Here is a 110,048-nt window from a genome sequence, read left to right as displayed (position 1 = left end):
AGCGCGCCCAATTTCGAGCAATTCATCCATCAGGTGTGGGGCAGTGGCATCGCCCGCCATTTCGCCATTCCCTACAACAAGAAATTGTGGACCGTGCCCCTGGCCGAGATGGAAACGTCGTGGCTGGGCGGGCGGGTGCCCTTGCCGAACCTGGAAGAAATCATCGAGGGCGCGCTGGAACCGGTGGCCAGGCCGATGGGCCCGAATGCGCGCTTCGGCTATCCCTTGCGTGGCGGTTTCCAGGCCTTGATGTCGGGCTTCCTGCCGCACCTGCAAGGCAAGCTGGAACTCAATGCCGATGTGGTGCAGGTCTTGCCGCGCCAGCATGTGGTCGTGCTGGGCGACGGCCGCCGCTTCCGTTACCAGCACTTGCTCAGCACCATGCCCTTGCCGCAACTGGTGCGCCTGATTGGCGAGCAGGCGCCGCCGCAGGTACAGGCGGCGGCGCGCGCCTTGCGGCATATTTCCGTACGCTGCGTCAACTTGGGCGTGGCACGCGAAAACATCAGCGAGAAACACTGGATTTACTATCCGGAAGAGACGATATTCCACCGTATCTTCCTGCAAGGGAATGCCAGCCCCCACTGCAATGCGCCGGGCGGTTTCGGCCTCACGTGCGAGATCAGTTATTCGCCCTGGAAACCGTTGCCGCTCGATGGACAGGCCCTGATCGACCGCTGCGTGGCCGATTGCATCGCGGTGGGCTTGTTGCGCGACGATGACCGGCTGCTGGCCGCCAACCAGGTGGACATGCCGTACGCCTATGTGGTGTACGACCACGCGCGGGCCGCCAACGTGGCGCTGGTGAAAGCATGGCTGTCCACGCAGGACATCGTGCTGGCCGGACGCTACAGTGAGTGGGAATACTACAATTCCGACCACGCCTTCCTGGCCGGGAAAAAAGCGGCGGAACTGATCACAGGGCTGGCGGCAAGCCAGCGCAAGATAGGCATGGTGGAGTAGGCGCTTGCGCCGGGAGCACGGGAACGGCGCTCCCGGCGCGAGGTAGACACGATGAGCACGACGGACATGAGGGAGACGATGAAGAGGAGGGACTAGCAGTAGGCACAACAGTCACCAAGGGCGACCGACAAGAGGCAAGAGGCAAGAGGCAAGAGGCAAGAGGCAAGAGGCAAGAGGCAAGAGGCAAGGCAGATGGAATCCTGCCTTGCCTCTTGTTTGTTGCCCGGGCATTGGCGGCGCGGCAGACCACTGGCGTTCAGTACCCCGAACGCCAGTGGTCAGGCGTAATCAGTGCATGCCGCGCTGATCCCTGTGCTGATCCCCGGTATCGCTAATAGCGCTGCAGCAAGCCGTTGACCACCTTGACCCTATCGCCGATCTGGTAGCCGGGCTGGGAGTTTTGCATGATGGCCCGCGTGCTGCCGTCGTCCAGGCGCAGAGTGACCCGGTATTGCATGTTGCCCGAGGTGGTGCCCGCCGTGCCGGAACTGCCCGATTGCATGTCGCTGCTGCCCTGATCCATGCCGCGCGGCACCGGCTCGATCGATTGCACCGTGGCGGAGGCGATGCTCACACCCGATTGGCTGCCGTCCATGTTCATGGCGTTGTTGGCCGTGGAGGTGCGCGCGTCGGCGCTGCCGGTGCCTGCGGTGCCGCTGCTGCCCGTGCCGGTGTCGCTCATGGTGCTGCTGGTGCCGGTGCCGGCCGACGTGCTGCCAGCACTGCCCGTCCCGGCCGTATTGCTGTAGCTTTCACCGCTGCGGCCATTCGTGCTGCTCATGCTGGTGCGGTTCGGATCCGAACTGCAGGCGGCCAACGTACACAGCAGGCCGGCCAGCGCCATGGTTTTTTTTACTCTCATCTTGTTCTCCTCTTGGTCTGACAAAGTGTTAACCCGGTTTCCAGGGTGTGGCGGAGGTCAGCGTCAATGGCGCATGCCAGGCATGGCCGCAACTGCTGCTAGTAAGAGAGCAGGGCGGGAAAGATGTTCAGTACTTGTTATTTCACATTGAGGTACATCAAGCGCTTCAATTGTCGAGCTTGGTATAAAAGACATTCTTGCGCAGGGCGGGCACGGCGTTCGCCCATTGCCTTGTTCCCCGTTGCTTATTTCAGGAGAATAAATGTCTGCCGATTTCCATAGCGTCAAGCTGATCAATGAGTTGGTGATTGCCGTGTACGGCGCCCCGGGCGCAGCGAACGGTGCGCGCGCCCGCTATGCGCTGACCCAGGCCCTGCATGCCTTGACGAGGCTGTCACGGTCGGAACAGTTGATGGAGATGCAGCGCGATGCGGCGCGTGCGGCGGGAGCAGCCAGCCGGCGCGAGATGCGCACGGTGCTGCGCCGCATCGCCGGCAGGGCGGCAGCGGGCCAGGGCCAGTTGCCGCTGGCGCTCGGTGCCGGCGATGACACCGCGCTGTGATCAGCCCTGCTGTTTCTTCAGCGCGGCGGCGGCCATGCCGGGCCAGCAAAAGTAGAGCGGCAGCACCACGGCCACGGCGGCCGTGATATCGACCACCCAGTCGCTGACGGCGCCACGGCGGTAAGGCAGGAAACTCTGGATGAATTCGTCCAGCGCGCCCATGGCCGCCACCATCAGCACCGACAGCAGCGCCCGGCGCGCCATGCCGCCTGCCGTGCCGCTGAACAGGATCAGTGCCAGCACGCCATAGCCGACGGAATGCAGCACGCCGCCCGACGCATATTGGCCCACGTCCGCGCGCACGCCGGGGATGTCGCCGATCAGGATCACCAGGGCATACAGCAGCAGCGCGGTGCGGTAGCGCAGGCTTTCATAGCGGTCGGAAAAACAGAGTTCGGGCAAGGGTGCGGGCATGATGCGTCAGGACGGTTGGAAAGGCAGTCACAATATCATGTGCGTGGCGGGCCACCGTGTTTTTGCGCAAGAGCTTGCCGTACGGGCAAAAAAAGGCCCGCGGGGGCGCGGGCCAAAAACCCAAATGAAATGGGTCAAGAGTTGAGAGTTGCTCGGTACTCACCATGTCGCGCGCCTTGCCGGCGCCCGCCATGGTCATGAAAGGGGAGTGGTGTGCCATCGCGGCACACCTGTCTGTAGTCAGGCATATCGGTTGCCTGTACAGCAGATGAAGCAAGTATAGGGGGCGAAAATGACGGCCTGATGACACGCCGCAACATTTTTTTTGCGGCAGGCAGAATAATCGGGAAGATTGTGCGTCATGGCATGAATGGCCATGTTTCAGCATTGAGGGCAAAAAAAAGCCCGCTGGTGAAAGCGGGCTTAAAACTATTTTCTTGGAGGAGAATAGTGGAGACAGGTGCATTATGCTGCGTCGCACGATATGTGTCTAATGGTCTTTTCAGATAACCATTATCGTTTTTTGATATAACTGCCTCGTCTTGCCCTCATTCCTTCACGGCCACCGTGTAGTTGAGCGCCATGCGCCCGCCATCGACATAGATGGTCTGGCCCGTCATGTAGGTGGCGTCGTCGCTGGCCAGGAAGGCTGCGATGCCCGCCACTTCCTCCGGCTCGCCGCAGCGGCCCAGCGGCGTGCGCGACAATATCGTGTGGCGCGCCTCCGGGCTAGACAGCACCGCCTGCTTGGCCAGTTCCGTCAGGATGGTGCCCGGTCCGATGCCGTTCACGCGCACGCCGTGCGGCGCCAGGTTCAGGGCCATGACCTTCGTCAGCTGGTTGATGGCGCCCTTCGATACCACGTACGGCACCTGGTTCGGGATCGCCAGTTCCGCATTCACGCTGGACATATTGATGATGCAGCCACTGTTGCGCTTGACCATCTCGCGCGCCACGGCCTGGCCGCACAGGAACATCGATTTCAGGTTGATGCGCATGACCCGGTCGAAATCGTCTTCGCACACGTCGAGGAAATCGGCCGCGTGCGTGACGCCCGCATTGTTGACGAGGATATCGATGTGGCCGAACTGGGCCAAGGTTTCCTTCAGCATGGCATCGACGTCCGCCTTCTGGCTGACGTCGGCGCAAAAGAAGCGCGCCTGCTGTCCGAGGGCGGTGGCCGCCTGCGCGCCTTCTTCCTTGATGTCGACCAGCATCACTTGCGCCCCTTCGGCGATCAGGCGGGTGGCGCAAGCCAGGCCGATGCCTTGCGTGGCGCCCGTGACGATGGCGGTTTTATTGATCAGTTTCATGTGTGCTCCTCGGCGGGTAATAGAGAGCGCTGCCCAGGCCACAGGCTTGCGCGGCAATGGGCAGATTTTAATCCCTGGGCAGGAATCAGAGGAGAATGGGTTCGTTCGGCAACTGGTTGCCGCGCGTACCGTCAGCGGGGAAGTGGCTTTGCAGCAAAGTATTCAACTGCTGCAAGGCATCGAGCGTGCTGTCGTGGTAATTGCCATCCTTGAAACCCTTGGTCATCGTGCGGCATACGGCTTGCCACTGTTCCGGCGTGACGCGGCGGCCCACGTTGCGGTCGGCCACGATATCGACCTGGTGCTCGGCCAGGTTGATGTAGATCAGCACGCCAACGTTGTCTTCCGTATCCCACACGCCATACTGGGCGAACAGTTCGCGCGCCCGCTCGCGGTTGCTCACGCCCTGGTAGGCCATGCCTGGCGTCAGGGCCGCTTCGACGATCAGGCGCACTTCCGCCCGGTGCATCGTTTCACCGTCGGCGATGGCCGTCTCGATGGCTTTCAGGGTGCGTTCCGGAAACGCCTGGCGCGCCGTCGCGGGCGTGCCCCGCAAATGTTTCAAGGCGCGTCCGCAGCGCTGTCCGAATGTCAGTTGTTTCGTCATTACCAATCTCCCGAGGCGCCGCCGCCGTCAAATCCGCCGCCGCCGCCACCGAAACCACCGCCGCCACCGCCAAAACCACCTCCGCCGCCGAAGCCGCCACCGCCGCCCCGGTTGTTCAGCGCCTGGCTGAGGATGCTGCCCAGCACGACGCCGGTGGCGCCGCTGGACCAGTTGCTGCCGCGCTGCAGGCGGTTAGGCCCGCCGCGCGAACGGAACAGGGTCAGCACGACGAGAAAGCCGAAGAACAGCAGCGGCAGCCAGAAGGTCATGCCGCCCGCGTCCACCGTGGCCGGCGCTTTCTGCTGGGCCGGGGCGGGGAATTGCTCCTGGTTCAGCAGGGTGGCAATCGACCCCACGCCGGCGACCAGGCCGCCGTAATAATCATTCTGCTTGAAATGGGGGGCGATCACGTCCTGCAGGATGCGTTTCGATTGCGCATCCGTCAGCACGCCCTGCACGCCGCGGCCCGCCTCGATGCGCAGGCGGCGCAGCGACGACGGGTTGTCCTTCGCCACCATCAGCAGCACGCCGTCATCGACGCCCTTGCGGCCCAGCTTCCAGGCATCCGTCACGCGGATGCTGTATTGCTCGATGGCTTCCGGTTCCGTGCTCTTGACCAGCAGCACGGCGATCTGGCTGCCCGTCTTGGCTTCGTAATCGGCCAGCACGCCTTCCAGCGCCGCTTTCTGCTTGGCGTCGAGCATGCCGGCGTTGTCCGTCACGCGCGCCGCCAGCGGCGGCACGGGCACAAGACCCTGCGCGCTGGCGGACAGGCTGGTGCACAGCAGCAGCGCCGTCGCCAGCGCCGCCAGATAAGACCAGGCTTTCATCTTATTTGCCAAAGTTGACGGTCGGCGCGGTCGAGATGGCTTTTTCGTTTTCCACCGTGAACGATGGCTTGACCTTGTAGCCGAAGACCATGGCCGTCAGGTTGTTCGGGAAGCTGCGCGCATGCACGTTGTAATCCTGCACGGCGGTGATGTAACGCTGGCGCGCCACGGTGATGCGGTTTTCCGTGCCTTCCAGCTGCGACTGCAAATCGCGGAAGCTCGTATCGGCCTTCAGGTCAGGGTATTTCTCGGACACCACCATCAGGCGCGACAGGGCCGACGACAACTGGCCTTGTACTTGCTGGAATTTCTCGAACGCGGCCGGATCGTTCAGCACTTCGGGCGTGATCTGGAAGCTGGTGGCGGCGGCGCGCGCCTTGGTCACCGCTTCCAGGGTTTCGCGTTCGTGCGTGGCATAGCCCTTGACAGTGTTGACCAGGTTGGGAATCAGGTCGGCGCGGCGCTGGTACTGGTTGACCACTTCGCCCCAGGCGGCCTTGGTGGCTTCGTCCTTGCTCTGGAAGTCGTTGTAGCCGCAGCCCGTCAGGATGCCGGCCAGGACGGTGACGCTCAGGGCCAGGCGCAGCCATTTTATGAATTGATTGGTGATTTGCATGATGGGTTCCGTGCAGAGTAAAGGAGGTGAGGCAAATATACCTGAAACAGCCCGCAATGTCGGTTTAATAAGCGCCGGACGCGGCCCCTGGCTGCCTTCACGGGTCCATGCCGCGTTACAATACGGGGTTTGCAACTGAATATAGAGAAGGTGTGCCGTGAATTTCATCGATAAATTATCCGCCGCGTGGACGGCCAATAATTCCCTGCTGTGCGTAGGCCTGGACCCGGACCTGGCGAAACTGCCGGCCGACCTGCGCGACTTGCCTGATGGAATCACCACCTTTTGCACGCGCATCATCGACGCCACGGCCGACCTGGCCTGCGCCTTCAAGCCGCAGATCGCGTATTTTGCCGCGCTGGGCGCGGAAAAGCAGCTGGAAGACATCTGCCGCTACGTGCGCGAGAACTACCCGCACATCCCGCTGATCCTCGACGCGAAACGGGGCGACATCGGCGCGACAGCCACGCAATACGCGCGCGAAGCGTTCGAGCGCTACGGCGCCGACGCCGTCACCGTGAATCCCTACATGGGCGAAGATTCGCTAGACCCCTACCTGGCGTGGAAAGACCGCGGCGTGATCATCCTGTGCCGCACTTCGAACCCGGGCGGCTCGGACCTGCAATTCCTCAATACGGATGGCGAACCGCTGTACCAGCGCGTGGCGCGCCTGGTGGCCGACAAATGGAACAAGAACGGCCAGTGCGCGCTCGTCGTTGGCGCCACCTTCCCTGAAGAACTGGCGCAAGTGCGCGCCATCGTCGGCGACATGCCGCTGCTGGTGCCCGGCATCGGCGCCCAGGGCGGCGACATCGCCGCCACCGTCGGCGCGGGCCAGACGGCGAACGGCATGGGCATGATGATCAGCTCGTCGCGCGCCATCATCTACGCCACGCCGCAAGCGGGCGAAGATTTTGCCGACGCGGCCCGCCGCGTGGCCATTGAAACGCGCGATGCGATCAATCAACATCGTTCGGTTTAAGCACCATCCATCAAAAATGTAGGTCGGGTTAGGCCAGCGGCCGTAACCCGACAACATCGGTAACGTCAACAATGTTGTCGGATTACGCGGGCCTTCTGCCCGCTAATCCGACCTACCCGGCTCGCGCCCTCTTTCAGTCGCGCATGGGCGCCACCATCTCCGCGTAGTCGTACAGCTCGCCTAAAATCTCTTCTCCCCGCTCATCCACCGATTCCGACAGCACGTCGATTTCCGTAAACAGCATTTCGATCGTGCGGGCGCCGCCGTCGCCGTCGAACAGGCGGGCGGCGCGGTGCTGTTCCCAGCGCAGGCTTTCCGCTTCGCTCAGCGTTTGCGGGAAATTGCGGGCGCGGTAGCGGAACAGCAATTCCTGCAGGCGTTCGTCGGCAAACGAGGGGCGGGCCGTGGCCAGCTTGGCCGGCGTTTCGCGGCGCAAGGATTCGAGCAGGCGGCGGTCGTCGTTGCTGACGAAACCGTTATACAGATCCTCATCCACGTCCAGCGCCACGTTCGCGCCAGGGCGCTCGAACACTTCGGCCCAGATGGCATCCATGTTCGGCGCCGTCGCGGCCAGTTGCGCGTTGACCTTCGCCGCGTCCACGTCGATGCCCCATTGCGCGGCCATGGCCGGCGACAAGGTTTTCAGGTTGCCGACCAGCATGGGCGACTTGTTCAGATGCACGCTTTTCACTGGCAGGCGCGTCATGCCTTCGGGCATGGCTTCCTTGCGCGTGAACAGCCGCGTGCGGATGGTGTCGGCGTCCAGTTCGAACAGTTCACGCGGGTCGTAGGCGCAATCCCAGACGAGGATCTCGTTCTTGTTGCTCGGGTGCGTGGCCAGCGGCCAGACGACGCCCACGCAGCCCCGTTCGGCGGGGAACATGCCCGACACGTGCAGGAAAGGCTGGCGCTCGCCGGCGGCCAGGTGCATGCCCATTTCGCTGGCGACCCGGTCCTTCTTGTGCAGCGCCAGGCAGAATTCGAACAGTTTCGGCTGTTTCTGCTTGATCAGGCGCGCCAGGGCGATGGTGGCGCGCACGTCCGACAACGCATCGTGCGCCGCTTCGTGGGCCAGGCCGTTGGCCTTGCTCAAGTGTTCCAGCTTGAAACTGGTCTGGCCATCGTCGCGCTTCGGCCATTGAATGCCTTCCGGGCGCAGCGCATGCGTCATGCGCACGACGTCGAGGATGTCCCAGCGGCCGCAATGGTTCTTCCATTCGCGCGCATACGGATCGATCAGGTTGCGCCAGAACAGGAAACGCGTGACTTCATCGTCGAAACGGATGGTGTTGTAGCCCACGCCGATGGTGCCCGGCTCCGAAAAGGCCGCTTCGATGGTAGCGGCGAACTGGTGTTCGGGCACGCCCAGCTGCAGACACTGCTGCGGCGTGATGCCCGTGATCAGGCACGATTGCGGGTCTGGCAGGAAATCATTGGCTGGCTGGCAATACAGCATGATCGGCTCGCCGATCTCGTTGAGTTCGGCATCCGTGCGGATGGCGGCAAACTGGGCCGGGCGGTCGCGGCGCGGCTGGGCGCCAAAGGTTTCGTAGTCGTGCCAAAGAAAGGTCTGGTTAGTCATTGATGGTCATTACTTGGTTGCTTGATTGGTTATCCGGGCCGTAAACGCGCCGCTGCTACAGTTTTCTGAAAACCTGCCGATACTACACGAGAGGATGGTCATCATCGCGTTTCCCGCATGGTGGCATACATTGCCCGTTCAAGGAGGTCTATCGTGTCAATTCCCATCGCCGCAGGCGGCAATTCCAACCCTTCCGTGACTTCCGTCAGTACGGGCGTTGCCGGCAAGGACGAGAAAGTCCAGCAAAAGGACGGCATCAACGCTGAAATGAGCGTCAACGACCGCACGAAGCTGCAATTGAACGCCTCCATCATGCAGGCGTCGCTGAACGTGTCGATCGGTTCCGAGAACGAGCCGCTGGCGCTGCTGTACAAGACGGCCATCACCAACATCAATGAAGCGCTGAAGGGCCAGTACGGCGACGATGCGATCCAGAACGCGGCGTCGCAGGATAATAGCGCCGAAGCGACGGCGAGCCGCATTGTATCGCTGTCGACCGGGTTTTTTGACGCCTTCAAGAAACAGAATCCCGACCTGGATGACGATGCGGCTCTGACAAAATTCATGGATACCATCAGCGGCGGCATGGAAAAAGGCTTCAAGGAAGCGCGCGATATCCTGGAAGGCTTGAAAGTGCTGGGTGGTGATATCGCCGGCAATATCGACAAGACGTATGAACTGGTGCAGAAGGGCTATGCGGATTTCATCGCCGCGCACAGCAGCAAGAAGGATGACGCTGCCAAGCCGGATGCGACCAAGCCGGCCGACAGCAAGGCTGCCTGAGCTATAGCATGACCCGGTTGCGTCCGCCTGCCTTCGCGCGGTAGAGCGCCGCGTCGGCCGTCGCGATCAGCGCATGGTCATCCTGTTCGGCCGCCAGGCTGGACACGCCGAACGAGCCCGTGATGTGCGGCAGCGCGCTGCGCATGTCGGCGAAGATGACGGCTTGCTGCATGCGTTCGCACAAGCGTTCGGCGACCCGCAGGGCCACGTGTTCGTTGGTATCGGGCAAGATCACCATCATTTCCTCGCCACCGTAGCGCACGGCGAAATCCGTGGGCCGCAGGGCCGCGCCCAGCACTTGCGCGGCGATGCGCAGCGCCTGGTCGCCCGCCTGGTGGCCGTGCGTGTCGTTGAAGCGCTTGAAATGGTCGAGGTCTATCATCACCAGCGACAGCGGCGAGCCGCTGGCGTGGGCCGTGACGATCATGTTCGGCAGTAAATCCGTCAGCCAGGCGCGGTTGTACAGGCCCGTCAGGCTGTCGACCATCGACAGCTGGCGGTAAAACTCGCCCAGTTTCTGCCGGCGGCGCAGCAAGGCGTTGGCGGCGCGGATGCGGAAGGACAGCAGGCGCAGCAGGTTGCGCGCCAGGCCGTTCGATTGCTCGATCAATTCCCAGACGACGGCCGCGTCGATCACCAGCAAGTCGGTTTCTTCCAGGGCGGAAATGGCGGCCAGGTTGCTCGCTTCATCGAGCACCGATTGTTCGCCCACGCTTTCGCCGGGCAAGACCTTGCTGACGGTGCCGTCATCCATGCCCGTATGGATGTCGGCGGCCACGGCCAGCGAACCGCGCAGGACGATGTATAGGCAAGTACCCTGTGTGTCGGCAATGGCTTCGCCCGCTTCGAGGCGCATGACGGGGCAGGGCGCCAGCATGGCGGCCGTCTGGCTATCCGCCCCATCGCGAAATAGCTGTAAATCGCCGATGTTGCAGCCTGAAGCGCCGAAGTTGCCGATCTGTTCCACAATCACACTTTCAAAAAGCCGGCGCGCGCGAGCAGAGGGCCGGTAGCTTCATGATAGCGTAAAGCGGCCTTGGCTGTAACGACAAAGGCTTGCTTGATGTCACTTACTGTGAGAAATACGACAATTATTTCATTGCGGTGTTAATACGCCGGAATGCTTGCAGTTTTATTATTGAAGTTGCCGCGCGTAAAAGGCGGGCCAGATGTGCAAAGGCAGCCTTGAACGGCTGCCTCAGTCTCTGGAAATCCTGCAGGTGGGGAGTTACTCGGCGGTTTCTTCCGCTTCGGCCGTATCGATCACGGCATTCTTGCCGGTGGCGTGGCGCTTGCTGTCTTGCAGGCGGCCCAGGGCGCTATCGATGGCGCGTTTCAGTTTGTCGGTGGCGCCGGCAACGGATTGATGCACGGTGGCGTTCTGTTCGGTCACGGCGATCGGTTGGTAGCCAGCAACGCGTGCTTCCATGACGCAGCGAATATCGTCGGCGCCGCCTTTCGGGCCATTCGTGTCGCTGATGTGGACTTCGATGCGGGTCAGGTTGTCGCGGAAGCGGTTCAGCGCGCTTTCAAGTACGGATTGCACATGTTCGTTCAGTCCAGCGGTGTTGGCGATGGTGCTGTCGGTATGAATATTGATTTGCATATGCTTACTCCTGTCAATTCAAAAAAAACCCATCTCAGGCGTGCTGCGGCCTGGTTGCTGCCCCATGCACATGACCTCTGTGCATGGAACTTATCTTACTCCTCTTTCCAGTATTTCAAGAGGGTGCGCACGATTAAGATGAGCTTAACCCTTCAGCCAGGTCAAGTTTCCACTACGAAATTATTTCAACCATTGATCAGACCGGCGGCGATATTGATCGACAGCCCCAGCACGACCAGGTTGAAGAAAAAGCTCAGCACGGATTGCCCCAGCACGATCTGGCGCATCATGCGCGTCTGCACGGAAACGTCCGACGTCTGCACGGCCACGGCGATGGTGAAGGCGAAATACAGAAAATCCCAGTAATCGGGGTTTTGCTCGTCGTCGGGAAATTTCAACGGGCGCAGTGCGGGATCGGCCTGGTAATACAGGTGGGCGTAGTGGAAGCAGAACAGGGTGCCGACGAGGAACCAGGAGCCGACCAGGGTGAGGATCGTCAAGCCGTAGTGCAGTGCGCGCTCGTCCGGCGCCAGGTCTTTCATCGAAGACAGCTGCGAGACGATGGCCACCAGGCTCATCACGGAAGCGACGGACAGGGCCGACAAGACTGTTGCCGCCCGCTCGTCCTGGCGCGCCGCCATCATTTTCACGCGGTGGTGGTTGGCGCGCATCATCATCCAGGCCATCGTCGCCAAGTAGAACCAGACGGCCACGTTCCACGCCGTCAGCAACCGCGTCATCTGTTGCCACGATGCGGGCAGCAGCAGACCGGCCGCCACGCCAATGACCGTGGCCAGGCTCAGGTGGGGGCGGCTGCGGATGAAGCTGCGGAACGGAAGCGTGATTTTCATGGTGCCAGGATGCATCAGTTGGGATAGCGCATCTTAGCGCTTAAGTTGCCGCCGTGGTGGCCGTCCTGGCGGCCGCTTCCTTCTCGTGGTGGGGGAAGCGGTCCATGCGCGACAGCACGGGGAACAGCACGGCCCAGATGCCCGTCACGGCCAGGGTGGCGGCACCGCCGAAGAGCACGGCGCGCACGAGGCCGAACCAGCCGGCTGTGAGGCCCGACTCGAATTCGCCCAGCTCGTTCGAGGCGCCGATGAAGACGGCGTTCACGGCGCTGACCCGGCCGCGGATTTCGTCGGGCGTCTCGAACTGCACCAGCAGGTGGCGGATGTAGACGCTGACCATGTCGCCGGCACCCATCAGGAACAGCGCCGCCAGCGCCAGCGGGAAATAGCTGGTGCTGCCCAGCACCAGCGTGCCCAGGCCGAAGACGGCCACGCCGCCGAACATCCACGCGCCCACGCGGCGCGTGATGGGAAAGATGGCCAGCGCGATCGAGCACAGGGCCGCGCCTGCACCGGGCGCCGTGCGCAGCAGGCCCAGGCCGCTGGGGCCGATATGCAGCACGTCGTGCGCGAGCGCCGGCAGCAGGGCCGTGGCGCCGCCGAACAGCACGGCAAACAGGTCGAGTGAAATGGCGCCTAGCACGATGGGTTTCGACCAGACGAAGCGCAAGCCTTCGAGCAGGGTATGCCAGCTGACGGGTTCGCGTTTGACCACCTGCGGCGCGGGCGTGGTGGCGCGCATCAGCAGGACGGACACGACCAGCAGCGCGGACGAGATCAAATACACGACCTTGGGGCCGAAGTAATACAGCAAGCCGCCCAGGGTAGGCCCCAGGATGATGGCCACGTGCGAGCTCGACGAGCTGAGCGCGACGGCGCGGCTGAAGTGTTGCGTGGGTACCATGTTCACCAGCACGGCTTGCGTAGCCGGCATCATGAAGGCGCGCGCGCTGCCGAACAGCACCAGCACGGCAAACACGGGCCAGACGATGGAAAGTCCGCTCAGGGTGAACGCCAGCAGGGCCAGCGCGCAAGCGAGCTGCGCCGCCAGGCACCAGGCGATGATGTTGCGGCGGTTGTAGCGGTCGGCCACGTGGCCGGCCGGCAAAATCAAGACGAGGAAGGGGGCGAACTGCGCCAGGCCGATCAAGCCCAGGTCGAACAGGCTGCCCGTGATCTGGTACACCTGCCAGCCGATGGCCACGCTTTGCATCTGCACGGCCACCGTGCCTAGCACGCGGGCGGAAAGATAAAAGGCGAAGTTGCGGTGACGCAGGATGCTGAAGCCGTTGCCGGCAGAGGCGAGAGACATGAAATTTCCAGGAAGCAGCGGGATAGAGCGGTGGTGGCAGCGGGCGCCGCACCAGCCGCGCCCCGCTGTCTGGACGGTGACGCTTACTTGGCCAGGTCGGCTTCCGTGGTGAAGGCGTCCGCGTAGAACTCGTCGGCTGGCAACTGGCACAGTTGCACGAAATCGCGGTTGGCCGACTCGACGACGATCGGCGCGCCGCAGGCATACACTTGATACGCGGACATGTCGGGCAAATCGGCGATAACGGCCTGGTGCACGAAGCCCGTGCGGCCTTCCCACGCGTCTTCCGGCAGGGCGTCCGACACGACGGGCACATAGGTGAACTGCGGCAAGTCGGCGGCCCACTGGCGGCACAGCGCGTCCATGTACAGGTCGTGCGGACGGCGCCCGCCCCAGTACAGGGTGATCGGACGCGGGGATTGCTCGTTGATCATGTGCTCGACGATGGCTTTCAGCGGGGCAAAGCCCGTGCCCGAGGCCAGCAGCACGACGGGCTTGTCGGAATCTTCGCGCAGGAAGAAGGTGCCCATCGGGCCTTCGAAGCGCAGGATATCGCGCTCTTTCATGGTGCCAAATACCTGGTCCGTGAACAGGCCGCCTGGCATATGGCGGATGTGCAAGCTCACGGGGCCGCCTTCGACGGGCGCGCTGGCCATACTGTAGCTGCGGCGCTTGTTGTCGCGCAGCATGATTTCGATATACTGTCCGGCGCGGTAGTTGAGGCGCTCGCTGGCTGGCAACTGCAGGGTCAGCACGACGACGTCGGGCGCGACTTTTTCGATGGTGGTCACGCGCGACGGCATTTTCTTGATCGGGTAATCGCTGCTGCCCGCCACTTCGCGCGCCTGCACCACGAGGTCGCCCTGGGGCACGGCGCAGCACAGCAGCGAGTAGCCGGCTGCCGCTTCATCTTCCGTCAGGGAGCGGGGCTGATATGGCTTATGCTGTACATTGCCGGACACGATCTTGCCCTTGCAGGAGCTGCAGGCGCCACTCTTGCAGCTGTATGGCAGGCCGACGCCGGCGCGTATCGCCGCCGACAGGACGGTTTCGTCCGCTTCACAGCTGAATTGGTGGCCGCTGGGCTGAACAGTAATTTGAAAAGTCATACAATCCTTGAGATGAAAAATATGTTAATGCACTCTTTGCGCAAGCCGTCAGGCTTGCCGCGCCTGCTGATCCTGGGCTGCGGCGACGTCGGCATGCGCTTGCTGCCCCTGCTGCGCGCGCGCTTTCGCGTCTTTGCCGTCACCAGCCAGCCGGCGCGCTGCGCGCAGTTGCGGGAAGCCGGCGCCGTGCCCATCGTGGCTAACCTCGACGACCGGGCCAGCCTGAAACGGCTGGCGGGACTGGCGACGATGATCGTGCACCTGGCGCCGCCCCTGTCGTCGGGCTTGCTGGACCGGCGCACGCGCAATCTGGCCGCCATTTTACCCGAGCATGCACGCATGGTGTATGTGAGCACCAGCGGCGTGTATGGCGATTGCGCTGGCGCCTGGGTCGATGAAACGCGCACGACGGCGCCGGCGAATGCGCGCGCGAAGCGGCGCGTGGACGCCGAACAGGTATTGCGCGGCTGGGGCGCGCGACGCGGCGCCAAGGTGGCCATCCTGCGCGTGCCCGGCATCTATGCGGACGACCGCTTGCCTTTGAAACGCTTGCGCGAAGGCACGCCGGCCCTGGCCGCGGATGACGATGTGTACACCAACCATATCCATGCCGACGACCTGGCGCGCATCATCGAACGGGCCTTGTGGCGCGGCAAGCCGGGACGTGTGTATCACGCCAGCGATGACAGCGAACTCAAAATGGCCGAGTATTTCGATGCCGTGGCCGACACGTTCGGCCTGCCGCGCCCGCCGCGCCTGCCTCGTGCCGAGCTGCGGCAAGTGGTCACGCCGATGCTGCTGTCGTTCATGTCCGAATCGCGCCGATTGCACAATACGCGCATCAAGCGCGAGCTGGGCGTGCGCCTGCGCTACGCGCGCGTGGCCGATGCCTTGCGGGCGCTGTCCGCCGATGGCGCCGGCATCGGGTAAAATGGCCGGTTATCTGCGCACTTTGCTGGGCCGGCGCGCAGCGCGCCGTTCCCGCGCTGCGCCACTCACTTAAGGAATACAGCATGAGCACCCTCACTTACGAAGAATACCTGGACGAGGTCACCACCGTCCTGACGGAACTGTACGACCTCGACGACGAAGCCGCCATCAAGCTGGTCGTGGCGGCGCAGGACGCCGAATTTTTCGTCCCGCACGATGCGCATGAAGAAATGCGTACCGTCGAGCAAGCCAAGAAAGATGCGGTCACCCTGTTCGAGCGCAAGCAGAACCGCCAGCAAACGCAGGAAAAACAGCAACAGCGCGTGCGCCAGCAAAAGAAATAAGACGGAAGCAGGCCGTGGGGCAGTACGGGTTCCGGCGCAACACCGGGGTCGTGCCATTTGATGCACCGCAAACGCGTCATGGCGCGCTGGCGATATGGTGAGCAATGTCGTCACGCGTCTGGGCTCTTGTGACGGGCTCTGCATCTACAACCAGCGTGACGTTGTTTTCCGTCAGCAGGAGCGAGTCATGCGAGCAACGAGTCACCCCAGCAAGGAGCAAGTGCGCGCCTATATGCGGCGGCGCGAACATGCGCTGCAGCCACCACCACCGCCCGATGAAATTCGCCGGCAACTGGCCTGGTGCCGCGCGGACGATTCCCCATGCACTTGCCCACTTGCCACCCCGGCCGGCGTGGCCGTGCAAGGCTGGCATTTATCTACGGAAATGGCCCGCCTGGGCACCCTCATGGCCATAGCCTGGCTCATGCATAGCGGTGTTGCTCATCGTAAAAATTGATGACGTGCAGCAAATTTTTCCGATTTGAGTTATCCTCTAGCACATTCCAAGTGCGTCAATTCTCTTCAATTATCACAATTTTGCTCTAAGTTACGCAAAAATCAACAATAGCGTGTATTATATTGTTTGTGGCGTAAAAGCCGCATAAGTGATGGCGCTTTTTAGTGTGTTTACCCTGAATTAGTGCGGAAGAGACATTCTGTCTTTTATTGCCCTAATACAACAAGTACGGATTTTTGATCATGTCTCTCAAACAAATTACCTCTTTGCCTACCTACAACCCGAATCGCGTCCTCGATGCGATCATCGACAAGCTGCAACTGAAAAACGATGCCGCCTTGTCGCGAGCTCTGGAAGTGGCGCCACCTGTTATCAGCAAGATTCGTCACAACACCTTGCCGATCGGCGCCACGATCCTCATCCGTATGCATGAAATCAGCGATTTCAGCATTCGTGAACTGCGCGAGTTGATGGCTGCCTAAGAGCGCCTGACAGACGGCAAACTGAGAGGTGCCGTCTGGGTAAGTCAGGCTTGCCGCGTGCGGTAGCCACATCTGTTTTCCGCTTTTCTATTGCGGATCGCGGTTCAATACCGGACGATCGACATAGAAGCGCCCCATTTCCAGGCCAGTCGAGGACGATTTGACCACCGCTGCGGTAAGTGAGGCAGGCGCGCTGGAAAATGCGGTGCTGGCAGCCCCGGTCGCGCGGCCCGAATACGCCGTCGCCTGCACCGCCGCACTGGAAAACGCCGTTTGCACAGCCCGGCCCGAGTAGGCCGTTGCCTGTACCGCCGCACTGGAAAATGCTGTTTGGACAGCCCGTCCCGAATACGCAGCCTGCACAGCCCGTCCCGAATACGCCGCCTGTACGGCGCGACCCGAATACGCCGTCTCCGCGCGAATATAATCTTCTCCGAACGTTTGCTCATACAGCTGCTTCATGCGCTCGCCCACGCGATGGTGCGCCGCTTCGTCGTCTTCGCCGCGCAAGCCGATGTAGGGGAAGTGATGGAGGAAGTAACCGAATACCTGTTCGCAGTCGGCCGCATATTTCAGGGTGTCGAGGATGTGGTAGTGCCAGAAGGTATCAACGTCCATCAGCGGCGCCGTTTCTTCTTCTGGAAACTGTTTCATCAGGATCAGAAAGCGGCGGTATTCGAATTCCACCGCATTTGCTTTTTCCAGGCTCCATCCCTCGCCTGACTCCCGGTGCATCAGCTTGACCTTGATCGCGTCCAAATTCAAATCGGCAATTGCCTTGAAACTGTCGTTCGTATCCATGAATGTCCTTTTGTAAAGAGCGTTGTGGGAAATACGGTGAAACAAGGGAAAGCGGCGGGTGCGTACTCCTGGCAAGTAGTCGAGGAATGCCTGGCCCATGGCGGGCGGGCGCTGAGTTGTTCCACATTAATATTGCATCTAATTACGAAATATGCAAGCTGAGCTTGCTTCATGCGGGCGCGCGCCGGTCAGTTGCTGACCCGGCTTTCTTCCTGGTAGGGAAAGGCGGTGGCATCCGCGCCCAGCGGTACGCTGACGTGCACGCTCATGCCGGCGCCGGGGCTGCTTTCGATGTAAAAAGTGCCGCCCAGCAATTTTATGCGCTCCTCGATGCCCACGAGGCCAAACGAGCCCAGCTTGTTGCGCCCGTCGATGGCGGCGCCCACGCCGTTGTCGCAGATGCTCATCGACACCGTATCGCGGCACTTTTCCAGCTTGACTTGCACGCGGCTGGCATGGGCATGCTGTGAAATGTTGCTGAGCGACTCTTGCAGGATGCGGAACAGGGCCGTCGCGCACTGGTCGCTGAGGCAAATGTCGTCATGGCTTTCGCTCACTTCGCAGACGATGCCCGTGCGCTGGCGAAATTGCGCCACCTGCCATTCGACGGCCGCATTCACGCCCAGGTCCAGTACGGTAGGGCGCAAGTCGTTGATGATCTGCCGCACGCTCTTGATGGTGGCGTCGATCTGTTCCAGGGTCGAGCGGGCGCGGGCATTCAGGCGCGGGTGGCGGCGATGCGTGCGCGAGGCCAGCATGTCGGCGTCGATGCGCAGCACCAGCAGGTTCTGTCCCAGGTCGTCATGGATTTCGCGAGCGATGCGCTTGCGCTCTTCTTCCTTGATCTGGTCGGCGTGGGCCGCCAGGCGGCGCAGTTTCTGATGCGACAGCTGCAGACGGATCTGGCTGGCGCGCAATTCCTCCGTCATGCCGTTCGCCATCTGGATGGCACGCCTGCGCGACGACGCCAGGGTGTGGAACAGCATGTACAGCAGCATGGTGCTGGCAAAGCCTATCAGCAGGGCCAGCCATGGCAAAAAGGCGTCGAAGCGCGTATACAGGTCGCTCTTGCGCACGCTGAACAGCGCTTGCCACACGCGGCTATTGTGCTCGATCAGCATCGTGCTGCTCAGGTAGCGGCCGGAATTGCCGGGCAGCCACCATGGCGCATGCATGCCCGCCGTCGTGCTGTCGAAGATGGGGCGCATGTCGTGCGGTAAGTCTAGCGGTGCGCGCGCCTGCGGGCCGATATCGAACAGAGTCAGGCGAACGTTGCGTACCGGCATGTCCGCCAGCGCGCTGCGCATCATCGTCACCAGGTCGTAGCCGATGCCGACGGAACCCTGGTACGCCGCGCGCCGCTGCTCCACCGTATCGACCTGCATGCCAAAACGGTACACGGGCAGGCGCATGGCCATGCCCGTCAATTGGGGACGGCCTTGCATCGGCACGGGCACGCCGGAATTGCTGATGTTGCCGGAATCGCGCGACTGCACCAGCATTTCGGCGATCAGGGGGCGCGAGGCGATGTCATAGCCATATTTTTCAGGGGCGCTGGCAATCGGTTCGATATACACCAGCACGGAATAGTGCGCGCGCGGGGCGGGTGGATGGATGGCAAACGCCGGATAGCCGTCGCGCCCGGGCGGATAGTCGCGCTGCATGGCCGCTTCGAAAGCGGCACGCTGCGTCTCGTCCAGTTCCTGGCTGTAATTGAGGTTCATCACCCCCGGATAGTTCTGTTGCAGGGCGATGTTTGCCACGTAGCGGTGGAATTGCTCACGGCTCACGTGTTCGTTGGCGTGGAACAGGCTGGCCGTGCCGCGCAGCAGGTTGGCATACGACTTGACGCGCGATTCGATGTTTTTCTGGGTATTGCGGGCCAGATTGTTGAATAGCTCGCTGGCATCGTTTTCGATCGACAGCGAGGCGGCCATATAGAACAGCAGGCCCACCATCGTCGACATCACGAAGCCGAGCAGCCACTGCGGCCTTTTTTCAGCAGATAAGGGGTGTTCGCCGGCAGTAGAAGACATCGCCATCCGCATCAGGAAGAGGAATCGGGTGCCGCCTGGGCGACGGAGGCTAGGCTGCGTTGTACAAGCACTATTAAAATTGCAAATTGCTCAATAGCTGCCTAATATACAAAATTATCGTTATTATAGTCAATAAGCAATATTTCTCGTTGAAACGAAAAAAACCGCCGCAGCGGTTTTTTTTTCGTGTGCCGTCAGCCCTTATTTGGCGGGCTGCCAGCTGTCTTTCAGGGTGACGATGCGGTTGAAGACGGGCTTGCCAGGCTGGCTGTCGACACGGTCGGCCGCAAAATAACCGTGGCGCTCAAACTGGAAGCGCTCTTCCGGCTGGGCCAATTCCGCACCCGGTTCCAGCCACGCTTGCACCACTTCCTTGGCCAGCGGATTCAGGGCCAGCTTGAAGTCCTTGCCGCCCGCGTCCGGCTGCGGGTCCGTAAACAGGCGGTCGTACAGGCGCACTTCCGCAGGAATGGCCGTCGGTGCGCTGACCCAGTGCATATTGCCCTTGACCTTGTAATTGGCGCTGCCTTCCGTGCCCGACTTGCTGTCCGGGAAGTAGGTGCAATGCACGGCGATGACCTTGCCGTTGTCATCCTTGTCGTAGCCCGTGCACTCGATCACGTAGCCGTAGCGCAAACGCACGCGGCTGCCCGGCTTGTCGTCGATCGGTGGATACAGACGGAAATAGCCCTTGTTCGGCACTTCCATGAAGTCGTCTTCCTCGATCCACAGCTCGCGCGAGATGGGGAAGGTGCGCAAGCCGCGCTCGGGGAAGTGCGGGTGCACGGGCGCCGTGCATTCCACGCTTTCGCCTTCGGGGAAATTGTCGATGATCAGTTTCAAAGGACGCAGCACGGCTACCGAGCGCGGCGCTTTCGGGTCCAGGTCTTCGCGCAAACAGCCTTCGAGCACGCTGTAGTCGATCCAGCCGTCCGATTTCGTCACGCCCGTGCGTTCGCACATCAGCTGGATCGCTTCCGGCGTGTAGCCGCGGCGGCGCATGCCCACGAGGGTCGGCATGCGCGGGTCGTCCCAGCCATCGACGATGTTTTCTTCCACCAGCTGGCGCAGCTTGCGCTTGCTGGTGACGATGTAGGTCAGGTTCAGGCGCGAGAATTCGTACTGGTGCGGCACTGGTTGCTGGAAGAAGCCGCCGGCCGACAGGGTTTCCAGCAGCCAGTCGTAGAATGGGCGGTGGTCCTGGAATTCCAAGGTGCAGATCGAATGCGTGATGTTTTCCAGCGCGTCCGAGATCGGGTGCGTGTAGTCGTACATCGGATAGATGCACCAGGCGTCGCCCGTGCGGTGGTGGTGCGCATGGCGGATGCGGTAGATGGCCGGGTCGCGCAAGTTCATGTTCGGCGAACTCATGGCATCTTCGCTCATCTTCGCGCGCAGGATGTGCTCGCCATCCTTGAACTGGCCCGCCTTCATGGCGCGGAACAGGGCCAGCGATTCGTCGCGCGGACGGTCGCGGAACGGCGAATTCTTGCCGGCCTGGCCGAAATTGCCGCGGTTGGCGGCCATATCTTCGGCGCTCTGGCTGTCGACGTAGGCAAAGCCGGCCGTGATCAGGTATTCGGCCATCGCGTACAGCTGGTCGAAATAGTCGCTCGCGTAGTGCAGGTGGCTCTGGCCATCGGCATGCTTCGGTTCCCAGTCAAAGCCCAGCCATTTCACGCTGTCCATGATGGTGTCGACGTATTCCTGCTCTTCCTTGGCCGGATTGGTGTCGTCGAAGCGCAGGTTGCACTGGCCGGCGTAATCGCGCGCCAGGCCGAAATTGACGCAGATCGACTTGGCGTGGCCCACGTGCAGGTAGCCGTTCGGCTCCGGCGGGAAACGCGTGATCACCTGGGGCAGGCCGGGACGCACGTGGGCGCCGGCAGCCAGGTCGGCTTCGATGATGTTACGCAAGAAATTGGGCGCCAGCGCTGGCGCGGCGGTATTCGGTTTATCGTTGCTCATTGATCAATGCGGAAGAGTGACAGTAAAGAGCATTTTACCGTACCGCAAGCGCTTTATAAGCACGTATTTGGCCCCATATCCGAGCATGCAAGCGACGCCGACGCCGTTCTATAGGATAATTCGCCTTTAATTAGTAGAAAAACGTGACCCCGGAGCCTTTTATGGAAAATTTATATAACGTCCTCGGTGTCGCGCCCAATGCCAGCGACGATGAAATCAAGAAGGTTTACCGTTCGCTGGCCATGCGCTTCCACCCCGACCGCAACCAGGCCCCCGGCGCCGAGGCGCGCTTCAAGAGCGTCACCAAGGCCTATGAAATCCTGGCCGACCCGGCCAAGCGCGCCGAATACGACCAGAGCGTGAACCACCGTATCATCATCGACCCGGAAGCGGAAGCGTATGCCCTGTGGTGCGGCGTGTTTCGTTTACATGGCACAGTATTACCTGCCGACTAAACCGCTGCGGCCCGCTTCAGCCGGCCCGAATTACTTGAAAACAACAACAACGGCGCTTTTATCAGCGCCGCGCATTACATTGGAAAGCACAGCATGAGAAGAGTACACCCTGAATTCGCGTACCAGTCGCGCGAGCTGGAAGGCCAGATCGAAGGCATCCTCGGCGACCCGCCGAACCGCAAGAACTACAAGAGCATGGTCGATGCATTGGTCGGCGAATACGCGAGCGGCGGCGGCATCGAAGACGTGAACATGCTGGCCTTCGCGCTGGTCGACCACATCACCTTCAGCGACCCGAAAGGCTTGCTGGCCGAAAGCGAAGACTACGAGTTCGGCGACCCGGCCCGCGTGTTTTCCATGGCCGCCTGCGCCGCGCCGGAAGCGGCGAAGATGTACGCCGCCATCGAAGAGAGCTTCCCCGACCTGGCGCGCCAGGCCATCATCACGGCTTTCCTGCACAAGAATCCGCGCCTGTGGGACGACGACGACCAGTCGCTCGACCAGCTGGCCGCCAATGACGACGGCGACGACGATCACGACGAAGACGAAGCCACCGACGATTTCGCCCAGATGTTTGACCAGGATGGAGATGACCATGGCCGATAACACGGAACAAAAGAGCAATCTTCCCGCGCTGACGAAACAGGTCACGGAATTGGTGCTGTCCGGTTCGCTGGGCCACGCCGAGCAGGCGTTTGCCGACGCGGCCGACCAGTATGGCGACCTGGCCGTGGTAGAAGTGCTGAGCGCGATCCCGCCACAGGTAACGGCGCTGCACCTGGCCGGCTTTGACGGCGGCAAGATGTCGCTGGCAACCCTGCTGGTGCCGCCGAAAGCATGGGCCGACAGCCTGGCCTTCATCGCCGCCACGTGGAGCGACGACCAGATCGAGGATGATCCTGAACGCATCGCCGAAGCCCTGTTCGCGCACATCCACGGCGTGGTGTTTTCCACCGACGACGCCGAGCGCCGCCGCGAGCTGCTGCTCGAAGCGTCCGCCACCGACTGGGGCGCCACGGCGTTCGCCATCCTGTTCTCGATGGCACCGAAGGAAATCCTCGAAGTGGCGGGCGAGATCGTCATCAAGGGACCGTACGTGACGGGCGTGACCTCGTCCGACAACGACGTCGTGCCGCTGGCCATTGAGCTGGCGCAAGCGAATGAAGACGGCTGGGACCGCTCGCTGTTCGAACTGTTCCCCGACTTCCGCCACAGCGCCGACCTGGCCGACGCGGAATACTCGGATGACCCGGACGAAGAACCGACCATGTTGCAGCGGAGCACCAAGGAATTGCTGTACCGCTTGCGCAAGCAAGTGCCGAGCACGCGCAGCGCGCCGCGTTCCAGCACGCGCCGCAGCCTGGGCACGGGCATTTTCTCGTAATGAAAGCAGGGAACGTCTAATGCTGCCAGCAATTGTTGTAGAGAATCTTCCGCGCCTCGTGCGCGCCATCAAACTGTTGCCGGGCGACCCGCGCGAGGACGCGGCCCTGAACCTGGCCGACGAATTGACGGGTATCACGGCCATGGTGGCCGAGAAGTTTACGAATGAACGCACGGCCGACGGCATCCAGAAAGCGCTGTACCTGACGGTGGGCGGCGTGTCCTTGGGCCTGGAGCAGGCCGTCACGCATGAGGGCGACCAAGCCGCGCTCGATTTCCTCGTCGAGCACGGCGCCGAGCACGCGTTCCAGGTGGGCTTTCGTCTGATCAAGGAATTGTCGCAGCTGCCCGAAGACGCCCTCGTCGGCGAATACGACCAGGATCCCGTCTACCTGCAGCGGCGCTTGCGCGAGCTGTTCATCGATATTTGCCAGGCCGACCCGAACCAGAACTGGGCCGGCTATGAAAAGTATGCGGTTCAATTGCAACAGCGCAAGGAAGTGCAAGCCGTCGTGCGCCTGGCAAGCTGGCTGCGCCGCCACCATGACAACGGTCCCGTCAGCGACAGCGACTTGAATGCCGAGGGCGTCATCGCCCTGGCCATCATCTTCGCCATCGAAGGCGGCGGGCGCATCATCGCGCGCACGGGGCAGAAGGAGTTTGAACGCTTTGTGCGTTCCGTGCGCAAGAACAAGCCCGACTTCGAGGAAGGCTGGGCCGCCCTGGTGGCCAAGGTTCCCGTCCAGCACCATCCGGTCTTGCTCGACCGCATCGATTCCTACCGCCGCAGCTGCACCGTCGTGCATAAAATCCTCACGCGGGTCAGCATGAAAAGCCTGTTCGAGGACCTGGAAAATTATGCGGGTTCGGAGCTGGACGCGGATTACTCGTGACCGCTGGTGTCGGATTACGCCCTTTGGGCTAATCCGACCTACGCCGACCTACGCCGGCCTCATCGGCCTATTCTTTCTCTTCCATGGCCGCTTCCTCGGCCAGTTTCACGAACGCCGCCACCAGCGGCGACGTCTCTTCTTCTCTTTGCGCCAGTAACAGGCTGGTGGTCGCCTGCGGGTCGGCGATGGGGCGGTAGCACACGCCATCCATGCGGATGCGGTCGAACGAAGAGGGCAGCACGGAAATGCCGCAGCCGGCCGCCACCAGGCCGATGATGGTCGACGCCTCGCCCGCTTCCTGCGCCACCTGGGGCACGAAGCCGGCCGCCTTGCACAGGCGGAAGATCTGCGGATAAATCCCCGTGCCCGCATCTTTCGGGTACATGACAAAGCCTTCGCCCGCCATATCGGCAATGGCAATCGCGTCCTTGGCCGCCAGCGCGTGGTCGACGGGCAAGACGAGGAACAGCGGATCCTGGCGCAGTTGCGTCAGCTTGATATCGGATGGATATGTCGTTTCCGGCGGGCGCACGAAGCCCAGATCCATCGTCCTGCCCGAGATCGCTTCCAGTTGATGCAAAGTCGCCATTTCGTGCAGGGTCAAGGTGACGTGCGGGAACTGCTGGCGGTAGCGGTTGATGACGGTGGCGAAATACGGCGTGAACGGCGTGGAAAAGGTAAAGCCGATGCGCAATTCGCCCGCTTCGCCCCGCTGGGCCCGGCGCGCCGTGACAGCCGCCTGCTCCGACAGGGCCAGGATGCGCCGCGCATCGTCGAGAAAGAGGCGGCCTGCTTCCGTCAGGCGCACTGAGCGCTTGTTGCGCTCGAACAACTGCGCACCCAATTCCGCTTCCAGCGCCTGGATTTGCTGGCTCAGCGGCGGCTGCCCGATGTGCAGGCGCTCGGCCGCGCGCGTGAAGTGCAGCTCTTCGGCGACGGCGACAAAGTAACGGAGGTGGCGCAGTTCCATGTTCAGTAATCGTTTTAAAGTATGAGTTGGGCCTTGAATATATATTGGACGATATGAGTTGGCAATCCTAAGATGAAGACTCGCTCCTCTTTGAAACACGGCCATGTCTGATTCATCGCTTGCTTTTGCCCCCGCTGCCTCATCCGCCATTCCAGTTTCCGCTCCCGCTCCCCGCACGGCCATCGCCAAGGGTTCCATCGAATTCAAGCGCAGCAACCGCGCCCTGTTCTTTGGCGGCTTTTCCACCTTCAGCTTGCTGTACTGCATCCAGCCCCTGTTCCCCTTGCTGTCGCACCAGTTCCATCTGACGCCGGCGCAAAGCAGCTGGTCGCTCTCCGTGTCGAGCGGCTTGCTGGCCATCTCGCTGGTGCTGCTGAGCGCCGTGTCGGACCGTGTCGGCCGCAAACCGCTGATGGTGGCATCGATGTTTTCCGCCGCGATACTCACGATTTTGTCCGCCTTCGCGCAGGATTATGCGCAGCTGCTGGCCATCCGCGCGGCGCTCGGCATTGCCCTGGGCGGCATGCCGGCCGTGGCCATGGCTTACCTGGGCGAGGAAATCGAGGGCCCATCCCTGGGCCTGTCGATGGGGCTGTATATTGCCGGCAGCGCGTTTGGCGGCATGTCGGGAAGGCTGGTGGCGTCCATGCTCAGCGATTTCCTGTCGTGGCGCTGGGCTCTGGGCGTGCTGGGCGTGGCCGGCGTGCTGGCGGCGGCGGAATTCTGGCGCAGCCTGCCCGCATCGAAAAATTTCGTGCCCAGTACAAAAGGCTGGAACGCCTTGCCGCACGCCATCCGCCAGCATTTTTCCGACCGGGGCTTGCCGTGGCTGTTTTGCCTCGCCTTCGTGCTGATGGGCTGTTTCGTCAGCCTGTATAACTATATCGGCTACCGCCTGCTGGCCGCGCCATTTGGCTTGCGCCAGAGCACGGTCGGCTTGCTGGCCTTTTTGTATCTGATCGGCATTTTCAGCTCCGTCTGGGCGGGGCGCCTGGTGGACCGCCTGGGGCGCCGGGGGGTGCTGTGGATCATGCTGTTGCTGATGCTGTCCGGCATTTTATTGACGCTGTTCGACTCGCTGCCGCTGATCGTCATCGGCATGGCGCTGGCCACCTTCGGCTTCTTTGCCTCGCACTCGATCGCCAGCAGCTGGGTCAGCCGCCGCGCGCGCGCGCCACAGGCGCTGGCCTCGGCCTTCTACTTGCTGTTCTACTACCTGGGTTCGAGCCTGATCGGTTCCGCCTCGGGCATGATGTGGGGCTTCGACGGCTGGACGGGCGTGGTCATCATGCTGGGCCTGTGCCTCGGTGGCGGCGTGCTGATCGCCTTGCGTCTGCGCCATCTGCAGCCGCTGGGGGCGCGCGAAGCGGTGGGCTGAGCCGCTACTTGGGACACATGCCGATCATCGTTTCCCCACTCTTGCCGGCGCGCATGGTCACGCACAAGGTGCCCAGCGCGCTGGTGATCTTGTAGGTGCGGCTGCCTTTGGCCTCGTTCGCGCCGATTTCCTCGATCTTTGACGCCTCGTACCATTTCGGCGGCACGGCCGCGTAGGCTTCGGCAAAGCCCTGCTGCATGCGCTTGTAGCCCGTGTCGTCGAATTTCTCCCCACCCCGTTGCGGGAATTCTTTGCGTAAATCCTTGTCGATCTTGCCCACGTCGCGCTTGGCTTGCGCCAGGATATCGGCCGCGCTCGGTGGCGGGACGAGCATGATCGCTTCCGGCGTTACTGGCGTTGGCGGCTGCTCGATGGCGGGAGCGGGCAGGGGGCGGCTGACGGGAACTGGCATTGGCAGGCGCGGCACTATTGCTGCCGCTGGTTTTGGGCCGAACGGTGCGGGTACGGGCTTGGGCGGCGCCGGGGCGGTGTGGCGCAGCCAAGTGATGGCCGGGCCCTGCGGCAGGTTCTCGTCCGTGACGGCGTGGGGCCGCGACTGCAAGACGATATACGCGAAGCCCAGGTGCAGCAGGACGATCAGCAGCAGGCCGGGAGCGCGGCGGGGCAGGGGCGGCAACGAGATCATGGGCGGCATGGGGGTTCAGGTACGCCAATGTATCTGAAGGATTTGATCATTATCTAAAATGTCACAAGCGCTTACAAAAAAGTGCCGCATGGAAATTTCGACCTTGTCGCGGCCAGCGGGGAACCCTGTGCCGGCTTGACGATCCAACTCCCTACACTGTGGGAGGACACATCATGATGCAGGTAAAGGAAGTGGCACGGCGCTTTGGCGCCATCGAACACGCGATCGGCCAGGCGGCCCAGCTGTGCGGCCAGCAGCAGGGCATGCCGATGGACTTGAAGGATTGCATCAACCAGCTGGACCAGCAAAAGAGCGCCGTGCGGCAAGCCATCGACACGCAAGACGATGCGCGCATCCGGCAAGCAGTCGATCAGATGGAATCGCTGGGCGACCGCGCCAAGCGGGCGTGCGGCACGGCGACCAGCGTGACGCCGGAAATGAAGAGCGCCGTGCTCAAGGTGCACGATGAGTTGTCTGACTTGAAGCACCAGATGCACTAGGCATTGGCTCTTGCGCGTCTTGTCTTGTCTTACATCTGGCGGAACAGATGCGCATATAAAGGGCTGACGCGCAGTTGCGCGGGGTGCTGGCGCAGGGTCAGCGACAGCTTGCCGGCTTCGTCACGCACGGCCGTGGCGATGGCGCTGGCGTTGACGATGGTGCCCCGGTGGATTTGCCAGAATTGTTGCGGGTCCAGCTGGGGCAGCAGCTCCTTCAGGCTCGTGCGTATCAGCGCTTCGCTGTCCTGGCACACGACATTGATGTATTTGTCCAGCGCTTCAAAATAGACGATGTCGGCCAAGGCGATCATGCGCACGCTGTTGCCCACGGCCGCCCGTATCATCTGCAGGCGCGGCGCGGGTGGCAGCATGGCTTGCAGCTGGCTTAGCAGGCGGGCCATGTTGTCGTCGCTGGCGGTTCCGGCTGCCAGCGCTGCCGTGGCGGTCGTCGCTGGCGCTGAGGCTGCTGCTGTTGCTGTTACTGCAGCGTTGCCGCTGCCGTTGCCAACACCTTTGCCAACGCCGCTGTCGCGCAAGCGCTGCTGCAAGCGTTCCACCGTCTTGGCCAGGCGCGCATCGTTGACGGGTTTTAAGACGTAGTCGGCGGCCGCATGCTCGAAGGCGGCCAGCGCATATTCATCGTAGGCGGTGACGAACACGATGTTGGGGAACGCGATGCCGTCCGGCCATTGCTCTGCCAGTTCTTCGGCCGCTTCCAGGCCCGTCTTGCCTGGCATTTTGATGTCGAGAAACAGAATGTCGGGTTGCAGCGCCAGGCCTTGCCGCAAGGCTTCCACGCCGTTGGGGCAGGTGGCAACGATGTCGAGTTCCGGCCACAGCCGTTGCAAGGCGTGTGCGAGGGCGGCGGCGAGTATGGGTTCGTCTTCGGCGATCAGGGCGCGCGGGGTGGGGCTGGTCATGGCGTGGGGCTCGCGGTGGTGGAGTGAATCGGTAATTGAAGGCGGGCGATGACGCCTGCCGGCGTGTCGGCGTCCAGTGACAGGCTGGCGGCATCGCCATGCATGCCGTGCAGGCGCTCGCGGATATTCGCCACGCCCAGCTGCGTGCCCTTGGTCTGGCCCGGATGGTCGAGGCCCAGGCCGTCGTCGCTGACGGTGAGCAGCAGCACGCCGCCATCCGTGGACGCCTGCACGTGGATGTGGCCGCCTTCGATCTTTGGTTCCAGGCCATGCTGGATGGCGTTTTCCACCAGCGGCTGCAACAGCATGGGCGGCACCTTGATTTGGCGCAAGGCTGCGGGCAGGTCCAGCGTAAAGCGCAGGCGCGCGCCCATGCGTATCGACATCAGGCCCAGGTAGGCTTGCATCAGGGAAAACTCCTGTTCCAGGGTGGTGGACTCGGCGCGCGAGGAAGAGAGGGTGGCGCGCAAGTACTGGATCAGCTGGTCGAGCAGCAACTGGGCGCGGTCGGGGTCAAAGCTGATCAGGCCCTGCAGGTTGGCCAAGGTGTTGAACAGCATGTGCGGTTCGATCTGCGCCTGCAGCAATTGCAGTTGCGCCTGCATGGCCTGGCGCGCCACGGATTCGGCGCGGGCTTTTTCCTCGGCAGCCGCCATTTGCAGGCGGGCAATCTTTTCGCGGCTGGAGAAAAACAGCACGGCGCCGCCCGTGGCCAGCAGGGTGAATACGAGTGTGCCCATCATTTGCGTGGGCAGCAGGTTTTCGAAGCCGCCCACGTCCACACCCGTCAGCCAGCCGAACAGAAGCAAACCCAGCATTTGTGCCACGGGCACGGACAGCAGGATGATGAGCATGAAGGGCAGGAATCTGGGCCGCTGGCCTGCACCCCATAACGTCAAGCGCATGCCGTCGATCAGCAGGAAGGCGATCGTGCCGATGCACATCGAGGCGACCAGGTTTTGTCCAAAATGGCTGCCTGGATTGAGCATGAACGTAATGACCAGCGCGCAGATCACGTTCAGCACCACCGCGTAGCGCGCGTCGAGCAGCATGCGGTAGTAGGGGAAGCGGCGCCTGGCGGGGGCTTCGGCGAAAGGGACGTCGGATTTCATGGAAGTGTCTGCTGGTAGCGATGGGGCATTGTGTGCCAGCGCAGGCCAGCGCGCAACCGGGCTGCGACGAAACGGGGCTGGCGGGGCGCCAATCGCTGCGGCGGGCCGTCAAACGGCGGCCGCTTTACTTTTCAGCATTGGCACGCGATAGTATGGCAAGACTGTCTTGCCTCCATAGAATTGCTTAAAGGAATCCCATGTGGCCCTATCCACGCACCCTCGCGCACCGCGGCGGCGGCATCCTGGCGCCTGAAAACACCGTGGCCGCCCTGCGCTGCGGCCTGGCCTACGGCTACCGTGCCGTGGAATTCGACGTCATGCTGGCGTCCGACGGCGTGCCCGTCGTCGTGCACGACCCCGAGCTGGGTCGTACCGTGGCCGGCAGCGGCCATATCAGCGATTACACGGCCGCGCAGCTGGGGACGATGGAGGCGGGCGCCTGGTTTGGCGCCGAATTCGCGGGCGAAGGCGTGCCCACGTTCGAGGCCGTGGTGGCGTATTGCAAGGCCCAGCACATCTGGATGAATATCGAAATCAAGCCGGCGCCCGGTTTCGACGTCCAGACAGGGATGGTGGTGGCGCGCGCCACGCGTGGCTATTTTGCAGAGGAAATCGCCGCTGGCGAATTGCTGCCGCTGCTGTCGTCGTTCAGCATCGGCGCGCTGGAAGCGGCGCGCCAGGCAGCGCCCGAACTGGCGCGCGGCTGGCTGGTCGAACAGATACCTTCTGATTGGGCGAAAAAGGCGAAGGAACTGGATGTCGTGGCCATCCATTGCGACCACCAGCCACTGACGCCGGAACTGGCGCGAGAGGTCAAGGAGGCAGGATACGGGCTGTTCTGCTACACCGTCAACACACCCGAGCGGGCCAGCGAATTGCTGGCCTGGGGCGTTGATGGGTTTTGTACGGACAGGATCGATATTATTCCATCCATGGCGTAGGTCGGATTAGGCGCGCAGCGCCGTAATCCGACAACATTGTTGGCGCCGCTGGTGTTGTCGGCTTACGCGCTTGCGCGCTAAGCCGACCTACGTTTCAAACAGCTTAGAACGTTACACGCATGCCGACCGTTAAGTTACGCCCCATCAACGGTGCCGCATTCTTGATGAACGAGGTATGGCTGTACGCCAATTCATTCGTCAGGTTGTTCGCCTTGATGTAGAACTGGGCCGGCGTCGTGCCGATGCGCGTGTCGTAGTTGGCGGAGAGGTTCAGCATGTTGTAGCCCGGTGTTGCCGTTTCGAACGCGGCCACTTTATCCTGCTTGCCCACGCGGTAGAACTCGGCCACGCCGCTCCATGCTTGCCAGTTGGCGTCGAACTTCACGCCGAAACGCTGGGCCGGGATGCGCGGCAAGTTGCCCCCACCGTCGGCCAGCTTGGCCCGCACGTAGTCGCCGAACACGCTGGCGCCGAACATGGGGTTCAGCTGCTGGTGGATCTGGCCTTCCACGCCCGTAAACGTGGCATCGCGCTGGGCGTACTGGATCAGCTGGAAGCCTTCGTGATTGTCGAGGGTGGAGCCGAAGATGTAGTTATCGACCTTGTTGCGGTAGGCGCTGGCCGAGAACGTCGTGGCGCCCGCATATTTGCGCAAGGTCAAGTCGATATTGTTTGACGTTTCCTTGCCCAGGTTTTCATTGCCCAGCTCATATGTGGCCGTGGCCATGTGCACGCCGTGCGCATACAGTTCCTCGGCGCTGGGCAAACGGTGCGTGCGCGAAATGGTCGAGCCGAGCGAATACTGGGGCGCGAATTTCCACACGGCGCCCAAGGAGACCGACGTGCCCTTGGCGCTGCGGTCTTGCAAGGTGGCGCTGTCGACCGTGATGTCTTGCCATTCGTGGCGCAAGCCCGCTTCGAAGCGCCATTGGTCGAGTTTGTATTCCTCGACCAGGAAAGCTGCGTGCTTCTTCGTGACTGTCGGCGCCACGTACGCTTCTTCGCCCAGGGCGGAGAAATCGCGCTTCGACGTTTGCAGGCCGACCACGCCGCGCCAGCCGAAGACGGGATGGTGTTCCATTTCCAGGCGTGCGTCGTGGCCCTTGTTCTTGAAGGTGGTGGCGATTTCCGTGCCTTCGATTTCATCGTGCTTGTAATCGGTGAACGAAGCGCGCAGGCGCAGCTTGGCGAAGCCCGGTACGGGATCGCGCAATTCGCCGCGCACGTCCCAGCGTTCGCTCTTCAGTTTCACGTAGGGAACGGCACCATCTTCGTGGTCGTGATCATGTTCCTCTTCATCACCGTGATCGTGGCCTTCGTGGCCGCCGCAATGCAGGTGCGTGCCGTGCGGGTGGCAGCTTTCGAATTCGTGGTTGTGGCCGGGCAAGCCGTATTCCGCGTGCTGGCTGGTGAAGGCCAGGCCCAGGAAGCCGCGCTCGCCCACCCACGACACGCCCACGCTGCCCGTGTCCGTCTTGTTGTAGCTGCCGGCCACTTTCGAACCGCCTTCCCAGCCGCTGCCGACCTTGTATTCTTTCGCGTCGCGCTTGACGCCTTCCGCGTGGAAGGCGATGTTGCCGGAGCCGCCAGTCACTTCAAAGGCGCCCGCCTTTTCGCGCGCGGCGGAGTTGGCGCGCACTTCCGCACTGCCTTCGAAGCCTTTTGCGGGCACGCGTGTGGGGATTTTCTTGTCGATCACGTTGACGACTCCGCCGACGGCGCCGCCGCCGTAGGCCAGCGCGGACGGTCCGCGCAGGACTTCAATCTGTTCCGACAGCATCGGTTCGGCCGCGACGGCATGGTCGGGGCTGATGGTCGACGCATCCTGCACTTCGGCGCCATCGGACAGCACTTTCACGCGCGGGCCATCCATGCCGCGGATGATGGGGCGGCTGGCGCCGGCGCCGAAATGGCTGGATGTGATACCGGGCTGGCCGGCCAGGGTTTCGCCGAGGGTCGCTTCGCGCGCGCGCACCAGTTCCTCGCCTTCGAGTACGGTAACGGGCGTGCTCATGTCATCGCTGCCCAGGGCCAGCGCGCTGGCCGAGACGGTGACGGCGGGCAAGGTTGTCGCCTGCTGCGCCAGTGCGCTGGCGGGAGCGGCAAAGGCCAGCATGATGGCCAGCGCGAGGGGAGTGGGTTGGTGAGGACGGACGGACATGGGCAAGAGTTCCTTATTCGCTATCGGTATTGGCAGGGTTGGGGCAGCGCGTGACAGGTAAATGCCTGCCCTGAGTTGATAATGATAACCCATTATCATTACTGTGTGACAGTTTTTCCGGGCGGTAGATACAGGCGGATGGTGTATTCTGTCGGCTATGGAACGCACAACACGTCAAAAAACCGCAATTCAAGCCGCCATCGAGTCGGCCCAGCGCCCCTTGTCGGCGCAGGAAATCCTCGAACAGGCCAGCTTGCAAGTGACGCAGCTGGGCATCGCCACCGTTTACCGCAACCTGAAGTCCCTGGTGCTGGAAGAAAAGGTACACGTGGTGACCTTGCCCGGTGAAAACCCGCGCTACGAGTCGAACACGGCGGCCAATCACCACCACCACCATTTCCAGTGCACCACGTGCCAGCGCGTGTTCGACGTGCATGATTGCCCGGGCGACTTGAAACGCATGGCACCGCAAGGCTTTGTCGTCGAGCGCCACGAACTGACCCTGTACGGCCGCTGCGCCGACTGCAATGCCGCCGCGGGCGCCAAGGTATCTGTTGCTGCGGCCAAGGCCACGGCTGCACCGCACGCCTGCGCCAGCCACCACGACTCGGCCTGAGCGGGCAGGCCGTCGATGTTGGCACGGGCGCAACAATGCCCTGGCCAGCCGTCATTGCCGCACCCCATATCACGTATAATCTTCCCTTTAAAGCTGCCGCCACTCTTTGCCAAAAAAACATGAAATCAACTGAAATCCGCGACAAGTTCCTCAAATTTTTCGAGTCCAAGGGCCATTCCATCGTCCGTTCCAGCTCCCTGGTGCCAGGCAACGATCCGACCTTGCTGTTGACGAACAGCGGCATGGTGCAATTCAAGGATGTGTTTACAGGCACGGACAGCCGTCCCTACACGCGCGCCACCTCGGTGCAGCGCTGCGTGCGCGCCGGCGGCAAGCACAACGATCTGGAAAACGTCGGCTACACGGCGCGCCACCATACTTTCTTTGAAATGCTGGGCAACTTCAGCTTCGGCGACTATTTCAAGCGCGACGCGATTCAATACGCGTGGGAGCTGCTGACCAAAGTCTATGGCTTGCCGGCTGACAAGCTGACCGTCACCGTGTACATCGAAGATGACGAAGCCTACGATATCTGGGCGAAAGAAATCGGCGTGCCTGTCGAGCGCATCATCCGCATCGGCGACAACAAGGGTGCGCGTTACGCATCGGACAATTTCTGGCAGATGGCGGACACGGGCCCATGCGGTCCGTGCACGGAAATCTTCTACGACCACGGCGCCGACATTCCTGGCGGCCCGCCGGGCTCGCCTGATGAAGACGGCGACCGCTTCATTGAAATCTGGAACCTGGTGTTCATGCAGTTCAACCGCGACGAAGCGGGCGTCATGCACAAGCTGCCGAAGCCATGCGTCGACACGGGCATGGGCATGGAGCGCCTGGCAGCCGTGCTGCAACACGTGCATTCGAACTATGAAATCGACCTGTTCCAGCACCTGATCCGCGCCGCCGCGCGCGAAACGGGCGCCACGGACCTGGAAAACAAGTCGCTGCGCGTGATCGCCGACCACATCCGCGCCGCCGCCTTCATGATCGTCGACGGCATCATTCCAGGCAGCGAAGGCCGCGCGTATGTACTGCGCCGCATCATCCGCCGCGCCTTGCGCCATGGCCACAAGCTGGGCCAGACGAAACCGTTCTTCTACAAGCTGGTGGCCGATCTCGCCATCGAGATGGGCGGCGCCTATCCCGAGCTGGAAGAAGCGAAAGACAACGTCGCCAATATGCTCAAAGCCGAGGAAGAGCGTTTCGGCGAAACCCTGGAAACGGGCATGAAAGTGCTGGAAGCGCAGTTGGCCAAGGATGCCACGGGCATCGACGGCGCCACCGCTTTTACCTTGTACGAAACCTACGGCTTCCCGCCGGACTTGACGGCCGACATCTGCCGCGAACGCAATATCACGTTCGACCAGGCCGGCTACGACGCGGCCCTGAAGGAAAGCCAGGAACTGTCGCGCAAGGGCGGCAAGACGCACAAGGACAGCAAGGTCGAGTACACGGGCGAGAAAAATAAATTCGTCGGCTACGATCAATTGACGTTCAGCGGCAAGGTCGTCGCGCTGTACGCGGCCGGTACGCAGGTAGCTGAACTGAAAGCTGGCCAGGAAGGCATCGTCGTGCTCGACACGACGCCGTTCTACGCGGAATCGGGCGGCCAGGTGGGCGACCAGGGCGTGATCGCCTCGGGCGCCGGCAGCTTTGCCGTCAGCGATACCCTGAAAATCCAGGCGGACGTGTTCGGCCACCACGGCGTGCTCGAATCGGGCGTGCTGAAAGTGGGCGACGCCGTCTCGGCGCAAGTCGATACGGCCAAGCGCGCACGCACGATCCGCAACCACTCGGCCACGCACTTGATGCACAAGGCCTTGCGCGAAGTGCTGGGCGGCCACGTGGCGCAAAAGGGTTCGCTGGTCGACCCGGACAAGACCCGTTTCGACTTCAGCCACAATGCGCCGATGACGGCCGAGCAGATCGCCGCCGTGGAAACCATCGTCAATAAAGAGATCCTGGAAAACCGCGCCACGCAGGCGCACCTGATGTCGTTTGACGATGCCGTCAAGCATGGCGCGATGGCCCTGTTCGGCGAGAAATACGGCGATGAAGTGCGCGTGCTCGACATCGGCAGCTCGAAAGAGCTGTGCGGCGGCGTCCACGTGCAGCGCACGGGCGACATCGGCCTGTTCAAGATCATCGGCGAAAGCGGCGTTGCCGCCGGTATCCGCCGCGTGGAAGCCGTGACGGGCGAGGGCGCGCTGGCGCTGGTGCAAACCATCAACCGCCGCTTGGTCGAAGCGGCCAACGCCCTGAAGGCGCAGCCGGAAGAACTGACTGCCCGCATCGGCCAGGTGCAGGACCACGTGAAAGCGCTGGAGAAGGAACTGGCCGCGCTGAAATCGAAACTGGCCTCGGGCCAGGGCGATGAACTGGTCACGCAAGCCGTCGACGTCAACGGCATCAAGGTGCTGGCGGCCGTGCTGGACGGCGCCGACGTGGCCCGCTTGCGCGAAACCATGGACAAGCTGAAGGACAAGCTGAAAACGGCCGCCATCGTGCTGGCCAGCGTGGCCGACGGCAAGGTCAGCCTGATCGCCGGCGTGACGGCGGACGCGACTTCCAAGGTCAAAGCGGGCGAGCTGGTGAACTTCGTTGCACAGCAAGTGGGCGGAAAAGGCGGCGGACGCCCCGATATGGCGCAGGCTGGCGGTACCGATCCGAGCGGTCTGGCGAACGCCCTGGCTGGCGTGCCGGCCTGGGTCGGCGAGCGCGTGAAATAAAGCGTAAGCTAGCAGGCATGCGGGGTTTTCGCCCCACAGCCCCTTGAAAACGGCCCGCAGACGGTGTTTGCGGGCCGTTTTGCCGTGTGGAATCTCGTTGTGACACCACAACAGCCGATGAACTATTTTGGTGCAGCGCGTCAATGCCCCTGATTTAGAGTAGTATGTCGAAAATCAGTACAACAAAACAATGGTGGGATATTGATGATGAGCGACACACTACTTGATACCGAGATTATGGAATTTCACAAAGAACTCGACGCGCGGGGCTTGAATTGCCCGTTGCCGATTCTGAAGGCGAAAAAGGCTTTGTCAGAGCTGCAGAGTGGGGAAGTGCTGCGCATCATGGCAACCGATCCCGGTTCCGTGCGCGACTTCCAGGCTTTCGCCAAGCAAACGGGCAATGCCCTGCTGTCGCATGTGCAGACGGGTACCGAATTCGTCTTCCTGATGCAACGCAAATAATTCTGCCATCCGGGGCCGCCGTGGCGCGGCCTGGTTTTCCTTCCCGAGCCAGCCCTTTTGCTGCCCTGCAGCGTAGCGGCGGATACCCTTGAAATCCCCGAGGCTGGACAGTTTAGATGGATTGCTCTAACAAAAAATCGCACGATCGTGCTTAAATTCGGTTCAAGATTCAAATTTCTCTTATAATCGAACGCACAATCAGCACTTGATCCGTCATTTTTATAATTTCCCAAAGGCATAGCTATGAAAGTCTTGGTACCCGTCAAACGCGTGGTCGACTATAACGTCAAAGTCCGCGTCAAGAGTGACGGCACTGGCGTCGATACCGCCAACGTCAAAATGTCGATGAACCCTTTCGATGAGATCGCGCTGGAAGAAGCGATGCGCCTGAAAGAAGCTGGCAAGGTCACTGAAGTGGTCGCCATCTCCTGCGGCGTGACGCAGTGCCAGGAAACCCTGCGCACGGCCATGGCCATCGGCGCCGACCGCGGCATCCTGGTGGAAACGACGACCGAACTGGAACCGCTGGCCGTGGCCAAGCTGGTGAAATCCCTGGCCGAGAAAGAACAGCCGCAACTGATCATCCTGGGCAAGCAAGCGATCGATGACGACAGCAACCAGACCGGCCAGATGCTGGCAGCCCTGCTGGGTTGGCCGCAAGCCACGTTCGCCTCGAAAGTCGTGCTGGAAGACGGCAAAGTCACCGTCACCCGCGAAGTCGACGGCGGCCTGGAAACCCTGGCATTGACCTTGCCAGCGATCATCACCACCGACCTGCGTTTGAACGAGCCACGCTATGTGACCTTGCCGAACATCATGAAGGCAAAGAAAAAGCCGCTCGAGACCGTTAAGCCGGAAGACCTGGGCGTTGACGTTGCGCCACGCCTGAAGACCCTGAAAGTCGTCGAGCCAGCCAAGCGCTCGGCCGGCATCAAGGTCCCGGACGTCGCTACCTTGGTCGCCAAGCTGCGTACCGAAGCCAAGGTTATCTGAGCGGTTTGCCGCCAAAACATAAAATCTGGGGTCAGACCCGCCGGGTCTGACCCCGGCACTTGCTAACTATTAGGAATAATCATGGTCGCATTAGTTATTGCTGAACACGACAACGCTACCTTAAAGGGCAGCACCCACCACACCGTGACCGCGGCTGCCCAGTGCGGCGGCGACGTGCACGTACTGGTCGCAGGTTCGAACGCATCGGCCGCTGCCGCTGCCGCCGCGCAAATCGCCGGCGTGACGAAAGTCATCGTGGCCGACGCGCCGTACTTTGCCGACGGCCTGGCCGAAAACGTGGCCGAGCAAGTGCTGGCCATCGCCGGCAACTACAGCCACATCCTGGCGCCAGCCACCGCCTACGGCAAGAATATCCTGCCGCGCGTGGCCGCCAAGCTGGACGTGGCGCAAATCTCGGAAATCACCAAGGTCGATTCCCCTGACACCTTCGAGCGCCCGATCTACGCCGGTAACGCGATTGCTACCGTGCAATCTGGTGACAAGATCAAGGTCATCACCGTGCGCACGACCGGTTTCGACGCCGCTGCCGCCACCGGCGGTTCGGCTGCCACGGAAACCGTCGCCGCCGTTGCCGATGCCGGCAAATCGGCTTTCGTGGGCCGCGAACTGGCCAAGTCCGACCGTCCTGAACTGACCGCCGCGAAAATCATCGTGTCGGGCGGCCGTGGCATGGGTTCGGCCGAGAACTTCCATATCCTGGAGCCGCTGGCCGACAAGCTGGGCGCCGCCATGGGTGCTTCGCGTGCCGCCGTCGATGCCGGCTTTGTGCCGAATGACTGGCAAGTGGGGCAGACGGGCAAGATCGTCGCGCCATCGCTGTACATTGCCGTCGGTATCTCGGGCGCGATCCAGCATCTGGCCGGCATGAAAGACTCGAAAACCATCGTCGCCATCAACAAGGATCCGGAAGCGCCGATCTTTGCCGTGGCCGACTACGGCATCGTGGGCGATCTGTTCGAGATCGTGCCGCAACTGGTCAAAGAACTGGGTTAAGTCACACCCCTTCCGGTTTTGTTACTGACAAAGCCACGCCGGCCCGCCCCACACGGCGAGCCGCGCGTGGCTTTTTTCTTGGAGAAAAGAAGATGAGCTATCAAGCCCCGCTGAAAGACATGTTGTTCGTGATGAACGAACTGGCCGGCCTGGCCGAAATCCACACCTTGCCGGGCTGCGAAGACGCCACGCCCGATACGGCCGAAGCCGTGCTGGAAGAGAACGCCAAGTTCTGCGGCGGCGTGGTGGCCCCTTTGAACGGCCCCAGCGACAAGGAGCCGAGCTTCTGGCACGACGGGCAAGTGACGACCTCGAAAGGCTTCAAGGAAGCGTTCAAGGCCTATGGCGAAGCGGGCTGGCAGGGCGTGCAGCATCCGACGGAGTTCGGCGGCCAGGGCTTGCCCAAGCTCCTGGCCACGCCGTGCATCGAAATGCTCAACTCGGCCAGCATTTCGTTCGCCCTTGTTGCTCTGCTGTCGGACGGCGCCATCGAAGCGCTGCTGACGGCCGGCAGTGACGAACAGAAAGCTGTCTACCTGGAAAACCTGGTGTCCGGCAAGTGGACGGGCACCATGAATCTGACGGAGCCGCAGGCCGGCTCCGACCTGGCCGCCGTGCGCACGCGCGCGGTGCCGCAGGAAGACGGCACCTATAAAGTATTCGGCACGAAGATTTTCATCACGTACGGCGAACACGACATGGCGGAAAACATCGTCCACCTGGTGCTGGCCCGCACGCCGGACGCGCCCGCTGGCGTGAAAGGCATTTCGCTGTTCATCGTGCCGAAATTCCTCGTCAACGCGGACGGCAGCCTGGGCGCGCGCAACGACGCCCATTGCGTCTCGATCGAGCACAAGCTGGGCATCAAGGCCAGCCCGACGGCCGTGCTGCAGTTCGGCGACCACGGTGGCGCCATCGGCACCCTCGTGGGCGAGGAAAACCGCGGCCTCGAATACATGTTCATCATGATGAACGCGGCCCGCTTCGGCGTCGGCTTGCAAGGCATCGGCCTGGCCGAGCGCGCCTACCAGCAGGCCGTGGCGTTCGCCAAGGACCGCGTGCAGTCGCGCGACCTGGCCGGTTCGCCTGGTCCCGTGTCCATCATCCACCACCCGGACGTGCGCCGCATGCTGATGTCGATGCGCTCGCAAACGGAGGCGGCGCGCGCGCTGGCCTACGTGGGCGCGGCCATCAGCGACGTGGCGCACCACCATCCCGATGCGGACGTGCGCGCGGAAAGCCTGGCCACCTATGAATACCTGGTGCCTGTGATCAAGGGCTGGGCCACGGAAATGTCGCAGGACGTCACGCGCGATGGCGTGCAAGTGCATGGCGGCATGGGTTTCATCGAAGAAACGGGCGCCGCCCAGCATTACCGCGACGCCAAGATTCTCACCATCTACGAAGGCACGACGGCCATCCAGGCGAACGACCTCGTGGGCCGCAAGACGGTGCGCGACGGCGGCGCCGTGGCGAAAGCCATCATCGCCCAGGTGCGCGCCACGGAAGCCCAGTTGGGCGAGCTGACGGGTGCCGACTTCCAGGCCATGCAGCGCCACCTGGCCGAAGGCAGCGCGGCGCTGGAAGCCGTGGTCGAGTACGTGGTGGCGAACATGAAGACGGACATCAAGGCCGTGTTTGCGGGCAGCGTGCCGTATCTGAAGCTGGCCGGCATCGTGCTGGGCGGCTGGCAGATGGCGCGCGCGGCCGTGGTGGCGCAGCAAAAGCTGGGCGAGGGCAGCGGCGACGCGGCGTTCTACAAGGCAAAAATCGCCACGGCCCGCTTCTTTGCCGACCACATCCTGTCGCAAGCGCCAGGCTTGCGCGCCACCATCATCGACGGCAGTGCCGGCGTGATGGCGCTGTCGGAAGAGCAGTTTTAAGTTGCATCCTTGCCGGTGACTGCGGGCTGAAGGCAAAAAAGCGCTGGAGATCACTCTCCAGCGCTTTTTTTAACCCCAAAAGCAAATTCTGGGGTCGTACCCTCAGGGTACGACCCCGGCCTTTTTTGGGTTCAGCTTACCTTCTGGCGATGCCATTACCCGAATTGCGCACCAAGTCGCCAGCAGCCAGCCCTGGATCCTGATCAAACGCGAAGTCAGCCTTGGCGCCCGTCTCGTATTGCACGGTGACGGTCCATGTCTTGGCGTTCTTCATGTGGCCTTCGACTTGCTTGCCGGCATACGCGCCGCCAGCGGCGCCGGCCAGGGTGGCCAGGTCCTTGCCGCGTCCGCCGCCGACCTGGCGGCCCAGCAGGGCGCCGGCCACGCCGCCGCCAATCATGCCCAGCGCGCCGCCTTCACCGGCTTTTTCAGTGACGTTGACTGCCAGCACCTTGCCGCACTCGGCGCAGATCTGCTGGGCAGGCTTGCTGTTTTGGCCTGCATACGAGTTGCCGGCCTTTTGCGCGGCCTTGGCGTTGATGATGGCCTGGTCGTATTCGCCCTTGGCGTCGCGCAGGCATTGCATGCGGGCTTTCGAGCTGGTTTCTTCTGCGCACAGTTTCTTGTCGTCCGCATAGCGGGTGCTGGCCTGCTTCGTGTCGTAGGCGTATTGCGCCTTCGGCGACAGGTTTTGCGCGAAGGCGGAGGTGCTGAACAGGGCCGTGATGGCAACTGCGAGGATGAGTGGGCGACGAATCATGATCTTCTCCTTGGGGGTGTTAAATGAACCAGTAATGTCGGCATTGTGAATGCAGTATAGAGGAAAATCATGATTGCTTACCAACACTTACATGTGCGTGTGGCGCGCCTTGATGGCGGTGGTTGCTGCATGGAAATTAACCGTAGGCGCCGCCTGTGTACAGCAAGTCGAACAGGCGCGCCATGGTGGCGATCAGCACGCCCGCGCCTAGCATCAAGGTAGCGACCAGCACCACGGCCAGGGGCCAGCCCGTGTCGGACGCGCGGCCGGAGGCGGCGTTATAGCGCGCATCCCATTTGTCGTCCGGCATCAGGCCCAGCACCAGCGCTTCCAGGAAGCCGCCCAGCGCGGACAGGGTCAGCGGCAATATCTGGTAAAACCAGTCCGCCTCGGGAAACAGCTGGCGCAGCAGCAGAGAGGCGGGCAGGGCGGCCAGGTGCAGCCAGCCCCAGCGGTCTTTGGCGCCGTGCAGGTAGAAGCGGTGGGCGCCCAGGCATCCGAGCAAAAAGGCCAGCAGGCTGGTGAATGCCTTGTTCTTGTGCGACTGTTGCAAAATGGTAGCGGTGGTCATGGGACTCCAGAGTTGCTCATCGGTAAAGATTGTCAGTATCGGTCATTCCCTGCCGCAACGATAGCACTTTCGTGCCGTGTTCAGGCGATGCTGTCACCGCCTGGACGTGGCGCCGGCGGCACGATAGACGCACGCGCCTATTGCGTCTTCGGCCATGACTGGTCATAATGTTTGATTAGCCCAAATTACACGCCCGTCATCATAACGCTTGCTGCCTGGCGGTAAAGCGCGCTATAATTTGCGGCTTTTTCCGCCTCAGCACACTTTTTGGAAATATTATGGTCGTTATTCGTTTAGCTCGTGGAGGCGCCAAGAAGCGCCCGTTCTTCAACATCGTCGCTACTGATTCGCGCAATCGCCGCGATGGTCGCTTCATTGAGCGTATCGGTTTTTACAACCCGATGGCGCAAGGTGGCGAAGTTCCACTGCGTATCACCGCAGACCGTCTGGCCTACTGGCAAGGCGTTGGCGCACAATTGTCGCCAACCGTTGCTCGCCTGGTAGCTAGCAACAACAAAGCAGCAGCTTAATTAGATCACTGGTTTGACGGTCAAGACTGCATCCGGGGTGAAAGTCCCCGATGACCTGGTACAGGTAGGCTATGTCTCCGGTGCCTATGGCATTGCTGGCGGAGTCAGGATCACTCCTTTCTCCGACGACGCGGATGCATTATTAAGCGTCAAAACCTGGTGGTTTGATAAACCGACCTTGCATGATGTTCAAGTCAGGCAAGCGAAGTTACACGGCGGCGACGTCGTGGCCCAGCTGGTGGGTGTGGTCGGGCGGGATGCCGCAGAAGCGCTGAAAGGCGTCTCTGTGCAAATTCCGCGTAGCCATTTCCCGACGCTGACGGCCGATGAATTTTATTGGTCCGATCTGATCGGACTGACAGTCGAGAATTTGCAAGGCGAGTGCCTCGGCACAGTGCACGACATGATGAGCAATGGTCCGCAGTCGATCTTGCGCGTTACGCCCGTCGCTACTGCTGATGAGACCGTTGAAAAGGCGCCTGAGCGCCTGATCCCGTTTGTTGGCCAGTTTGTCATTAACGTTGACAAGGCCGCCAGCAAGATCACGGTCGACTGGGGCCTCGATTATTAAACCGCCTGCGCTTAACTTTGCGCCGGGCAAACTTTGCAGGATGGTGAACGATGCAATTTGATGTCGTGACCCTGTTCCCGGAAATGTTTGCCGCGCTGACGCAGTCGGGTGTGACCCGGCGCGCCTTCGAGCAGGGGAAATGTGGCTTGTCGCTGTGGAATCCCCGTGATTTCACGACCGACAATCACCGTACCGTGGATGACCGCCCGTATGGCGGCGGCCCCGGCATGGTGATGATGGCCCGTCCCCTTGAAGCGACAATCAATGCCGCGAAGCAGCGCCAGACCGCATTGGGACTGGCGGCGCCCCGCGTGGTGTTCATGTCGCCGCAAGGTCGTCCGTTGACGCACGAGCGCGTCACGCAGCTGAAAGCCGAACCTGGTTTGGTGATCCTGTGTGGCCGCTATGAAGCCGTGGACCAGCGTTTGCTGGACCGTTGCGTCGACGAGGAAATCAGCGTCGGCGACTTCGTCCTGTCGGGCGGTGAATTGCCTGCCATGGCGCTGATGGATGCGGTGATCCGTTTGTTGCCGGGTGTCTTGAACACCGAGGCATCGGCCATCGAGGACAGCTTCGTCAATGGCTTGCTTGATTCGCCGCACTACACGCGGCCGGAAACATATGAAGGCATGGCCGTGCCGCCCGTCTTGATGGGTGGCAATCATGCCGAGATCGTCAAGTGGCGCCGCCAGCGCATGCTGGAAGCGACCGCGACAAAGCGGCCTGACCTCTTGGTCAGTGCACGCGCCGCCGGCTTGCTCAGCAAGACCGACGAAAAATTCTTGGCCAGCCTGTAAGCCGTCTCCGGACGGCCGGCAGGGTGGCCAGTAGTGCCGGGCATGTTGCCCATATTGTGTTACCCATCCTCTACCGGGCGGATACTTGCTATCCACAGTGCGCCGGCATGATGGTTTTCGGAGTGTTAAAAATGGACTTGATTCAACAATTAGAGCAGGAAGAAATTGCTCGTCTGGGTAAAACCATTCCTGAATTCGCACCAGGCGATACCGTTATCGTCAGCGTCAACGTAGTCGAAGGTACGCGCAAGCGCGCCCAGGCTTACGAAGGCGTCGTTATCTCCCGTCGTAACCGTGGCCTGAACTCGAACTTCATCGTTCGCAAGATCTCGTCCGGCGAAGGCGTTGAGCGTACGTTCCAACTGTACTCGCCGCTGATCGCTTCGATCGAAGTGAAACGCCGTGGTGATGTTCGCCGCGCCAAGCTGTACTATCTGCGTGAGCGTTCGGGTAAATCGGCGCGTATCAAAGAAAAATTGCCAAATCGCCGCGTTGTGGCGAAAGCAAGCGCGTAATATCAGCGTCTGCGTTGGGAAAAGGGTGCCTCAGGGTGCCCTTTTTTTTATGGTGACACCTGGCCAAACCTGCTGCGCGTCGGTATGGGCAGCCTGCGATGCTCACCGTGCTAGAGCACGGTTGCGCGTCTCGGCTACCTCTTCCTTCCGCTCGCGACGGTTTTGCCAAGTGCTTTTAATCATGAGGGAGGGGCAATGGCCACCATCGCATTTGATCCCAAACAACTTGCCATCGATTCGATCGCCGGCGAGGCGGCGCTGGACGCCGTGCGCCTGACGCCGGACTGGCTGCGCCAGCGCCTGGCCGAACAGCCCGACTGGCAGCCCGAGATTACCCAAGATTTCCTTTCCGCCCGCGCCGTGCCCGTGCGCGCCGCCGTACTCATTCCCCTCGTGCAACGCCCGCAAGGCTTGACCATCTTGCTGACCATGCGCACGGACCACCTGAGCAGCCATGCAGGGCAGGTCAGCTTTCCCGGCGGGCGCAGCGAAGCGTTCGATGCGTCGCCCATCGCCACGGCCCTGCGCGAAACGGAAGAAGAAGTGGGCCTGGCGCGCGAGCACATCGAAGTGCTGGGCTGTTTGCCCGATTACCTGACGGGCACCGGCTACCAGGTCACGCCCGTGGTGGGCCTGGTGACGCCGCCGTTCGAGCTGCGCGCCGACCCGTCGGAAGTGGCGGAAATCTTCGAAGTGCCGCTGGCTTTCCTCATGGATGGCCTCAACCATCAGCGCCTGTCGGTGGAGTTGCCGGGCGGACGGCGCTCGTTCTACGCCATGCCGTACGAGCGCTTCTACATCTGGGGCGCCACCGCCGGCATGCTGCGCAATCTGTTTCACCTCTTGCGCGCGTAAAATGGCGTCCCGCACGTAATAAGTTTGATTCCAGCACTGCACTGCGCTATCGTAGCGGGCATTGCGGTATTGCTGAAAAAGACAAAAAGGACGTTTGATGACATTTCTCTCCATACTTTGCGCATTGCTGATCGAGCAGCTCAAACCTTTGCGCGCGGACAATCCGATCTACGCCGAAATCAAGAGCCTGGCAATGCGCATGGAGACCTGGTTCAATGCCGGCCACGCCAACCACGGCCGCATGGGCTGGTTCCTCATGATCGGCGTGCTGATGGTGCCCACGGCAGGCATTTACTGGCTCTTGCAGCATTATCAGCTGACCCTGCTGGCCTTTGCCTGGAACGTCCTCATCGTCTACCTGACCCTGGGCTTCCGTCACTACAGCCATTACTTTACGTCCATCCAGCTGGCCCTGAGCGCCGGCGACGAAGCGACCGCCCGCACTTTGCTGGCCGAGTGGACCAAGCTCGACACGGTGGGCATGGAAGCGAGTGAAATCGCCCGCATCGCCGTGGAAAAAGCCCTGGTCACCACGCACCGCAACGTGTTTGGCGTGTTCTTCTGGTTCCTCATGCCGCTGGGCCCTGCCTGCGCCGTGATGTACCGCGTGGCCGAATACCTGGCGCGCGCCTGGAACGAACCCGAGCACATGCGCAATGAAGCATTCGGCCAGTTCGCCGCGCGCGCCTTTTACTGGATCGACTGGATCCCCGTGCGCCTGACGGCCGTGGCGTTTGCCGTGGTCGGCAATTTCGAGGATGCGATCTACGCCTGGCGCAATTTCGCCCAGCGCTGGCAGGACGAGGCCATCGGCATCATCCTGACAGCCGGCGGCGGCGCCATGGGCGTACGCCTGGGCACGCCAGCGGAAACGGCGGCCCGCGTGCTCGTCACGCCGGACATGGCCGTCGATGACAGCGACAGCGAAAGCGATATCCTGCCTGGCGAAGAGCCGGGCGCGCGCGCCTTGCAGAGCACGGTCGGCCTCGTCTGGCGAGCCTTGCTGCTGTGGATGCTGCTGCTGTTGCTGATGTCGGGCGCCGTTTTCCTCGGCTGACGCGGGCGCACACGCGCCATCCATGCGCCTTGCGCGTGGAACAAGGTTAAAATAGGGGCTGGCGCGTGATGCGTGCCGGCCCCTGTTTGCATCGTCAGGGCAGATCGAGGTAGAACCCAAGTCTTCTATAAGATATAATACTGGCTTACCGCAGCAAACGTAGTTGAATTACCAGCCCGGCCTACCCGCCGGGGCCATTCACGCAATCCAGTCCCGACAAGCCACATGGCCGAGTTATCTCAAAAAACAGGGGAACTCTCAGACGAGTTCTTCATCCTTGGTCTCACCAGCAATGGCAAGCAATTCCGACCCAGCGATTGGGCCGAGCGCCTTTGTGGAGTGATGTCCTGTTTCAATCCCGAAGTTGGCGGGCGCAATGCGCACCTCCAGTATTCGCCCTACGTGCGCCCGACCGTCGTCAATGGCGTCAAGTCGGTGGTGGTCAACACCAAGCTGCGCGAGATCGAGCCGATGGCGTTTCACTTCGTGCGCGAATTTGCCAAGGATAACGACCTGCAAATCGTCGAAGCCTGCTTCCTGCCGCCCCCCGAAGAAAAATAAGATCATTTCAATTGATGTGCCTCAAACCCGTCACGGCGGGCTGGCGTAGCGTGGACACTCTGCCTCAAACGGAGTGGCGACATGCGTATCGGCGATATCTGTACCTTGCACACCATCCATTGCCAGCGTGACACCAGTGTGCAGGACGCGGCGCTGCTGATGCGCCAGCACCATGTGGGCGACCTGATCGTGGCCGAACAGCCGAACGGCGAACGCGTGCCCATCGGCATCCTCACCGACCGCGACATCGTCATTTCCGTCATCGCCCTGGGCCTCGACCCGGCCAGCCTGCTGGTGGGCGACATCATGAGCGCGCAGCTGCTCACGGCCAGCGAAGACGAAGACGTCTACGACATCATCGAACGCATGCGCATCAACGGCATCCGCCGCCTGCCTGTGGTCAACAGCCTGGGCGCGCTCTCGGGCGTCGTCAGCATCGACGACCTGCTGGCCTTCCTGGCCGAAGAGATGGCCGAGCTGGCGCGCATCAGCAGCGGCCAGCTCGTACATGAAAAGCGCACGCGCAAATAAGTCCGCATTGCGCAATTCCAATCAAATCCTCGTTACTTGAAAATGCTACAGTCGCTGCTCGTTCAACGGGAAGCGTTCATGCATTATCTGGCCAAGGCACTCTGGTATATCGAATCGCATTATGCGCAGAATCTCTCGCTCGGTGACATCGCCCGCGTGGGCGGCGCCTCGCCGTACCACCTGACGCGTGCGTTTGGCCTGGCCACGGGCCACTCCATGATGCGCTATGTGCGGGCGCGCCGGCTCAGCGAGGCGGCGCACGCGCTGGCCCAGGGCGCGCAAGACATCCTCGCCGTCGCCCTGGAAGCAGGCTATAGTTCCCATGAAGCATTTACGCGGGCCTTTCGCGACCAGTTCCATGTCACGCCGGAAAAAGTGCGGGCCCAGCGCCACGTCGCCAACCTCGCGCTGGTGGGCGCCATCAAAATGGATGTGGCGCCAGGCGTTCCCCTGGAAGCGCCCCGTTTCGAGCAAGGACCCGCCTTGCTGGTGGCGGGACTCGTCGAACGCTATCGCGCAGAGACGGCTGCCGGCATCCCAGCCCTGTGGCAGCGCTTCCTGCCCCATGTGGCGCCCGGCCAGCTGGTGTATGGCGTGTGCTGCAACAATGACGACGCGGGCAATTTCGATTACCTGTGCGCCATGCCGGTCAGCGACTTTCCCCAGGCGCCTGAGAACTGGATGCGGTTGCGCATCGCCCCGCAGCGCTATGCCGTGTTTCATCACCGCGGGCATATTTCCACCATCCGCGCCACCTGGCGCACGGTGTGGAACGAGTGGCTGCCCCTGTCGGGGCTGGAAGTGGCCGATGCGCCCGACTTCGAACGCTACGACCGGCATTTCGATCCCGCCAGCGGTGTTGGTGGCGTGGAAATCTGGCTCCCCTTGAAAGCATGAGCATGTTCAATACCTTGTCTGCACCAGCCTTGTTTGCTGGCAGTACCGCGCTGCGCCAGCGCCTGTTGCAAATTGCCGCCGCGCTGGCGGCCGGCCTGCCTCTGTACTGGGTGCTGGGGCCACAGCCGCTGGGCCCGCTGGCCTGGTGCGCGCCGCTGCCCGTCCTGTGGCTGGCCCTGCGCTCGTCGCGCCGCGATGCGGCCTGGATGACGTTGCTGGCCGCCGCGCTGGGGCTGTCAGCCAACGTCGCCTATTTCCGCCTGCTGATGCCCTTGCCGGCCGTGCTGGCCGCGATCACCGTCAAGGCGCTGCTGTGGCTGCTGGTGGTGCTGGCCACGCGGCGCCTCGTGCTGCGCTATCGGGCAAGCTGGACGGTGCTGGCGTATCCCGTGCTGTGGGTGGCCATCGATACGCTGATGGCGGCCTTGCTGCCGGACGGTAACTGGGGTAGCCTCGCGTATTCGCAAGCGGATAACCTTGCCGTGCTGCAGGTGACGGCCCTGGCGGGCGTACCTGGCCTGCTGTTTTTGCTGTGCCTGGCGCCGTCCGCGCTGGCCTTGCTGTTGGCCGGTGGCCGCGCGTATGCGCCAGCGGCGTGTGCGGCCGTGTTGCTGCTGGCGGCCGCATTCGCCGGTGGCGCCTGGCGCGTGCACGGTACCCCTGTATCTGGCGGGCCGCTGGCGGGGCTGGCGGCCATCGATGACTTTATCGGCCCGGCCACGCCGCCGGCGCGCGCGCAAGCCATCTGGGACCAGTACGCGCGCCACGTCGAACAGTTGGCCGGGCAGGGCGCCCAGCTGGTGCTGTTGCCGGAAAAGATAGCGGTGCTGGCCCCTGAGCAGGCGGACGCCGTGCGGCAGCGTTTCCAGGCGCTGGCGCGCAGCACGGGCGCGTGGATTACCGTGGGTGTCGGCGTGCAGGACGCTGCCGGCCGGCGCAACCTGGCCTGGCTGTTCGCGCCCGATGGCGCCGCGCCCGTCAGCTATCAAAAACATCATCTGGCGCCGCCCGAGCGCGAGTTTCTTGCTGGCAGCGCATATGCCGTGCAGCCGGTGGCGGGCCAGGCCATGGGCCTGGCCATCTGCAAGGACATGCATTTCGCGCCCCTGGGGCGCGCGTATGGCGCGGCCGGGGCGCAAACGATGCTGGTGCCGGCCTGGGATTTCCAGCTCGACGCCTGGATGGGGGCGCGCATGACGGTCGTGCGCGGCGTGGAAAACGGTTATGCGGTGCTGCGCGCGGCACGCGAGGGCGTGCTGACGGTCAGCGATGCGTATGGCCGCGTGCTGGCGGAACGGGCCAGCAGCGCCATGCCGGGCAGTACCTTGCTGGCGCCGCTGCCGGCGCACCCGCCCATCGCCACCTGGGCTCGATGGCTGGGGCCGCTGTTCGGCTGGCTGTGCGTGGCGCTGGGTGCGATGTTGCTGTGCGTGGGCCGCCGCGCCGCGTCCGCCGTCTGACGGTTAACGCCACGTTTTGCTGCAATGCGCAAAACCGCATTGCGCAGCCTTCTTTTATATTCCGCGCAGGCTGCTACATAATCGCCGCCGATGATTGCACCATTGCCGTGCATATTGAAATGCGATGCCGGCATATATATTGCACCGCAATAAGTGGTGTTATCTGGTATTGCTGAAATGGCGAGGCTGGTATTAATTGGTACTTAATTCAGCCACGAAGTCATACATATCGCCGCGGAAGTAGGAGCGGCAAAATTCCACGGCGCGGCCATCGCGCAAAAAGCCCAGCCTTTCCACCGACAAGCCCGCGTCGCCTTCCTCCGCCTGCAGCAGGCTGGCCTGCTCCCCCGTCAATAAAAGCGCGCTCAGCCGCTGCAAGGCGCGCACGGGCCGGTTGCCCGCCTGTTCCAGCGCGTCGTACATCGACACGTCGACGGCGTCGAGCGCCGGCAGGCAACTGGCGACGATGGTCGCGTATTCCAGGCACATCGGCACCTCGTCCGCATAGCGGATGCGGTGGAAGCGGTACACGGGCGCGCCCGGCGACAGCCGCAGGCGTAAGGCCTCTTCCGGCGTCACGGTACCCTCTGCGCGCTTGAGCCACACGCTGCGCGGCGTGCGTCCGCGCGCGCGCATGTCTTCGGAAAACGAGGTCAGCTTGGCGAAGTTCTTCTCGATGCGCGTATTGATGAAATTGCCCGAGCCGGGACGGCGCACCAGCAAGCCCTCGTTGACGAGGCCATCGATGGCCTTGCGCACGGTGATGCGCGAAACGGCCAGGTCGCTGGCCAGCTGGCGCTCGGCCGGCAGGGCTTCGTCGGGGCCGAGGATGCGCTTGTCGATCGCTTCGCGCAGCGCGCGCTGCAGTTGCTGATACAGGGGCAGGCTACTCGTCTGCCCCAGGCCTTGCATGATGTGAGCCAGGGTTGTCATACGCTGAGGGTCTCCGTTACGGCGCGTTGCAGACGCGCTCTGTATCTGTTTTGTGTCGCTGGATAATACCAAAAAAGACCGTTCTAAAACCAATTTCAATTATCAGGCCGGCAATTTATGCGTGGTCCCGCTGGTATTTAACGCGCCCTTACGGGCTACAAATTGATTTCGGTGAAGTGGTCTGTGTGATTCAAACAACGTTATAAAAAAAAAGTTGCAACTGGTAGTGTTCTGGTATTGGATAGTAGTATATTGGCGTTGAATTGGTTTTGTAAGTGGTTGTACCGAAGGGTCTGCAGCATGCCGCGAGAGTAGGCGGGCTGGAAAGAAGACCTACGTTAAAAATGAAAAGGTTCCAATCCTGGGGCCTAAATCAAGGGGGAGTACATGAAACGCAATTTGACAGCTAGCTCTGCAGCACGCAATTTGACGCCTATCGCCGCTGCTGTGGCTATGTTGATGGCAGGTGCGAGTTTCTCGGCGCATGCGCAGGAAGCGGTGACAGCCAAGCCGGCAGCAACGGCTGAAGTTGATGAAGGCCAGACCGTCGTCGTGACGGGTATCCGCGCATCGCTGCAACAATCCTTGAACCAAAAACGCAATTCCGACAGCCTGGTCGAAGTGATCACGGCTGAAGACGTGGGCAAGATGCCAGACAAAAACATTGCCGACTCGCTGCAACGCGTGCCAGGCGTCAGCGTCGCCGCTGCTGGCGGCAACGAAGGCAGCTTTGGCGAGAATGACCGCGTGGCACTGCGCGGCACACCGTTCGGCCTGACCCTGACCACCTTCAATGGCCACTCGGTCAGCAGCGGCGACTGGTTTGCCGACAATATCATCGGCGGCGGCCGCAGCGTCAGCTTCTCGCTGTTCCCATCCGAACTGATCGGCCGCGTCACCGTGCACAAAGGTTCGCAAGCGAACCTGCTGGAAGGCGGCGCGCAAGGCGTGATCGATATCGAATCGCGCAAACCGCTGGACTTCAAGAAACAAATTACGGGCCAGGTCAGCCTGGGCGCCGTGTACTCGTCCAACTCGGGCAAGAAAGATCCGCAAGTAAGCGGCATGCTGAACTGGAAGAACGATGCCAACACCATGGGTGTGATGGTGCAGGGCTTCTATCAGAAGCGCAAACTGAGCCGTGTCGGCCAGGAAAATGGCGTCTGGTATGACGGCGTTGCCGCGGATTCGGCAGTCGCTGGCGCCTTGCCAGGTTCGGCCGGTGGCCGCGTCAACTACATGGGCGGCACCGCCTGGTTCGAACAGGAACGCACCCGCAAGGGCGGCCTGATCGACGTGCAAATCAAGCCGACCAGCGCGCTGACCCTGGACTTCACCCTGTTCCATTCCGAACTCGACGCGCCGAACATCAACCATAACTTCATCCAGACCGTAGGCCTGGAAACGGGCAGCAAGGGTGGTTACCCTGTCGGCAACGTCAGCGGCACCTACAAGGGCGGTATCGTTACGGGCCTGCACACCACCGTGCCAGCCAATTGCGGCGCCGTCTGCGCCGGCTATTCCAGTGCCGTGCAGGAAGAGTTCAGCCGTCCTGTGGCGGAAAGCAAGTCCGACTTCTTCAATATCGATGCCAAATACCGCGTCAACGACCGCCTCACCTTCTCGGGTAAAGTCGGCACGACCAAGGGCGTCGGCAACACGGAAAGCGGCGCGCTGGGCGTTTGGATGCCTTGGACGGGCGGCGGCTACACCCAGAACGGCGCCAGCCATGGCGTGATCTACGATACCCCGGGCGCGAACAAGTTCTCGATCGGCGGCCGTCAGGCAACGCCTTACACCTACGGTTCGCACGTCACCGCGAACGACAAGGAAACCTATGGCCAGATCGACGGTATCCTGAAACTCGACTTGCCAGCGATCTCGTCGGTGGAATTCGGTGCCCGCGTCGCGGAACACAAGCGTGACCTGACCGCCATCGGCATCGTCGCCAAGCCATCGCTGGGCGTCACCGCCAACCTGCCGATGGATGGCCTGACCTCGTTCCCAAGCAACTTCAAGGACCTGGGCGTGAACGGCTCCGGCTACTGGACGTTCTCGCAAGCGAGCGTCAACAAGTGGCTCAAGGATAACGCCACGTACCAGGGCAACCTGCGCCAGTCCGAGTTCAACATCAAGGAGCCGACCCAGTCGGTGTACGCGATGGCGAACTTCGGCACGGAAGGCTTGTCGGGTAACTTTGGCGTGCGCTATGTACACACCAAGGAAGACGTCAACCGCTATGAGCTGAACCCGGCTGCTCAGTACGAAATCAAGAACTACACCAACACGTACAATGATTTCTTGCCTAGCGCCAACTTCCGTCTGGACGTGACGAAGGATATCATCGGCCGTTTCGGCATCAGCCGCACCATGGCCCGTCCTGAACTGGGCATGATGGCAGGCCTGGATCTGCGCGACAACCAGCTCGACGGCAACGCCGGCAATCCTAACCTGCGTCCTATCCGCTCGAACAACGCCGACATCGGCGTGGAATGGTACTTCGCGCCGAAATCGATGGTTTCGGCTGGCATCTTCTACTCGTCGCTCGATGGTTATGTGACCTACGGCAAGGGTGTGACGACGTTCTACAACCAGTTGCAGAACAAGTTCACCCAGTATGAAGTTGGCACGCCAACCAATACCACGGCGGAAGTCAAGGGCCTGGAACTGTCGTATGTACAAGCGTTGCCAGCAGGCTTCGGCGTGAACGCCAACTACACCTATACCGATGGCAAGGAAACGGGCAACGTCAAAGGTTCGCCATGCGGTGATTTCGGCGAATGCACGATGATCGGCACCTCGAAAAACGCGTATAACATTGGCGCGTTCTTCGAGAACGACAAGTTCAGCGCACGCCTGACGTACAGCTACCGTTCGGAATTCCTGAACGGCACCTCGCGCCGCAGCGCCGCCTACCAGGCTGGCATCGGCGGCCTGTCCGCATCGATCGCCTACCAGCTGACGGAGAACCTGGCCATCACCCTGGACGGCAAGGACCTGAACAATCCACTGTCGCGTTCGACCATCAAGACCCCTGGTTCGGATGACATGCCAGGCGCGTTCTACAAGAACGGCCGTCAGATCTACCTGGCACTGCAAGGCAAGATGTAAGACGTTTTATGTAGTTGATGCCTCCCGGCGGACACCCGGGATGGCATGACAATGGCGGAGCGCAGCTGGCTCCGCCATTTTTTTATTGCAAGATGCTTTTCTTTTTCTTTACATGGTGGGATACCTCCGATGACATTACACGCAATGCTGGCTTGCTTCGCCTGCGCGCTGCCACTGGCCGCCTCCGCCGCTCCCGCCGCACCGGTCTTCGCGCCGGAAGTGGTCGCCTATTATCCCGGCTGGAAATCGGCCGATTTTCCCGTTAATGAGCACAATATTCGCACCGGCAATGTCAGCCTGATCCAGTATGCGTTCGCCGACATCTGCTGGGATGGCGAACATGGCAACCCGGCACCCGATGGCGGCGGCGTGAGCGCCTGTCTGGATGCACAGGGCCAGCCGTCCCGGCCGGCCAATGGCAGCATCGTACTGCCGGCGCCGCAAGCCGATGCCGACAACTTGCGCAAGCTCAACGCACTCAAGCAAGGTCATCCACGGCTGCGCGTCCTGCTGTCGGTGGGCGGCTGGATCTGGTCGAACCGCTTCTCGGACGTGGCCGCCACGCCTGCCGCGCGCCAGGCGTTCATCGCTTCCGCACTGGCGCTGGTGCGCCGGCACGGTCTCGATGGCATCGATATCGACTGGGAGCATCCTGCCACAGGGGGAATCCCCTGTATCGAAGGTAGGGTCTGCCACCGTAGCGGCGACAAGGAAAACTATGTGCGCCTGGCTAGCGAACTGCGCAGCGCATTCGACCATGCCGGCAAGCAAGCCGCCGGCCGCCATTACATGATCACCATCGCCGCTGGCGCGCATGCCAGCCTGAGCGATGACAGTGACGCCGCACCCGGCTGGATGGCCCGCCTGGCGGCGCAGCTGGACTGGATCAATCTGATGACGTATGACTACCGCGGCGTGTGGGATGCCGAGAATGGCCAGCTGGCGCCCCTGTATGCCGACCCGGCCGATCCGCAGCGTGACAAGGCTTTGCATGCGGACGCCACCGTGACGCGCTTCCTGCGCGCCGGCGTGCCTGCTGATAAGCTGGTGCTGGGCGTGCCCTTCTATGGCTATGGCTGGAAACAGTGCGCCGCCGGTCCCCGCGGCGACGGCCTGTACCAGCCTTGCCAGGGCGCGGCCAGCGGTAATGACGGTACGCCGACATTTACTTACCGGCACCTGATCGAACACGGCTACCTGGCCGATGACAAGGGCGCGCGCGGCTTCCAGCGCCATTGGAATGCCGCGTCGCAAGTACCGTATCTGTATAACCGCGACAGCGGCGTCTTCATCAGCTATGAAGATGCGCAATCGATAGGCCATAAAGTGCGCTACATCCGCGACAAGGGTTTGCGTGGTGGCATGTTCTGGGAATTGAGCGGCGATGCGCAGCACGTGCTGGGTACGGCCTTGGCACCCATCCTGAAAGGGACGCAGCCATGAACCAACGCTACCTCGCCCTCGACGTCCTGCGTGGCCTGACCGTCGCCCTGATGATCGTCGTCAATACCCCGGGCGACTGGGGCAGCGTGTATGCGCCGTTTTTGCATGCCGAATGGCATGGCTTTACGCTCACGGACCTCGTCTTTCCCAGTTTTCTGTTTGTCGTCGGCAATGCGCTGGCGTTTGCGCTGGGTAAGTATGAACACCTCGGGCATGGCGCCGTGCTGGCCAAGCTGTGCAAGCGCAGTGCGCTGATCTTTTTGCTGGGCTTTTTGCTGTACTGGTTTCCCTTCTTCAAGATCGACGATGCGGGCCAGTTCGCCTGGTCGCCGCTGTCGCACACGCGCATTCCCGGGGTGCTGCAGCGCATCGCCGTGTGCTACCTGGCCGCCGCCCTGGTCCTCCATTGCTGGAAGACGCGGGGCGCGCTCGTCTTCAGCGCCTGCGCCTTGCTCGGCTACTGGGCCATCCTCGCGACGTGGGGCGACTACAGCTTGCACGGCAACGCGCCGGCCAAGCTCGACCTGATCTTGCTGGGCGACAGCCATCTGTACCACGGCGAAGGCATCGCCTTCGATCCGGAAGGCATCCTCGGCACCTTGCCATCGATTGTCAATGTGATTGCCGGCTACCTGGCGGGCAGTTTCCTGCGCCGGACGGCGCCGGCGCAGCTGCGTGCGGCGCTGTATCGGCTGGTGGTGGCCGGCGTCGTCTGCGTGGCCGTGGCCCTGTGCTGGAATGAGGTGTTCCCGATCAACAAGAAGCTGTGGACCAGCTCTTACGTGATGCTCGGTATCGGCCTGGACTTGCTGCTGCTGGCGCTGCTGATGTTCGTCATCGACGTGCGCAAGATCACGGGCTGGACCTACTTTTTTGAAGTCTTCGGCAAGAACACGCTGTTCATCTACCTCGTGTCGGAAGTGCTGGTGATCATCGCGTTTACCGTGCGCACCGGTGGCGGCAACCTGTACCAGTGGCTGTATCAGCACTGGTTTACGGGCTGGGCGCCGGCGCGCGTGGGGTCCTTGCTGTTTGCCGTCAGCTTCATGCTGCTGTGCTGGCTGATCGCCTATTTCATGGACAAGCGCAAGATCTACATCAAGGTCTAGAATTTCAATTTCAGGCCGTAGCGCGTGGCCATGGCCGTCAACAGCAGCATCAGGGCGGTGACGGCGGCCGCATTCCACAGGCCGGCCGCGCCGCCCGTTGCCAGATACGGCCACCAGACGGGCGGCAAGTGCAGCACGGCCGCCAGTTGCTGCCACAGGTCGGGCACGATGTAGGCGAACAGGGCATTGGTGCCGGCGGGCAAGAGCACCACGGCCCAGGCGCGCCAGCGCCACACGTCGATGACGACATAAAACACGAGGAACAGGGCCAGGATGAGGGCGCTGCACACGAGCGTGTAGGATTCCGTCGCCGCGATCTTGTTGATGTGGTGATACGGCCGCAGCAGCATGCCGGCGGCGAACAGGCCCAGCGCGAACCACGCCATGAAACGGATGCGCTGCCCATGGCTCAAGGCGGCGCCGCGCAGGAACAGCTGGCCCACCAGGGTGCCGGCCAGTACGTTGGCCGCCGTCGAACCGAGCACTTGCGGCACGTTGACGAAGGCGTTGATGCCTGCCGGCAGGAAATCGAGGCTGCCCGCCGTGCCGCCCATGTACAGCACGAGCAGCAGGGAAAATACGCCCATCAGCGCCGTGCCGCTGCCCCGGCACGCCAGGTACAGCAGGCTGCACAGAAAATAGGACCAGCCTATCATGCCGAGGATGCCCCACCACGACGGTTGCAGCCAGGTGCTGGAAAATTCCGCGTTCAGTTCGCCGCGAAACGTCGCCAGCAGGAACAGCATCAGCACGCCGCCGGCGGCCAGCTCCAGCTTGCCCGCGCCCTGGCGCCACAGCAGTATCATCGCCACATAAAACAGCAGGAAGTACATGGCGTGCGGCAGCGGCGCCGCCTGCGCATCATAGCGGTAGGCGTTCGCCAGCACCACGCCGGCCAGCATCAGGCTGGCGGAGCGCCATAGCAGGCGTCCCAGCAAGGCTGGCGTGACGTGGCCGCAATGGCGCTGCAAGGCCAGCGGTATGGCCATGCCGACCATGAACAGAAAACCGGGAAAGACCAGGTCGGGTAGTGTGATGCCGTCGGCGCGGGGGCCTGCATGCTCGAGCCACCAGGCGATGCCGGGCATGCCGGCCAGGTAGTTGACCCAGATCATGATGATAATCACGCAGCCGCGGAAAGCGTCCAGGCTGGTCAATCGTTCGGCGGCGGTGGCAGTGGCGACAGTGGCTGGCGGCATGGAAAGAGGGCAAAGGTCGAAAAAAAAGCAGCCCCGGCGTGAGCCGGGAACTGCCTTGCGCATGCTGGCGGGAGCGGGATTTACTGTGCCGCTGCTGCCGGTGCCGCCGCTGCCGTGGCAGGGCGGTTCAGCCACAGGATCCAGTAGCGGGCCAGGTCGCCCACGCCGTCGCCGCCCTTGACCGTTTCCAGGACCTTGATGGCGTCGTCTTTCTTGCCAGCCATGGCGTAGGAATAACCGAGGCGCAGCTTGGCATCTTCTGGACGCTTCAGGCCGCCCTTGGCGATGCCTTTCTCGATCAGGTCGATACCTTTGTCGAACTGGTCCATCGTGACGAAGGCGTAACCGAGGTTGATCAAGCCCGTGCCATCCTTGCTCTTCATGGCCGACGCTTCGCCGCTGGCGATGCTTTTTGCATCATCGGCGGCAGCCTTGTTGGCCTGGTCGCGCAGTTTCTTGTGCTTGGCGGCATTCGCGCCCGTGCCCAGCACGCCTTTGGCAAAGCCCGCGTCGAGGACTTTTTTCGCTTCCGTTGGGAAGGCGTTCTGCAAGGCGATTTCAGCCATGTCGCTGTAATCTTGCGGCGGCATCGTGCCCACGGCCTTGAATTGCAGGCGCAGCACGTCGAGCGCGAAGCGGTCGGAATAGCCGGCCTTGCCTTGCGTGCGGCTCAGCAGATCGCTCCAGTAGTCATCGGACGGGTAGTAGCGCACCAGGTTTTCCATGGCGACCAGGTAGGTGGCTGGATCCTTGCTTTTCGAACCCGTGTTGGCCAGCAATTGCAGTTCTTCGATGGTCGGCGTCTTGCCCGCTTGCTGCTTGGCCGTCAGGTCGGCCATCAATTCCTGTTTCGCGCGTGCGAAATCATTGCTGAAGTAGTAGGCGCGGATGATGTAGGGACGCATGGTGGTCGCGTCGCCTGTTTCCGTTTGGTAACGGGTGAACCACTTGATGGCGTTCGGATAATCCTTGGCATTGTAGTGGTAGTTGGCCAGTGCCTGGATGAAGTCGCCCTGGGCTTTCTTGTCCAGCTTGCCCGATTCGATGACCGCTTCCAGTGCCGTCATGGCCATCGGCGCATTGTTGGTGGTCGATGCCAGCGCCACGCGCAGGCGGTTCAGCACGAACGTTTCATACGGCGTCAGGGCCGGGATGGCGGCAGCCTGGTCGATGCGGCTTTGCACGTCGGCGTAGTTTTTCGCATCCATCGATGCCTTCACGGCAACCGGATCGAGCAGCTTGAACACTTCAGGACGTACCGAATCGGCCGGAGCGGCAGCGGCGGCGGCTGGCTTGGCATCCTGCGCGTGCGACAGGGATGGCAGGACATTGAGGCCGATGGCGGCCAGGAGCAGGCTAAGGCGTGCAAGACGGAATTGGGACATGGTCAATCCTTCAATCAATAACAAAAATACGCACCGGCGCTGGCAGCCGCAACATCGTGCAGTGGCATTGCCAGAGGGGCAAGGAAGCTCGAAAAAAACACATTCTGCCAGTCTGCCTGCATAAGTCAAACAGAAGCGGCATGATACAAAGCGGCTATTGTCACATAAACGGCTGAGCGGGTGCGGCAAACGTGCGCGCCAGGGCTTGCCCTTTTGCATCGAACAGCAGGCAGCGCTGCGGCGGCAGATGCAGGCGCATGGCGTCGCCCGCGTGGCGCAAGCCATCCTCGGCCGGCAGCTTGACCGCCAGCATCTCGGCTGCGCCCGGCATGCTGGCGTAAACGATGGCCACGTCGCCCAGGTATTCGACATGGCTGACGGCCGCGTCGACGACGTTGTTGTCCGTATCGGCACCGTGCTGCAGGCTGACATGCTCGGCGCGCACGCCCAGGGTCAGCTGGTCACCCGGCGCCACGCCATCGCCCTGTGCTTCGACGTCGATGACGGCGCCGCCGGGCAGGCGCACGGCCACGGAACCGGGGCCGCAGGCGACGGCCTCGCAAGCGATGAAGTTCATCTTTGGCGCGCCGAGGAAGCCGGCCACGAACAGGTTGCCGGGATTGTTATACAGCTCGTGCGGACTGCCCACCTGCTCGATGCGCCCGCCGTTGAAGACGACGATGCGCTCGCCCAGGGTCATGGCCTCGACCTGGTCGTGCGTGACGTAGATCATGGTCGTCTTCAGTTCCTGGTGCAGGCGCGAGATTTCCACGCGCATCTGCACGCGCAACGATGCATCGAGGTTCGACAGCGGTTCGTCGAAGAGAAAAACCTTGGGTTTGCGCACGATGGCGCGGCCGATGGCCACGCGCTGGCGCTGGCCGCCCGACAGGTCTTTCGGCTTGCGTTTCAACAGCGGCGTGATCTGCAGGATCTCGGCCGCGCGCTCGACGGCGGCGCGCACCTCGGCCTTTTTATGCCCGGCCAGGGAGAGGGCGAAGGCCATGTTCTCGTACACCGTCATGTGCGGGTACAGGGCGTAGCTCTGGAAGACCATGGCCAGGCCCCGCTCGGCCGGCGCGATATCGTTGGCCAGCCGGCCGCCGATATGCAGTTCGCCATCCGTGATGTCTTCCAGCCCTGCGATCATGCGCAGCAGCGTCGATTTGCCACAGCCGGACGGTCCCACGAAGACGACGAATTCGCCGTCGCGGATATCGAGGTCGATGCCGTGGATGACGGGATGCTTGTCGTCGTACAGCTTGACGATATTTTTCAATGCGATATGTGCCATGAAGTGCTTCTATCCTAGCTTGCGCTGGCCGGCGCGGACGTGGCGCCGGCGTCAGATGGGTCGGAGGTATCCTTCGGGCCGATGCGCATGAAGCGCGACAGGATCAATACGGGCACGGCCGACACCAGCACCCAAAGGAAGAAAGTCTTGTAGCCGAGCGCCGTCTGGATGTCGCCACTGATCATCTTGAACAGCACGGAACCCAGCTGCATCACGCCGGTGGCGAACGCATAGTGGGCCGTCTGGTACTTGCCGACCGAGACGACCTGCATCATGAACAGGATCAGGCCGACGAAGCCGAAGCCATAGCCGAACATCTCCACGCTGAGCGCGGCCGTGATCAGGGTCAGGTCGGTCGGCATGCTGTGGCTCAGGTAATAGAACACCAGGTTCGGTAAGTTCATGGCCAGGATCAGGAAGAACATGGCGCGCTTGAGGCCCAGCCACGACGTGAAGTAGCCGCCGCCGATGCTGCCCAGCAGGAAAGCGACGGTGCCGGCCGTGCCGTACACGGCGCCCACTTCCGTCGTCGACAGGCCCAGCCCTCCAAGCTCGCGCGCTTCGCGCAAGAACAGCGGGCCGATGGTCTGCACTTGCGCCTCGCCCGCGCGGAACAGGATGATGAAGGCGATCATGCCCCAGATGCCGGGCTTTTTCAGGAAGTCCACCAGCACGTCCCACAAGGTGCGGCTGATGCCCGCCACGCTCTTGTCGGCCACGGCCGCGTTGCGCACCTGCGGCAGCGCCCACAGGTGGTAGGCGGCCAGCGACAGCATCATCGCGCCGATGATCAGGAAGATCACCGACCAGGCGGGCTTGACGCCGATTTTCTTCTCCAGGTAGCCGGCCAGGATCACCAGGCCGCCCAGCGAGATGAATTTGCCGGCATTGAAAAAGGCGCCTTGCCAGCCCGCGTAGGCGGCCTGCTGCTTGTCCGACAGGCTGGCGATATACAGGCCATCGCAGACGATGTCGTGCGTGGACGAGGCCAGCGCGGCAACGAACAGCACGGCGATGCAGGCGGCGAACCACAGCGGCGTTTGCAGGGCCAGCGCGATCAGGCCCAGGCTCAGGCCGCCAAGGAACTGGAACAGCACCACCATGGTCTTCTTGCTCGACGTCAGCTCCAGGAAGGGGCTCCACAGCGACTTGAAGACCCAGGCAAAGCCGATCAGGCCCGTCCAGCGGGCGATCTGGTCGTTCGGCACGCCCATGCTCTTGAACATCAGGCCGGCCACCAGGGCCACGGCGTAGAACGGCAAGCCCTGGGCGAAGTACAAGGTGGGCACCCAGGTGATCGGGCTGCGTGCTTTTTTACTGATGCTGATGCGCTTGTCGTGCATGGAGGCTTCCTTATCGAGAGACGTTTTCATTTGACTGCGCCGTCCATGCCGCGCATGAAGAAGCGTTGGGTAAACAGGAAGGCGAGCAGCGTCGGCACGATGGTGATCAGAGTGCCGGCCGCGATCACGCGCGTGCTGCTGCCGAAGGTGCCGCGCAAGTACAGCACGCCCACCGACAGGGGAAATTCATCGGGCTTGCTCATGACGATGGATGGCCAGATGTATTCATTCCACGATTCGACGGCTGTCAGGATGCCGACGGTGGCCTGCCATGGCGTGATCAAAGGCAGCATGATGCGGCTGAAGATGACCCACTCGGACGCGCCATCGACACGCGCCGCGTCGATCAGGTCTTGCGGCACTTCCTCGAACGCCTGCTTGAGCAGCAAGATGGCCACGGCCGTCACCACGTTGGGCAGGATCACGCCCGTGTAAGTATCGACCAGGCTCATTTGCGTGATGGTGATGAAGTTGACGAGGAAGTTGACCTCGGACGGCAGCACCAGGGTAGCCAGGATCAGGCCGAACACGAGTTTGCGGCCGCGGAATTTCAGGCGCGCCAGCGGATACGCGGCCAATGAACACAGCAGCAGTTTCCAGAACACGGTGAATACGGCGATCAGCACGGAGTTCTTGAAGAACGACCAGATCGGGATCGCCTTGAACACCTCGATGAAGTTGTCGAAGGACGGCGCCTTCGGCCAGAAGGTGGGCGGGAAGGCGAAGATATTGCCTTCCGTGGAAATGGCCGTCACCAGGGTCCACCAGAACGGGAAGACGCAGACGACGGCGATGGCGCACAGCACGGCATAGTGGCCCGCGTATTGGCCAATGAGCTGCAGGCGCGTTTTCAGGGGACGGGAGCGGTTTGTCATGGTCATTCCCGGTTAGCGGTGCTTCGGTTTCAGATAGCGCAGGCACAGCAGGGCGATGGCTATGCAGAACAGCGAGACGACGAAGCTGGCCGCCAGCGCGCGCGGCAGTTTCAAGTGTTTGAGGCCCTGGTCATACGCGTAGTACAGCGCCGTGAAGGTGGAATTCATCGGCCCGCCCTGGGTCAGCACGTCGACTTCCTGGTACGCCTTCAGGGCCGCCAGCACGGACAGGATAGAGCACAGCATGATGGTGGGGCGCAGCATGGGCACGGTGATCTTCCAGAAGCGCTGCCAGCGGTTGGCGCCATCGAGCATGGCCGCTTCCTGCATGTCCGACGGTATCGATTGCAGGGCCGCCAGATACATCACCATGTACCAGCCCAGGCCGCGCCACAGGGTGACGAACATCACGGCAAACAGGGCCAGGCTGTCGTTCGTCAGCCAGCCCACGGGCGCGTTCACGAGCTTTAACGTCATCATCACGTAGTTGAGCGCGCCCTGTTCATGGAACATGAAGCCCCACATGATGCCGACCACGGAAACGGTGGTCACCACGGGCACGTAGAAGGCGGCGCGGAACAGGCGGATGCCGGGCAGGCGGTTGTTCACTAGCACGGCCAGCACGATGGCGCCCACCTGCACGAAGGGCACCATCAGCAAAAACATCAGCGAATTTTTCAAGCCCGAGACGAACATCTCGTTGTTGAAGATGTAGCGGAAATTGTCCAGGCCGACGAAGCGCGTCTCGCGTATCAGGCTGTAGTCGGTGAAGGCCAGCACGGAGCCGTAGCCGACGGGCCAGAAGGAAAAGGCGGCCAGCAGCAGCAGGGCGGGAGTCAGGAACAGCCAGGCTTGCACGGTGTGGCGGTGGGCGAGTTTCATGGTGTCCTTAGTGGCGCGGCAGGGTGGCCAGCTTGCGGTTCCAGATGGCGACGGCCTGGTCCAATGCCTGCTTCACATCCTGCTTGCCCGTGACCCCGGCTTCGACGGCTTTCACGAGCGAGCGGCGCAACTCGTCGTAGTCGTCGATGCCGGCCACGTACAGGGTGCGCGAGTGGCCCATCGACAGGGCGCCGGCGGCCACCGCTTTTTCAGCCGCGCCCGCGTTTGCTGGCGTGGCGAGGAAGAACGGATCGGCCGCCGCTTTCACCGTGGTGGGAAAGACGCTGGCCTGGCGCGCGAAGGCCAGCTGGTTCTCGTCGTTCGTCAGGAAGCGCGCGAACTTGCCGACCGACGGCAGCTGGCGCGCCGGCACGCCTTTCGGAATGGCGAAGTGCACGAGCCAGCCGCCGTCGGCGATGCCGGTGGGGCCCAGCGGCGCGGGCGCCACGTCGGTGATGGCGTAGATGTCTTTCGCGTCGCCGCGGATGCGCTGCATGGCAGTCGGCGGCGCCAGCAGCATGCCCAGGCGCCCGCCCTTGTAGGCGTCGATCACGGCCGGGAAATTGTCTTCGGCGAACAGGCTTTCTTTCAACAAGCCACCGACCTTGTAGGTGTCGGCCAGTTTCTGCACCAGCGCCACGTGCTGCGGCGAATTGAAGACGGCGCGGTTGTCGGTGATGACGGACAGGCCCTGCTGCATGAACAGGCCGTCGATCTTGGACAGGGCCGGGGCGATGCCGGCCTTGCCCGTGCGTTGCGCGATCTGGCGCGCGTACGCCAGCTGTTCATCGAGGCTGGCGGGGCCGCGCGTGAGGCCCGCCTGCTTGAAGATGGCGGTATTGAAGGCGATCACCGCGACATTGCTGTACATGGGAAAACCATAGGTGCGGCCCTTGAAGCGCAAGTCGTCCAGGGCGCTGGGAATGTAGCTGGCGCGCGCTTCCCCGATCAGGCCATCGACGGGTGTGAGCAAGCCGTCGCGCGCAAATTCGTCGGCCCAGGGCACGTTCAGGCTGACCAGCGCGGGCGGCGTGCCGGCCACGATGCGCGTGACCAGTTTGGTCTGGATGATGTCCCACGGGAAGTCGACCCATTCGATCTTGACGCCGGGATTCTGCGCCTCATAGCGCGCCACCACCGCATTGAAATACGGCGTGAACTTGGGCTTCATGCTGAAGGTCCAGAATTCGATTTTCTCGGCAGCCCATGCCTGCGGCGCGAGCAGGCCCGCGCAGGCAACAACCGCCAACAGTCTCTTGATCGTCATTTTTATCCTGGAGCGTGGCGCTCCAATGTCCATGAGTCCGCGGCGCGGGTACATGCCCTTGCCGTCGCTTATATTCGGGTGCTTCTGACGGCAGCCGCGCCCCGTGCCGGGGGCGCAGCTGCCGGGTAGTGCCTAGTTGGTCTTGGTGACCTTGCTCAAGTGACGCGGCGCGTCCGGGTCCATGCCGCGCGCGGCCGACAGTTTTGCCGCCATCACGTAGAAGGACTGGATGGCGACGATCGGATCGAGGTCCGGCGTGGCGGCCACGGGCAGGGTCAGGTCGCGCTCGGCCACGTCGGCGGGCGCCGCCAGCAAGACCTTGGCGCCGCGGCCGCGCATCTCTGTTGCCAGTTGCAGCAGGCCGGCCTGGGTAGGGCCGCGCGTGGCGAAAATCAGCAGCGGGTAGCCGTCTTCGATCAGGGCCATCGGGCCGTGCTTGATTTCGGCGCCGCTGAACGCTTCCGCCTGCAGGGCCGAGGTTTCCTTGAATTTCAGGGCCGACTCCAGCGCCACGGGGAAGCTGATGCCGCGTCCGACAACCATGATGTTGCGGGCCGGAGCCAGCACGTCGATCGCCGGCGACCAGTCGACGCGGGTCGCTTCAAGCAGCGCCTCGGGCAGCGCTTCCAGGCCGCCCAGCAGCTCGGGATCGTTCTGCCACTGTGCCACCATGCGCGCACCGGCGACCAGGCTGGTAATAAAGCTCTTGGTGGCGGCGACGCTTTGTTCCTTGCCGGCGCGCAGGGGCATGGCCCATTCGGCGGCGTGCGCCAGCGGCGAATCGATGTCGTTGACGAGGGCCACAGTGGTGGCGCCGCCGTCGCGGAAGTAGCGGATCGGTTCGACCACGTCAGGGCTCTGGCCCGATTGCGAGATCGAGATGGCCAAGGTGTCGCGCGTCACCAGCGGCGACTTGTTCAGGGTGACCAGCGACATCGGCAGCGAGGCCACGACACGGCCCAGGCGCGCCATGATCAGGTAGGCGACGTAGTTGCAGGCGTGGTCCGAGCTGCCGCGCGCGATGGTCAGCGCGGTCGAGAACGAGGTGCTCCTCAATTTGCGGCCCAGTTCCGCGTAGCGTTCCGTGTCGCTGGCCAGTTGCAGGGCGACGCATTCGGCGGCGGAAATGGCTTCTTTAAGCATCATTGAGGTCACAGATTTCTCCTTCTATATACACAGCTTTGAGTTTGAGATCGCGATCGAGTACCACCAGATCGGCGTAAGTACCGGGGGCCAGCCGGCCGCGTTCATCCAGGCCCAGGTAATCGGCGGCGTTGGTCGACACGCGCTTGGACGCGTCGGCCAGGTCCAGTCCCAGTCCCACCAGGTTGCGCAGCGCCTGGTCCAGGGTCAGGGTGCTGCCCGCCAGTGTGCCGTCGGGCAGGCGCACGCCGCCCATGCATTTCTGCACGGCGTGGCGGCCCAGCATGTATTCGCCGTCCGGCATGCCGGTGGCGGCGGTCGAATCGGTGACGCAGTACAGGCGCGGGATGGCGCGCAGGGCCACCTTGATGGCGCCCGGATGCACGTGCAGCAGGTCGGGAATCAGTTCCGCGTATTCGGCGTGCGCGAGGGCGGCGCCGACCATGCCCGGCTCGCGGTGGTGCAGGCCGCTCATGGCGTTGAACAGATGCGTGAAGCCCATGGCGCCGTGTTCCAGCGCGGCCACGCCGTCTTCGTACGAACCGAGCGTGTGGCCGATCTGCACGCGCACGCCGGCGTCGGCCAGGGCGCGGACCAGGTCCAGGTGGCCGGCGATTTCCGGCGCCACGGTGATGACGCGCAGCTTGGCCAAGGTTTGCAGGCGTTCGATTTCAGCCAGGGTGGCGGCGCGCGCGAAGTTGGGCTGCGCGCCGAGCTTGCCGGAATTGATGTACGGGCCTTCCAGGTGGGCGCCCAGCACGCGCGCCGTGTTCGGGCGGCGGTGGTTGGCGGCGATGCCGATGGCCGTCAAGGCCATGTCGATGTCTTCCGGCGGCGCCGTCATGGTGGTGGCCAGCAGGCTGGTCGTGCCGTGGCGCGCATGGATGGCCGCGATGGTGTAGACGGCGTCGCCGCCTTCCATGATGTCCTTGCCGGCGCCGCCGTGCACGTGCAGGTCGATAAAGCCGGGCAGAATATAGTCGTCGCTGTTGTTCGACGGGTGAAGGGAATCGCCCGTGATGCTGTCGACGCGCTCGCCGAAGGCGATGGCGCCGTGGATCCAGCCGCCGGGGGTAAGGATATTGCCTTTGATAGTGCTGCTCATCTGCGCGACTCCGCTACGAATTCATAATAATCACTGCGGCAATACGAGTGGGTCAGTTCCACCGCTGCGCCGTTGTCGAGATAACTGACACGGGTGATGTGCAGCATGGCTTCACCCGTCTTGATGTTGGCCAGCTTGGCCTGTTCCGCCGTGGCGTTGACGGCGCGAATATGCTGCAGCGCGCGCATCGGGATGGTGCCGCGCGACTCCAGGTAGCCGTACAGCGAATCGGTCACCTGCTGCGGGTCCGGCATGTACAGCGCGGGAATGGTGGTCGTCTCGATCGCCATCACCACTTCGTCGGCCGTGCGCAGGCGGCGCAAACGCGCCACCGGCATGTGCGGCGACAGTCCCAGCGACAGCAGTTCCAGCGGCGCGGCCGAGCCGATGTCGCGCTGCAGCCAGCGCGAGCCGGCCGTAAAGCCCCGCTGGCGCAATTCTTCCGAAAAGCTCGTCAGGCGCGACAGCGGCTGTTCCAGCTTGGGCGTGATATAGGTGCCCGAGCCGCGCTTGCGCGTCAGCATGCCCCGGTCGCACAGCATGTCGATGGCCTTGCGCGCCGTGACGCGCGAGATTTCCAGGATGTCCGACAACACGCGCTCGGAAGGCAAGGCCTGGTTGGCGCGCCAGTCGCCGCTGGCGATGCCGTCCGACAGCATGTTCGCCAGTTGCATGTAGAGCGGCGTGTCGCTGGCCGGATTGGGTTTGAAGGTGGACAGTTTGGCCAGCATGGTCATTGCTCCTGCAAGTGCTTGCGTATCAGGCGCAGACCGCCTGCGGCCGAGTCGCCCTGTGCCGGCACGACCAGTTGCAACAGTTCTGCCGGCAGGTAGCCCGACAAGGGCGCCGCCAGGCCGCCGCACAGGGCCACGGGCAAGGCGCCGGCCGGGTCGAGCGCCCTGGCGATCAGCGCGATCTGCCGGCCCGCATCGACCAGGATGGTGTGCGCCACGGCATTGCTGGCTGCGTGTTCGAGCACCAGCCGTGCCAGTTGCGCGAAATTGGTCTGGCTGGCTTCGGCCAGCCACACCTGCATGGCGTCGCGCTGGCCGCCGCAGGCATCGATGACGGCCGTGGCGAAGGCGCTGCCGGGCACGCGCCCGTCGACCACTTGCTGCGCGTGGTTGATGGCGCGCATGCCGATCCAGGCGCCGCCCGCTTCGTCGCCGGAAGGGAAGCCCCAGCCGCCCACTTCATGGCGGCTGCCGTCCGCGTGCAGCACTTCGCCCACGCTGCCGGTGCCGATGGCAACGATGGCGCCCGGCTGGCCCGCATGCGCGCCCAGCAGGGTGGTCAGGGCATCCGATTCCAGCGCCACCAAGGCGTAGCCGGGATTGTGTTCGACGAAGCTGGCGGCCCACTGCTTGTTGTGCACGCCGGCCAGGCCCAGGCCGATGGCCATGCGCTGCAATGACGGCTGTTCCAGGCCGGCCGTGCGGAAGGCCACGGTGACGGCATGCGCCACGGAGGTCCAGGCCCGTTCGATGCCGAGTCCCAGGCCGGAGGGGCCGCTTTGTCCCTGTGCCAGCTCCTGGCCGTCGAGGCGCGCCAGGCGTACGCGGGTACCGCTTCCCCCGCCGTCGACGCCGATTATGTATTCGATCATGTTGTGCAGTCCCGCGTTTGGTTGAGTGCGCCTGTCTCGGTTCTTTTATTTGTCGGGCGGCGAAAAAGCTGAAGGCACTATATTGTCGCCCCGAGGGCTTGTCAACAGGTATTTAAGTGGTATTAATAATTGCGTTGCGCGGCGTCGCGCCATGCCCGAGGGATTGATTGCAAGTATTTGTTAATAAAGGATTTTTTGTGGATGCCGAATGGTATTGAAATTGGCCTTGTTTAATGCCAATTTTTTGCAACTGGTCTGTTGTTGGGCGCGCGGTATTGCTTGTATGCATGCTTGGCAAGGGACGCCATGAAGAGTAAAGTCCGCCTTTTACACCTGAGTTGGAAGAGCATGATGAACGACAAGGCAGCAAAGAGCGAGTACTGGGACGACTGGCAGCAAGAGGCGCTGGCCGCTGGCGTGTCGGCGCCGCTGGCCGCGCTGGGCATGGAAATGATGCGCACGCACCGCAAGAACCGCTGGCCGAAGGATTTCCTGGGCCGCGAAAGCGATGGCCCGGTCATGATCGAAATGTGCCTGGAAGATGAAGCGGAAACGGAATTGTTCTTTATCGAGAACCTGTATCCCTACGATGCGGCGCTGATCGAAAAGACGCGCCGCCGTCTGTGCCTGCACTGATCGTGCGCTGACGCGTGACTGGAGCGGCCGCCTTGCGCGGCCGTTTTCACGTCAGGTGCTGAATTTTTCGCTGCTGGTGGTGCTGCTGGCGCGCATGCGCAGGCTCAGCAGCACGATGGTGACCAGCAGCAGCGAATGCGTTCCCGGTTCATGCGACGCGGGGACGCGCAGGCTGGCGTCCGGCGAATGGAAACTGGCCAGGCGCGTGGCCAGGGTGGGGGGTGTCGCCTGGTAGGCGGCCATCTGAACCGGCGGCGTCTCTGCCGCCTGCGTGTTGCCAGCGGCCCAGAGCGTCAAGGCCGCGCCCAGCAAGATCATTGTTCTCATCATATTGTCTGTTTCCGCCGAGGGCTGTAAATCGATTACACATGGTCGTGCCGTATGCCGGCCATGTCCTGTCCCCAGTTTGTATGCTTGTTTCCGTGCTGGTCACGCCGCACCGAAATGATATCTATTTATAAAGTTCGTGTATTAAAACATAATAAAATAAAAATGCAAACGTCTTTTTGCAAATAAGCGCATGCGCTGCCCGTGCTTGCCGGGCGCCGTCTGTCAATTGCATGGGGGAAATGACGTGGCATTTTCATGGGGGAGTGTCATAATGGCCCAGGCATTTCCGCCCAGGCATGGAGTAGATGATGAGCAAGGCACAGGACAGCAAGAAAGAAGCCAAGAAGGAACCGGCCAAGACCATGAAGGAAAAGAAGGAAGCCAAGAAGGTCAAGAAAGAAGAGCGCAAGCGCTGACCATGCGCGTGCGCCGTTCATCGATGCGCCCGTGGCGTGCGCCGGCCCTGCTGGCGGCGTTCGCCCTGCTGGCCTGCGGCGTGCCCGTGTCCGGCGTCCTGGCGCAGCAAAAGCCGCCGCCGTCCACGTTCGGGCAAGTGGTGGGCAATGCCGTGCTGTGCATCGACCAGATCGACAACAAAGCCTTCTATACGTATCTGCTGACGGCCTTCGGCCCCGCCTACAAGCATGAAGGGGGCGCCTACTGGTTCCGCACGGACGCCACCTTGTGGGGCGCGCCGATTACCGACGTGATCGTCAGCGACGATACCAGTCCCCTCGTCTTCATGGGCGTGGTGGCGGACTCGACACCGGAAAAGCTGGAGCCGGCCATCCGCGGCGTCTCGGGCCTGCGCTTCAATAAACTCGACAATTCCGCCTTTCCTGTCCGTGGTTCCGTGCCTGGCAGTAAAATCGTCTACTTCCGCAGCAAGGCGAAAGTCTATTGCGCCAAATACAAGCCGTTGCCGCCCGCCCGCACCCGATGAGGGTATCGGCTTGCCGCTGCGCATTTTGATCGTTTCATCCGCAGGGTCTCCATGTACACGCATTATTTCCAGCTCAAGCAATCGCCGTTTTCGATCGCCCCCGATCCGCGCTACCTGTTCATGAGCGAACGCCACCGCGAAGCGCTGGCGCATTTGCTGTATGGCGTAGGCAGCGGCGGCGGCTTCGTGTTGCTGACGGGAGAAATCGGCGCCGGCAAGACCACCGTGTGCCGCTGCTTCATGGAGCAGATTCCGGAAAACTGCCAGCTCGCGTATATCTTCAATCCGAAACTGTCCGTCGAGGAATTGCTGCTGTCGATCTGCGAGGAATTCCGCATCGCCCTGGCGCCCGACGTGGCCAGCGTGAAAGGCTATGTCGACGCCATCAATGCGCACTTGCTGGCCAGCCATGCGCAGGGCAAGAACAATGTGCTGATCATCGATGAAGCGCAAAACCTGTCCGCCGCCGTGCTGGAACAGTTGCGTTTGCTGACGAACCTGGAGACGAGCGAGCGCAAGTTGCTGCAGATCATCCTCATCGGCCAGCCGGAATTGCGCGCCATGCTGGCCCGGCCGGAACTCGAGCAGCTGGCGCAGCGCGTGATCGCCCGCTACCACCTCGGTTCGCTGACGGCGGACGAGACGGCAAGCTACATCCGCCACCGGCTGGCCGTGGCCGGCAGCACGGCGCAGACACCGTTCGCGCCACGGCTGATGGCGCACATCCATGGCTTGAGCAAGGGAGTGCCGCGCCGCATCAACCTGCTGTGCGACCGCGCGCTGCTGGGTGCTTACGTGGAAAACCAGCCGCAAGTGACGCGCCAGATATTGCGCCGTGCCGCTGAAGAAGTGTTTGCGGAAGAGGGCAAGCCGGCTGCCGGACGGGGCCTGCGCTGGCCGCACGTGGCGGGCGGCGTGCTGGCCGGCGCCGTCGTCACGGCCGCGCTGGTCTGGCATTTCATGCCGCGTCCGCCCGCCGTGCCTGCTGCGCCTGCCGTGGCCGCCGTTGTGCCGGCCGCCTCCGCCGTGGCGGCTGCCGCCGCATCCACGCCCGCGCCCGCCAAGGTGCCGGACCGCAACGCCGTGCTGCGCCAGCTGGCCGCCCTGTGGGGCGAGCAGTTGCCGGCCGGCGACGCTTGCCAGGCGGGCGCGCGCGCCGGCCTGCGCTGCCTGCACAGCAGGGGCGGTATCGCCGAGCTGCGCGTGCTGGACCGTCCCGCCATGCTGGCCTTGCGCGATGCGGATGGTACGGAACAGCTGGCGCTGCTCACGCGCGTGCAGGACGGGAGCGCTACCTTGATGCTCGATGGCAAACAACAAAGCCTGCCGCTGGACCAGCTGGCGCAGCGCAGCGATGGCAGTTTCACGACCTTCTGGCGCGCCCCGCGCGGCTGGCGCGACGAAGTGCCGCTGGGCGCGCGCGGTGCCGACGTGGACTGGCTGGCGCAGCGTCTGGCGCAACAGCGGGGTTTGCCAACGCCGGCCGCGAATCTGCCGCTCGATGCCGAGATGCAAGGCCAGCTGCGCGCGTTCCAGCTAAGCCAGAAGCTGCGGGCCGATGGTCTGGCGGGCCCGAAAACGTATATACGCCTGATGCAGCTCGGTGACAACGCGGAGCCGCGCCTGAGCAGCGCAGCTCCTGCCGTGGCAGCGCCCGCTGCGACGGCGATGGTGGCGGGGAAATAAGATGTCCTACATACTTGAAGCACTGAAAAAATCGCAAGCCGAGCGCCAGCTGGGCGAGTTGCCGTCGATCCACGCGCCGCAAGTGCAGTTGCACGATGGCGCAGCATCGGGCGCGGCGAGCCGCGCGCCCGTCTGGCTGACGCTGGGCGGCGTGGCGGTGGCCGTGGCTGCCGCGCTGCTGCTGTGGCAGCCTTGGCAGGCAGCGGCCACGGCGCCTGAGGCCGCGCCTGCCGTGCTGGCCCAGGCCGTGCCCGCGCCGGTGCCGGCAGCAGTCCCGCCCGCAGTCTCTGTGCCTGCACCTGTGGCTGTGCCCGTGCCCGTGCCGCCGGCACCCACCATCGCGCCAGTGCAGCATGCCAGGCCCGTGGCGGAACCGAAGCAAGAGCCGCCAGTCCCCGTTCCGGCGCCGGCCGTGCCCGTACCTGCGCCGGCGGCCGCGGCCGAAGAGACCGTACCCGGCATGCGCGACTTGCCCGAGCCGATACAGCGGCAAATACCCCCCGTCGCCATCGGCGGCTATATCTATTCGAAGAATCCGGCCGACCGCCTGCTGCTGATCGACAAGGCCCTGCGCCACGAAGGCGAGGAACTGGCGCCGGGCCTGGTGCTGGAAAAATTGCAGCCGAAGGCGGCCATCTTCAGTTTCAAGGGCTACCGCTACCGCGTGCCGTATTGAATTGTTGTGCATCAAGGCCGGGTAACAGTAGCTGAACCATACTGGCCTGGCCTGGTCGAACCAGGGTCGCTGCGACCGTGTGCGCGGCCGGGGAGTTCCGATGATTGCTGCCGCAGCGGGTGAGGGTGCTTTTGATGCGCATGGCTTGGGAAACCTGGCGCGCATCGACCATATCGTCGTGCTGATGATGGAGAACCGATCGTTCGATCACATGCTCGGCTACCTGAGCCTGGAAGGCGGGCGTGCCGACATCGACGGCTTGCAGGCCGGCCATGCCAACGTGCATGCGGGCGTGAGCTACCCCGTGCACCATTTGCGGCGCACGGCGTTTGGCCCGCAGCAAGACCCGTCGCATACGGGCATGTCGGTGGCGCAGCAATTGCAGAACAATAATGGCGGCTTTGTCGACGACTATGCGCAAACGCATCCAGGCGACCCCGACATCGATCTGGTGATGGGCTATTACAATGCATCCGACTTGCCCATGTACGATTTCCTGGCGCAGCAGTTCTGCGTCTGCGACCGCTGCTACAGCTCCGTTCCGGGCGCCACCTGGCCCAACCGCCTGTATGCGATCAGCGGCAAGGCTGCCGGCAGCCGCGACAGCAAGCGCGTGCCCCTGTATACGAACAAATCCTTCGTGCGCCACCTCGACCGCGCCCAGGTCAGCTGGAAATTTTATTCCGCCTGGAAGCCCTGGAGCCTGGCGCTGACGGACGACCATTACCGTTCGTCCGAGCTGTACGAACCGTTTGGCTCCAGCGCGCGCCGCTATGGCTTCATCGGCGATGCGCTGGCGGGCGCATTGCCCTCGGTCAGCTGGATCGATCCGCATTTTTTTGAGAGTGACGATCACCCGCCGGGCGATATCCGCGCCGGCCAGGCGCTGGTGGCGCAGGTCTACCAGGCTCTGTCGCGCGGGCCGGCGTGGGCGCGCACCTTGCTCATCCTCAGCTATGACGAGCACGGCGGCTTTTTCGACCATGTGCCGCCTGGCCCCGCCATCGATGATGATCCCGCGTTTCGCCAGTACGGCGTGCGCGTGCCCATGCTGCTGGTGTCGCCGCTGATCGCGCCGGGCAGCGTCAGCCACGAGGTGCTCGACCACACATCGATCATCAAAACCATCTTGCAGCGCTTTTGCCGCAGCGCCGATGGCGCCTTGCCCCAGATGGGCGCGCGCGTGGCGGCTGCCAGCGGCCTGGGCGCCGTGCTGACCCTGGCACAAGCGCGCGCGGCGCCCGCCGTGCCCGCCGTGGTACTGGCGCAGCGCGCCGCATGGGAAGCGGATGTGCGGGCGCAGGATTTCGCCCCGCTGGCACCCGCTTGCCAGCCTGATGGCGAAATGGCCGCCGTACCGTTCCAGTCCGATGCCGAGGCGGGCGCGATCGCCGCCCACCGGCATTTGGCGCGCACGGCCAGGAATGCGCAGGCGGCAAATAATAAAACAGCGGGCAAAACGGCGGGCGCGACAGCGCCGAAGCCGGCGGGCAGGCGCCGGCGGCAGGGCGGCAAGACGGCGCCCGCCGGTGCCGTGAATGGAGGAAAACCTGTGGTCGCTTGACCTGGGCGATGAGCCGGGCAATGTACAACGCCTGTGCCGGCGGTCGCGCCCGTGGGGCTGCGTATAATCATTCCTTCTCAAACAAGGAGTGACCATGCACGATGCGATGCCCGCACACCCGGTACTCGGTGTGATCGGCCGTTCCGGTAGCGGCAAGACGACCCTGCTAGAATTTGTGGTGAAGGAACTGGCGGCGCGCGGCTTGCGCGTCAACTTGGTCAAGCACAGCCACCATGACCTGGCGTTGGAACCGCCGCAAAAGGACAGTGCCCGCCTGCGCATGGCGGGGGCGGCGGAAGTGCTGGTGGCGTCGCCGTACCGCTTTGCCATCGTGCATGAGCTGCGCGGCGCGCCCGAGCCCAGCCTGGCGCAGCAATTGGCCCGCATGGGGCCGGCAGACCTGACCCTGGTCGAGGGTTTCAAGACGGATCCCATCCCCAAGCTGGAAGTGTTTCGCCCGGAAGTGGGGCAGGCGCCCCTGTATCCGCATGACCCGCATGTGATCGCCGTGGCCTCCGACAGTCCGGCGCCGGCCGACTTGCGCGAGGGCGTGCAATGGCTGGACTTGAATGCGCGCGAGCACGTGCTGGCCTGGTTGCTGCTGCAGTTGGAAAATAAGCTGGAAAAATAAGCTAAAGGTTTGCCGGCGGCATCCGTTAACAAGGGTAGAACCTCATTGGAGAAACGTATGGACGTCGGAAGCATTGCTCAACTGTCAACCACGATGGCGGAGACAGGCACGCGGCAAGCCGTTGGCTTGACTGTCCTGAAAAAAGCCCAGGATATCCAAAGCTCGACTGCCACTGCCTTGCTGGCAGCGTTGCCACCGATACAGGCGGCGCCTAGCCTGCCGGCTCACCTCGGTAACCGCATCAACACGACAGCCTGAGCGCAGTCGCGCGGCGCCCGTCTGCCGCTCGCCATCGATACGCCCACACCACCGTCATCGACGGTGGCGCGTGGGCGTTTTTGTCTGCCTCCCTTCCATTTTTCTTCCCGCCTCTGTCAAGTTGATTAATTGATCATGGTTCGCCATGGCACGGCCGATTCAGTAGAATGACGTCCATCACCTCGTGTTGCCTTCGTGCAGCCTGGGGAGTGCCGTGACTGAATGATTACTTATCGATTACTTTGACCCAGCAAGAGGATTTCCCATGAATAAACGTCAAGCTCTCATCGCCGCCGCCCTCGCGGGCATCTGCGCCGGCACCACCATCAACGCGGCCGCGCACGATGGTCCCGCTCCCGGCGACAAGGAAAAATGCTACGGCGTGGCCAAGGCGGGGCAGAACGATTGCGCCTCGTCCGATGGCGCGCATTCCTGCGCAGGCCAGGCCGAGGCGGACAATCTGCCCACGGAATGGACCTATGTGGCCAAGGGCACGTGCGAACAGGCGGGCGGTTCCGTCAAGCCCATCAAGGCTGGCAAGGCTGCCAAGCCTGCCACGCAGCCCTAAGCGTCCGCCGCCTGCCTATGCCGCCGCCCATCCAGGCGCTTGCCGGCGTCGGCCTGCGCGCCGCGCATTACCGCGACTTCCTCGAGTGCCGGCCCAAGGTGGGCTGGCTGGAAGTGCACACTGAAAACTATCTGCAGCCGTCTGGCTGGGACTGGCACGTGCTGCAGACCCTGTGCCAGGATTACCCGATCAGCCTGCATGGCGTGGGCCTCGGCCTGGGCTCGGCGCACGGCTTTTCGGAAGCGCACCTGCAGCGCGTGCGCGCCGTGGTCGAGCGCACCGAGCCGGCAATCGTGTCGGAACATCTGTGCTGGGGCGCCGTGGCGCAGCGGCAACTCAACGATCTGTTGCCGCTGGCCTTGAATGGCGCCGCCCTCGATTTGCTGTGCGCCAGAGTGGGGCGGGTGCAGGATGTGTTGAAAAGGCCGATCTTGCTGGAGAATGTCTCCACTTACCTGCGTTTTGCCGATGATGCCATGAGCGAAGCACAATTCCTGGCGGAGCTGGCGCGCCGCAGCGGCTGTGGATTGCTGCTCGATATCAATAATCTGTATGTGAACCAGTGCAACCACGGCGAGGACGCCATGCTTGCGATGCAATCCATCGCGCCGGGCAGCGTGGGCGAGCTGCACCTGGGCGGCCACCTGCTGACGCCGCATGCCGTGATCGACCACCACGGTGCCGCCATCGCCGATTCCGTCTGGGATTTGTATGCGGCCGCCTTGTTGCGCTTTGGCGCCATTCCCACCCTCGTCGAATGGGATACGGATTTGCCGCCGCTTGATGTCTTGCTGGGCGAGGCGGACAAAGCGCAGTCCATGCTGGCGCGCCATGCGCCGCAGCCACCATGGCAGGGAGCGGCGCTGCCGTCCCCGCCGCCCGTGTCGCCTGACACGCTGGCGGCTAGCCAGCAAGCGTTTGCCACGGCCTTGCTCGATACCGCGGCTGCCCTGCCATCGTTCACGGGAGAATCGGTGCCGCAGCGTTTCTCCTTGTATCGCGGCAACTTGAGCGCCACCTGGCGCCGCACCTTGGGCCACGCCTATCCCGTCGTGCTGGCGCTCGTGGGTGAGGCATTCTTTGCCGGACTGGCGCGCGCGTATGGCCGAAAGAAGCCATCCGATAGCGCTGATTTGAATGAATTTGGCGCGCGTTTCGCCGATTTTCTTGCTGCTTTCCCACCCGTGGCACAGTTGCCCTATTTGCCGGACATGGCGCGCCTGGAATGGGCCGTGCACCTGGCCCATTACGCGGCCGATGCGCAGGGCCTGGCGCCCGAGTCCCTGGCCGCCTTGCATCCTGATCAATTGGAAACGCGCTGTTTTACCTTGCACCCCGCTTGCGTCTTGCTGGCATCGAACTGGCAAGTGGCGGCCCTGTGGCAGGCGCATCAGGAAGGGGAAGGGCAGGGGATGTTTCCGCAAGATATGCAGGTGGCCAGCTACGCGCTCGTATGCCGGTCGCGCTGGAAGGCGCAGGTGCTGGTACTCGATGCGGCGGCGCATGCGGCCTTGCTGGCCTTGCGGCAGGGACAGACGTTTGGCGCCGCGCTCGATGCGGCGTTCGCGCTGAACCCGGCATTCGACCTGGCCGCACACTTGCGCCAGTGGCTGGCGCATACTGTGTTGACGGCGTAACGGTTTATTCGAAGGCCCGCAGCAGGCGCGCTTCACCCGTCTGATCGCGGTACAGGGCATTCGCGGCCAGGGTGGCGTCCATCATGCGCGTCACTTGCTCTTCTTCAAAGCGGGCCAGCTCGGCCGTGGCCGCGACGAGGGCCAGTTCCAGCCTGGCGCGCGCGCTCTGGTACAGGCTGCTGGTGTATTTGTCTGTGTTACGCAGCAATTCTTCCGCGTTTTCTATGACCTGGCGCAAGTCGCCGATCAGGCGTTCCTGGCTGCGCGTACCTTGTTCGGGATGGTCCATGGCGCTCCCCTTCTGCAATCGATATTTATCTGGCAATAACGACGTGTTTGCAGCTTGATGCAGGCAGCCGGCTGGCGGGGTGCTGGCTGGACGCATGGGGCCGCTTTCGCGCCCCATGCCGGGGTCAGACTGGAGCGACGACCGTGATACGGATATCGCCCACGCTGACGACCTGGCCGGCGCGGATCTTGGCGGTCTTGCGCAATTCCTTCTTGCCATCGACCTTCACCACGCCGCTATCGACCATGACCTTGCCTGCGCCACCACTGTCGCACAAGCCGACCAGCTTCAACAGCTGGTTCAGCTCGACGAACTCGGATGTTAAATCAAAGCTTACTTTTTGCATTGTATCCCTTATTGCAATGATGTGTTTTCAACACTTGATGACGACCTCAACTAACTCGTAGTTTACCTGAAGCCGCCAGCAATGCAGGGTGGAAGTCAGCTTTTGTTGGGCCGCGTCATCTCCAAGGGCACGATCCACGCACTGAATTGCTCTTCCGTTACAAAGCCCAGGGCCAGCGCCGCTTCCTTCAGAGTCGTGCCTTCGTGCTGGGCCTGCTTGGCGATTTGCGCCGCCTTGTCGTAGCCGATGTGCGGCGCCAGCGCCGTGACCAGCATCAGGGAACGCTCCATCAGTTCGGCGATGCGCTCGCGGTTCGGTGCGATGCCGTGCGCGCAATGCTCGTCGAAACTGCGCATGCCGTCGCCCAGCAGGCGCGCGCTTTGCAGGAAGTTGTGCGCAATCAAGGGCTTGAAGACGTTCAGCTCGAAATTGCCCGAGGCGCCGCCCACCGTGATGGCCACGTCGTTGCCGAACACTTGGCAGCACAGCATGGTCAGCGCTTCGCACTGGGTGGGGTTGACCTTGCCCGGCATGATGGAGCTGCCAGGCTCGTTTTCGGGGATCGTGATTTCACCGAGGCCGGAGCGGGGGCCGGACGCCATCCAGCGCACGTCGTTGGCGATTTTCATCAGGGCCGTGGCCAGGGTTTTCAGTGCGCCGTGGGCGGCGACGAGGGCGTCGTGGGCGGCCAGCGCGGCAAACTTGTTGCTGGCCGTTTCGAACGGCTGGCCCGTCAGGCGCGCCAGTTCTTGCGCGATGCGGCCGGCAAATTCCACGTGGGCATTCAAGCCCGTGCCGACGGCCGTGCCGCCGGCGGCCAACTGCAGCAGCGGCGGCAGCGATGCCGTGATGATGTGCTCGGCGAAGTCCAGCTGCGCCACGTAGCCGGAAAATTCCTGGCCCAGGGTCAGCGGCGTCGCATCCTGCAAATGGGTGCGGCCGATCTTGACGATGTCGGCAAATTCCGTCGCTTTCGCATCCAGGGTGGCGCGCAACTGGCGCAGTGGCGGCAAGACCGTGTTGGCGACGGCCAGGGCGGCGGCCACGTGGATGGCGGTGGGAAAGATGTCGTTCGAGGACTGGCCCAGGTTGACGTCGTCGTTCGGGTGCAGCAGGCGCTCGGCGCCGCGCAAGCCGCCGATCAGCTCGGAACCACGGTTGGCCAGCACTTCGTTCATGTTCATATTGCTTTGCGTGCCAGAGCCCGTCTGCCAGACGGCCAGCGGGAATTCCGCGTCGTGCTTGCCGGCCAGTACTTCGTCGGCCGCCTGCGTGATGGCCACGGCTTTCTTGCCATCCAATAATCCCAGGTCCAGGTTGACGTGGGCGGCCGCGCGCTTGACGGTGGCCAGGGCGGCGATCAGTTCAGGCGGCATCTTTTCCGTGGAGATATGGAAGTGCTCGAGTGAGCGCTGCGTTTGCGCTCCCCACAGCCGGTCGGCGGGTACGTCGATCGGGCCGAAACTGTCGCGTTCGATTCTGCTACTCATGACATCCCTTTCATCGATAGAGGTGGATCGAGTGTACTCCAGGCGTCAAAAAGACACAGGATGATGCTGTATTGCATCATTTTTACCCTGGGCCATCTATATTTTTGCGATTTCCTGCCGTTAAAGACAGGCGAGTCCCCATTATCTATCCTGTTATCAAAGCGATCAGTCCATGCAGAGCAGCATCCTTCCCCGTTGGTCTTTGATCGCGTGCGCCGCCGCCAGCCTGGCCTTGCCGCCTGTGGTGGGCGCGGCCGAACTGGGCGAGATGGCCGTGCTGTCGCACGTGGGCCAGCCCCTGCTGGCCGAGATCGAACTGACGGCCCTGGCGCCCGAGGAAGCCAGCGGCGTGGCCGTGCGCCTGGCTTCGCCCGATGTGTACCGCGGTGGCGGCATCGGCATGGACCCGGCCCTGCAGACCTTGACGATCAGTCCGCTGGAACGCGGTGGGCGCCACTATGTGCGCGTAAGTACCCGGCAAGCGATCCAGGCGGGCCACGTGCATCTGTATTTATTGCTGGGTAATGGCAATGGCGCCGTCGTGCGCCTGGGCACCTTGTGGCTGACGCCGGCGCCGCCCGCTGCCGCTCCCGTGAGTGCGCCAGTTCGGCCTGCCGTTCAGGTGCCCGTGCCTGCGCCGTTGCCGTTACCACGTCCTGTACCCGTCGCGCCATCGCCCGACGCCGCCGCGCTGGCGGCCCGCGCGCGGGCCGAGGGCTTCGTGCGTCCGCCGCGCGTGTTCGTGCCGCCGCCCGCCGCGCCCACGCCAGCTGCCGCACCGCAGCAGCGCCCGGCGCCGGTACGCCGCGCCACGGCGCCCGTGGCCGCTTGCGCGCCCCAAGCCGATATGGAGCAGGCGCAAGCGTGCGTGGCGCTCGATGAGAAAAACACGGCCCTCAATGCAAAGCTCGGCGAATTGGAAGGCAAGATCGGCGCCTTGCAAAAGGCGCTGGCGCTGCCCGCCACCACCACCGCTGTGCCAGCCGCCGCGCCCGTCGAAGCGCAGGCGCCCCATGCCAAGCCCAAGCCCCTGCATGCGGCGCCCGCCGCTGACAAGGAAAAGAAAGCGGGCGGCAACGGCCTGTTGTGGCTCGGTATCGGCACCTTGTTCTTTCTGTTGTTGACGGCCGTCATCGTGTATGTCGTGCGCAAGCGCAGGCAGGCGCCTGGTGCGCCGTCGAAATACTGGGTCTTGCTGCGCAAGCCGTTTAGCCGCAAGAAGAAGGATGTGCCCGTGCTGACGGAAGCCGTGGAAGAAGGGGCGGCCGAGCCGGAACCGGAGCCGTTCTCGCGTTAAAGACATGGCAAGGCGGCGCCGAAAATTGATATAAAAAAAGATATTGAAAAAATAAATGGAAACGCCGGCCAATCGCGTTGCCTATTTCTTAAAGATGGTGATATGATTAATTCAGTGGACTTGCTCTACGACAAAACAGTCCCAGCCTGGCGCAGTCACCAACGATAGTGTGGCGCGGCAAACAGGTGTAGCGTTGCATAAACGCCTGGGTCTGGAAGCGGTTCGCGATGCCGACGATGTGCTCGCGAACGCCGGATGCAACCGGCAGCGAGGCGACGCCAGGAGATATCTGGGGCTCGCCTTCCAAATTCCCCCTCCTTGTTTTCCGGGCGCCGCAGATGGCGCGCTCGCTGGCATGGCGGCAGACGTAAAAAAAAGCACCCGCGGGTGCTTTTGTCGTTTCTGGCGCGGCAAGCTTTACATGCGTGCGCGCGAACCCTGCATGGCGTTCGGCAGTTGCGTCATCCATGGTTCCGTGATGGCGCGGATTTCGCGGTCGTTGGCCAGGATTTGCTTGAGCAAGTCGATCTTGCGCAGGCGCGAGGCGCCGGCCAGAGCGGGCACCTTGCCTGTCATGGTCGCGCTGGCGGCGCTGGCACACTGGTTTTCCAGGGTATCCAAGCCATCCCAGTCGCTCGAACGTGCGGCCACGACCATTTTATTGGTCATTCCTGCAATATTTTCATACATCGAAAGAACGTCGTTGGAGGTCATGAGCACACCCGTAACTAGTGAATGGATTACCGCTTGTCCAGATTAACGGCAGGTCCAAGCGGAACTTGAGGGTATTTTTGAAAAAAAAGTGAAAATAATTTAGATGATTGCTTGGCTGCTGCCGACATCGCCCGCCAAGCCGCATGTCTGCTGGCGTCGCGGTGGCAGGGGAGTGTGTTGCGGCGCCTCAAAACGCGTTATGATTTTGCACACTACTGTCGTTACTTTGCCTGAAAGGATCACCATGCGCGTTGCCACTGCTGTCGCTTCCTCTTTCCCCGGTCTCTGGCGCAAGCGCTCCATGGCGCTGGCCCTGTCCGGCATCGCGCTGGCCGGGGGCGCCGTACACGCGCATGGACAGGAGGCGGCCGCCAGTCCCGCCGCCGCGATGGCGGCGCCCACGGCGGTCTTGCCCGGCGACGACTTCTACGATTATGTGAATGGCGACTGGCTGCGCAACACGGAGATTCCCGCCGACCGCAGCAGCTGGGGCTCGTTCGCCATCCTCGCCAACGCCACCAACGAGCGCATCATCGGCCTCGTCGAAGGCTTGGCGGCGGCGCCACAGACCGATGCCTCCGCGCGCCAGGTCAGTGATTTTTACCGTTCCTGGATCGACGAAGCGGCTATCGAAGCGAAGGGCTGGGCGCCGATCAAGCCGCTGCTGAAGAGGATCGATGGCATACGCGACCAGGCGGGACTGGCCCGCGCGCTGGGCGAAAGCCTGCGCGCCGATGTCGACCCGCTCAATTCCACCAATTTTTATACGGAAAACCTGTTCGGCCTGTGGGTGGCGCAAGATTTGAACGACACCACGCGCAATGTGGCCTATCTGCTGCAGGGCGGACTGGGCTTGCCCGACCGCGCCTTTTACCTGAGCGACAGCGCCCGCATGCAGGGCTTGCGCGCAGGCTACCAGGCGCATATCGCCGCCATGCTCAAGCAGGCCGGCTACAGCGATGCGCCGGCCCGGGCCGCGCGCGTATTTGCGCTGGAGCAGCAAATTGCCGCCAGTCACGCCAGCCGCGAGGATTCGGCCGATGTCGCCAAGGGCAATAATGCGTGGCGCGCCGCCGACTTCGCCAGCAAGGCGCCCGGCCTGGACTGGAAAGCCTTCTTCCAGGCGGCCGGCCTGGGCAAGCAGACGGATTTCATCGTCTGGCATCCGACGGCCATGACGGGCAGCGCGGCCCTGGTGGGTAGCGTGCCGCTGGCCACATGGAAGGATTTTCTGGCCTTCCACGCGATCAACCATTTCAGCACGACCTTGCCGAAGGCGGCCGCCGACCAGCGCTTTGCTTTCTATGGCAGCGCCCTGAGCGGCACGCCGCAGCAGTCGCTGCGCAGCAAGCGCGCGCTGGCCGCGACGAATGCGGCCTTGAGCGACGCCGTCGGCAAGCTCTACGTGGAACGCTATTTCCCGCCTGAATCGAAAGCGCGCGTGCAGGAGATGGTGACGAATATCGTCGCCGCCTTCTCGCGCCGCATCGACAAGCTCGACTGGATGGCGCCCGCCACCAAGGCGCAGGCGCAGGAAAAACTCAAGACCCTGTACGTGGGCGTCGGCTATCCGGAGCGCTGGGAAAATTATGCGGGCTTGCGCGTCGTGCGCGGCGATGCGCTGGGGAATGTGCAGCGGGCGGAGCAGTTCCATTACCGGCAGGAGCTGGCCAAGCTGGGCCAGTCTCCCGACCGCAAGGCCTGGGCCATGCCGGCGCAGCTGGTCAACGCCGTCAACCTGCCGCTGCAAAATGCGCTGAACTTCCCGGCCGCCATCCTGCAGCCGCCGTTCTTCGATCCGGCAGCGTCCGACGCGGCCAACTACGGCGGCATCGGCGCCACCATCGGCCACGAGATCAGCCACAGTTTTGACGACCAGGGCGCGCAGTTCGACGCCCAGGGCAAGTTGCGCGACTGGTGGACGCCAGCCGACCTGGCGCATTTCCAGTCGGCCTCGAAGCAATTGGTGGCGCAGTTCGCGGCCTACAAACCGTTTTCCGACCTGGCCGTGAATGGCCAGCTGACCCTGAGCGAAAACCTGGCCGACCTGGCCGGCGTGGCGGCCGCGCATGACGCGTTCACCCTGTCGCAGCAGGGCAAGCCGGTGCAGCCGGGCGCGGACCGCGATTTCTTCATCGGTTACGGCGTCAGCTGGCGCAGCAAGGCGCGCGAAGCGGCGGCGCGCCAGCAAATCCTCACGGATGGCCACGCGCCGGCGCAATACCGCGCCGCCACCGTGCGCAACCTCGACGCCTGGTACCCGGCCTTCGACGTCAAGCCGGGGCAGCAGCTGTACCTGGCGCCGGAACAGCGCGTGCGCGTCTGGTAGCAAATGGTGACGGTGCCTGCGCACAGCGCGCCGGCACCGTAAAATGGCGGAACATATCGACAGGACCGCCATGAAGCCGACCCCACCGCAAGATCAGCAAGACCCCATCCACGCCATCACCGGGCGTACCCTGGCCCATTACGACGCCAGCGCCGAGCAGTTTTTCGAAGGCACGCGCGACCACGACGTCAGCCAGAACATCGCCGCGCTGCTGAACGCCATCGGCAAGCCGGCGCCTCTGGAGATTCTCGACCTCGGTTGCGGCCCGGGCCGCGATCTGAAAGCGTTCACGGCCATGGGCCACCATGCGACGGGTGTCGATGGCAGCGCCCGCTTCGTCGAGATGGCGCGCGCCTACAGCGGCTGCACCGTATGGCAGCAGGATTTCGTCGACCTCGACTTGCCTGCCGCGCACTTCGACGGCGTGTTCGCGAATGCCGTGCTGTTCCACGTGCCCAGCGCCGTTCTGCCCGGCGTGCTGCGCGCCTTGTACGCGTGCCTGAAGGGGGGTGGCGTGCTGTTCAGCTCGAATCCGCGCGGGCAGAACCAGGAAGGCTGGAACGGCGCGCGCTACGGCAGCTATCACGATGAAGCGACGTGGGCCGCATACGTGCAGGCGGCCGGATTCAGCCTGGTCGAGCAGTACTACCGTCCGCCCGGCTTGCCGCGCGAGCAGCAGCCTTGGCTGGCCACCGTATGGCGCAAAGCGGGCTGATTCCGCGTAATTAGCTGATTTTTGGCATGTGTTAGGGACCGTACATAGTTTTTGCAACCTCAAGCGTAGTATGGACACATCGACACGCAGCAAGCAGTTTGCAACGGCGTGTGAGCCGCAGTACCGGCCCTTCGGGGCAGGACAACAGATGTACCAACTACAGTGAGGATCCATCATGAACAAAGATCAAGTCGAAGGTAAACTGAAGGAAGTCGGCGGTAAAATCCAGGAAGCCGCTGGCAAGGTCGTCGGCAGCGAAGAACAGCAAGCCAAGGGCCTGGCAAACCAGGTCGAAGGCAAAGTGCAGAAGAAGGTTGGCGACGTCAAGGATGCGGTCGAGACCGTGACGCGCAAGCCGTAATCTGACGCACGCATAAAAAAAACCGCCGCCTGTCGCGAGACAGGCGGCGGTTTTCATTTGCGGGTGCGCTTTACTTCGCTACGCCCAGGTTCTGCTTGAAGAACATCTCGATTTTCTTGTACACGTGGCGCTGGCCCGCGCGCGACGAGATGCCGTGCTTGGCGCCCGGGTACGTCATCAGGTCGAACTGCACGCCGCGGTTCACCAGCGCGTCGATCAAACGCGTGCTGTTGCTGAACAAGACGTTGTCGTCGGCCATGCCGTGCACCAGCAGCAGCGGCGACTTCAGGCCGTCGAGGTGGGCGAACACGGTGCTGGCCTTGTAGCCATCGACGTTTTCCTTCGGCATGCCGAGGAATTGCTCCGTGTAGTGGGTGTCGTACAGCGACCAGTCGGTCACGGGCGCTACAGAGACGCCCATGGCGATCTTGTCGGACGCTGCCGACAGAAGGCGCAGGGTCATGAAGCCGCCATAGCTCCAGCCGAACACGCCGATGCGTTTGGCATCGACGAAGCTTTGCTTGCCCAGCCAGTCGATGCCCACCAGTTGGTCCGCCACTTCGGCCGCGCCCAGGTTGTGATAGATGGCGTCCGTGAACGCGCGCTCGCGGCGCGACGAACCGCGGTTATCGAGGCGGAAGACGACAAAGCCCTGCTGCGCCATGTACTGGTCGAAGTTGTTGCCCCAGCGGCGAGCCACGTGCTGCGAGTGCGGGCCGCCATACGTCGACAGGTAGACGGGATAGCGTTTGCTTGCGTCGAAGTTCGACGGCTTGACGATCGAATAGTACAGCGTCTGGCCATCGTTGGCCTTCAGGGTGCCGTACTCCGTCGGCAGGTGGTCCGCCTTGTATTTAGCGTACGGGTGGCTGGCATTCAGCGCGTTTTCTTCCAGCCAGCCCACCATGGCGCCGTCCGGGCGGCGGATGCTCACTTGCGGCGGCGTGGCCGGGTCCGAATACGTGTCGACGAAGACTTCGCCATTGCGCGAGAACGTCGTGTCGTGCCAGCCATCGGCTTTCGTCACGCGCTGCGGCTTGTCGGCCGTGCTGCCATCGAGCGCCAGCGCGTAGGTCTGCTTGTCGATCACGGCGTCGCGGTTCGACGCGACAAACACCTTGCCGGTTTTCTGGTTCACGGCCAGCACGCTGTCGATGCCCCATGCGCCGGATGTGACCGGGTGCAGCAGCTTGCCGCTCATGTCGTACAAATACAGGTGATTGCGGCCCGTGCGCTCGGACGACCACAGGAAGGTGCCGTTCGACAGGAAGCGCAGGTCGTCATGGATGCTGACCCAGGTTGTTGACGTTTCCGTCAGCAGGGTGCGCTGCGCCAAAGTACCGGCATCGACGGCGACCAGGTCGAGGGTCTTCTGGTCGCGCGACTGGCGCTGGTACACGAGCGACTTGCTGTCCGCGCTCCAGTCGGCGCGCACCAGGTAGATGTCCGGGTTCGTGCCCAGGTCCACCTGGCGCTGCGTGCCCGTTTCCGGCGAGACGATCAGCAGCTGCACCAGCACGTTCGGGTCGCCGGCGGCAGGGTAGCGCTGCTCGACGACGTCCGTGCGGTCGGCGAAGATTTCAAAGCGGCGCACGACGGGCACCGGCGCTTCGTCGTAGCGTTTGTAGGCGATGGCGGAATCGTCGGGAGCCCAGTAGTAGCCGGTGCGCTGGCCCATTTCTTCCTGCGCCACGAATTCGGCTTCGCCGTTGCGTATCGTGCCCTTGCCATCGGTCGTCAGCTGGCGTTCCTGGCCCGACTTCAGGTCGATCACATAGATGTTCTGGTCGCGCACGAACGAGACGTAGCGGCCTTTCGGCGAGATTTTCGGGTCGAGCACATTGCCCTTGGCGACCAGGCGCGCCTTGTCAGGGTGGGCCGCGTCGACCAGGTACAGATTGCCGGCCAGCGGCACCAGCAGCTGCTTGCCGTCGGGCGACCAGCTGTAGCTGAGAATGCCGTTCAGGCTGGCCGTGCGCTCGCGTTCGCGGCGCGCCTGCTCTTCGGGCGAAATCGTTTCATTCGGCACCAGCGCCTTCGAGTCGACCAGGCGGTGCGTGCTCTTGTCCTTCAGCTTGAATTCCCACAGGTCGAGCTGGAACTGGTTGTCGGCGCGGCCGCGCAGGAACGTGACTCGCTCGCCGTCGGGCGACACCTTCAGGTTGCGCACGCCGGGGCCGGCCAGCGCCGGATCGGCGTGGATGCGTTCCAGGGTCAGCTTTTCAGCCGATGCGGGAACGCTGGCCATCGCGGCCAGAAAACAAAGAATAAAACGCATGGATGTCTCGGTAGTTGGAAGAATGAAGGGCACTGCATGCATAGGCGTACTTGAGCGTTGCCTAAGCGTAAGACGATACCAGAGCGTGCCTCTTTATGCGATAGCCCCGGCCACGGAATATGGGCGTGCTGGCCGTATTTCCTTCGTGAAAAATATCCAGGCACCATCCATTCGATGGCGCTTTGCCCGGTTCAGGCCAATATCGACCCCGTGACGACGCAAAGGCAGGCGCCGCCTATCCAGGCTTGACCATCGCGGAAGCTGACGGACACGCGGCCGTCGCGCTGCAGGCAGGTGCCCTGGCGGACAGTGTAGTCGCCACCGGCCAGCAGGTGCGCGATGCAGGCGTTGGCACTGCCCGTGACGGGGTCTTCCACCAGCGCGCCATGTTCGCTGAGCAGCGCGCGCACTTCGTAATCGGCCGGCCCGCCCGCAGCGTGCGGGCCGTACAGCGCCAGGCCGTCCGCTCCGGCTGCGGCCAGCAAGGCCGTCAGCGATGCGATATCGACACGCACGGCCAGGCAGGCGGCGGCGCTTGCCAGCGACACGCACAGCCAGCGGATGCCCATGTCGACGACGGTGCCGGCAGCGGCCGGCGTGCCGGCCAGCGCGGTTTGCAGCAGCGGCAGCAGAGTGGGTTCGAGCGCGCGCGCCGTGCAGGGCGGCGCCTGGAACGCCAGCCCGCCGCCCGCCTGCTGTTCAATGTGCACCAGGCCGACGCCGCATTCCTGCACGATGCGCGCGCCTTTCGGCTGCATGCCGGAGTCGAGCAGGGCGTGCGCCGTGCCCAGGGTCGGGTGGCCGGCGAACGGGAATTCCATCTCGGGTGAAAAAATCCGCACGCGGTAGTCGGCTGCCGGATCGTGCGGCGCCAGCACGAAGGTGGTTTCCGACAGGCCCGTCCAGCGCGCGATCGCCTGCATCTGCGCGGTATCGAGGCCGTCGGCGTCGAGCACCACGGCCAGCGGATTGCCCATGAAAGGCAGGCTGCTGAAGACATCGACTTGCCTGAAGGGGCGCGGCTGCGGCATGGCGAATTCCTTGAAAGTTATGGCACCGCGCGCAGGCGCTGCAGCGACAGCCGGTTCAGATACCAGGTCAACAGCACGGCGGCCACCGTCAAGCCCGTGACGAGGCCGATCCAGAAACCGGCGGCGGCCATCGGTTCGGCCGGCGACCAGATGAAGCCAGCCGGCGCGAGGCCCAGTACATAGCCGATCGGCAGCGAGAAGCCCCAGAAGGCCAGCAGCTGGATCAGCATCGGCTGGCGCGTCACCTTGTAGCCGCGGATGGCGCAGGACGTGGCCACCTGCGTCGCGTCGGACAGCTGGAATAGGGCGGCGAACAGCAGCAGCTGCGCGCACAGCGCCTGCACTTGCGGGTCGGACGTGTAGGCTTGCGCGATCTGGTGGCGGAAGAGGGTGATGACGGCGGCCGAGACGATGGCCGCCGTCAGCGACATGGCCACGCCCACCCAGGAAATGAAGCGGGCCTTGCGCAAATTGGCTTCGCCCACGGCGTGGCCCACGCGGGTGACGAGCGCGATGCCGAACGTGAGCGGCACCATGAAGACGACGGACGAGAAATTCAGGGCGATCTGGTGCGCCGACACCTGGATCACGCCGAAGCGCGCCACCAGCAGGCTGATGACGCCAAAGGCGCTCACTTCGGCAAAGTAGGTGACGCCGATGGGCAGGCCCAGGCGCAGCATGGGGCCGATGGACGACAGCTGCGGCCATTCCCAGTGCGTGAACGGATACGTGGCGCGGTAGGCGGGCGCGATCCTGATCCAGGCCAGCATGGCCAGCAACATCATCCACACGCAGCAGGTGGTGGCCACGGCGCAGCCCACGCCGCCGAGCTTCGGCATGCCCCAGTGGCCGTAGATCAGCAGGTAGTTGACGAAAATGTTCAGCGCCAGCGCGGCCAGCGCGATCACCATCACGGGCTTGGTCTGGTTGATGCTGGTGCTGTAGCCGTACAGCGCGCGATAGGCGGCGAATGGCGGCAGCGCGCAGCTGATGATGTGCACGAACAGCTTGGCTTTGGCTGCCACGGCCGGTTCGAGCATCAGATGGTCGAACACGAGCGCCGCCATGTTCGTCAGCAGACAGGCGACCAGTCCCACGAGCAGCGCCTTCCACAGCGACTGGCGCACGATGTGCGGCACTCTGTCGTGGCGCGCGGCGCCGATTTCATGCGCCACCAGGGTATTGATCGCCATCATGATGCCGCTCACCGTGACGAGCACGATGGACCAGATGGCCGCGCCCAGCGACACGGCCGCCAGTTCCTCGGGATTCGTATGGCCCGTCATCGCCACGTCGGCCGCGCCCATGCCGACGGTGGCCAGCTGGCCGATCAGGATGGGCCAGGCCAGCTTCCACAGCGACGAGACTTCAGTGCGGATGGCGGGCAGGGTGAACGAGGTAGTGTGTGGCATGGGCGGAAAGCTTGACTAAACACAAGATTCTACCGGCATTCGCCGTGCTTGTCCGCCGTGGCGCCCCGGGCGCTGGGGCACGGTAATCATTTGTTACAGCTAAGTGGGCCAGTCGCGGATAGACTGCGCGCTCTATTTGGCAAAATGACCAAATAGTCAACCGCAGTACCCTGACTATGGAGCAAGACCATGCTGAGACACACCCTGAACTGCGCGCTGTTGCTGGGCGCCGCCATGACGGCCGAACTGGCCGGCGCCGGCGAACTGACCCTGTATTCGCGCGACGATTATCACGGCCGCTCGCAGACCGTGCGCGATGCCGTCGCCGACCTGGAAGACGTCCGTTTCAACGACACGACGCAAAGCATCCGCGTGCGCTCGGGCCGCTGGGAAGCGTGCGAGGAAGCCGATTTCCGCGGCGATTGCTTCCTGCTTGAGGCGGGCGAGTATCCGTCGCTTGACGACCGCGCCAACAAGATCACGTCGCTGCGCGAAGTGCGCGGCGGCTGGGATGGTCATCCGGGCCGTGATCGTGACCGTGGGCGAGACCGGGACGGCCGCTGGGAACGCGACCGGGAGCGCGGCCATTTGCCAGGGCGCTCGCTGGGCGGCGAACTGACCTTCTATACGCGCGACGATTTCGTCGGCCGCAGCTTGAGCGTGCGCAACGCTTCGGCCGACTTGCGCGAGCGCGACTTCAACGACACGGTGCAAAGCGTGCGCGTGCGCTCCGGCTATTGGGAAGTGTGCGAGGACGTGGGCTTCCGTGGCCGCTGCCGCACCTTGGAACCGGGCGAGTACGCGAGCCTGGAGCGCATGAGCAACCGCATCTCGTCGGTGCGCGAAGTGCGCTGATGCGGGTCAGTTAGCATCTCAAATTGCAATAACCGGTTCGTGCAGGGCCGGCTATTGCTTTTGGTAACAATTTATTGTGCTTTTACCATACTTTGTTACACCGTTTTTTCTACGGATGGCTACACTGACATCAGTTGTCATGTCGATCACTTGCCTTTGCCGCCACCGGAGACCTTCCCATGAATCGCCCGTTCGCCTTTGCTCTGCTGTGCGCCAGTTCGCTGTTTGTCCATCTCGCGGCGCAGGCCGGCGAGATCCGTCTGTACACCGATGACAATTTCAAGGGACGCGTCGTGGTCTTGCGCGATACGACGGACGACTTGTCGCGCGTCAATTTCAATGACACCGTCTCGAGCATCCAGGTCGATTCGGGCAGCTGGGAAGTGTGCACGCATGGCGATTTCAAGGGCGATTGCAAGACCCTGGAAAGGGGCGACTACCGCTCGATGCCGGGCATGAACGATAAAATTTCATCCGTGCGCGAAATCGGCGCCGGGCAGGGCGGTGGCAGCGGCAATGGACGCCGCGCGGCGCTGGAGCTGTACGCCGGCGGCGGCCAGCGCGGCGCGTCGGCGGGCGTGAATTCGGACCGCGACGACCTGGTCGACATCGGTTTCAACGACCGCGCCAGCAGCGCGCGCGTCGAGTACGGCTACTGGCAGTTGTGCAGCGATTCCAACTACCATGGCAGCTGCCGCGTATTCGGGCCTGGCAGCCACGATGATCTGGGTAGCCTGAATGGGCGCGTGTCGTCGGCGCGCCTGGTCGATCCGCGCGAGGAAAACCGTCCGCAAAATGACGAGGGCCTGGTGGTGCTGTATGGCCGCGCATACCTGAAGGGGCGGGGGCTGCAGGTGAACCGCGACGTCAGCGACCTGGTGCTCCTGAACTTCAACGACCAGGCCGAATCCATCGCCATCAACGAAGGCACCTGGGAAGTCTGCACGAACTCGCAGTTCAACGGCAGCTGCGAGCGCATGGGGCCGGGCAAGTATGAAGTGCTGGACACGGCGCTCGACAAGCGCATTTCCTCGCTACGCCGCCTGTACTGAATGCATGATCGGGCCTTCCCGCAGCCTTGTATTTGTTACACTAGCATCCTGGCGTTTTGGCCAGGCAAATCATCACCAAAGAATGAAGAATGGAGTTAATCATGACGGGCCCTTTCAAACACACGCTGGCATGCGCGGCCACCTTGCTGCTCTCGCTGGGGGCCCATGCGGCCGCCCATGCGGGCGATATCACCTTGTTCGAAGATGTTGATCTGCGTGGCCGCGCAGTGAACCTGCGCGAGACGACGGACGATCTGTCGCGCATGGGTTTCAACGACAAGGCGTCGAGCATCCTGGTGCGCTCGGGTACCTGGGACGTGTGTACCGATGCCGGTTTCCGCGGCAATTGCCGCACCCTGGGGCCGGGCGAATACCGCTCGATGCCGGGCATGAACGACGCCATCAGTTCGGTGCGCGAGTCGGGGCGCGGCGATGGCTACAACCCGGGACGTCCCGGACGCGATCCCGACCGGGGCCATGGCGGCGGCTATGGCCGTGGCGGCACCCTGGAAGTGTATTCGGGCGCGGGCCAGAATGGCGGCTCGGCGCGCCTGAACCGCGACACGGACGATTTCGTCAATATCGGTTTCAACGACCGCACCAGCAGCATCGTCGTCTATAACGGCTACTGGCAGCTGTGCAGCGATTCGAACTACAACGGCGTATGCCGCATCTTCGGCCCTGGCCGCCACGACGACCTGGGACGCGGCCTCGATGGGCGCGTCTCGTCGGCGCGCATGGTCGACGAGCGCGAAGCGCGCCGCCAGCAGCAGTACGATAACCAGTACCAGCGGCCGCAGTACGACCAGCCGCAATATCCGCAATACCAGCAGCCGCAGTACCAGCAGCGCGGCGCCGTGCTGCTGTTCCCCGAAGCGGGCATGCGCGGCGAACCGCTGGCGCTGGACCGCAATGCGGAAGACCTGGTGCGCTACAACTTCAACGACCGCGCCTCGTCCATCGTCGTCAACGATGGCCAGTGGGAAGTGTGCAGCGATTCGAACTTCCATGGCCGCTGCGAAGTGATCGGGCCGGGCGAATACGGCCGCCTGAACGCCATGGAAAACCAGATTTCCTCGCTGCGCCGCGTACGCTGATTTTCTTCTGCCGCCATGCAGACAGGCCGCCTGCCGGGTTCATCCCGCCAGGCGGTTTTTACATTCGCTGCCGTGCGCTGACATTTGCTTGCCCTTTGTTACACTCGCCGCCTGCCGCCTGGTCTACACTGGCGAAAATGTCATCAGTATTGGAGTTGTCATGGTTTTATCTTTCCGGCCCGCGCTGTTGTGCGCCGCCACCTTGCTCGCCCCGCTTGCCGCATCCGCGGGCGAAATCACCCTGTTCGAGGACGCCGGTTTCCGCGGCCGTCCCGTGACCCTGCGTTACGACACGGGCGACCTGTCGCGCATGGGCTTTAACGACAAGGCCTCGAGCATCATCGTGCGCTCGGGCACGTGGGAAGTGTGCAAGGACGCCAATTACCGTGGTAACTGCCGTACTTTCGGACCTGGCCGCTACGGCAGCATGCCGGGCATGAACGACGCCGTTTCCTCCGTGCGCGAAGTGGGCCGCCCGGGTCATGGCGGCGGCGATCACCGACCGTATCCGCCGCGCCCGCCGCGTCCTGAGCCGGATCGCCCCTATCCCGGTTATCCCGGTCATGGCCACGGCGGCGGCCACCGTCCCGACGCGAATGGCACCGTGCTGCTGTTCCCCGACGCCGGCATGCGCGGCCGCCCCGTGCGCCTGGACCGCGAAGTGCACGACTTGAGCCGCTATGGTTTCAATGACCGCGCCGAATCGGTCGTCGTCAATTACGGCCGCTGGGAATTCTGCGTCGACGCCAACTTCCGCGGCCGCTGCGTGGTGATGGGACCAGGCAGCTACGGCCGCCTGCACGGTGGCCTCGACCGCCGCATTTCTTCGGTGCGCCGCGTGCGCTGATCCCGCCGCCGGGCGGCGCTGTATTGTGCGCACGCTGTCCTTTGACCAATTCGTGTACTCTTCCCATAGGCACTTCAACCATGGGGAGCAGGCACGGTGGAATACAAGGACTACTACAAGGAACTTGGCGTCGAGAAGACGGCGTCCGAGGCCGATATCAAGAAAGCGTACCGCAAGCTGGTGCGCAAATACCATCCCGATGTCAGCAAGGAGCCGGACGCCGACAAGCGCACCAAGGCCCTGAACGAGGCCTACGGCGTGCTGGGCGACGCGGAAAAGCGCGCGGCCTACGATGAACTGGGCCGCAACCCTGGCGCACAAGGCCAGCCATTCCGGCCGCCGCCGGACTGGGGTGCGGGCTACGAATCGTCGGGCGCCGACGACAGCGATTTCTTTGCCGACCTGTTCGCCCACGTGGGCGGACGGCGCCGCGCCAACAGCACCTTCCAGATGCAGGGCGAGGACAGCCACGCCGCCATCACCATCGACCTGCAGGACAGCTACCAGGGCGCCAAGCGCCACATCGTCATGCGCGTGCCCGAAGCGGATGCGCAAGGCCACGTGGTGACGCGCGAGCGCACCCTGGAAGTGACGATACCGAAAGGCGTCACGGAAGGCCAGCAGCTGCGCATGAAGGGGCAGGGCAATCCAGGCAGCGGTGGCGCGCCCGCCGGCGATTTATACCTGGAAATCCGCTTCCGTCCCGATGCGCGCTACAAGGTGGAAGGGCGCGACGTCTTCGAGACGGTGCCCGTCACGCCATGGGAAGCGGCGCTGGGCGGCGACATCGACGTGCCCACGCCATCGGGCACGGTGACCGTCACCGTGCCGCCCAATTCGCAGACGGGGCGCAAGCTGCGCCTGAAGGGACGCGGCATTCCCGCTGCCCAGCCGGGCGACCTGTATCTGCTGCTGGAAGTGGTGCTGCCGCCGGCGAACGACGACAAGGCGCGCGAACTGTATGCAACCATGGCGCGCGAGATGGCTTTCAATCCGCGCCAGAAGCTGGGAGGCTAGATCATGACAAACAAGGTAATTGGCGAATTGCTGGAAGACCGTGCCCTGAGCCTGGAAGAGCTGGCGCGCGCCTGCGCCGTGGAGCCGGACTGGGTGGTGCAGCACGTGCGGACGGGTGTGCTGCTGCAGGACGGCCCGCCGGCGGGCCAGCTGACGGCCTGGCGCTTCACGAGTCTGGACCTGGTGCGTGCGCGCCGCCTGCATGAAATCGAATCCGTGTTCGACGCGAACGCCGAACTGGCCGCGCTGGTGGTTGACCTGTCGGAAGAAGTGGCGCGCCTGCGCCGGCGCCTGCACGTGCTGGGCGTCGAGTAGGCCTCAGGCAGGCTCGCCGTGCCGCTGCACGGTGATCCTGCCGATATAGAACTGCCCGTCGACGACGACGCGGTGCGGTATGCCGGCCACGTCGAAGCCGGGGCCGCCGTCTTCCATCCATTCCTGCGCCAGCGAGTCGAACTGCTGCGGCGTCATGCGCAGCATCTGCGCCGTGATGACGAAGCGCGCGCCAGGTTTTTGTTTGTTGACGAAGTCGTCGATGCCGGCCATGTGAATCCTTGTAATTGAAAGTTGACCCAAGTAAGGCCGGGGTCGGACCCTCAGGGGCAACCCGTCCCAATGGGACGGGTTGCGATCCCGCAGGGACTGACCCCAGTGTCTGCCGTTGGGGGGCTAATCATACCTGTGGCCCACTTTTTCTAGAAGCCCTGCACCAGCAACGGCAACTGCTCCGCAAACCGCTCCGTCAGCCACTTGCCCGCCTGCCCCGGCGGCGTGTCGGCGCGCTGGATCAAATAAATCGGGTAATTCTCGCCATTGTCGACGGCCAGCGGCAGGTGCACCAAACGGCCTTCGGCCAGGTCCTCGCGCACCATCGCTTCGGGCATGTTGCCCCAGCCCAGGCCGGCGCGCAGCAGCGCGTGCTTGGAACCGAGGTCGCCCAGGCGCCAGTTGCGTAATCCCAGCACGCCGAAATCCTGGCCCTCCGTCAGCACGCTGCGGTCGCTGAGTACCAGCTGCACGTGTTCGCGCGCCACGCTCGAGGCAATCGGCCCGGCCAGCTGCGCCAGCGCGTGGCTGGGCGCGGCCACGGGGATCAGGCGCACATGGCCGACGGCCATACGCTCGAAGACGCTGGCCATGGCCGTCATCCAGCCACCGAGGCCGATGTGGCAGCTGCCATCCATCACCAGCTGCGCCACGGCGCCCATCGCTTCGATGCGCAGGCGCAGGGCGACGGTGGGGAACTGTGCCTGGAACGCTTCGAGAACGCGCACCAGCACGCAGGTGGGAAACATCACGTCGACCACCACCGACACTTCCGCCTCGAGCCCGCCGGCCAGCGCCTTGGCCCGCGCGCGCATGCCATCGACCTTCAGCGCCACGGCCCGCGCGTCGGCGAGCAGGGCCTTGCCCGCGTCCGTCAGGGTGGGCTTGCGCTTGCCACGGTCGAGCAGCACCACGTTCAGCTGTTCTTCCAGGTTGGCGATGGTGTAGCTGATCACCGATTGCGTGCGGTGCAGCTGGCGCGCCGCGTGGGCGAAACCGCCCGCGTCGATGACGGCGACGAAGACGCGCAACTGGTCGAGCGAAGGCTGGCCCGGTTCTCTCATGACAACTCCATATCTAAAAATTCGATGCTAACCATTTATATTTACACGGTTTCATCGATAGTAGACCCGAACTATGATGTGTGCAAGTGCAGCAAACGCCGCACCCCCATCTATCGTTCTTGAAGGAGTGCATCATGGCAAACGTACTACACATCAATAGCAGCGTGCGCAACAGCGGTTCCCTGTCGCGTCAACTGTCGGGCGAATTCGTCGCCAAACTGGCCGCGCAAGGCGACACCATCGTCGTGCGCGACCTGGCCGCGCAACCGGTGCCGCACCTGACGGAAGAGGTGATGGGCGCCTTCTTCACGCCGGCCGAGCAGCGCAGCGCGCAGGCGGCCGCGGCCGTGCAATTGTCCGATACCCTGGTCGATGAATTGCTGGCCGCCGACGTGCTGGTGCTGGCCGCGCCCATGTACAACTTTTCCGTGCCCTCGACCCTGAAAGCGTGGATCGACCACGTGGCGCGCGCGGGCCGAACCTTCCAGTACACGGCCAATGGCCCCGTCGGCCTGGCCACGGGCAAGAAAGCCGTGATTTTCACGGCCAGCGGCGGCGTCTACAGCGAAGGCCCGGGCGCCGCGTATGACTACCTGAGCACCTATCTGCGCACGGCGTTGGGCTTCATCGGCATCACGGACATCGAGTTCGTGCAAGCCGAAGGCGTGGCCATGGGCGAGGACGCCGTCACCAGCGCGATCGCCAAGGGCCGCGCGTCGATCGAAGCCCTGGCTGCCTGATATACGCCTTTCGAGGGATTGCCAAGCTGGCATGCTTGGCATAAGCTTGCCGGCGGCACGCCCCGTGCCAGGCCGGCGAGCCGTTCGCCATGAAAGTCCCTCATGCACCACCAGTTGGCCAGTGCAGTATTGTTCGGATGTTCTTTGTTTTCAGCAGGTATTGCGCTGGCACAGACCGCGCCTCCCGCGCCGTCCCACGTGGGCCGCCACGCCTCCACGCCCGAGGATATCCGCGCCATTGAAAAAGTCGTCGCCGACTTCCAGGCGGCGCTGATCGCCAAGGATGTCAAGCGGCTGTCGTCGCTGATGCTGCACACGAACATCCTGTTCGCCTCGCCGGCCGATGACGCTTTCATCCAGAAAATGCGCGACACGACGGACGTCCACTTCGACGGCGTCGCGGCGGCCGGCTACGTCGGTTTCGCCAACTACATCAAGCGCGAACCCCTGCGCACGGAAGAAAAATTCTACAACGTCAAGATCACCCAGGACCGCCATGTCGCGTGGGTCAACTTCGACTACGAATTCCTCGTCGGCGACAAATTGTCCAACTATGGCGTCGAAGCGTGGCAGATGGTCAAGCGCGATGGTCAATGGAAAATCCTCAGCGTCGTCTGGTCCATGCATGCCGCGGCCGAGGCGGCGAAATAGGGCAGGCGCCAGCGGCGTTCAGTACAGAGTTGCCTTCTCATAATTTTTTCGCATCGTCTATACTTTCAGTGGGCGTGCCGCCATGCCTCAAGGTGAGGTCGGCGTTCAAGTTTTTCCCTGTGCCGCGTAATAAAAAGCAGATAAGTGAGTCAGTATCCTGAGCAAGCGCGATTGCATGTATTCCAACCCTACGCCGGGTAGGGCCGTTGAGACAGGCTACCCGGGGATGTCATTTTTGGAGCAAACATCGTGCCGATAAAGTACGTTGATACGTATGAAATAAATTACACGGCGGAACCCTTACGCGGTTGCAAACTGTGGGGCGCCTATGTGTCCCTGTACACCCCATCGAGCAATCCCATGCACAGGAACAATATCGTCAAAAAGCACCGCGTGCTGGCCGACCATCCGTTTGCGACGGAAGCCGAAGCCGTCAGCGAAGCGGCCGAGGTGGCATTGCAGCTAGTCGAGCGGCGCCAGCGCCGTTACGTCTTCCACCCCTGATGCCACTGCGCCGCATCCTGCAGCGCGCGCCAGGGCAGGATCTGCACGTGGCCCGAATGCACGGCTTCCAGTTCCACGTGCGTGACGGGTTCATCTGGCGTGGCTGCGGCGCACACCTTGATGACGAGAAAATGTTTTTCCTTGTTGACGGGCGTCACCGCCGTCCATTTGCTGTTGAGTAATTTGTTTGGACGCAAGTTATTGCGATGTGGAAGGTGCATGGCGGGCCCGGGATTGGCGTGATGGCGATGTTGCCATTATCATGCAAGTTCCCGCCACGCACGAGGACCGCCATGAAACGCCAGCTGCACCTGCTTGTCATCGACCCGCAAAACGATTTTTGCGACCTGCCCGCCGAATGGCTGCCTGCCGGCGCCGCGCCGTCCCTGGCCGTGCCCGGCGCCCACGCCGACATGCTGCGCGTGGCGCAGTTGATCCGCGAAGGGGGCAATGGCCTGACGCAGATCAGCGTGACGCTCGACGCCCACCACCGCTACGACATTGCCCACCCCGCCTTCTGGCGCACGGGCGATGGCGGCGCGGTGCCGCCGTTCACGCAGATCACGGCGCAGCAGGTGCGCGACCGCTTGTTCCTGCCCGCCGCCAGCGATGCCTTGCCGCGTGCGCTGGCTTACCTCGATGCCTTGCAGCAAGCGGGGCGCTATCAGCTGATGGTGTGGCCCGTGCACTGCGAGATCGGCAGCTGGGGCCAGAATATCCACGCGGCCGTGCGCGCCGCCTACAACGCGTGGGAAGTGGATCACCTGCAAGTGGTCGCCAAGCTGAGCAAGGGTTCCAATCCGTGGACCGAGCATTACTCGGCCGTCATGGCGGAAGTGCCCGATGCGCAGGATGCGGCCACCCAGCTCAACCTGGATTTCCTCGCCACCTTGCTGCCGGCACAGCAGATTTATGTCACCGGCGAAGCGGGCAGCCACTGCGTGAAAGCCAGCACCGAGCACATCGCCGACTACCTGGAAGCGCAGCAAGGCAAGACGGCCCTGTCGCGGCTGGTGCTGCTGACGGACTGCATGAGCCCCGTCACGGGCTTTGAAGCACAGCAGCGCGATTTCCTTGCGGCCATGCACGAGCGCGGCGTGCGGCTGGCGACATCCGCCGACGTTTTGCCCGAGTTGTTGGCAAACGCAAGCGATTAATGCTTTCCTGCAAGCGAACCCTGCTGAAATGCTTGCGGTGGCGTACTATTCTGGCTTCAGGAAGTTGGAGAAAACACACATGACCCCGATAGTGCGCAGTTTGCTGGAAACCGATCTGTATAAATTTACAATGTGGCAAGCATTGCTGCACGGTCATCCGAATACCCATACCGAATACGAATTTGTCTGCCGCAACGCCACGGCCTTTCCCCTGGCCGAATTGAAGGGCGAGCTGGAAGAACAGCTCGACCACCTGTGCTCGATGTCGTTTGCCGACGACGAGCTGGCTTATCTGCGCACCCTGCGCTTCATGAAGAGCGACTTCGTTGACTTCCTGACGGTGTTCCGCTTCCAGCGCAAGTTCATCGACGTGAGCACGGATGGCGACACCTTGCTCGTGCACGCGGCCGGGCCGCAAGTGCATGTGATGGGCTTCGAGATTTTCGTGCTGTACATCATCAACGAACTGTATTTCCGCCGCTTCGACCTCGATGCGGCCATGCGCGAAGGGCGCCATCGCCTGGGCTTGAAAGTGGAAGCCGTCAAGGAATTCGGCAAGCTGCCGCGGCGCAAGCATCCATTTGAATTTTCCGACTTCGGCGTGCGCCGGCGTTTTTCCGGCGCCTGGCACGACGAAGTGGTGCAGCGCCTGGCGCGCGAAGTGCCCGAGTATTTCAAGGGCACGTCGAATGTCTACCTGGCGAAAAAGCTGGGCATCGTGCCGATCGGCACCATGGCGCATGAATACATGCAATCGTTCCAGTCGTTCGGCGTGCGCCTGCGCGACTTTCAAAAGGCGGCACTGGAAGACTGGGTGCAGGAATACCGGGGCGATCTGGGCATTGCCTTGACCGACGTGGTCGGCATGGATGCTTTCCTGGCCGACTTCGACCTGTATTTCGCCAAGCTGTTCGACGGTTTGCGCCACGATTCGGGCGATCCCGTCGAGTGGGGCGAGAAGGCGCTGGCCCACTACGCGGCCCTGCGTATCGACGCCAATACCAAGCGCCTCGTGTTTTCCGACGGCCTGGACCTGGACAAGGCGTTTGCCCTGTACCAGCATTTCGCCGACCGCATCATGACGGGCTTTGGCATCGGCACCAATCTCACCAACGATGTCGGCTTGACGCCACTCAACATCGTCATGAAACTGGTGCGCTGCAATGGCCAGTCCGTGGCGAAACTGTCGGATTCGCCGGGCAAGACCCTGTGCAAGGATGAGACCTTCCTCGCCTACCTGCGACAGGTCTTTCACCACCCCGCAGTGTAGGTGCCGGTCTAGAAGCCTGTGACCACCGTATCCATGTGCTCGACCTGCGGCGGGGCGGCGAAAAATTCACCGACCAGGCCGCGCCATGCCTGGAAGTCGTCGCTGCCGCGGAAATGCACGGTATGGTCTTCCAGGGTTGTCCAGCCCACCACCAGGCGGTAGGCATCGCTATTTTCGATCGAGCGCTCGAGGCGCATCGACTCGCAGCCGCGTGCGCGCTGGAACAGGGGGACGGCTTTCGTCACGGCCGCTTCGAAGGCTGCGTGCGTGGCCGATTTGATCTGGATGTGGGCAATTTCAAAAATCATGGCAAGTTCCGGTTTTGAAAGAAAGAACGCAGATCTTGCCACAGATTGTGCCCGCTTGCGGATGGCGATGAGGCCACTGCCGTTCAGCTGTCGCCGCCGCTCCTGTCCAGCGCTTGCTGCAAATAGGCTTCCAGTTGGGGCACGTTCATGCTGGCGACATCCCTGGCCAGGGCATGGCTGAGCCGTTTTTCCACCTGGGCATCGAGGCTTAGACGCAACTGCCCCAGGAACTTCGGTGCGGCGACCAGGCACAGCTTGCTGTAGCGCTGTTGCTGCAAGCCCTGCTGCAGCACTTGCGCGATATGCCGTGCAAACTGTGCGTTCGCATGCTCGACCGGCGTCACCCGCGGCTCGGTTGTGTGCGCCTGCGTGCCCGCCTGGGTCCCCGCGCGCATGCCGCTGCCGAAGCGTCCGCTGGCGTCGCTGTTCAAGGCGTTCTCGTTTTCGCGGCCCGCCGGATTGACGAAATCTTGCAGCTCACCCAGCTGGTTTTGCTGTCCCAGCGCAAACAGCCGCGCGCGGCTGCTGTCGGCCACGACCACCCATGTGACATCCATGCTTGTTCTCCTTGCTGTGTGCGCCGGCTAGCGCGACAGGGCCGCCACGCCGCCGTGCCTGTCCTGGCCGCAGCGGGCCGTGCGCTGTTCGATATCGCTGCCGCCGCACGTCTGCAGGATGGCGTGCGCGCGTTCCTGCTCCTCGGCGTGGCGCGTGGCCACCACCAGGCGGACCATGCCGCGGAACGCCGTCTTGCCGTAGTTGCGCCGGTACATATGGTTGTCGCCGCCGAACAGGGTATTGATCGTCCGTTCCAGCCGGCTGGTGAGGGTGTCGCAATTGCCGACCGTGAAATTGCCCTGCACGGGGCCAGCTTCATCGTCGCCCGCGTCCAGCTGTACGGCGTGCGAAGGGAAACCCTCGGCCAGCAACCGGTTGCGGGCGCGCTCGGCATCGGCTAAATGGTCGAAGATACGTATCAGTGTGCTGCTGTCCATGGCCCTGCCTTTCAACGAGGTGTGCTTGATTTGACCGGCGAGGCTGCAAATAATTCCGCCTCAGCCTGTAAAATCCTAGATCAAGGCGCAAAAGTTTGATAAATATCCAGTATGGCTGCCAAGTCGCGCTAAGATACGTCTTGCGGGATCAATCTTTCATAGGAGAACCAAATGGCAGCGAAAAAAATTCTGTTTTTGACCGGCGATTTTGCAGAAGATTATGAAACGATGGTGCCATTCCAGGCCCTGCTGATGCTCGGTCATACCGTGCATGCCGTCTGCCCCGGCAAGAAAAGCGGCGAGACGATCAAGACGGCCATCCACGATTTCGAGGGCGACCAGACTTACACGGAAAAGCCGGGCCATCTGTTCACCCTGAACGCCAGCTTCGACGAGATCGATCCGGCCGACTATGACGCCGTGATGATCGCCGGCGGCCGTGCGCCCGAATACCTGCGCCTGAACGAGAAAGTCATCGCCGCCGTGCGCCATTTCGCCGAGGCGGGCAAGCCTGTCGCCGCCGTCTGCCATGGCGCGCAATTGCTGGCCGCCGCCGATGTCATCCGTGGCAAGCGCATTTCCGCCTATCCCGCCTGTGCGCCGGAAGTGAAACTGGCAGGCGGCACGTATGCCGACATCGCCGTCACGGACGCCGTCACTGATGGCCAGTTCGTCACGGCGCCCGCCTGGCCCGCGCATCCGGCCTGGCTGGCGCAGTTCGTCAAGCTGCTCGGTACCGAGATTCATTTGTAACCTTCACCAGCCCGGCAGGCCGCAGCGCTTGCCGGGCGCACCACTTTTCAGATTCGAGTTCTTCATGCATGCGCCGCGCAGTCAACCTTCCCGCAAACAACTTCCAGCCTCGCGCTGGCGCCAGCGCCGCCTGGCGCAAGCCGCATCGGGCCTGAGCGCCGCGCAGGAACGCCAGCTGGCCACCCTGCACGAGATTTCCACCTTGCTGGCGGGACAGCACGCCATCGATGCGCTGTGCCGTGGCTTTTTACGTCACGTGATGGAGTTCGCGCAGGCCGAGGGCGGCACCGTGCGCATCCTCGATCCGCAGCAGGACACCGTGCACATCATCGTGCACGAGGGCATTTCCGAGGCCATGGTGGAAGAGGAGCACTGCATCCGCAACAACGATTGCCTGTGCGGCGCGGCCGTGGCGCAGGGCGTGATCCAGATCCGCGATTTCCGCCAGGTCGAAGCGTTGCAGCGCTACCGTTGCCAGGAAGAAGGTTTCATTGCCATCGCCGTCTTTCCCATCCTTGCACGCGAGCAGGTGGTCGGCAGCTTTTCGCTGCACTTTGCGCAGCCGCAAGCCGTGCAGGCGCAGCAGCAGGGCTGGCTGGAAACCCTGGGCCAGAGCCTGGGCATCGCCATTGAAAACCAGCGCCTGATCGCGCGCGAAAAGGAATTTGCCGTGGCGCGCGAACGCAGCCTGCTGGCCGAAGGCTTGCATGACAGCATCGCGCAAAGCCTGAACTTCATCAGCCTGCAAGTGCAGATGCTCGACGATTCCGTGCGCCGCGGCCAGCTCGACGAAGCGGCCGAAGTGTTGCCGCTGATGCGCATGGGCGTCGAGCAAAGCTACCAGGACGTGCGCGAATTACTCGTCAATTTCCGCACGCGCTGGCATGGCAGCGACCTTGAAAGCAAGCTGTCGGAAGTGCTGGCCAAGTTCGAGCTGCAGACGGGCGTGATCGGCACCTTGGAGATGAGCGGCAATGGCGCACCGCTGGCGCCCGAGCAGCAGTTGCAGATCCTGTTCATCGTGCAGGAAGCGCTGTCGAATATCCGCAAGCACGCGCAAGCGAGCAACGTGGCGCTGCGCGTGGACAACGGGCGCGATTTTGCACTGCAGGTGCGCGACGATGGCGAAGGCTTCGCCGCCAACCTGCGCGACAAGAAAACGGAATTGCAGATCGGCTTGCGTATCATGCAGGAAAGAGCCGAGCGGCTCGGTGCGCAATTTGCCATCGACAGCACGCCCGGCGGCGGCACGACGATCTCGCTGGCCTTGCCGGCAGCCCGGCGCCAGGCCGCGTAACAAATGAATCATCTTTATCAGGCAACAAACACGTGAACGCACCAATCAAAATCCTGCTGGTCGATGACCACACCTTGCTGCGCAGCGGCGTCAAGCTGCTGCTGCAGCGCAATCCTCAATTCCAGGTGGTGGGCGAGGCATCGAACGGGCTGGACGGCGTGCGCCTGGCGGCCGAACTGCAGCCCGACGTGGTGCTGATGGACTTGAACATGCCCGGCGTGACTGGCGTCGAGGCGCTGCAGCTGATCTTGCAGGACCTGCCGCAGATGGTGGTGCTGATGCTGACCGTGTCGGAAAACGCGGCCGACCTTGGTGCGGCCCTGCGCGCGGGCGCGCGCGGCTATTTGCTGAAAAATATCGAAGCCGAGCAGCTGGGCCAGGCCATCTGCCGCGCCGCCGCCGGCGAATCCGTGATCGCCGACGCCATGACGGCCAAGCTCGTATCGCAATTCCGCGCGGGGCAAAACGCGCCCCAGGAAGACTATGACAAGCTGACGCCGCGCGAACGCGAAGCCATGGCTTGCCTGGCGCAAGGACTGAGCAACAAGGAAATCGCGCGCCAGCTCGACGTGGCCGAAAGCACGGTGAAAATCCACGTGCAAAACATCCTCAAAAAGCTTAAGCTCAGCAGCCGCGTGCAGATCGCCGTCTACGCCGTCGAGCGTGAGTTAAGCAAATAGAGATCAAACAAAGCGCAAATAGCGGGCAAGGAATCCGCGATTGTTTGATCTGCATGGCGTTCCGGCCTAGACAACCCTAGTTCCTTTGACGTATGGCCTTGACCGTGCCTGCGCATTACACTCTTAGTCATTCGCTAATCTAATAAGAGAGTGTCATGCATAAGGTCAACGTCGATGGCTTACTGTCGAGCCAGGCTCTGTTCCGCCATATTTCCCCTTCGCAATTAGAGCAATTGCGCCAGGATGTCGTGCGTGTCGAAGTGGAAAAAGGCAAAGTGCTGTTCCGCAAGGGCGAAGTGGCGGAAGGCGCCTACGTGGTGGTCTTCGGCCTCGTCAAGCTGAGCGTGTTTTCCATGGAAGGGACCGACAAGGTTCTGGAGCTGATCCGTCCGGGCCAGAGCTTTGGCGAAGCCATGATTTTCCTCGATGAACCGTATCCGTTCTGCGCCGAAGCGCTCGAGCACTGCCTGTTGCTGCGCATTCCGCCACACGCACTGCTGCGCCTGCTGGACCAGTCTCCCCGCATCGCGCGCCAGATGATGAACAGCCTGTCGCACCACCTGATGGGTTTCATCCGCAACGTGGAGCGCTGCTCCGTGCAGAACGCCACCCAGCGCGTGGTCGAGTATTTGCTGCAGGCATCGGACCAGCAGCGTTCGAACGAGGTCAAGCTGGACCTGAAGAAAAGTCTGCTGGCATCGTTCCTGAACCTGGCGCCCGCCACCCTGTCGCGCGTGCTGCACCAGCTGACGGACTTGCACCTGATTAAAGTCAGCGGTTCGCTGATCCAGATCCAGCCCGATGCCTTGAAAACCTACCGCCATGGTTCCGCCACGGCCATGCTGAACTAGGTTTTTTCAGCAGGCAAGGTCAGCCGCCAGAACAGCAGGGCGAGCAAGCTGACCGCCGCGCCCAGCGCGCATACCCCATGCCAGCCCGCCAGCGCATACACGCTGGTGGCGGCAATCGCACCGAGTCCGCTTCCCACCGCATAAAACAGCATGTAGCACGCCACCAGGCGGCTGTGCGCGTCGCTGTCCTGCTTGAAAATCAGGCTCTGGTTCGTCACGTGGATGGCCTGGCCCGCCAGGTCCAGCGCGATGATGCCGACGATTAACGGCCACAGGGCCGCACCGGCAAAGCCCAGCGGCAGCCACGCGGCCAGCAACAGCAGCAGGGCGGCACCCGTCGTCCATTGCGCGCGGCCCTTGTCCGCCATGGCGCCCGCGCGCGCCGCGCCCAGCGCACCGATCACGCCGACCAGGCCAAACGCGCCGATGGCCGCATGGCTATAGCCTTGCGCCGTCAGGGGCAGCACCAGGGCGCTCCAGAAAATATTGAAGACAGCAAATATCAGCAGGGCCAGCATGCCACGCACGCGCAACACCTTGTTGTGCAGCAGCATGTCCAGCATCGAGGCGAGCAGGGCGCCATACGCGAGCTTCTGGCCTTGCGACTTGGCCGGCGGCAGCATGCGCCACAGCAGCAGCAACAGGGCGCAAGCGATGGCGGCGGAAACAAAATACACGGCGCGCCAGTCGGCCACATCGGCCACGACACCGGAAAGGGTGCGCGCCAGCAGCAAGCCGATCACCACGCCGCCCTGCGCCATGCCGACGACTCTTCCCCGTTCATGGCTGGCCGCCGCGCTGGCCGCGTAGGCGATCAAACCCTGCGTCATGGCCGTGCCCAGCAAGCCGACCATCAGCATGCCGCCCAGCAAGGCTGCCGTGGACCGGGCGCAGCCCAGCGCCACCAGGGTGATGGCCAGCATGCCCAGCTGGAAAAGGGTCAGCCGGCGCCGGTTCAGCATGTCGCCCAAGGGCACGAGCAGCAGCAGGGCCAGCGCGCAGCCGATCTGCGTGGCCGTGATGACCATGCCGCTGGCCGCTTCCGTCATGCCGAACTCGTGCGCCAAGGTAGCGAGTAAAGGTTGGGCGTAATACACATTGGCCACGCTGAGGCCGGCCGCCGTGGCAAACAGCCAGACGAGGGTGGGAGGAAGTGCTGTCGTGATGGGAGTCGTTGTATCGCGCATGGGAGGTCAATTAAGTGGTTTCAAATTAAAACCACTTGGAGTCTACGCCGAGAAGTTTTAAAATGCAACCACTCAATCCTGGAGAATGCCCGTGGCCAAGCGCAAGAGCCTGAAAACCGACCCCTGTCCCGTGGCGCGCGCGCTCGACGTGATCGGCGAGCGCTGGTCGCTGCTGATCGTGCGCGACGCTTTCGACGGCATGCGCCGCTTTGGCGAATTCCAGAAAAGCCTGGGCGTGGCGAAGAACATCCTGGCCGACCGCCTGCACACCCTGGTGGAAGAGGGCATCTTTACGGTCGCGCCCGCCTCGGACGGCACGGCCTACCAGGAATACGTGCTGACGCAAAAGGGGCTGGCGCTGTTTCCCGTCGTCGTCGGTTTGCGCCAGTGGAGCGAGGCGCAATTGTTCGAAGCGGGCGAAGCGCATTCGACCTTGCTGCAACGTGATACGCACGCGCCCGTGCGCAGGATGGACGTGCTGGCGCCGGACGGCCGCGTGTTGCAGGCGGGCGACACGGTCGTGCACAAGGTGGAGCAGAAAATGGAACCTGAGGCATGAAGCGCGTGGCCGTGCTGGGCGCAGGCATCACGGGTGTGACGACGGCGTATGCGCTGGTCAAGCGGGGCGTGCACGTGACCCTGATCGAACGCCACCGTTATGCTGCCATGGAAACCTCGTATGCGAACGGTGGACAATTGTCGGCCTCGCACGCGGAAGTGTGGAACCACAAGGCAACGATACTAAATGCCCTGAAATGGATGGCGCGGCGCGATGCGCCCTTGCTGCTTCATCCCTGGCCCAGCTGGCACAAGCTGAGCTGGTTTGCCGAGTTTCTCGCCGCCATGCCGGCCTACGAGCGCAACACCATCGCCACGGCCCGCATGGCGATCGCCGCGCGCGAACATCTGTTTGCGTGGGCGCAAGCAGAGAAGATTGATTTCGATCACCGCCGCGCCGGCATCCTGCACGTCTACCGTGACAAGGCTGGCTTCGAGCGGGCGGCCGGCGTATCACGCCTGCTGGCGCAGGGCGGCTTGCAGCGGCGCGCCGTCACGCCGCAGGAAATGTGCGTCATCGAACCGGCCTTGCAGGGTGACTTCTACGGCGGCTACTACACGGACAGCGACTCCACGGGTGACATCCACAAATTCACGAGCGGCCTGGCCGACGCCTGCGTGCGCCTGGGCGTGGCCTGCCGCTATGGTGCACAGGTCACGGGGCTGGCGCGCGAACACGGCAAGGTGCGCGTCAGCATAGGCGAGGACAGCACTGTGTTCGATGCCGTCGTCATTTGCGCCGGCACGGCCAGCCGCGCCATGGCGGCCATGCTGGGCGACCATGTCAACGTGTATCCCGTGAAAGGCTATTCGATTACCGTGCAATTGGATGACGCCGCCAGCCGCGCGGCGGCGCCGAAGGTCAGCCTGCTCGACGACGCGACCAAGCTGGTCAGCAGCCGCCTCGGCGAAGACCGGCTCAGGGTGGCGGGCACGGCGGAATTCAACGGCGTTAACCACGACATCCGCGCCGACCGCATCCGCCCGCTGCTGCAATGGGTGGAGCAGTGCTTTCCTGGCGTGAATACGCGCAAGGTCGTGCCCTGGGCCGGCTTGCGTCCCATGCTGCCCGACATGCTGCCCAAAGTGGGGCCGGGCAAGGCGCCGGGCGTGTACTACAACACGGGTCACGGCCACCTGGGCTGGACCCTGGCGGCCGCCACGGCGGAGATGGTAGCCGCGATGATTGGTGCTGGCTAGTTCTTCGGCAGCAAGTCGCTGAGCGCGGCGCGCCCCTTGACGGTGAGGAAGGGGCCGACTTTGCTGTAGGGCAGCAGGAAGTCGTTTTCGCAGCCGCTGCCGTTCGGGTCTTGCCAGAACGATACGCCTTCCGGTTTCAATGACAGGTGGAAGCGGCCGCGGCCGTCGTAATCCGTGCCCTTGCATTCGGCGTCGATTTTCACATCCTTGAACAGAGCTTGGCGCAGGCGATCCGGCAATTCGGCCTTGTCGTCGCCATCGCTGGCGCTGGCGCCAAACCAGTTCCACACGTCCGTTTCCTGGCCCGTTTTCACGTCCCAGGTGCGGAACTTGATGGAGATGCCGCTGGCGCCATAGCCGGCCGCCCAGCGGTAGAACTTGACCGTCACCCAGCGCGGCGACCAGTAGGTGGGATCCGCATACACTTCGTCTTCCGTCGTGAAACCGTTGCGGCCCAGGTATTCGCGGCGCGTGGCATAGAAGTCTTCCAGGTCCTTCTTGTTCTTCGCCAGCACGGTGCGCAGCTGTGCATTGATTCTCGCCACGCCATCGCCGGGCGCCATCAGTTCCACGGTGATGGTGTCGCCCACTTGTAGGTTGCGGTATTGCTTGCCTTCAAAGGTAAGGGGTTTACTTACCTTGGTGCCCGGAAAATCTTCCAGCGCCAGGTTGTAGGCATCGCTGGCGCACGATGGATGGTCGTGGTCGCCCGCCGCTTCCAGCAGGCTCAAGGCCAGGGGCAGGCGCTTGCCGCTTTTCGGGTCCGTCCAGGTACCGACGAGTTTTCCGCCTTGCGGCGCGTTCAGCGACCACGTGCCCGTCGTATTGCCCTTGGCGTCGAGTTCCTGCCACAGGGTCTTGCCGTTCGGTTTGGCCAGCATGATCGGCGTCTTGTAGCGCGTGTAGTAATAGCTGCCGCTGCGGTCCGCGCCTTGCGTGGTGCTGGGTTGGTTGAAGCAGGCGACGATATTGGCCTTGCCCACAGTGCCCTGCCACACGCCTTGCACGGGCGCATCGCCAGCCATGGCGGCATTCAGGGCGGGCAGGGTCAGGCAAGCAAACAGAAAGCGGCGCATCGGTTAATCCTCTCGTGGGCGAAGGCCGATTCTACATGGCCGCGCCCACGAGATGCCACACCTGAACCTATGCGCCGGGGCGCTCCTGCGCCACGACAGCCATCGCAGCGCCCAGGTACTGCAGCATGGCTGCGTCGACGAAGCTGCCCTCCATCAGACGCGGTTCCTGCTGGTGCGCCTGGCGGAACTTCAGCTGCGTGGCCGGGTCCGTGCCCGCGTAGGAGCGGAACAGTTCCAGCCACTGGCGCGCCAGCTGCAGCACGGCCGGATCGGTGGGCGGCGTGCGCGCATCGATGGCGGCGCGCACGGCGGCGATCAGGGGCGGCCACTCGCCCGAGCGCTTGCCGTAGTTGGCCACCAGGTGCGTGTATTCGTGCTCGTCGAGGAAGGGTTTGTACAGCGCCATGCGCGAGGCATTGAAGGCGGCGAGGATGAACTGCATCAGATCCGCGTCGATGCTGGTCGTCGCCTGCATCGATGGCTCCTGCGCATGCATGTCGTTCAGGCGCGCGAACAGGCCCGGGTGGGCACCCGTGTCGCGCACCAGTTTGACCATCCATTCCGTAGCCAGCGCCTGCGCTGGCGCATCACCGGGACCTGCGCCCGCGTCTCTGACGGCGCGCACCTTCATTACCAGTGCTTTCCATTCCTGTTCCACGGCCGCATCGGATAGCAGCGGCAGTTGTTGCAGTTCTTCGTGACTAAAGTATTTGTCGTACATGGTCATCAACTCCATAGTGGTGAGCCACTCGGCCAGTTCCGGCGCCTGCCCCTGCGTCAGTTGCGTTTGCAGGGTGCGCAGGCGTTCACGCAGGGTGGAAGCCTGTGCGATCTGGCGCTCCAGCATGGCGATTTGCCGCGCCACGATGGAGGAGAGCGG

115 protein-coding genes (2 of these 115 running past the window's edge) are annotated in these 110,048 nt (G+C 62.9%); 64 read left to right on the top strand and 51 right to left on the bottom strand.

Translation table 11 applies throughout. The features are described from left to right. Window positions 1-963: the end of an NAD(P)-binding protein gene (locus tag V3C40_RS11795; protein ID WP_331777511.1), read on the top strand. Its footprint begins 2,874 nt before the window's first position; only the last 963 of its 3,837 coding nucleotides appear in the window; the start codon falls outside the window, past its left edge; it ends in the stop codon at window positions 961-963. A 331-nt stretch (window positions 964-1,294) separates the two neighbouring features. On the opposite strand, the gene V3C40_RS11790 is transcribed toward V3C40_RS11795, so the two are convergent. Further along, window positions 1,295-1,825, bottom strand: a complete 531-nt coding sequence (locus V3C40_RS11790; protein ID WP_161781531.1) for a hypothetical protein — start codon at window positions 1,823-1,825, stop codon at window positions 1,295-1,297. 262 nt (window positions 1,826-2,087) lie between these two features. On the opposite strand from V3C40_RS11790, the gene V3C40_RS11785 reads away from it, so the two are divergent. After that, window positions 2,088-2,387: a hypothetical protein gene (locus V3C40_RS11785; RefSeq protein ID WP_331777510.1), complete on the top strand. Its 300-nt coding sequence runs from the start codon at window positions 2,088-2,090 to the stop codon at window positions 2,385-2,387. Here V3C40_RS11785 and V3C40_RS11780 read toward each other — a convergent pair whose 3' ends face one another. From V3C40_RS11780 to V3C40_RS11760, 5 genes are all read right to left on the bottom strand, one after another. Continuing rightward, entirely contained in the window at window positions 2,388-2,801 is a 414-nt protein-coding gene (locus V3C40_RS11780; RefSeq protein WP_070303285.1) for a VanZ family protein, read from the bottom strand. A gap of 548 nt (window positions 2,802-3,349) precedes the next feature. Then, a complete protein-coding gene (locus V3C40_RS11775; RefSeq protein WP_331777509.1) occupies window positions 3,350-4,114 on the bottom strand; it encodes an SDR family NAD(P)-dependent oxidoreductase in 765 nt (254 codons plus the stop codon). A gap of 85 nt (window positions 4,115-4,199) precedes the next feature. Next, the gene (locus tag V3C40_RS11770) at window positions 4,200-4,721 is read right to left on the bottom strand and encodes a TPM domain-containing protein (protein ID WP_070303283.1); all 522 of its coding nucleotides are present in this window, start codon (window positions 4,719-4,721) and stop codon (window positions 4,200-4,202) included. Then, window positions 4,721-5,551, bottom strand: coding sequence for a TPM domain-containing protein (locus V3C40_RS11765; protein WP_331777508.1), 831 nt, complete (start codon window positions 5,549-5,551; stop codon window positions 4,721-4,723). The genes V3C40_RS11770 and V3C40_RS11765 overlap by 1 nt, the downstream gene beginning before the upstream one ends. Window position 5,552: 1 nt before the next feature. Beyond that, window positions 5,553-6,167: a LemA family protein gene (locus V3C40_RS11760; RefSeq protein ID WP_331777507.1), complete on the bottom strand. Its 615-nt coding sequence runs from the start codon at window positions 6,165-6,167 to the stop codon at window positions 5,553-5,555. Between the two features lie 157 nt (window positions 6,168-6,324). Between V3C40_RS11760 and pyrF the strand changes: the two genes are divergently transcribed. Then, window positions 6,325-7,149, top strand: a complete 825-nt coding sequence (pyrF, locus tag V3C40_RS11755; RefSeq protein ID WP_331777506.1) for an orotidine-5'-phosphate decarboxylase — start codon at window positions 6,325-6,327, stop codon at window positions 7,147-7,149. A gap of 133 nt (window positions 7,150-7,282) precedes the next feature. Here the strand turns inward: pyrF and sbcB are convergent, their stop codons facing one another. Next, on the bottom strand, window positions 7,283-8,731 hold the full coding sequence (sbcB, locus tag V3C40_RS11750; RefSeq protein WP_331777505.1) for an exodeoxyribonuclease I: 1,449 nt from the start codon (window positions 8,729-8,731) through the stop codon (window positions 7,283-7,285). Window positions 8,732-8,884: 153 nt separating this feature from the next. Between sbcB and V3C40_RS11745 the strand changes: the two genes are divergently transcribed. Beyond that, a complete protein-coding gene (locus tag V3C40_RS11745) occupies window positions 8,885-9,514 on the top strand; it encodes a DUF5610 domain-containing protein (protein WP_254671615.1) in 630 nt (209 codons plus the stop codon). Window position 9,515: 1 nt separating this feature from the next. Here the strand turns inward: V3C40_RS11745 and V3C40_RS11740 are convergent, their stop codons facing one another. The 5 genes from V3C40_RS11740 to V3C40_RS11720 all read right to left on the bottom strand — a co-directional run bounded on the left by V3C40_RS11740 (window position 9,516) and on the right by V3C40_RS11720 (window position 14,392). Next, window positions 9,516-10,481: a GGDEF domain-containing protein gene (locus V3C40_RS11740; RefSeq protein WP_034760367.1), complete on the bottom strand. Its 966-nt coding sequence runs from the start codon at window positions 10,479-10,481 to the stop codon at window positions 9,516-9,518. Between the two features lie 261 nt (window positions 10,482-10,742). Further along, window positions 10,743-11,120, bottom strand: coding sequence for an HPF/RaiA family ribosome-associated protein (locus V3C40_RS11735; protein ID WP_034781728.1), 378 nt, complete (start codon window positions 11,118-11,120; stop codon window positions 10,743-10,745). Window positions 11,121-11,305: 185 nt separating this feature from the next. Further along, the gene (locus tag V3C40_RS11730; RefSeq protein WP_331777504.1) at window positions 11,306-11,971 is read right to left on the bottom strand and encodes a DUF1345 domain-containing protein; all 666 of its coding nucleotides are present in this window, start codon (window positions 11,969-11,971) and stop codon (window positions 11,306-11,308) included. Window positions 11,972-12,011: 40 nt separating this feature from the next. After that, window positions 12,012-13,283, bottom strand: coding sequence for an MFS transporter (locus V3C40_RS11725; protein WP_034759952.1), 1,272 nt, complete (start codon window positions 13,281-13,283; stop codon window positions 12,012-12,014). Between the two features lie 83 nt (window positions 13,284-13,366). Next, complete coding sequence (locus tag V3C40_RS11720; RefSeq protein ID WP_331777503.1) at window positions 13,367-14,392, bottom strand: CDP-6-deoxy-delta-3,4-glucoseen reductase; 1,026 nt, start codon at window positions 14,390-14,392, stop codon at window positions 13,367-13,369. A 12-nt stretch (window positions 14,393-14,404) separates the two neighbouring features. Here V3C40_RS11720 and V3C40_RS11715 point away from each other — a divergent pair, with 12 nt between their 5' ends. From V3C40_RS11715 to V3C40_RS11700, 4 genes are all read left to right on the top strand, one after another. Continuing rightward, window positions 14,405-15,322: an SDR family oxidoreductase gene (locus V3C40_RS11715; RefSeq protein WP_331777502.1), complete on the top strand. Its 918-nt coding sequence runs from the start codon at window positions 14,405-14,407 to the stop codon at window positions 15,320-15,322. An 83-nt stretch (window positions 15,323-15,405) separates the two neighbouring features. Next, complete coding sequence (locus tag V3C40_RS11710) at window positions 15,406-15,666, top strand: hypothetical protein (RefSeq protein ID WP_034759943.1); 261 nt, start codon at window positions 15,406-15,408, stop codon at window positions 15,664-15,666. Between the two features lie 187 nt (window positions 15,667-15,853). Beyond that, a complete protein-coding gene (locus V3C40_RS11705; protein WP_331777501.1) occupies window positions 15,854-16,123 on the top strand; it encodes a hypothetical protein in 270 nt (89 codons plus the stop codon). Window positions 16,124-16,365: 242 nt separating this feature from the next. Further along, window positions 16,366-16,605, top strand: a complete 240-nt coding sequence (locus V3C40_RS11700) for a hypothetical protein (RefSeq protein ID WP_029496207.1) — start codon at window positions 16,366-16,368, stop codon at window positions 16,603-16,605. Window positions 16,606-16,692: 87 nt separating this feature from the next. Here the strand turns inward: V3C40_RS11700 and V3C40_RS11695 are convergent, their stop codons facing one another. The 3 genes from V3C40_RS11695 to V3C40_RS11685 all read right to left on the bottom strand — a co-directional run bounded on the left by V3C40_RS11695 (window position 16,693) and on the right by V3C40_RS11685 (window position 21,410). Next, on the bottom strand, window positions 16,693-17,406 hold the full coding sequence (locus V3C40_RS11695) for a glycine-rich domain-containing protein (RefSeq protein ID WP_070288591.1): 714 nt from the start codon (window positions 17,404-17,406) through the stop codon (window positions 16,693-16,695). Between the two features lie 188 nt (window positions 17,407-17,594). Then, window positions 17,595-19,442 carry a CHASE domain-containing protein gene (locus V3C40_RS11690; protein WP_331777500.1) on the bottom strand — a complete coding sequence of 616 codons (1,848 nt, stop codon included), beginning with the start codon at window positions 19,440-19,442 and terminating at the stop codon, window positions 17,595-17,597. A gap of 201 nt (window positions 19,443-19,643) precedes the next feature. Continuing rightward, window positions 19,644-21,410 (bottom strand): glutamine--tRNA ligase/YqeY domain fusion protein, encoded by a 1,767-nt coding sequence (locus V3C40_RS11685; RefSeq protein ID WP_331777499.1) that lies wholly within the window; start codon window positions 21,408-21,410, stop codon window positions 19,644-19,646. A 161-nt stretch (window positions 21,411-21,571) separates the two neighbouring features. Here V3C40_RS11685 and V3C40_RS11680 point away from each other — a divergent pair, with 161 nt between their 5' ends. The 4 genes from V3C40_RS11680 to V3C40_RS11665 all read left to right on the top strand — a co-directional run bounded on the left by V3C40_RS11680 (window position 21,572) and on the right by V3C40_RS11665 (window position 24,141). After that, window positions 21,572-21,865 (top strand): DnaJ domain-containing protein, encoded by a 294-nt coding sequence (locus V3C40_RS11680; RefSeq protein WP_010395442.1) that lies wholly within the window; start codon window positions 21,572-21,574, stop codon window positions 21,863-21,865. A gap of 93 nt (window positions 21,866-21,958) precedes the next feature. After that, the gene (locus V3C40_RS11675) at window positions 21,959-22,471 is read left to right on the top strand and encodes a hypothetical protein (protein ID WP_034759931.1); all 513 of its coding nucleotides are present in this window, start codon (window positions 21,959-21,961) and stop codon (window positions 22,469-22,471) included. Then, window positions 22,461-23,249, top strand: a complete 789-nt coding sequence (locus tag V3C40_RS11670) for a hypothetical protein (protein WP_046685338.1) — start codon at window positions 22,461-22,463, stop codon at window positions 23,247-23,249. The genes V3C40_RS11675 and V3C40_RS11670 overlap by 11 nt, the downstream gene beginning before the upstream one ends. A 19-nt stretch (window positions 23,250-23,268) precedes the next feature. Continuing rightward, a complete protein-coding gene (locus V3C40_RS11665; RefSeq protein ID WP_331777498.1) occupies window positions 23,269-24,141 on the top strand; it encodes a hypothetical protein in 873 nt (290 codons plus the stop codon). A gap of 67 nt (window positions 24,142-24,208) precedes the next feature. On the opposite strand, the gene V3C40_RS11660 is transcribed toward V3C40_RS11665, so the two are convergent. Then, entirely contained in the window at window positions 24,209-25,111 is a 903-nt protein-coding gene (locus V3C40_RS11660) for a LysR substrate-binding domain-containing protein (protein WP_070303272.1), read from the bottom strand. Window positions 25,112-25,214: 103 nt separating this feature from the next. On the opposite strand from V3C40_RS11660, the gene V3C40_RS11655 reads away from it, so the two are divergent. Beyond that, window positions 25,215-26,489, top strand: a complete 1,275-nt coding sequence (locus tag V3C40_RS11655; RefSeq protein ID WP_070303271.1) for an MFS transporter — start codon at window positions 25,215-25,217, stop codon at window positions 26,487-26,489. Between the two features lie 4 nt (window positions 26,490-26,493). Here the strand turns inward: V3C40_RS11655 and V3C40_RS11650 are convergent, their stop codons facing one another. Next, window positions 26,494-27,144: a hypothetical protein gene (locus V3C40_RS11650; RefSeq protein WP_070303270.1), complete on the bottom strand. Its 651-nt coding sequence runs from the start codon at window positions 27,142-27,144 to the stop codon at window positions 26,494-26,496. 164 nt (window positions 27,145-27,308) lie between these two features. Here V3C40_RS11650 and V3C40_RS11645 point away from each other — a divergent pair, with 164 nt between their 5' ends. Beyond that, window positions 27,309-27,635, top strand: coding sequence for a hypothetical protein (locus tag V3C40_RS11645; RefSeq protein ID WP_034759909.1), 327 nt, complete (start codon window positions 27,309-27,311; stop codon window positions 27,633-27,635). A 29-nt stretch (window positions 27,636-27,664) separates the two neighbouring features. Here the strand turns inward: V3C40_RS11645 and V3C40_RS11640 are convergent, their stop codons facing one another. Together V3C40_RS11640 and V3C40_RS11635 are read right to left on the bottom strand one after the other, a co-directional pair. After that, window positions 27,665-28,555 carry a LytR/AlgR family response regulator transcription factor gene (locus V3C40_RS11640; RefSeq protein WP_072454360.1) on the bottom strand — a complete coding sequence of 297 codons (891 nt, stop codon included), beginning with the start codon at window positions 28,553-28,555 and terminating at the stop codon, window positions 27,665-27,667. Beyond that, window positions 28,552-29,667, bottom strand: a complete 1,116-nt coding sequence (locus V3C40_RS11635; protein WP_331777497.1) for a sensor histidine kinase — start codon at window positions 29,665-29,667, stop codon at window positions 28,552-28,554. Before V3C40_RS11635 ends, V3C40_RS11640 begins: the two co-directional genes overlap by 4 nt. Before the next feature lie 197 nt (window positions 29,668-29,864). Between V3C40_RS11635 and ugpQ the strand changes: the two genes are divergently transcribed. Next, the gene (gene ugpQ / locus V3C40_RS11630) at window positions 29,865-30,608 is read left to right on the top strand and encodes a glycerophosphodiester phosphodiesterase (protein ID WP_331777496.1); all 744 of its coding nucleotides are present in this window, start codon (window positions 29,865-29,867) and stop codon (window positions 30,606-30,608) included. A 103-nt stretch (window positions 30,609-30,711) separates the two neighbouring features. On the opposite strand, the gene V3C40_RS11625 is transcribed toward ugpQ, so the two are convergent. Continuing rightward, window positions 30,712-32,769 (bottom strand): TonB-dependent receptor domain-containing protein, encoded by a 2,058-nt coding sequence (locus V3C40_RS11625; protein WP_331777495.1) that lies wholly within the window; start codon window positions 32,767-32,769, stop codon window positions 30,712-30,714. 157 nt (window positions 32,770-32,926) lie between these two features. Here V3C40_RS11625 and V3C40_RS11620 point away from each other — a divergent pair, with 157 nt between their 5' ends. The 6 genes from V3C40_RS11620 (at window position 32,927) to V3C40_RS11595 (ending at window position 40,472) form a co-directional block, all read left to right on the top strand. After that, on the top strand, window positions 32,927-33,385 hold the full coding sequence (locus V3C40_RS11620) for a Fur family transcriptional regulator (RefSeq protein WP_331777494.1): 459 nt from the start codon (window positions 32,927-32,929) through the stop codon (window positions 33,383-33,385). A 119-nt stretch (window positions 33,386-33,504) separates the two neighbouring features. After that, window positions 33,505-36,117, top strand: a complete 2,613-nt coding sequence (gene alaS / locus V3C40_RS11615; protein ID WP_331777493.1) for an alanine--tRNA ligase — start codon at window positions 33,505-33,507, stop codon at window positions 36,115-36,117. 207 nt (window positions 36,118-36,324) lie between these two features. Further along, window positions 36,325-36,582 carry a sulfurtransferase TusA family protein gene (locus V3C40_RS11610; protein WP_225317265.1) on the top strand — a complete coding sequence of 86 codons (258 nt, stop codon included), beginning with the start codon at window positions 36,325-36,327 and terminating at the stop codon, window positions 36,580-36,582. A gap of 243 nt (window positions 36,583-36,825) precedes the next feature. Then, window positions 36,826-37,575 carry an electron transfer flavoprotein subunit beta/FixA family protein gene (locus V3C40_RS11605; RefSeq protein ID WP_034759884.1) on the top strand — a complete coding sequence of 250 codons (750 nt, stop codon included), beginning with the start codon at window positions 36,826-36,828 and terminating at the stop codon, window positions 37,573-37,575. 81 nt (window positions 37,576-37,656) lie between these two features. Further along, complete coding sequence (locus V3C40_RS11600; protein ID WP_034759881.1) at window positions 37,657-38,589, top strand: electron transfer flavoprotein subunit alpha/FixB family protein; 933 nt, start codon at window positions 37,657-37,659, stop codon at window positions 38,587-38,589. Between the two features lie 92 nt (window positions 38,590-38,681). After that, entirely contained in the window at window positions 38,682-40,472 is a 1,791-nt protein-coding gene (locus V3C40_RS11595; RefSeq protein ID WP_072454366.1) for an acyl-CoA dehydrogenase, read from the top strand. 136 nt (window positions 40,473-40,608) lie between these two features. Here the strand turns inward: V3C40_RS11595 and V3C40_RS11590 are convergent, their stop codons facing one another. After that, window positions 40,609-41,232, bottom strand: coding sequence for a glycine zipper 2TM domain-containing protein (locus tag V3C40_RS11590; protein WP_034759873.1), 624 nt, complete (start codon window positions 41,230-41,232; stop codon window positions 40,609-40,611). 136 nt (window positions 41,233-41,368) lie between these two features. After that, entirely contained in the window at window positions 41,369-41,803 is a 435-nt protein-coding gene (locus V3C40_RS11585; RefSeq protein WP_034759870.1) for an NINE protein, read from the bottom strand. 278 nt (window positions 41,804-42,081) lie between these two features. Between V3C40_RS11585 and rpsP the strand changes: the two genes are divergently transcribed. From rpsP to V3C40_RS11535, 10 genes are all read left to right on the top strand, one after another. Then, on the top strand, window positions 42,082-42,333 hold the full coding sequence (rpsP, locus tag V3C40_RS11580; RefSeq protein WP_010395524.1) for a 30S ribosomal protein S16: 252 nt from the start codon (window positions 42,082-42,084) through the stop codon (window positions 42,331-42,333). A 13-nt stretch (window positions 42,334-42,346) separates the two neighbouring features. Beyond that, window positions 42,347-42,904, top strand: coding sequence for a ribosome maturation factor RimM (gene rimM / locus V3C40_RS11575; RefSeq protein ID WP_034759867.1), 558 nt, complete (start codon window positions 42,347-42,349; stop codon window positions 42,902-42,904). Between the two features lie 50 nt (window positions 42,905-42,954). Next, window positions 42,955-43,701 (top strand): tRNA (guanosine(37)-N1)-methyltransferase TrmD, encoded by a 747-nt coding sequence (gene trmD, locus V3C40_RS11570; RefSeq protein WP_034759865.1) that lies wholly within the window; start codon window positions 42,955-42,957, stop codon window positions 43,699-43,701. A 131-nt stretch (window positions 43,702-43,832) separates the two neighbouring features. Continuing rightward, the gene (gene rplS / locus V3C40_RS11565) at window positions 43,833-44,216 is read left to right on the top strand and encodes a 50S ribosomal protein L19 (protein WP_010395528.1); all 384 of its coding nucleotides are present in this window, start codon (window positions 43,833-43,835) and stop codon (window positions 44,214-44,216) included. 195 nt (window positions 44,217-44,411) lie between these two features. Next, complete coding sequence (locus V3C40_RS11560; protein WP_034759862.1) at window positions 44,412-45,071, top strand: CoA pyrophosphatase; 660 nt, start codon at window positions 44,412-44,414, stop codon at window positions 45,069-45,071. 97 nt (window positions 45,072-45,168) lie between these two features. Continuing rightward, window positions 45,169-46,128 (top strand): CobD/CbiB family protein, encoded by a 960-nt coding sequence (locus tag V3C40_RS11555; RefSeq protein WP_034759859.1) that lies wholly within the window; start codon window positions 45,169-45,171, stop codon window positions 46,126-46,128. A 225-nt stretch (window positions 46,129-46,353) separates the two neighbouring features. Beyond that, window positions 46,354-46,689 carry a DUF3579 domain-containing protein gene (locus tag V3C40_RS11550; protein WP_319992423.1) on the top strand — a complete coding sequence of 112 codons (336 nt, stop codon included), beginning with the start codon at window positions 46,354-46,356 and terminating at the stop codon, window positions 46,687-46,689. An 81-nt stretch (window positions 46,690-46,770) separates the two neighbouring features. Further along, the gene (locus V3C40_RS11545; protein WP_070303693.1) at window positions 46,771-47,220 is read left to right on the top strand and encodes a CBS domain-containing protein; all 450 of its coding nucleotides are present in this window, start codon (window positions 46,771-46,773) and stop codon (window positions 47,218-47,220) included. 78 nt (window positions 47,221-47,298) lie between these two features. Beyond that, entirely contained in the window at window positions 47,299-48,117 is an 819-nt protein-coding gene (locus V3C40_RS11540; protein WP_319992424.1) for an AraC family transcriptional regulator, read from the top strand. Next, a complete protein-coding gene (locus V3C40_RS11535; protein ID WP_331777492.1) occupies window positions 48,114-49,577 on the top strand; it encodes a nitrilase-related carbon-nitrogen hydrolase in 1,464 nt (487 codons plus the stop codon). Before V3C40_RS11540 ends, V3C40_RS11535 begins: the two co-directional genes overlap by 4 nt. Before the next feature lie 192 nt (window positions 49,578-49,769). Here V3C40_RS11535 and V3C40_RS11530 read toward each other — a convergent pair whose 3' ends face one another. Continuing rightward, the gene (locus V3C40_RS11530) at window positions 49,770-50,510 is read right to left on the bottom strand and encodes a GntR family transcriptional regulator (RefSeq protein ID WP_034759852.1); all 741 of its coding nucleotides are present in this window, start codon (window positions 50,508-50,510) and stop codon (window positions 49,770-49,772) included. A 459-nt stretch (window positions 50,511-50,969) separates the two neighbouring features. Between V3C40_RS11530 and V3C40_RS11525 the strand changes: the two genes are divergently transcribed. The 3 genes from V3C40_RS11525 (at window position 50,970) to V3C40_RS11515 (ending at window position 56,173) form a co-directional block, all read left to right on the top strand. Next, window positions 50,970-53,621 (top strand): TonB-dependent receptor, encoded by a 2,652-nt coding sequence (locus tag V3C40_RS11525; protein ID WP_331777491.1) that lies wholly within the window; start codon window positions 50,970-50,972, stop codon window positions 53,619-53,621. Window positions 53,622-53,750: 129 nt separating this feature from the next. Further along, window positions 53,751-55,064 carry a glycoside hydrolase family 18 protein gene (locus tag V3C40_RS11520; RefSeq protein ID WP_331777490.1) on the top strand — a complete coding sequence of 438 codons (1,314 nt, stop codon included), beginning with the start codon at window positions 53,751-53,753 and terminating at the stop codon, window positions 55,062-55,064. Beyond that, on the top strand, window positions 55,061-56,173 hold the full coding sequence (locus V3C40_RS11515) for an acyltransferase family protein (RefSeq protein WP_331777489.1): 1,113 nt from the start codon (window positions 55,061-55,063) through the stop codon (window positions 56,171-56,173). The genes V3C40_RS11520 and V3C40_RS11515 overlap by 4 nt, the downstream gene beginning before the upstream one ends. Here the strand turns inward: V3C40_RS11515 and V3C40_RS11510 are convergent. The 11 genes from V3C40_RS11510 to V3C40_RS11460 form a co-directional block, all read right to left on the bottom strand. Next, a complete protein-coding gene (locus V3C40_RS11510) occupies window positions 56,170-57,372 on the bottom strand; it encodes a DUF5009 domain-containing protein (protein ID WP_331777488.1) in 1,203 nt (400 codons plus the stop codon). The genes V3C40_RS11515 and V3C40_RS11510 overlap by 4 nt on opposite strands. An 80-nt stretch (window positions 57,373-57,452) precedes the next feature. Next, the gene (locus V3C40_RS11505) at window positions 57,453-58,757 is read right to left on the bottom strand and encodes a tetratricopeptide repeat protein (RefSeq protein ID WP_072454374.1); all 1,305 of its coding nucleotides are present in this window, start codon (window positions 58,755-58,757) and stop codon (window positions 57,453-57,455) included. Between the two features lie 160 nt (window positions 58,758-58,917). Continuing rightward, window positions 58,918-60,051, bottom strand: coding sequence for an ABC transporter ATP-binding protein (locus V3C40_RS11500; protein ID WP_331777487.1), 1,134 nt, complete (start codon window positions 60,049-60,051; stop codon window positions 58,918-58,920). Between the two features lie 14 nt (window positions 60,052-60,065). Continuing rightward, window positions 60,066-61,394, bottom strand: coding sequence for an MFS transporter (locus tag V3C40_RS11495; protein WP_070303685.1), 1,329 nt, complete (start codon window positions 61,392-61,394; stop codon window positions 60,066-60,068). A 26-nt stretch (window positions 61,395-61,420) separates the two neighbouring features. Then, window positions 61,421-62,269 carry a carbohydrate ABC transporter permease gene (locus tag V3C40_RS11490; RefSeq protein WP_331777486.1) on the bottom strand — a complete coding sequence of 283 codons (849 nt, stop codon included), beginning with the start codon at window positions 62,267-62,269 and terminating at the stop codon, window positions 61,421-61,423. A 12-nt stretch (window positions 62,270-62,281) separates the two neighbouring features. Beyond that, entirely contained in the window at window positions 62,282-63,151 is an 870-nt protein-coding gene (locus V3C40_RS11485) for a carbohydrate ABC transporter permease (RefSeq protein ID WP_319992434.1), read from the bottom strand. A gap of 7 nt (window positions 63,152-63,158) precedes the next feature. Beyond that, on the bottom strand, window positions 63,159-64,418 hold the full coding sequence (locus V3C40_RS11480) for an ABC transporter substrate-binding protein (protein ID WP_331777485.1): 1,260 nt from the start codon (window positions 64,416-64,418) through the stop codon (window positions 63,159-63,161). A gap of 132 nt (window positions 64,419-64,550) precedes the next feature. Beyond that, window positions 64,551-65,564 carry an SIS domain-containing protein gene (locus tag V3C40_RS11475; protein WP_034759831.1) on the bottom strand — a complete coding sequence of 338 codons (1,014 nt, stop codon included), beginning with the start codon at window positions 65,562-65,564 and terminating at the stop codon, window positions 64,551-64,553. Next, window positions 65,554-66,666, bottom strand: a complete 1,113-nt coding sequence (gene nagA / locus V3C40_RS11470; protein ID WP_331777484.1) for an N-acetylglucosamine-6-phosphate deacetylase — start codon at window positions 66,664-66,666, stop codon at window positions 65,554-65,556. Before nagA ends, V3C40_RS11475 begins: the two co-directional genes overlap by 11 nt. Then, on the bottom strand, window positions 66,663-67,397 hold the full coding sequence (locus V3C40_RS11465) for a GntR family transcriptional regulator (RefSeq protein WP_046685618.1): 735 nt from the start codon (window positions 67,395-67,397) through the stop codon (window positions 66,663-66,665). The genes nagA and V3C40_RS11465 overlap by 4 nt, the downstream gene beginning before the upstream one ends. Window positions 67,398-67,399: 2 nt before the next feature. Next, window positions 67,400-68,272, bottom strand: coding sequence for a BadF/BadG/BcrA/BcrD ATPase family protein (locus V3C40_RS11460; protein ID WP_331777483.1), 873 nt, complete (start codon window positions 68,270-68,272; stop codon window positions 67,400-67,402). A gap of 348 nt (window positions 68,273-68,620) precedes the next feature. On the opposite strand from V3C40_RS11460, the gene V3C40_RS11455 reads away from it, so the two are divergent. Continuing rightward, entirely contained in the window at window positions 68,621-68,908 is a 288-nt protein-coding gene (locus V3C40_RS11455; protein ID WP_034759823.1) for a hypothetical protein, read from the top strand. A gap of 51 nt (window positions 68,909-68,959) precedes the next feature. Here V3C40_RS11455 and V3C40_RS11450 read toward each other — a convergent pair whose 3' ends face one another. After that, entirely contained in the window at window positions 68,960-69,238 is a 279-nt protein-coding gene (locus V3C40_RS11450; RefSeq protein ID WP_139143410.1) for a hypothetical protein, read from the bottom strand. Between the two features lie 418 nt (window positions 69,239-69,656). On the opposite strand from V3C40_RS11450, the gene V3C40_RS11445 reads away from it, so the two are divergent. The 8 genes from V3C40_RS11445 (at window position 69,657) to bufB (ending at window position 77,201) form a co-directional block, all read left to right on the top strand. Continuing rightward, window positions 69,657-70,181, top strand: a complete 525-nt coding sequence (locus V3C40_RS11445; RefSeq protein ID WP_331777482.1) for a hypothetical protein — start codon at window positions 69,657-69,659, stop codon at window positions 70,179-70,181. A gap of 51 nt (window positions 70,182-70,232) precedes the next feature. Next, window positions 70,233-71,867 carry an ExeA family protein gene (locus tag V3C40_RS11440; protein WP_331777481.1) on the top strand — a complete coding sequence of 545 codons (1,635 nt, stop codon included), beginning with the start codon at window positions 70,233-70,235 and terminating at the stop codon, window positions 71,865-71,867. 1 nt (window position 71,868) lies between these two features. Further along, window positions 71,869-72,543: a general secretion pathway protein GspB gene (locus tag V3C40_RS11435; RefSeq protein ID WP_331777480.1), complete on the top strand. Its 675-nt coding sequence runs from the start codon at window positions 71,869-71,871 to the stop codon at window positions 72,541-72,543. A gap of 100 nt (window positions 72,544-72,643) precedes the next feature. Continuing rightward, window positions 72,644-74,107, top strand: a complete 1,464-nt coding sequence (locus tag V3C40_RS11430; RefSeq protein WP_331777479.1) for an alkaline phosphatase family protein — start codon at window positions 72,644-72,646, stop codon at window positions 74,105-74,107. 94 nt (window positions 74,108-74,201) lie between these two features. Further along, entirely contained in the window at window positions 74,202-74,738 is a 537-nt protein-coding gene (gene mobB, locus V3C40_RS11425) for a molybdopterin-guanine dinucleotide biosynthesis protein B (RefSeq protein WP_058051167.1), read from the top strand. A gap of 57 nt (window positions 74,739-74,795) precedes the next feature. After that, window positions 74,796-74,996, top strand: coding sequence for a YjfB family protein (locus tag V3C40_RS11420; RefSeq protein WP_034759798.1), 201 nt, complete (start codon window positions 74,796-74,798; stop codon window positions 74,994-74,996). A gap of 265 nt (window positions 74,997-75,261) precedes the next feature. Further along, the gene (locus V3C40_RS11415) at window positions 75,262-75,564 is read left to right on the top strand and encodes a BufA1 family periplasmic bufferin-type metallophore (RefSeq protein WP_034781859.1); all 303 of its coding nucleotides are present in this window, start codon (window positions 75,262-75,264) and stop codon (window positions 75,562-75,564) included. A 17-nt stretch (window positions 75,565-75,581) separates the two neighbouring features. After that, window positions 75,582-77,201, top strand: coding sequence for an MNIO family bufferin maturase (gene bufB / locus V3C40_RS11410; RefSeq protein WP_331777478.1), 1,620 nt, complete (start codon window positions 75,582-75,584; stop codon window positions 77,199-77,201). Between the two features lie 4 nt (window positions 77,202-77,205). On the opposite strand, the gene V3C40_RS11405 is transcribed toward bufB, so the two are convergent. The 3 genes from V3C40_RS11405 to fumC all read right to left on the bottom strand — a co-directional run bounded on the left by V3C40_RS11405 (window position 77,206) and on the right by fumC (window position 79,326). After that, window positions 77,206-77,490: a hypothetical protein gene (locus tag V3C40_RS11405; protein WP_034759786.1), complete on the bottom strand. Its 285-nt coding sequence runs from the start codon at window positions 77,488-77,490 to the stop codon at window positions 77,206-77,208. 124 nt (window positions 77,491-77,614) lie between these two features. Further along, window positions 77,615-77,836, bottom strand: coding sequence for an RNA-binding S4 domain-containing protein (locus V3C40_RS11400; protein WP_035825476.1), 222 nt, complete (start codon window positions 77,834-77,836; stop codon window positions 77,615-77,617). 95 nt (window positions 77,837-77,931) lie between these two features. Next, window positions 77,932-79,326: a class II fumarate hydratase gene (fumC, locus tag V3C40_RS11395; protein ID WP_058051170.1), complete on the bottom strand. Its 1,395-nt coding sequence runs from the start codon at window positions 79,324-79,326 to the stop codon at window positions 77,932-77,934. Window positions 79,327-79,498: 172 nt separating this feature from the next. Here fumC and V3C40_RS11390 point away from each other — a divergent pair, with 172 nt between their 5' ends. Further along, on the top strand, window positions 79,499-80,623 hold the full coding sequence (locus V3C40_RS11390; protein WP_331777477.1) for a type IV pilus assembly protein FimV: 1,125 nt from the start codon (window positions 79,499-79,501) through the stop codon (window positions 80,621-80,623). Window positions 80,624-81,040: 417 nt separating this feature from the next. Here V3C40_RS11390 and V3C40_RS11385 read toward each other — a convergent pair whose 3' ends face one another. Then, window positions 81,041-81,292 (bottom strand): flagellar protein FliT, encoded by a 252-nt coding sequence (locus tag V3C40_RS11385; RefSeq protein ID WP_307788907.1) that lies wholly within the window; start codon window positions 81,290-81,292, stop codon window positions 81,041-81,043. Between the two features lie 289 nt (window positions 81,293-81,581). Between V3C40_RS11385 and V3C40_RS11380 the strand changes: the two genes are divergently transcribed. From V3C40_RS11380 to V3C40_RS11370, 3 genes are all read left to right on the top strand, one after another. Beyond that, window positions 81,582-83,666, top strand: coding sequence for a M13 family metallopeptidase (locus tag V3C40_RS11380; protein ID WP_331777476.1), 2,085 nt, complete (start codon window positions 81,582-81,584; stop codon window positions 83,664-83,666). A gap of 70 nt (window positions 83,667-83,736) precedes the next feature. Beyond that, window positions 83,737-84,381 carry a class I SAM-dependent methyltransferase gene (locus V3C40_RS11375; protein ID WP_331777475.1) on the top strand — a complete coding sequence of 215 codons (645 nt, stop codon included), beginning with the start codon at window positions 83,737-83,739 and terminating at the stop codon, window positions 84,379-84,381. 175 nt (window positions 84,382-84,556) lie between these two features. Further along, window positions 84,557-84,742: a CsbD family protein gene (locus V3C40_RS11370; protein WP_034759763.1), complete on the top strand. Its 186-nt coding sequence runs from the start codon at window positions 84,557-84,559 to the stop codon at window positions 84,740-84,742. A gap of 70 nt (window positions 84,743-84,812) precedes the next feature. Here the strand turns inward: V3C40_RS11370 and V3C40_RS11365 are convergent, their stop codons facing one another. From V3C40_RS11365 to V3C40_RS11355, 3 genes are all read right to left on the bottom strand, one after another. Then, window positions 84,813-87,020 carry a S9 family peptidase gene (locus V3C40_RS11365; RefSeq protein ID WP_331777474.1) on the bottom strand — a complete coding sequence of 736 codons (2,208 nt, stop codon included), beginning with the start codon at window positions 87,018-87,020 and terminating at the stop codon, window positions 84,813-84,815. 191 nt (window positions 87,021-87,211) lie between these two features. Beyond that, window positions 87,212-88,051, bottom strand: a complete 840-nt coding sequence (locus tag V3C40_RS11360) for a PhzF family phenazine biosynthesis protein (protein WP_331777473.1) — start codon at window positions 88,049-88,051, stop codon at window positions 87,212-87,214. 17 nt (window positions 88,052-88,068) lie between these two features. Then, complete coding sequence (locus V3C40_RS11355; RefSeq protein ID WP_219329272.1) at window positions 88,069-89,463, bottom strand: MATE family efflux transporter; 1,395 nt, start codon at window positions 89,461-89,463, stop codon at window positions 88,069-88,071. Between the two features lie 189 nt (window positions 89,464-89,652). Between V3C40_RS11355 and V3C40_RS11350 the strand changes: the two genes are divergently transcribed. From V3C40_RS11350 to V3C40_RS11325, 6 genes are all read left to right on the top strand, one after another. Beyond that, window positions 89,653-90,318, top strand: coding sequence for a beta/gamma crystallin family protein (locus V3C40_RS11350; protein WP_331777472.1), 666 nt, complete (start codon window positions 89,653-89,655; stop codon window positions 90,316-90,318). A gap of 179 nt (window positions 90,319-90,497) precedes the next feature. Next, window positions 90,498-91,370 carry a beta/gamma crystallin-related protein gene (locus tag V3C40_RS11345; protein WP_331777471.1) on the top strand — a complete coding sequence of 291 codons (873 nt, stop codon included), beginning with the start codon at window positions 90,498-90,500 and terminating at the stop codon, window positions 91,368-91,370. A gap of 101 nt (window positions 91,371-91,471) precedes the next feature. Beyond that, window positions 91,472-92,467 (top strand): beta/gamma crystallin-related protein, encoded by a 996-nt coding sequence (locus tag V3C40_RS11340; protein WP_070303666.1) that lies wholly within the window; start codon window positions 91,472-91,474, stop codon window positions 92,465-92,467. A gap of 160 nt (window positions 92,468-92,627) precedes the next feature. Beyond that, on the top strand, window positions 92,628-93,314 hold the full coding sequence (locus V3C40_RS11335; RefSeq protein ID WP_331777470.1) for a beta/gamma crystallin-related protein: 687 nt from the start codon (window positions 92,628-92,630) through the stop codon (window positions 93,312-93,314). Between the two features lie 96 nt (window positions 93,315-93,410). After that, window positions 93,411-94,331 carry a DnaJ C-terminal domain-containing protein gene (locus tag V3C40_RS11330; protein ID WP_072454394.1) on the top strand — a complete coding sequence of 307 codons (921 nt, stop codon included), beginning with the start codon at window positions 93,411-93,413 and terminating at the stop codon, window positions 94,329-94,331. A gap of 3 nt (window positions 94,332-94,334) precedes the next feature. Further along, complete coding sequence (locus tag V3C40_RS11325; RefSeq protein WP_070303663.1) at window positions 94,335-94,646, top strand: MerR family transcriptional regulator; 312 nt, start codon at window positions 94,335-94,337, stop codon at window positions 94,644-94,646. A 3-nt stretch (window positions 94,647-94,649) separates the two neighbouring features. Here the strand turns inward: V3C40_RS11325 and V3C40_RS11320 are convergent, their stop codons facing one another. Both V3C40_RS11320 and V3C40_RS11315 read right to left on the bottom strand, forming a co-directional pair. After that, the gene (locus V3C40_RS11320) at window positions 94,650-94,877 is read right to left on the bottom strand and encodes a hypothetical protein (RefSeq protein WP_219329284.1); all 228 of its coding nucleotides are present in this window, start codon (window positions 94,875-94,877) and stop codon (window positions 94,650-94,652) included. A gap of 149 nt (window positions 94,878-95,026) precedes the next feature. Beyond that, window positions 95,027-95,941 (bottom strand): LysR family transcriptional regulator, encoded by a 915-nt coding sequence (locus tag V3C40_RS11315; protein ID WP_331777469.1) that lies wholly within the window; start codon window positions 95,939-95,941, stop codon window positions 95,027-95,029. Window positions 95,942-96,075: 134 nt separating this feature from the next. Here V3C40_RS11315 and V3C40_RS11310 point away from each other — a divergent pair, with 134 nt between their 5' ends. The 3 genes from V3C40_RS11310 to V3C40_RS11300 all read left to right on the top strand — a co-directional run bounded on the left by V3C40_RS11310 (window position 96,076) and on the right by V3C40_RS11300 (window position 97,836). Beyond that, complete coding sequence (locus tag V3C40_RS11310) at window positions 96,076-96,681, top strand: FMN-dependent NADH-azoreductase (protein ID WP_058051372.1); 606 nt, start codon at window positions 96,076-96,078, stop codon at window positions 96,679-96,681. A 144-nt stretch (window positions 96,682-96,825) separates the two neighbouring features. After that, on the top strand, window positions 96,826-97,332 hold the full coding sequence (locus V3C40_RS11305; RefSeq protein ID WP_331777468.1) for a nuclear transport factor 2 family protein: 507 nt from the start codon (window positions 96,826-96,828) through the stop codon (window positions 97,330-97,332). Window positions 97,333-97,692: 360 nt separating this feature from the next. After that, the gene (locus V3C40_RS11300; protein ID WP_217916871.1) at window positions 97,693-97,836 is read left to right on the top strand and encodes a hypothetical protein; all 144 of its coding nucleotides are present in this window, start codon (window positions 97,693-97,695) and stop codon (window positions 97,834-97,836) included. On the opposite strand, the gene V3C40_RS11295 is transcribed toward V3C40_RS11300, so the two are convergent. Beyond that, window positions 97,818-98,057, bottom strand: coding sequence for a TIGR02450 family Trp-rich protein (locus V3C40_RS11295; RefSeq protein WP_331777467.1), 240 nt, complete (start codon window positions 98,055-98,057; stop codon window positions 97,818-97,820). The two genes, V3C40_RS11300 and V3C40_RS11295, sit on opposite strands and share 19 nt — an antisense overlap. A gap of 72 nt (window positions 98,058-98,129) precedes the next feature. On the opposite strand from V3C40_RS11295, the gene V3C40_RS11290 reads away from it, so the two are divergent. Together V3C40_RS11290 and pncB are read left to right on the top strand one after the other, a co-directional pair. Then, window positions 98,130-98,993 carry a cysteine hydrolase gene (locus V3C40_RS11290; RefSeq protein WP_331777466.1) on the top strand — a complete coding sequence of 288 codons (864 nt, stop codon included), beginning with the start codon at window positions 98,130-98,132 and terminating at the stop codon, window positions 98,991-98,993. Between the two features lie 79 nt (window positions 98,994-99,072). Next, window positions 99,073-100,263: a nicotinate phosphoribosyltransferase gene (pncB, locus tag V3C40_RS11285; protein WP_070303660.1), complete on the top strand. Its 1,191-nt coding sequence runs from the start codon at window positions 99,073-99,075 to the stop codon at window positions 100,261-100,263. Window positions 100,264-100,271: 8 nt separating this feature from the next. Here the strand turns inward: pncB and V3C40_RS11280 are convergent, their stop codons facing one another. From V3C40_RS11280 to V3C40_RS11270, 3 genes are all read right to left on the bottom strand, one after another. Further along, window positions 100,272-100,571, bottom strand: a complete 300-nt coding sequence (locus V3C40_RS11280) for an antibiotic biosynthesis monooxygenase family protein (RefSeq protein ID WP_034759700.1) — start codon at window positions 100,569-100,571, stop codon at window positions 100,272-100,274. Between the two features lie 83 nt (window positions 100,572-100,654). Next, window positions 100,655-101,128 (bottom strand): host attachment protein, encoded by a 474-nt coding sequence (locus tag V3C40_RS11275; RefSeq protein WP_331777465.1) that lies wholly within the window; start codon window positions 101,126-101,128, stop codon window positions 100,655-100,657. 27 nt (window positions 101,129-101,155) lie between these two features. Then, window positions 101,156-101,566, bottom strand: a complete 411-nt coding sequence (locus V3C40_RS11270) for a hypothetical protein (RefSeq protein WP_331777464.1) — start codon at window positions 101,564-101,566, stop codon at window positions 101,156-101,158. A gap of 171 nt (window positions 101,567-101,737) precedes the next feature. Between V3C40_RS11270 and V3C40_RS11265 the strand changes: the two genes are divergently transcribed. The 4 genes from V3C40_RS11265 (at window position 101,738) to V3C40_RS11250 (ending at window position 105,147) form a co-directional block, all read left to right on the top strand. Then, window positions 101,738-102,319 carry a DJ-1/PfpI family protein gene (locus tag V3C40_RS11265; RefSeq protein WP_058051378.1) on the top strand — a complete coding sequence of 194 codons (582 nt, stop codon included), beginning with the start codon at window positions 101,738-101,740 and terminating at the stop codon, window positions 102,317-102,319. A gap of 64 nt (window positions 102,320-102,383) precedes the next feature. Then, the gene (locus V3C40_RS11260; protein WP_034759687.1) at window positions 102,384-103,616 is read left to right on the top strand and encodes a GAF domain-containing sensor histidine kinase; all 1,233 of its coding nucleotides are present in this window, start codon (window positions 102,384-102,386) and stop codon (window positions 103,614-103,616) included. A gap of 32 nt (window positions 103,617-103,648) precedes the next feature. After that, on the top strand, window positions 103,649-104,296 hold the full coding sequence (locus tag V3C40_RS11255; protein WP_034759680.1) for a response regulator: 648 nt from the start codon (window positions 103,649-103,651) through the stop codon (window positions 104,294-104,296). A 155-nt stretch (window positions 104,297-104,451) separates the two neighbouring features. After that, window positions 104,452-105,147, top strand: a complete 696-nt coding sequence (locus tag V3C40_RS11250) for a Crp/Fnr family transcriptional regulator (protein WP_034759676.1) — start codon at window positions 104,452-104,454, stop codon at window positions 105,145-105,147. Here V3C40_RS11250 and V3C40_RS11245 read toward each other — a convergent pair. Continuing rightward, on the bottom strand, window positions 105,144-106,334 hold the full coding sequence (locus V3C40_RS11245; RefSeq protein ID WP_331777463.1) for an MFS transporter: 1,191 nt from the start codon (window positions 106,332-106,334) through the stop codon (window positions 105,144-105,146). The two genes, V3C40_RS11250 and V3C40_RS11245, sit on opposite strands and share 4 nt — an antisense overlap. Before the next feature lie 91 nt (window positions 106,335-106,425). Here V3C40_RS11245 and V3C40_RS11240 point away from each other — a divergent pair, with 91 nt between their 5' ends. Together V3C40_RS11240 and V3C40_RS11235 are read left to right on the top strand one after the other, a co-directional pair. Next, complete coding sequence (locus V3C40_RS11240) at window positions 106,426-106,893, top strand: winged helix-turn-helix transcriptional regulator (RefSeq protein ID WP_319992461.1); 468 nt, start codon at window positions 106,426-106,428, stop codon at window positions 106,891-106,893. Further along, window positions 106,890-108,092, top strand: a complete 1,203-nt coding sequence (locus V3C40_RS11235) for a D-amino acid dehydrogenase (RefSeq protein WP_331777462.1) — start codon at window positions 106,890-106,892, stop codon at window positions 108,090-108,092. The genes V3C40_RS11240 and V3C40_RS11235 overlap by 4 nt, the downstream gene beginning before the upstream one ends. Here the strand turns inward: V3C40_RS11235 and V3C40_RS11230 are convergent. Beyond that, window positions 108,089-109,168: a hypothetical protein gene (locus V3C40_RS11230; RefSeq protein WP_219329261.1), complete on the bottom strand. Its 1,080-nt coding sequence runs from the start codon at window positions 109,166-109,168 to the stop codon at window positions 108,089-108,091. The two genes, V3C40_RS11235 and V3C40_RS11230, sit on opposite strands and share 4 nt — an antisense overlap. A 67-nt stretch (window positions 109,169-109,235) precedes the next feature. After that, a protein-coding gene (locus V3C40_RS11225; RefSeq protein ID WP_331777461.1) for a MerR family transcriptional regulator crosses the window boundary here: on the bottom strand, window positions 109,236-110,048 show its 3' portion. It continues 222 nt past the right edge of the window; the window shows 813 of its 1,035 coding nt (coding positions 223-1,035); the start codon falls outside the window, past its right edge; it ends in the stop codon at window positions 109,236-109,238.

The sequence above is a fragment of the Janthinobacterium sp. LS2A genome, from assembly GCF_036543145.1.
Taxonomy (GTDB): domain Bacteria; phylum Pseudomonadota; class Gammaproteobacteria; order Burkholderiales; family Burkholderiaceae_D; genus Janthinobacterium; species Janthinobacterium aestuarii.
This window is presented reverse-complemented; position numbering and strand designations above follow the sequence as displayed.

Excerpts from the sequence above, each read along its gene's own strand:
- rpsP (WP_010395524.1), top strand. The coding sequence starts at position 42,082 with ATGGTCGTTATTCGTTTAGCTCGTGGAGGCGCCAAGAAGCGCCCGTTC.
- V3C40_RS11475 (WP_034759831.1), bottom strand. The coding sequence starts at position 65,564 with ATGATGCTTAAAGAAGCCATTTCCGCCGCCGAATGCGTCGCCCTGCAA.
- V3C40_RS11665 (WP_331777498.1), top strand. The coding sequence starts at position 23,269 with ATGCTGCCAGCAATTGTTGTAGAGAATCTTCCGCGCCTCGTGCGCGCC.
- V3C40_RS11440 (WP_331777481.1), top strand. The coding sequence starts at position 70,233 with ATGTACACGCATTATTTCCAGCTCAAGCAATCGCCGTTTTCGATCGCC.
- V3C40_RS11465 (WP_046685618.1), bottom strand. The coding sequence starts at position 67,397 with ATGCTGGCCAAACTGTCCACCTTCAAACCCAATCCGGCCAGCGACACG.
- V3C40_RS11730 (WP_331777504.1), bottom strand. The coding sequence starts at position 11,971 with ATGAAAATCACGCTTCCGTTCCGCAGCTTCATCCGCAGCCGCCCCCAC.
- V3C40_RS11515 (WP_331777489.1), top strand. The coding sequence starts at position 55,061 with ATGAACCAACGCTACCTCGCCCTCGACGTCCTGCGTGGCCTGACCGTC.
- V3C40_RS11430 (WP_331777479.1), top strand. The coding sequence starts at position 72,644 with ATGATTGCTGCCGCAGCGGGTGAGGGTGCTTTTGATGCGCATGGCTTG.
- V3C40_RS11785 (WP_331777510.1), top strand. The coding sequence starts at position 2,088 with ATGTCTGCCGATTTCCATAGCGTCAAGCTGATCAATGAGTTGGTGATT.
- V3C40_RS11315 (WP_331777469.1), bottom strand. The coding sequence starts at position 95,941 with ATGAGAGAACCGGGCCAGCCTTCGCTCGACCAGTTGCGCGTCTTCGTC.
- V3C40_RS11520 (WP_331777490.1), top strand. The coding sequence starts at position 53,751 with ATGACATTACACGCAATGCTGGCTTGCTTCGCCTGCGCGCTGCCACTG.
- V3C40_RS11275 (WP_331777465.1), bottom strand. The coding sequence starts at position 101,128 with ATGGATGTCACATGGGTGGTCGTGGCCGACAGCAGCCGCGCGCGGCTG.
- V3C40_RS11690 (WP_331777500.1), bottom strand. The coding sequence starts at position 19,442 with ATGTCTTCTACTGCCGGCGAACACCCCTTATCTGCTGAAAAAAGGCCG.
- V3C40_RS11445 (WP_331777482.1), top strand. The coding sequence starts at position 69,657 with ATGCGCGTGCGCCGTTCATCGATGCGCCCGTGGCGTGCGCCGGCCCTG.
- V3C40_RS11505 (WP_072454374.1), bottom strand. The coding sequence starts at position 58,757 with ATGTCCCAATTCCGTCTTGCACGCCTTAGCCTGCTCCTGGCCGCCATC.
- V3C40_RS11375 (WP_331777475.1), top strand. The coding sequence starts at position 83,737 with ATGAAGCCGACCCCACCGCAAGATCAGCAAGACCCCATCCACGCCATC.
- pncB (WP_070303660.1), top strand. The coding sequence starts at position 99,073 with ATGACCCCGATAGTGCGCAGTTTGCTGGAAACCGATCTGTATAAATTT.
- V3C40_RS11405 (WP_034759786.1), bottom strand. The coding sequence starts at position 77,490 with ATGGACCATCCCGAACAAGGTACGCGCAGCCAGGAACGCCTGATCGGC.
- V3C40_RS11710 (WP_034759943.1), top strand. The coding sequence starts at position 15,406 with ATGAGCACCCTCACTTACGAAGAATACCTGGACGAGGTCACCACCGTC.
- V3C40_RS11780 (WP_070303285.1), bottom strand. The coding sequence starts at position 2,801 with ATGCCCGCACCCTTGCCCGAACTCTGTTTTTCCGACCGCTATGAAAGC.
- V3C40_RS11365 (WP_331777474.1), bottom strand. The coding sequence starts at position 87,020 with ATGCGTTTTATTCTTTGTTTTCTGGCCGCGATGGCCAGCGTTCCCGCA.
- V3C40_RS11525 (WP_331777491.1), top strand. The coding sequence starts at position 50,970 with ATGGCAGGTGCGAGTTTCTCGGCGCATGCGCAGGAAGCGGTGACAGCC.
- V3C40_RS11645 (WP_034759909.1), top strand. The coding sequence starts at position 27,309 with ATGATGCAGGTAAAGGAAGTGGCACGGCGCTTTGGCGCCATCGAACAC.
- V3C40_RS11725 (WP_034759952.1), bottom strand. The coding sequence starts at position 13,283 with ATGTCTCTCGCCTCTGCCGGCAACGGCTTCAGCATCCTGCGTCACCGC.
- V3C40_RS11590 (WP_034759873.1), bottom strand. The coding sequence starts at position 41,232 with ATGATTCGTCGCCCACTCATCCTCGCAGTTGCCATCACGGCCCTGTTC.
- V3C40_RS11385 (WP_307788907.1), bottom strand. The coding sequence starts at position 81,292 with ATGACCAATAAAATGGTCGTGGCCGCACGTTCGAGCGACTGGGATGGC.
- mobB (WP_058051167.1), top strand. The coding sequence starts at position 74,202 with ATGCACGATGCGATGCCCGCACACCCGGTACTCGGTGTGATCGGCCGT.
- V3C40_RS11460 (WP_331777483.1), bottom strand. The coding sequence starts at position 68,272 with ATGATCGAATACATAATCGGCGTCGACGGCGGGGGAAGCGGTACCCGC.
- V3C40_RS11610 (WP_225317265.1), top strand. The coding sequence starts at position 36,325 with ATGAGCGACACACTACTTGATACCGAGATTATGGAATTTCACAAAGAA.
- V3C40_RS11555 (WP_034759859.1), top strand. The coding sequence starts at position 45,169 with ATGACATTTCTCTCCATACTTTGCGCATTGCTGATCGAGCAGCTCAAA.
- V3C40_RS11300 (WP_217916871.1), top strand. The coding sequence starts at position 97,693 with ATGCACAGGAACAATATCGTCAAAAAGCACCGCGTGCTGGCCGACCAT.
- bufB (WP_331777478.1), top strand. The coding sequence starts at position 75,582 with ATGCCGCCGCCCATCCAGGCGCTTGCCGGCGTCGGCCTGCGCGCCGCG.
- V3C40_RS11670 (WP_046685338.1), top strand. The coding sequence starts at position 22,461 with ATGGCCGATAACACGGAACAAAAGAGCAATCTTCCCGCGCTGACGAAA.
- V3C40_RS11655 (WP_070303271.1), top strand. The coding sequence starts at position 25,215 with ATGTCTGATTCATCGCTTGCTTTTGCCCCCGCTGCCTCATCCGCCATT.
- V3C40_RS11605 (WP_034759884.1), top strand. The coding sequence starts at position 36,826 with ATGAAAGTCTTGGTACCCGTCAAACGCGTGGTCGACTATAACGTCAAA.
- V3C40_RS11765 (WP_331777508.1), bottom strand. The coding sequence starts at position 5,551 with ATGAAAGCCTGGTCTTATCTGGCGGCGCTGGCGACGGCGCTGCTGCTG.
- V3C40_RS11370 (WP_034759763.1), top strand. The coding sequence starts at position 84,557 with ATGAACAAAGATCAAGTCGAAGGTAAACTGAAGGAAGTCGGCGGTAAA.
- rplS (WP_010395528.1), top strand. The coding sequence starts at position 43,833 with ATGGACTTGATTCAACAATTAGAGCAGGAAGAAATTGCTCGTCTGGGT.
- V3C40_RS11720 (WP_331777503.1), bottom strand. The coding sequence starts at position 14,392 with ATGACTTTTCAAATTACTGTTCAGCCCAGCGGCCACCAATTCAGCTGT.
- V3C40_RS11705 (WP_331777501.1), top strand. The coding sequence starts at position 15,854 with ATGCGAGCAACGAGTCACCCCAGCAAGGAGCAAGTGCGCGCCTATATG.
- V3C40_RS11490 (WP_331777486.1), bottom strand. The coding sequence starts at position 62,269 with ATGACAAACCGCTCCCGTCCCCTGAAAACGCGCCTGCAGCTCATTGGC.
- V3C40_RS11770 (WP_070303283.1), bottom strand. The coding sequence starts at position 4,721 with ATGACGAAACAACTGACATTCGGACAGCGCTGCGGACGCGCCTTGAAA.
- fumC (WP_058051170.1), bottom strand. The coding sequence starts at position 79,326 with ATGAGTAGCAGAATCGAACGCGACAGTTTCGGCCCGATCGACGTACCC.
- V3C40_RS11735 (WP_034781728.1), bottom strand. The coding sequence starts at position 11,120 with ATGCAAATCAATATTCATACCGACAGCACCATCGCCAACACCGCTGGA.
- V3C40_RS11715 (WP_331777502.1), top strand. The coding sequence starts at position 14,405 with ATGAAAAATATGTTAATGCACTCTTTGCGCAAGCCGTCAGGCTTGCCG.
- V3C40_RS11245 (WP_331777463.1), bottom strand. The coding sequence starts at position 106,334 with ATGCGCGATACAACGACTCCCATCACGACAGCACTTCCTCCCACCCTC.
- V3C40_RS11390 (WP_331777477.1), top strand. The coding sequence starts at position 79,499 with ATGCAGAGCAGCATCCTTCCCCGTTGGTCTTTGATCGCGTGCGCCGCC.
- V3C40_RS11635 (WP_331777497.1), bottom strand. The coding sequence starts at position 29,667 with ATGAAATCCGACGTCCCTTTCGCCGAAGCCCCCGCCAGGCGCCGCTTC.
- V3C40_RS11660 (WP_070303272.1), bottom strand. The coding sequence starts at position 25,111 with ATGGAACTGCGCCACCTCCGTTACTTTGTCGCCGTCGCCGAAGAGCTG.
- V3C40_RS11260 (WP_034759687.1), top strand. The coding sequence starts at position 102,384 with ATGCATGCGCCGCGCAGTCAACCTTCCCGCAAACAACTTCCAGCCTCG.
- V3C40_RS11620 (WP_331777494.1), top strand. The coding sequence starts at position 32,927 with ATGGAACGCACAACACGTCAAAAAACCGCAATTCAAGCCGCCATCGAG.
- V3C40_RS11540 (WP_319992424.1), top strand. The coding sequence starts at position 47,299 with ATGCATTATCTGGCCAAGGCACTCTGGTATATCGAATCGCATTATGCG.
- V3C40_RS11530 (WP_034759852.1), bottom strand. The coding sequence starts at position 50,510 with ATGACAACCCTGGCTCACATCATGCAAGGCCTGGGGCAGACGAGTAGC.
- V3C40_RS11250 (WP_034759676.1), top strand. The coding sequence starts at position 104,452 with ATGCATAAGGTCAACGTCGATGGCTTACTGTCGAGCCAGGCTCTGTTC.
- V3C40_RS11485 (WP_319992434.1), bottom strand. The coding sequence starts at position 63,151 with ATGAAACTCGCCCACCGCCACACCGTGCAAGCCTGGCTGTTCCTGACT.
- V3C40_RS11495 (WP_070303685.1), bottom strand. The coding sequence starts at position 61,394 with ATGCACGACAAGCGCATCAGCATCAGTAAAAAAGCACGCAGCCCGATC.
- trmD (WP_034759865.1), top strand. The coding sequence starts at position 42,955 with ATGCAATTTGATGTCGTGACCCTGTTCCCGGAAATGTTTGCCGCGCTG.
- V3C40_RS11480 (WP_331777485.1), bottom strand. The coding sequence starts at position 64,418 with ATGACGATCAAGAGACTGTTGGCGGTTGTTGCCTGCGCGGGCCTGCTC.
- V3C40_RS11585 (WP_034759870.1), bottom strand. The coding sequence starts at position 41,803 with ATGACCACCGCTACCATTTTGCAACAGTCGCACAAGAACAAGGCATTC.
- V3C40_RS11560 (WP_034759862.1), top strand. The coding sequence starts at position 44,412 with ATGGCCACCATCGCATTTGATCCCAAACAACTTGCCATCGATTCGATC.
- V3C40_RS11270 (WP_331777464.1), bottom strand. The coding sequence starts at position 101,566 with ATGGACAGCAGCACACTGATACGTATCTTCGACCATTTAGCCGATGCC.
- V3C40_RS11790 (WP_161781531.1), bottom strand. The coding sequence starts at position 1,825 with ATGAGAGTAAAAAAAACCATGGCGCTGGCCGGCCTGCTGTGTACGTTG.
- V3C40_RS11360 (WP_331777473.1), bottom strand. The coding sequence starts at position 88,051 with ATGCCGCAGCCGCGCCCCTTCAGGCAAGTCGATGTCTTCAGCAGCCTG.
- V3C40_RS11650 (WP_070303270.1), bottom strand. The coding sequence starts at position 27,144 with ATGCCGCCCATGATCTCGTTGCCGCCCCTGCCCCGCCGCGCTCCCGGC.
- V3C40_RS11435 (WP_331777480.1), top strand. The coding sequence starts at position 71,869 with ATGTCCTACATACTTGAAGCACTGAAAAAATCGCAAGCCGAGCGCCAG.
- V3C40_RS11320 (WP_219329284.1), bottom strand. The coding sequence starts at position 94,877 with ATGGCCGGCATCGACGACTTCGTCAACAAACAAAAACCTGGCGCGCGC.
- V3C40_RS11265 (WP_058051378.1), top strand. The coding sequence starts at position 101,738 with ATGGCAGCGAAAAAAATTCTGTTTTTGACCGGCGATTTTGCAGAAGAT.
- V3C40_RS11340 (WP_070303666.1), top strand. The coding sequence starts at position 91,472 with ATGACGGGCCCTTTCAAACACACGCTGGCATGCGCGGCCACCTTGCTG.
- V3C40_RS11345 (WP_331777471.1), top strand. The coding sequence starts at position 90,498 with ATGAATCGCCCGTTCGCCTTTGCTCTGCTGTGCGCCAGTTCGCTGTTT.
- V3C40_RS11510 (WP_331777488.1), bottom strand. The coding sequence starts at position 57,372 with ATGCCGCCAGCCACTGTCGCCACTGCCACCGCCGCCGAACGATTGACC.
- V3C40_RS11415 (WP_034781859.1), top strand. The coding sequence starts at position 75,262 with ATGAATAAACGTCAAGCTCTCATCGCCGCCGCCCTCGCGGGCATCTGC.
- V3C40_RS11420 (WP_034759798.1), top strand. The coding sequence starts at position 74,796 with ATGGACGTCGGAAGCATTGCTCAACTGTCAACCACGATGGCGGAGACA.
- V3C40_RS11760 (WP_331777507.1), bottom strand. The coding sequence starts at position 6,167 with ATGCAAATCACCAATCAATTCATAAAATGGCTGCGCCTGGCCCTGAGC.
- V3C40_RS11290 (WP_331777466.1), top strand. The coding sequence starts at position 98,130 with ATGAAACGCCAGCTGCACCTGCTTGTCATCGACCCGCAAAACGATTTT.
- V3C40_RS11400 (WP_035825476.1), bottom strand. The coding sequence starts at position 77,836 with ATGCAAAAAGTAAGCTTTGATTTAACATCCGAGTTCGTCGAGCTGAAC.
- V3C40_RS11625 (WP_331777495.1), bottom strand. The coding sequence starts at position 32,769 with ATGTCCGTCCGTCCTCACCAACCCACTCCCCTCGCGCTGGCCATCATG.
- V3C40_RS11280 (WP_034759700.1), bottom strand. The coding sequence starts at position 100,571 with ATGATTTTTGAAATTGCCCACATCCAGATCAAATCGGCCACGCACGCA.
- alaS (WP_331777493.1), top strand. The coding sequence starts at position 33,505 with ATGAAATCAACTGAAATCCGCGACAAGTTCCTCAAATTTTTCGAGTCC.
- V3C40_RS11680 (WP_010395442.1), top strand. The coding sequence starts at position 21,572 with ATGGAAAATTTATATAACGTCCTCGGTGTCGCGCCCAATGCCAGCGAC.
- V3C40_RS11335 (WP_331777470.1), top strand. The coding sequence starts at position 92,628 with ATGGTTTTATCTTTCCGGCCCGCGCTGTTGTGCGCCGCCACCTTGCTC.
- V3C40_RS11595 (WP_072454366.1), top strand. The coding sequence starts at position 38,682 with ATGAGCTATCAAGCCCCGCTGAAAGACATGTTGTTCGTGATGAACGAA.
- V3C40_RS11235 (WP_331777462.1), top strand. The coding sequence starts at position 106,890 with ATGAAGCGCGTGGCCGTGCTGGGCGCAGGCATCACGGGTGTGACGACG.
- V3C40_RS11640 (WP_072454360.1), bottom strand. The coding sequence starts at position 28,555 with ATGACCAGCCCCACCCCGCGCGCCCTGATCGCCGAAGACGAACCCATA.
- V3C40_RS11325 (WP_070303663.1), top strand. The coding sequence starts at position 94,335 with ATGACAAACAAGGTAATTGGCGAATTGCTGGAAGACCGTGCCCTGAGC.
- V3C40_RS11675 (WP_034759931.1), top strand. The coding sequence starts at position 21,959 with ATGAGAAGAGTACACCCTGAATTCGCGTACCAGTCGCGCGAGCTGGAA.
- nagA (WP_331777484.1), bottom strand. The coding sequence starts at position 66,666 with ATGAGCAGCACTATCAAAGGCAATATCCTTACCCCCGGCGGCTGGATC.
- V3C40_RS11550 (WP_319992423.1), top strand. The coding sequence starts at position 46,354 with ATGGCCGAGTTATCTCAAAAAACAGGGGAACTCTCAGACGAGTTCTTC.
- V3C40_RS11600 (WP_034759881.1), top strand. The coding sequence starts at position 37,657 with ATGGTCGCATTAGTTATTGCTGAACACGACAACGCTACCTTAAAGGGC.
- V3C40_RS11545 (WP_070303693.1), top strand. The coding sequence starts at position 46,771 with ATGCGTATCGGCGATATCTGTACCTTGCACACCATCCATTGCCAGCGT.
- sbcB (WP_331777505.1), bottom strand. The coding sequence starts at position 8,731 with ATGACTAACCAGACCTTTCTTTGGCACGACTACGAAACCTTTGGCGCC.
- V3C40_RS11535 (WP_331777492.1), top strand. The coding sequence starts at position 48,114 with ATGAGCATGTTCAATACCTTGTCTGCACCAGCCTTGTTTGCTGGCAGT.
- V3C40_RS11775 (WP_331777509.1), bottom strand. The coding sequence starts at position 4,114 with ATGAAACTGATCAATAAAACCGCCATCGTCACGGGCGCCACGCAAGGC.
- V3C40_RS11355 (WP_219329272.1), bottom strand. The coding sequence starts at position 89,463 with ATGCCACACACTACCTCGTTCACCCTGCCCGCCATCCGCACTGAAGTC.
- V3C40_RS11350 (WP_331777472.1), top strand. The coding sequence starts at position 89,653 with ATGCTGAGACACACCCTGAACTGCGCGCTGTTGCTGGGCGCCGCCATG.
- V3C40_RS11500 (WP_331777487.1), bottom strand. The coding sequence starts at position 60,051 with ATGGCACATATCGCATTGAAAAATATCGTCAAGCTGTACGACGACAAG.
- V3C40_RS11685 (WP_331777499.1), bottom strand. The coding sequence starts at position 21,410 with ATGAGCAACGATAAACCGAATACCGCCGCGCCAGCGCTGGCGCCCAAT.
- V3C40_RS11695 (WP_070288591.1), bottom strand. The coding sequence starts at position 17,406 with ATGGATACGAACGACAGTTTCAAGGCAATTGCCGATTTGAATTTGGAC.
- V3C40_RS11455 (WP_034759823.1), top strand. The coding sequence starts at position 68,621 with ATGATGAACGACAAGGCAGCAAAGAGCGAGTACTGGGACGACTGGCAG.
- ugpQ (WP_331777496.1), top strand. The coding sequence starts at position 29,865 with ATGTGGCCCTATCCACGCACCCTCGCGCACCGCGGCGGCGGCATCCTG.
- V3C40_RS11700 (WP_029496207.1), top strand. The coding sequence starts at position 16,366 with ATGTCTCTCAAACAAATTACCTCTTTGCCTACCTACAACCCGAATCGC.
- V3C40_RS11295 (WP_331777467.1), bottom strand. The coding sequence starts at position 98,057 with ATGCACCTTCCACATCGCAATAACTTGCGTCCAAACAAATTACTCAAC.
- V3C40_RS11310 (WP_058051372.1), top strand. The coding sequence starts at position 96,076 with ATGGCAAACGTACTACACATCAATAGCAGCGTGCGCAACAGCGGTTCC.
- V3C40_RS11380 (WP_331777476.1), top strand. The coding sequence starts at position 81,582 with ATGCGCGTTGCCACTGCTGTCGCTTCCTCTTTCCCCGGTCTCTGGCGC.
- V3C40_RS11230 (WP_219329261.1), bottom strand. The coding sequence starts at position 109,168 with ATGCGCCGCTTTCTGTTTGCTTGCCTGACCCTGCCCGCCCTGAATGCC.
- V3C40_RS11450 (WP_139143410.1), bottom strand. The coding sequence starts at position 69,238 with ATGATGAGAACAATGATCTTGCTGGGCGCGGCCTTGACGCTCTGGGCC.